Source organism: Shewanella sp. ECSMB14102, from assembly GCF_000813075.1.
GTDB lineage: Bacteria > Pseudomonadota > Gammaproteobacteria > Enterobacterales > Shewanellaceae > Shewanella > Shewanella indica.
Map to the genome: position 1 here is coordinate 1 of NZ_JWGX01000029.1, position 90,622 is coordinate 90,622.

A 90,622-nucleotide genomic window follows, 5' to 3' on the forward strand; every position below is an offset into this window, starting at 1 on the left:
GTCTCTCATCAGGAGGATCGGTCAACCGATCCTTATCTGATCTACGTTGGGCTCGATGCCGGGCATTTTTATTTCGATGGGTTCAGGTTTGAATTTGGCTCACTCAGGCCGCCGGGCAGAGCTGCGCCTGCAGTTCGGCTTCCCCGGTCAAACCACGATAGCCCTTAATTAACCTGCCCTTGCTGTCCAGCAGCAACAAGATAGGGGTTGCCGGAATGCCGCCCATGTCTCTGACCAACTCCATTGGCGCTCTATAGGCCTCAAACGGAAAGTTGAGGCGAAACAGCGCCCGTTTCAGGGCCAGTTGATTACCATTGACGCCGAGCGCCACCGGCTGCAGATGACCTGGGCACTGCTGATGTAACTTTTTCAGCACCGCCGCCTGCTTGACACACCAGGGGCACTCGGGCTCAAAGAACATCAGCACAGCACTCTGGCCCTCGAGATGTGCCAGCGTCTGTTGTTCCTGCCCGCGAAGGGGCTGAAACTGATAGTCACGAGTCAGCTGTGAGGCCTGTAACGGCATGGCACACAGCAGCAATAATCCCAGGGCCAGGCGCTTCATAATCAGAACACCAGTTTCATGCCGGCATAGATCTCTCTGCCACGCAGCGGGCCATAGATGTAACCCACATCGAAGGCGCCTTCGGCGTCATAGAACAAGGGGCTTTCTTCGTCACCGGCCTGGGTGTAGTCAAACAGGTTGCTGACCCCGGTATAGAAAGACAGGTTGTCGTTGAACTGATAGCTGGCACGCAAGTCCAGGGTAAAGTAGGACGGCGCATCAGTACGTTTCTTCGAGTCGGGATCCACCTTACCGTTGGCATCCAGGCGGTTATAACCTTCATAGCCATACTGCGACAGATCGCGGCTGCCAATCCACACCAGGTTGGCGAAAAATTCCCAATCGTTGACATCCCAATCCACGCTCAGGGTCACTCGCTCCTCGATAGGTGCCACGGCATAGGAAGACTTGAATACCGAATCATAGTCGAAGTGCTCGCCGGTAAGGTTTACCGTCAGGTCATCGGTCAGACGATAACCCAGAGCGATGTCTGTGGTCACCACACTGGCCTTCTCATCCAACTGGGTCAGCAATGGGATCCCTTGGTCGTTGGTGGTCAACGCCGCCAGATGCTCGACTTCGGTCCAGGCCACAGAGGCGGTGGAGGTGAGTCTGTCACCTTCGTAGCTCAGGGCATAGTTCACCGAGTTGGAACGCTCCAGTTCATCGATGTCGATATCAAACCCCAGTGAACCATCCAGAATGCCGTGATCAGTCTCGAAGAAAGACAGCGGTGCCCGATAGCCACGACCGGCAGACAGACGCGAGGTCCACAGCTCATTATGACGCAGGCGAATATCGACTCTGGGCGAGAGTATCGACTCATCCAGCTCTGTGCCCGGTTTACTGGGGTCGGTAAAGTCGGCAGTGATGCTGTCATAACGCAGTGCCATGGCAACTTCGAGGTCATCGGTCACCTGCCAGGTATCCTGCAGGTACAGGCCCTTGACATCATAGTCAAAAGAGTCGGAGACATAGTCAGGGTTGGCGCTGCCGGCGCGGGAGTGAGAGCGCATCTCTTCGGTACGCAGATCGGCACCAAAGGTCAACAGATGGCTGTCGTTAAGCAGGTAGTTGAATCTGGCGTCGAAGAACCACATCTTGTCATCGGCGGTATAGTCAAACCCTTCGTAGAAGGAGTCCTGTTTGTGCTCGGCATAGCTTACCGCCAGGTGCATGTTCCAGTCGTCGTTGAATTCCTTCAGCCAGGCCAGCGATGCCTCGTTACGCTCTGTCTTGATCCATTCGGTAGTTTCCCAGGCCTTGCCGGTATAGGGATTACGGATATCACCATCTTCAAACAGCTGTTGCGGCTCACTGGGCTTATCATCAAAACCTGAGAGTACATTGCCTATGCTGGAGGCAGTGCCATCGGCAAAGCTGCTGCCCAGCATGGGGCCACCGAAGATCTCCGACTGGATATTGGCCATGCGCAGCACCAGATTATCAAAGTCGCCGATATCCTGGGAAATTCTGGCGGTTACGCTGCGGTTTTCCTGCAGTGGCGCCTCGTTGACCTTGTTGTCATCGGCGTCGAACTGATCTCTGTCGTCATACTGAGCCACCAGCGTTGCCCGGGTGCGGCCGTCTTCACTGACGCCCTTGCCGAGAAAGCCCACTTTGCGATAACCGTTTTCACCTGCGGCGACATCCAACTCGGCGCCGTTTTCGGTGGGCTCATAACTGATAATATTGATAGTACCGCCGATCGCCTCCGGGGCGATCAGTGAAGCACCGGCGCCGCGGGCCACTTCGATGCGTTCAATCCCGGTTGTGGGAATGGCATCGACGGCGTAATAACCGGAAATCATGGTATGCACCGGCAAACCATCCACCAGAATCGTGGTCTGTTCCCCTTTCATGCCGTTGAGCATGATGCGTTTTACACCGCACATGGAGCATTCGTTGGAGACTTTTACCCCGGGAGAGTTATCTATGGCTTCCGACAAATTAACGGCATTCTTGTTTTCTATGATGCTGGCGTCAACGACTTCCGTCTTCATTATAGTGTTGGCCAAAGTGCCGGCTTGCTCCAGCCGCTGCCTAACCCCTACCACACTCAAGCGCTCTATGTTTTCCGCTGCCGGCTCCTGCGTTTTTTCTGCTTCTGCCGCCATCAAATGCGGGCTCAACAGGGCCGCCAATACAACTGCCAGATAAGTCGGTTTCACTCAGATATCTCCCAAAATCAACAAAGTTGCGTAATATTATACGAATGATAATGATTATCACTTGATGAAGATCATGTTTTTTAACAGTCGTTTTAAAGGTGTATCTACACCCCTTAAAAGTAGTAACTGGCGGGCGGCGGTTTTATCGGCTACGCAGAAATGCGCAAGGCCCGCATAGTGGCGGGCCTTCGATTTGACAATCTTGTAGTAGAAGCTGCGATCAATTACATAACTGTTTTTGCAGTTCACTCAATGAACGTACCTCGATATGAGGCGTTATCCCTTCGGGAGCCGCCTCGCCTTTCACATTGAGCCAACAGGTATCCAGACCGGCCTTAAGGCCACCAAGAATATCCGAATGAGGGTTGTCACCCACCATCAATACCCGCTTACGCTCGGGTTGCTGCATCTTGGTCAGCGCATGCTCGAAAATACCCGGATCCGGCTTGGCCAGACCAACCTCTTCTGAAATCACCAACAGATCAAAGTGTTCGGCAAAGCCGGTCTTTTGCAACCGCACCTGCTGCAGCTCGGTAAAACCATTGGTGATAATCCCCAACCTGGCACGGCCCTTGAGGCTATCAAGCAGCTCGGCAGCACCGGGAAGCGGCTCACAGATATCGGCCATTGCCGTCATAAAGGCGCTGTTGAGTTCAAAAGGTGTGCGCCCGAGACGTTTGGCCCAATGGCTGAAACGGGTCAGTTGCAACTCGCTGGCGCTAATCTTGCCGTCCTGATAGGCCACCCACAGCGGCATATTGGTTTGCTGATACTCGGCATAGTCGGCATCGCTGAAATCCACCCCATGACGGGAGAACATCAGCTTGAGCCCCCGCGGCGCATCGAACTGAAACAGGGTTTCATCGGCATCGAACAATACCCACTGATAAGCCTGACTGTTAGAGTACGGCATGCTTCTCTCCTGTTTCTCCATTCTTCTTTAAACCCAAAACCATAACCCGAAAACACAGTGTTATGCAGGACACAAGCTGCGGATTTTACGCTCTGGTGTCGGCGGCGTCCAACCCGCTGCCGCCAGGCGGTTTTGCACCTTGGTCGCCAGGCGCTGCAGTATCACACCGCCCAAGGTCTGCACCATGATAGATTTTTTGCAGCAAAAGCGAATGCATAGGTGGGAACACGAATAAATAACCGAAAATTTTCCATTTGATTTAAAAGGAATAATATCCATACTGGCAGCGTCTCTAGGAGGGCTTATGGCAAATCAACGTAGGTGGGATCGGGATGAACTACTGGTGGCTTTTTATCTTTATAGCCACACTCCCTTTGGCAGAATAAGCCAGCGTAACCCAGAAATAATCCAGATAGCCGAACTCATGCAAAGGTCGGCCTCATCGCTATCGATGAAGATGGCTAATATTGCCAGCTGTGACCCCAGCATCACCTCTACAGGTCGCAGGGGACTCCCTGGTGCTTCTAGAGCCGACAAAACCATGTGGCAAGAGATGACCCAGGACTGGGAAACCTTCTATCTCAAAGCTTATGCTGCCCACCTGCAGTTAACACAATCCTCTGAGCCACAAAATGTAAAGTCCGCAGGGACTGACGATTTTCACGGTAGGGAAAGAGAGACGCTGACTAAGACCAGAGTCGGCCAACAAGTATTTAGAAGCTCGGTTTTGAGTGCCTATGATTTTCGCTGTTGCATAACAGGATTAGACATTCCAGAGTTACTGATTGCCAGCCATATAGTGCCTTGGAGCCAAGAGCCTAACCAACGTCTCAACCCCTGTAACGGCCTGTGTCTTTCCAGCTTGCATGACGCCGCTTTTGACAAAGGCTTGATCACCTTGAATTCCCATCTGGAGTTGCTGCTATCCCCTAAACTCCTGACGAAAAAAAATCGATATTTGAGTGACAGTTTTGAGCGCTTTGAAAACCAGCCGATTCGTCTACCAAACAAGTTTGCCCCGGCAGAAGAATATCTAGCCCTGCATCGCCAGCAGATTTTCCAGACAATATCGTAAAGGAGACCTCTCACCGCCCCTTTTCAGAGACGGCGAGATGCTCAAACCAAGCACGCCTCTAGGGCCTCGCTCTGCTGCAATAAGCTGAGATAGAGGGTGAACTGGTTGGCGGCTCTGTCCAGGTTGTGACCTTCGCGATGGATATGAAAATACTTATCCCCCAACAGATAGTCGGTAAGGAAACGCACACCTATCATAAGACAAATGACTCTGGCGCCCAGCCATAGACTCTGGCGCTCCAGTGGCGTCAACACCTCGCCCAGCTCTGCCAGGTAACCCCGGCAGATGGCGGCAAACACTTCGGGCCTGACTCTGACCTTATCGAGTGCGGTGGAGTCTTCGGCCTCGGGCGAGCAGAAGGTGCGCACCATGTCGCCGAAGTCATACATCAGGAAACCCTTCATGCAGGTGTCGAGATCTATGATGGCCATGCTGGACATATCACGCTTGTCGAACAGCATATTGTTGATCTTGGTGTCGTTGTGGCAAATCCGCAGCGGCAAACCGGCACAGGTATCTTCAAGCTCCGCAAGCAGCGATTGCTGGGACAAGGCCAACTCGGCCCACTGCCGACAGTGCTGCAGGCGCCCAAGCGGGTCCTCGGCAACCGCCTTGGAAAGCGCTTCGATTCTGCCTGGCAGATGATGAAACTTGGGGATCACATCTTCCAGTTCATGGGGGTCTACTTGGCTCAGGGCGCGCGCGAAATGGCCAAAGGCACGCGCCGCCTGTTCGGCCTCGGCCTCAGAGCGCACCACTTCGATGCTCTGACTGAAAGGCAGATAACTGATGGCGCGCCAGAATCCCTGTTCACCGAGATCCACCGCCAACTGCTGCTCGCGGGTCATCACAGGCCTTATCAGCTGCAGTTGATAGCCGCCTTCAGCAGCACACTGACTCAAATGCTCGCTGACCTTGGCTGCATTGTTAACCAAGGCCTTGGGCGCACGGAATACTTGAGTGTTGATCTTTTGCAGCACAAGTTCATCATCGGAGCTGCGGATCAGAAAGGTGTCGTTGATATGACCATTACCCAGCGGGCTGATTTTGGCATTGTCAGGGATCCCGAAATGAGGCAGCACCTGCTGCCGAATAAGTTCAAGCACCCATTAACTCCTGTAATTGCTGTTTCACCCGGGCGGCATCCTGGGGATATGTCACTCCCAACCAGGCCTCGCGGGCGGTTTCCACCCTGACACTGCGGGTGGCAAGGTTTTGCTGTTGCTGACACGGCTCTAGGTCTGGCTGCTCAATTGCATTTTGCACTATCGCAGGCAGATAACACTCGGCTTTAAGGTCATCACCATGGGTTGCCAAAAAGCGTCTGAGCCCTTGCTCCAGTGCGGTAAATATATTCGCCGAAAAGCCCCAGCAGGTCATGGATACCAAGGCATCGGCGACTATCGGCCGGCGTTCACCCTGAAGCTCTCCCTCAAGGCCATGGGTGCCTGGACGAATATCGAGCCACTCCTGCACCGAAGTCAGGTAACCCTTCCCATTGACCTCACACAGGCCACGATTCACCCCGCCATGCTCGGACAAGGTCAGTCCCAGCGGCCAGGCCACCATCATCCATTCATTGGGATATTGCCTAAGCCCTTCGGCCAACTGCACAAAGGCATGATCGCCATAATAATCATCTGCGGTGATCACTGCCATGGGGCCATCGACCAGATGCCTGGCACTCCAGAGGGCATGCGCCGTGCCCCAGGGTTTTTGCCTGTTACTGTGGCGCTTTGTGATATCCCCTGTCTGCCTTGCCGATACCGGCTGTGGCAGATCGTCCAGCGTCTGATAACAAAGATGCCACTCAAACCCGGAAGGCAGGAAGTCGCTTAACTGGCGACGGATCTCGCTTTCAAGCTCAGGACGGATAACCAGCACCGCACGGGCAAACCCGGCCTTGATGGCCGAGCGTAACGCCAATTGCAGCATGGTTTCCCCATTGGGCCCCAATGCCGCCAACTGTTTATCACCGCCAAAACGGCTTCCCAGCCCGGCGGCCATAATCACCAGAGTTAATTTTGTATCCATAAACTGTCGAATATGCCGCGAAGAAAGCCGAGCCGAAAGAAGCGAGGCAGTATAACAGAATCACAGCTCTGATGAATCAAAGCTGTGGTTAACCGTACGCCAATATACACCCTATTCAATAAACTGCCGAAAGGCCGGAACAGAACCCAATGCCGCCTGACTGCCCTTGAGGCTGAAGTCATAACCGCAGAGCTTAACCGAGCCCCGCCGCGCCATATCCTGAACAATCACCTGACTGTCCAGAGGGCTGAAGGCCGCTTCTACCTTGCCGTTATCGCCGATAACGACCGACATGGGACGGTAGCCAGTGCCATTGTTAAACACCAGCTCGGCGCAGCGGCGATCGCCCTTGGCGGTAGCCAGATCCCACAAGGGGCCTGGGGCGTCAGTATCACCAAGCCAGCTCATACGCAGCAAGTCACCATCGAGCGATAGACTGAAGCTGTCCGGCAGGCGCACTGTCACCCTGTCGGAGGTTTCGGCCACAATCTCTGTCGTCTCATCACGGCCTGATGCGTCATTAGGCTCAGCCTGGGGCCACAGCAGCCATATGATCAATCCCAAGCCAAGTAGCGCTGTGACCAGAGCGGCTATGGCAAAGCCCTTACTCTGGGCGGCCGAAAAGCCGCCAAGCCGCTGCCAAAGTTGCATTACGGCATCGCGCCAGGAGAGCAGCAATACCGACAAAGAGCCGGTGCGGTCTACCTCATCATCAAACCCAGACTCAGCGCTATTGACCTTATGCCGGGCTTGCTTATCTGTATGCCAGCCAGGCTCTGTATTTATCTCGGAGGTATCGCCATCACTCGGCGCCGAGTCGAAATAACGGCTGCGCCCAGGTCCATAGGAGATGGCATCATGACTGAGGTCATGGACGGCGTTATACTCAGCAGCGCCGCGCTCGGCAGCATACCCAGGCGCAAGTTCAGGCTCAGGTTCAAGAACTGAAGCGCCGCCCAGGGTTGGCTCGACCCTTCTTATCTTGTTTTTGCGCTCAGCGCTCAAAGGCACAGGGCCACAGTATCCCTGCACATAGTCTCGCTGGCTGCGGGCGCCGCGGCCGCGATTCCCTCCAGGCAACAGTGCCAAACCTGTATGCAGCGCCAAAGCCAGTACCAGGGCTCCTATCAGGTAACTGCCTTCCTGGCCGCTACCTAAGGTCAACAACAGAATAAGCCAAGGCAGCAGAGCTATCAGTGACAACCAGGGATTAAGGCCACCGTCACCCAGGCGACGACGACAACTGAGCAGTAATACCGGTGCCAGCAAAATCCCGGGTAACCAGATGAAACTACCGCCACCGGAAAGTAGCCCCAACACGAGTAGTAAAAAATAAACGGCGCCACTGATGGCCGCATGTCGCAGACCATTGTCGTAACCCTGAATACAGATGAGCGATTTATACAGCACAGAACCCCTTAAAAAATCGGCCGACTTATTGATGGCAGACTAACGAATTTGATGGCAATTGTCAGCGCCACTGGCATGGCAGCGTTGCCTGCCTATATAATAGCTGCCCTTAAGGAAGCTGCCTTGAACTCCTGTTCAATCCAGAATAACGGCAGACCAGAGTTCGTAGCTTCCCTCATTAATCACCGATTTTTTGCAACCAAAGACTTGGAACCCAAATATTATGAGCGCACGCGGAAACCTCTTTATTGTCTCGGCCCCCAGTGGAGCGGGCAAATCGTCACTGATTGCAGCCCTGCTGGCCAATAAACCGGCCGACAAACAAGTTTCCGTATCGCACACCACCCGCCAGCCCCGCCCGGGAGAGGTTAACGGCCAGCACTATCATTATGTGTCGGTGGAGGAGTTCAAGGCGCTGATTGCCGAAGAAGCCTTCTTCGAGTGGGCCGAAGTCTTCGGTAACTTTTATGGCACTTCCCGCAAGGTCATTGAAGAAACGCTTGAACGGGGCATAGATGTGTTCCTGGATATCGACTGGCAGGGTGCCCAGCAAGTGAAGAAACTGATGCCCGAGGCCATCGGCATCTTTATTCTGCCACCGTCCCGCGAAGAGCTGGAGCGCCGTCTGACCGGTCGCGGTCAGGACAGCAGCGAAGTCATCGCCTCCCGCATGGCACAGGCAGTATCAGAAATGTCGCACTATAAAGAGTATGATTTCATCATAGTCAACGACGATTTTGAGACTGCACTGGGGGATCTGAGCGCAATCATTCGCTCACAACGCCTGACTCGTGCTAGTCAAATTAATACTCACAATGATATGCTTAAGGGTCTGTTGGCAGATTAATTGCCTTCGTGTACAATTTTGCGTCATTTTTTCCATTCAAATCACTGGAGTTTCAACACATGGCTCGCGTTACTGTAGAAGACGCCGTTAAACAAATCGGCAACCGTTTTGATATGATCATGGTTGCGGCGCGTCGTGCCCGTCAGATCGCCGTCCAGGGTAAAGATCCTTTGGTTGAAGAGCAAAACGACAAACCCACTGTTATCGCACTGCGCGAAATCGAACAGGGACTGGTTAACTCAGCGACTCTGGATGCCGATGAGCGTCAGAGCGTACGTGAGCGCGAAGCAGCTGAAATTGCTGCCGTGGCAGCGATTGCAGAAGGTAACTCTTCACTCTAAGGCACATTCTTAGGAGAACAGCCACTTGTATCTGTTTGAAGGTCTCAAGGAGTCTGCCGCCAGTTATCTGGAGCCGGAGCAGGTAGAATTACTCAAGCAGGCCTATCAGGTGGCGCGTGATGCCCATGAAGGGCAGATGCGTACCAGTGGCGAACCCTATATTACCCATCCGGTTGCGGTTGCCCGCATCCTGGCCGAAATGCGTCTCGACCATGAGACGCTGATGGCCGCCCTGCTGCACGACACCATAGAAGACACCCAAGTTACCCATCAGGATCTGGCCGAACTGTTCGGCACCTCGGTGGCGGAACTGGTGGAAGGTGTCTCCAAGCTCGACAAGATCAAATTCCGCGACAAGAAAGAGGCCCAGGCGGAAAACTTCCGCAAGATGATGATGGCCATGACCCAGGATATCCGGGTGATCCTCATCAAACTGGCCGACCGCACCCACAATATGCGCACCCTGGGCGCCCTGCGGCCGGACAAACGTCGCCGCATTGCCCGCGAAACCCTGGAAATTTACGCCCCCATCGCCAACCGTCTGGGTATTCACAATATCAAGACAGAGTTGGAAGATCTCGGTTTTCAGGCCTATTACCCTATGCGCTATCGGGTACTCAAAGAGGTGGTTCGTGCCGCCCGCGGTAACCGCAAGGAACTGATCCAAAGCATAGAAACCGCCATTCGTACCCGCCTGGAAGATGTGGGTATCAAGGGTAAGGTCAAGGGCAGGGAAAAGAACCTCTATTCCATCTACAACAAGATGCGCAGCAAAGAGCTGCAATTCCAAGAAGTGATGGATATCTATGCCTTCCGCTTGATAGTGGACTCCATAGACACCTGTTATCGGGTGCTCGGGGTGATGCACGGCCTCTACAAGCCGCGTCCGGGCAGGTTTAAAGACTATATCGCCATTCCCAAGGCCAACGGCTATCAGTCGTTGCATACCTCGCTGTTTGGTCCCCATGCGGTACCGGTGGAAATTCAGATCCGTACCGAAGACATGGACCAGATGGCCGATAAAGGGGTTGCGGCCCACTGGATGTACAAGAGTGGCCAGACCGGCGCCTCGGGTACCACTACCCAGCTGCGCGCCCGCAAATGGATGCAAAGCCTGCTGGAACTGCAGCAGAGTGCTTCCACCTCGTTTGAATTTGTTGAAAACGTCAAGACAGAGCTGTTCCCGGAAGAGATCTATGTATTCACTCCCGAGGGCCGCATTCTGGAACTGCCGGTAGGCGCCACCGCAGTGGACTTCGCCTATGAGGTACACACAGATGTGGGCAACACCTGTGTCGGCGCCCGGGTCAACCGCCAGGCCTACCCCTTGAGTCAGCCGCTGATTTCCGGGCAAACGGTCGAGATCATCACCGCCAAGGGCGCCCGCCCCAACGCCGCCTGGCTCAACTTCGTGGTTACCGGCAAGGCCCGCGCCAAAATCCGTCAGGTGCTCAAGAACCTCAAGCAGGACGAAGCCAGCACCCTGGGTAGGCGTCTGCTGAACCATGCGCTGGGCGAAACCAAGCTGGAACAGATAGATCCGGCGCAGATAGACAAGGTAGTCAAAGACACCAAACACGCCGATCTGCAATCACTGTTGGCCGACATAGGTCTTGGCAATGCCATGAGCATAGTCATAGCCCAACGCCTCAAGGGCGACAAGATAGAGCCGCAGAAACAGCATGATGAGCACAAGCTGATGCCGATCCGCGGCGCCGAAGGCATGCTGGTTACCTTCGCCAACTGCTGCCGCCCCATTCCTGGGGATGCCGTGATTGCTCACGTAAGCCCAGGCAAGGGCCTGGTGGTGCACATGGAAAACTGCGCCAACATCCGCGGCTATCAGGGCGAGCCGGACAAGTATATTCCGGTGCAATGGGATGCCGTCGATGGGGTCGAATTCCAGGCCAACCTGAGGGTCGAAATCGTCAACCATCAGGGCGCGTTGGCGAAGATCACCAATATCATTGCCGCCGAAGGCTCCAATATTCACAATCTCAGCACCGAAGAGCGCGATGGCCGCGTCTATCTGATCAACCTGCGCATCTCGGTTCGCGACCGGATCCACATGGCAAATGTTATGCGCCGAATCAGGGTACTGCCCGAGGTTCTGCGTACATCCCGTAACCGTTGATAACAGAAAAAGAGAGAGCGTTATGGCAGAGAAGATCATCATAGCAACAGACAAGGCTCCCGCCGCTATCGGCACCTACTCCCAGGCAGTCAAAGTGGGCAGCACTGTCTACCTGTCCGGGCAGATCCCGCTGGACCCAGCCACCATGGCACTGGCCGGTGACGACTTTGAAACCCAGGTTGTACGGGTATTCGACAACCTCAAGGCCGTCTGTGAAGCCGCCGGCGGTTCCATGGCCGATATCGTCAAACTGAATATCTATATGCTGGATCTGGGCAACTTTGCCACGGTCAACGAAATCATGAGCCGTTACTTCAACCAGCCTTACCCGGCCCGCGCCGCCATAGGCGTGAAAGAGCTGCCAAAGGGTTCTCTGGTCGAGATGGACGGTGTGATGGAACTCTGAGTTCCCTCCCAAATACAGGGCGCTACGGCGCCCTTTTTCATATAGGATCCCCCGCCAATGAGCCCCGAACGCTTCGCTCGCATCAACCAAATGCTGGACATGCGCCAGCCGGATCTGAGCCTGATCCTGGACAGAGTCCACAAGAGCAACAATATTTCCGCCGCGCTGCGCAGTGCCGATGCTGTGGGTATCCACGAAATTCATGCGGTCTGGCCCGATGCCGATATGCGCCTGTCCGGCAATACCGCCTCCGGCAGCCAGCAGTGGGTAAAAACCATTAAACACTATGACTTTGCCTCGGCAGTCAAGGCTTGCAAGGCGCGCGGAATGCAGCTGGTCGCCACCCATTTCGGCCCTCAGGCCCGCGACTTTCGGGAGCTGGATTACCGCCGCCCCACCGCCTTTATTGTCGGTAATGAACGTGATGGCATCAGCGCCGAAGCCCTGGCCGCCGCCGACGAGCAGGTAGTGATCCCCATGGTCGGCATGGTGCAATCCCTCAATGTCTCGGTGGCGTCGGCGCTGCTACTGTATGAGGCGCAGCGTCAGCGGCAAGAGGCCGGCCTCTATGGCAGTCGCAAGCTGGACAATGACTATTGCCAGACCATGTTGTTTGAGCAAGGCCATCCCATTTATGCCAAAGCCTGTCGGCGCAAAGGCATTCCCTACCCGACCATAGACGCGCAGGGCCAGATAGTCGCCGCTGCCGACTGGTGGCAACGGATGCGTGAACCCATCCAGGAACTGTGAAGCATTTCAAACAACCGATTAAATATTGCACCAGATCACAATTGTCGCCATACTGGTTTGGCCACTGCATAGCGAAACTAACAGATAATCAGATCGTTGCAGCCGCCGTGGGGGAAGCTGCAGCTACGCAGATAACAAGAACAGTAAAGGGGACACCCCATGGAAGCATCATTCAAGAGCCCGGTGGAAATGCTCGACCACTGGGTAGAGACTCAAGGCGATGAGATCTATCTCAGGCAGCCAATCAACGGCCAATATCAGGATCTGACCTGGCGTCAGGTACAGGCCAAGGTGCAACAACTCTGCGGCGGCCTGCGTCACTTGGGGCTGCAACCCGGCGACAAGATAGCCGTGCTGTCGAAAAACTGCGCCGAGTGGTTCATTACCGATCTAGCGCTGATGCACGGCGGCTATATCAGTGTGCCCATCTACCCCACGGCCAATGCCGATACCATACGCTACGTGCTGGAACACAGTGGCTGTAAGGCCATCATACTGGGTAAACTGGATCACTGGGCCGATCAGGAAGCCGGTGTCGGCGGTGATATTCTGCGCCTGGCGATGCCTTATGACACCATGCCGGCTCAATATCACTGGCAGCAACTGTTGAATCTCGGTACACCTCTGGTGGATGCCCCTTATCCCGAGGCCGAGCAGGTAATGACGCTGATCTACACCTCAGGTTCCACCGGCAAGCCCAAGGGCGCCATCCAAACCTTCGGCAGTTACGGCTGGACCTGTAATGCCGTGGTGCGCGATCTCAAGACAGATGGTAAAGACAGACTGCTGTCCTACCTGCCGCTGGCTCATATCACAGAGCGGGTGGCGATAGAGGGTTCCTCCTTCTATTCCGGCTCTTGCGTTGCCTTTGTCGAAAGCCTCGACAGTTTTGTTGCCGATGTGCAGCGAATGCGGCCAACCGTATTCTTCTCGGTACCTCGGCTGTGGACCCTGTTCCAAAAGAACATTATCGATAAGGTCGGCTACGCCAGGCTCAATCTGCTACTGAAGATCCCCCTCATCAGCCATCTGGTCAAACGCAAGATCCATAAGGGCCTGGGGCTGGATAAGTGTCGTTTGCTAGGTTCAGGTTCGGCGCCCATACCTCCGTCACTGGTGGAGTGGTATCACAACATAGGGTTGGATATCTGCGAAGCCTGGGGCATGACGGAAAACTGCGCCTACTCAATTATCAACTTCCCCTTCGATGCCAGTAAGATAGGCACTGTCGGCAAGCCGGTGATCGGCTGCGAAGTCAAGCAGGCGGCCAATGGCGAACTGCTGGTGAAGAGCCCGGGATTGATGCGTGAATACTACAAGGCGCCGGAAGCCACAGCCGCCGCCTTCGATGAAGAGGGCTTTTTCCTCACCGGCGACCTCTGCGCCATAGATGCCGACGGTTGCGTCAGCATCACAGGCCGGGTCAAGGATAACTTCAAGACCGCCAAGGGCAAGTATGTGGCGCCAGTGCCGATTGAACGTAAGATGGCGCAGGATCCCCATGTGGAGCTTATCTGCGTCATCGGCCTGGGACTACCCCACCCAGTGGCTTTGGTGCAACTCTCTGAAGGGGCGGCGTTGCAAGCCAGAGAAGAGGTACGCGCCTCGCTCAAGGCCACTGTGGATGCGGTTAACCCCAACCTGGAGTCCCATGAAACCGTGGAAGCTGTTTTGGTGGTTAAGGAGCCCTGGACCATAGAAAACGATGTGCTGACCCCAACGCTGAAAATCAAGCGCCATGTGTTGGAGAGCAGATACGCCAGTCGGATGGAAGGCATCCGCGGCGCCAAGGTCGTCTGGGAAGACGAAATCTAAAGCCCTTATCCTGATTTATCTGATTATCCCGGCTCCGGCCGGGATTTTTATGACATATTCTGTCAAAAAGGGGTTGCCTTCGGGGGGAAAAACCTTATGCTGGCAGCCCAAATACATTCATCGGTGCCGTTCTGTATGGCACCTTACTGACAGGAAAAGCGGTTTTCAATGTTGATTGCACTCTCTATTCTCGGCGGCTTCTTAATTTTGACTCTGGGAGCCGAAGCCTTGGTTCGCGGCGCCAGCGTCATCGCCCTGCGTCTGGGAATCGCCCCGCTGGTGATCGGCCTGACGATCGTCGCCTTCGGTACCAGTGCTCCCGAACTGGCAGTGAGCGTTAAGTCAGCACTGGCCGGTAGCCCGGGCATTGCTCTGGGTAACGTGGTGGGCTCCAATATCGCCAATATCGGTCTGATCCTGGCCCTGACCGCACTGATCCGCCCGATAGGCGTTCAGACACAGATGGTCAGACGCGACATTCCACTGATGATAGGCGCCTCTATTCTGATGTGGCTGCTGGTACTCGACGGTGAACTGAGCCTGATTGACGGCGCCGTGCTGACCAGCTTACTGGTAGGCTATCTGCTGCTCAGCTATTTCAGCAGCAAGGGCGAAGATACCGATGAACCTATTGAAGGCCCCAAGAACCCTCTACTGTCGCTGCTGTTTATCATCGCCGGTATCGGCATGTTGGTGGGCGGCGGCATACTGTTTGTCGATGGCGCAGTCGAGTTGGCCCGTACCTTCGGTATCAGCGAAGTAGTGATCGGCCTGACCATTATTGCCATAGGCACCAGCATGCCGGAATTAGTGACCTCGATTTTGGCCGCACTCAAGGGCCAGAGCGATATCGCCATAGGTAATGTGGTTGGCTCCAACCTGTTTAACCTGCTGGGGATCCTCGGGGTCACGGCCCTGGTGCACCCCATCAGCTCTGCCGGCTTCAGCAGCCTGGACTTCAGCGTGATGCTAACCCTGGCACTGTTGGTGTTGCCCTTTGCCTGGAGCGGATTTCGTATCGGTCGCCGCGAAGGCGCCATATTATTGCTGGGTTACTGCGGCTATATGGGCTATCTAGTCACCCACGCCAGCGCCTGAACCTAATTATGGACTGACAATTGAATGCTTCTGAAGAGCTTTATTGCCAAGCCGCAGTAGCATAAAAAATCCCGGGTTTTGACACCAAAAATGAATAATCAAAACCCGGGATATCATCAAGTTAAGGGCCAAAACAGCCCAAAAGCGCTCAGGAGCGAGCCGCTACATAACTCTCCATTTCAGCTATGCTGACACTGGCAATGAATTGCTGATCCAGGTAGAAGTCCACCATCTCCCCCTGCTTGCGCCCCAGCATTACCTGCTCGGTGCCATCTTCATAGCTCAGCGTCATCGCCAAAGTATTGTCATCTATGGCTGACATGCTGGCACGGCTCAGTTTTACCGGGGCAGTGGTCAGATCCTTGTCCAGTTTATGATTGATCTTGAACACTGCATCGGCCGGCATATCTACCAAGGCCGGTGACTTGCCGGTAATAGGGTTCTTGCCGGTCCAAAACTCAATACTGTTGAAAATAAACAGATCGGCGGCGGCAGTAATGCCATAGACGGGCGCCAGCAACAGGTACAAACCGGCGCGGCCGTAACGGTTATCCACCGCACTCAGATTGCCTTTGGTCAACATGCCTGAAAGCCCCATCTGTCCCATACAACCCGCCAGTTGCGAGCAGATCAACACAGTGACCCCAAGACCGACTTTACTCAACTTCATCAATATTTCCCCAAATAGAGTTTACGCATATGTTTTTGGCGCGCGGATTCTACTCAGGTTAATCAATTTAACTATGCAGGGGCTCACAACTTGAGGTTAGTTTTTCGGAGAGTAAGTTACTCGGTTGTTGGATGTTTTTCTCTTTGGAAAAATCAGTAAGGCACTAGTGATAAAGGCGCTCAAACAAACACAACTCACTTACCTTACGCAGAGACCTGTATCCTGAGCCCCATAGCCTCGATCGCAGGGGTTTAAGAAACCAAGGTCGGCTTACCAAAACAGGTAAAAACCGGTTCCGCTCTACGAATATCGGAAGTAAAGCGCTGTCCAGCCCTAAAATGACTTGGCTTTTTTAGGGTCAACACGCCCAATAAATTTCACTGTTATATCCATTAATGCGGGTTCACTTAAATATACCGCAAGCGTGGCATCTCAGGGTTCAACCCAGAGGCTAAAAGCTTTACCATGACTCGGCGTTCAGCTCAGACTTGTTACTCAAAGGCAGTTGTTTGAACGAGCAACATCAGGGATCCGGTTAGTCCAAGTTAAGGAGAACAATCAATGCATTGCAGACATTGCGGCTCAGACAATATCAAACACTTCAAAGCCATTCATGCCGAGGGCACAACAGAAGTTTCAGTCAGCGCCTCGGCCAAACCCGTGTGGAACAACCAACCCTTCTCAGTGCATGGAAAACAAAAACTCAAGGGTAGCGCCCAACTGCAAACCGAACTGGCCAAGCGCTGCTCGCCGCCATCTGACCCTCAGCCCTTGGTGCTATTTCTGGCGGCTTTCCCCGGGCTACTATTGGGCGGCTACCTGGGGTTTCAGGCTGGCAGCAACTGGAGCAGTTTTTGGCTTGGAGTGCTGTGCTTTTTTGCCTCCAGTTTTACTCTGATCCTGAGCGCCGATTGGCTATGGAAAAACTACTTAGGAGGGCGAAAGTCAATGCAGCAATACCGCGCGGCACTGAACCAATGGCAGAACTCCTGGTACTGCAGCAAGTGTGCCAAAGTCAGTATTTTTTAACCTTCTTGCCTCTTTGCCGCCACTCCTCAGGCCTTGGGAATAACCATGAATCACATCTCAGAGATTCAACAACTGGAAAGCCAACTGCATAGTGCCATGTTGAATTCGGATATCAATTTGCTGGATAGACTGTTGTCGCCTCAGCTGATATTCACCAATCACCTGGGGCAAGTGCTCGGCAAAGCAGAGGATCTGCATGCCCATAGCTCAGGCCTGCTCAATATCACTCGGATAGACACCCTGGCCGAAGAGATACGACTGCATCAGGGGGACTGCGATAGTGTCGGCGGAGGTGAATATTCAAGGCAGCTATGCCAAAGCACCGACCAACGACCGTTTTCGCTTTACCCGGGTTTGGCAGCAAAAAGCAACCGGCTGGCAACTGATAGCGGCTCACTCGAGCCTACTGGCTTGAGCACTGAGTTTTACGACAAACTACTGATTTCATGGCGACCATTTTATGACCAAAAACCCACAACAGGCCAGGCTCTGCCAATATCAGCAGCATATGCTGATGACAGAGCTCGAGGCTGAGCCGGGCAAGTTGAAACTCATCTGGCGCAGCAGGCAAACGCAACTGAAATACGCGCTTTGGGGACTACTGCTGATGCTTGCCGGAATACTGGGAGTACTCGTCTTGGACCCCGCCAGACAGGACACTTGGTTTACGGCTGCCATCATAGCCATAGTGCTGGGGCTCAGCGGTATCATCATGGGCCTGAACCTCTACCGCCAGCTCAAACCCGTAACTTTGGATCTGCAACAAGGCTGCGTCTTCCGGGGCGGGAAAAGCAAGCCTCTCAGTCAACTCTGCCGCATAGAGGTGCAACGCAATACCTATAACGAAAGATCCAGAAGTCACATGCTTGAACACCTGACTGACGAAGAGCTCATAAGTGTCAGCGTGGTACTCTGTTTTTCTGAGCGTGAGCGACTCGGTTTTGGCCTGTTCAAACCTCAAAAGCAGGCCACAGACAAAGCCAGAGCCTACGCACAAACACTCGCCGAACTGATAGGCTTTAACGGTGAAATAACCGTTAGCCAGGGTTCAGGCCTGGGCCGTTAAGTTACACTACTCTTTTGCCAAGCCTGCCGAATCCAAGATGCAAGTTGTTAACTTAATCTTATGGTTATGTAGATATATTTATTCTCATTAAAACAAATAATTAGGGAATTAGATTTGCACTCGGAAGGTAGCAGCGTTAAGGTATCGCGGCAAATCATAACTACCAAGAAGGAACCATGATCGACAGTAAGCAGCGATATTTTGCCGAGCAAGATATCAAAGCCCCCGCCACCCCTCTTCCCAAACACGCCTTGTTCAATACCCTAAGCGACCTAATAGTCGCGCTCTGTTTTCTACTGGGCAGCTTCTTTTTTCTCACTGACGTTCACACCCTTATCGGCGCCTGGCTGTTTGTAATAGGCAGCGTTCAGCTACTGATAAAGCCCTTGGTCACCCTGCTCAACTGGTGGCACTGACAGATTAATCCGTCACAAATATATCAGGGCTTTTGCCATACACCCGCCCACCCAGGCAGAAGCCCTGCCGCCATTGCACCACACTTTACCCGGCCGATAAAAGCAACGCATTGCCAAGGGCTATTTCTCTGATAGTATATGTATAAATTCACAGTAATCCGGTGCTAAAGGTTTGCAGAGACTGGATCTTATTGCTATCACCGAGCTCAAGGGCGTAGCCGCTAAAATGGCTGAGAAACTACACAAGCTCGGAATCAACACGGTACAGGATCTGCTGTTCCACCTGCCGCTGCGCTATGAAGACAGAACCCGCATCTACCCCATAGCCAGCCTCACACCCGGCAGCTACGGCACCATAGAAGCCGAAATCCAATCCAGCCAGATCATCAATGGCCGCAAGCGCATGTTGATCTGCAATGTCCGTGATGACAGCGGCACCATGACCCTGAGGTTCTTCAATTTCTCTGCCGCCCAGCGCAATGCCATGCAACAAGGGCTAACCATTAGAGCCTATGGCGAAGTGCGCCGAGGTAACCACCAGGCCGAGATCATTCATCCGGATTACAAGATACTCAAGGGCGACGAACCGCCCAACCTCAACGACACCCTGACGCCCATCTATCCCACCACTGAAGGGCTCAAGCAGGCCAGTTGGATGAAATTGACCGAGCAGGCTCTAAGCCTGTTGCAGGACGATGGACTGCAAGAGTTGCTGCCCGAGGCGCTGCGCCCCAATCAGCAAAGTCTGGCCCAGGCGGTGCGCACCCTGCATAGGCCCCCGGCAGATGTCGATATCTATCGCTTGGAACAGGGGCAACACCCGGCGCAGCAACGCTTGGTACAGGAAGAACTGCTGGCGCATAACCTGTCTATGCTCAAGCTCAGAGAGCGCAGTAATCATGACAAAGCTGTGCCTTTGCCCGCCACCGGCGCTTTGCTCAATCCCTTCCTCGCCGCCTTACCCTTTAAACCTACGGGGGCGCAGCAGCGAGTGGTGGCAGATATCGGCCGTGATATTGAAAAGCCACAACCCATGATGCGCCTGGTTCAGGGCGATGTCGGCTCGGGCAAGACCCTGGTGGCCGCCATGGCGGCGCTGCAGGCGATAGAAAACGGTTATCAGGTGGCCATGATGGCGCCCACTGAGCTGTTGGCCGAGCAACATGCAATTAATTTCAGTCAATGGCTGGAGCCATTGGGGCTCAAGGTCGGCTGGCTGGCGGGTAAGCTCAAGGGCAAGGCCAGGGCTCAGTCGCTGGAGGATATCGCCTCCGGCAGTGCCCACATGGTGATAGGCACCCACGCCATCTTTCAAGAGCAGGTACAGTTTCACAAGCTGGCGTTGATCATCATAGATGAGCAACACAGATTCGGCGTGCATCAGCGCCTGGGGCTGAGAGAGAAAGGCATCAGCCAGGGTTTTCATCCCCACCAGTTGATCATGACGGCGACCCCTATTCCCCGCACTCTGGCGATGACCGCCTATGCAGACCTGGATACCTCCATCATTGACGAGTTGCCGCCGGGGCGTACCCCGGTCACCACTGTGGCCATCAGTGACAGTCGGCGTCAGGAGGTGATCGACAGGGTACGTCAGGCGGCGCTCAATGACGGTCGCCAGGCCTACTGGGTCTGCACCCTTATCGAGGAATCCGAAGTGCTCGAATGCCAGGCAGCCGAAGACACCTGTGAAGAACTGCGTGCCGCCCTGCCGGAGCTGAGCATAGGCCTGGTACATGGCCGTATGAAGAGCGCCGAAAAACAACAAGTCATGGACAGCTTCAAACGCGGCGAGCTCAAGTTGTTGGTGGCCACCACTGTCATTGAAGTGGGGGTCGATGTGCCCAACGCCAGTCTGATGATCATCGAGAACCCGGAACGGCTGGGGCTGGCGCAGTTGCACCAGTTGCGCGGCCGGGTCGGTCGCGGCGCCGTGGCCAGCCACTGCGTCCTGCTGTACAAGGCGCCGTTGTCACACACGGCCACCAAACGGCTTGGAGTATTGCGCCAGAGCAACGACGGCTTTGTGATTGCCCAAAAAGATCTGGAGATCCGCGGCCCAGGTGAAGTGTTGGGCACCCGCCAGACAGGTATAGCCGATATGAAGGTGGCCGATTTGGTCAGGGATCAGGCGCTTATTCCCCACATCCAGAAACTGGCCCGTCATGTGATGAGCCAGGCACCGGAGAATGTCGATGCCATCATTCAGCGTTGGCTGGGCGACCGGCAGCAGTATGTTCAGGCCTAGTGCGCTAAAAACGTCACAAAATTGCCGAGAGTTCAGCCGGGGTTCAAGTCAGCCACCACAGGATCTGCTCTACTGGCAATATTTCACAAATAAATCTTGCTGCTAAATGGCCGAAAGCTGGACAAGATGGCCAATATTTGCAGAATGGGAGAAGCGCTGCCTCACAGGTATCAATGAAAGGAAATCCAATGCAAGTCAATCAAGAAGATAGAATCGCGCCGCAGGAAAAGTCCTCTGGCAACAGTGGCATTGTTATCATCCTGCTAGTGTTGGTATTGCTGATTGCAGGAGGAGCCTACTACTATTTCAGCGGCGAACAAGAGCCGCAGCAAACAGCAGAACCCACCCAGGTTGAACTCCCTGAACCCGCCCCCAGCGAACCGCTGCCAACCCAGGTTCAGGTGCCTGAACCTGAAACCATGCCCGAGCCTGAACCTGAAGTGGTTCAGCCCGAAGTCGAGCCGGAACAACCCCTGCCTTCACTGGCCGAAAGTGATGAGTATGTTCATGAAAAGGCCGTGGCCATGGCCGATGGTATGAAGATAGAGCCACTGCTGGTTGAACAAGATCTGGTACGCCAGTTCGTGGTGTTTGTCGATAATCTGGCCCAAGGTGAACTGGCTCGTAAAACCAGTCCGATGAAAGGCCCGAGCGACACCTTCACTGTATCTGAAATTGCCAACAAGACTTATCTGGATCCGGATAGCTACCACAGATACGACCTTTACGCTGACTTCCTCACCGGGCTCAACGACGAGCAGCTGCTCAACACCTATCGTCAATTGTCGCCGCTGCTGGAGCAGGCATTCGATGAGCTGGGTTATCCCAACCTCAAATTCGATGAGCGGATGCAACAAGCCATCAAGGTGCTGTTGGCTACCCCTGTAATAGAAGATCCTATCGAGCTGTATGCCATCAGTGTGAACTACAAGTTTGTCGATCCCAAGCTGGAAGCCCTGCCCAACGCGCAGAAAATGCTGGTACGTATGGGGCCCGACAACACTCGCAAAATCAAAACGGCACTGCGGCGACTGCAAAGCCAGTTGAACAACTGAGCAGCATTTGAATCACCCGGCAGTCGCCGGGCGATTCCCTTGTTAGTGAAAAGTTGTAACTGATCTTTAGCTGTAACCTAAACCCCTTCTTAAAACCCGTACTTTCAGTGTAGAATACAGCCCTTTGTACCGGTGTTTCAGAGGGGAAAGGCAATCGGTACGGCGGTCGCATTCCGACCCGACAGATTCACTCCCTCACGACCCGTAAGGGATAGCAACAAAGATCTGTGTCAGAGGCAAAGCAGTGCAACTAGCGTTCAGTATTCTCTCCTGGGGAGCCTGGTCTCCGGAGTATCAACAGCAGCAAGATTGGCAACAGTGGCAGAGCAGCAACTGCGCCCTTGATGACAGCGATCGCCTCGCCCCCAAGTTACCTCAGGTTGCCGCCATGCAGCGGCGCCGTTTCAGCCGCCTGAGCAAGATGATGCTGGAAGCCGCTTTCCAGGCCGAAGCTCCCAGCCAATGCCGCAGCGTATTTGCCTCGCGCCATGGCGAACTCAATCGCACCATAGAACTGCTGCAGGATATTATTGCCAGGCAGCCACTCTCTCCCATGGGTTTCAGCCAATCGGTTCACAACACCGCCAGCGGTCTGTTTGGCATAGTCACGGGTAATACTGGCGCTTCCACTTCAGTGGCGGCGGGCACAGATACCCTCTCCCAAGCCATGTTGGAAGCCTGGGCCCAGTTGGCCGAGGACCCCAGCCCTCTGCTATTGGTGTTCGGCGATGATCCTGTGCCGCCCGTCTATGATGAATTTACCCAAGAGATGGAACTGCCGCTGGCCTTGTCTCTGCAACTGGCCCCGGCCGATGTTACCGGCATAGCCCGAGTTACCCTGAGCCAGCAGACCGGCGCCGGGCAGTCGCTGGGCTTCGGCGCCCTGCTGCAGGCACTGGCAAACGGCACGGCAATTCAGGGGCAGCTGGCCCAGTGGTATTGGCAGCTGGAACCTTCCCGGGAGCCGCTATGACAACCCCGGCGACCGGCATCGGCTATTTTCCCCGTTGGCTTGCGGGTATCAGCTGTTATATCGCCTTCGGCCTCGGCGGCCTGCTGAGCTCCTTGACCATTTTACCTGTGCTGAGATTCTGGCCCGGCGAGCGCGATGTGCGCATTCAAAGAGTACAAAAAGCGGTGCACTACATGTTCCGTGGCTTTGTGCATATGCTGACCTGGGCCGGCGTGGTCAGGGTCAGCACAGTCAATCTGCAGCGATTACAGCAGGCCAAGGGCATGGTGGTGATTGCCAATCACCCCACCCTCATAGATGTGGTGGTGTTAATCAGCCTGATGCCCAACGCCGGCTGCATAGTAAAACAGGGACTTTGGCGCAACCCCTTTCTGCGCGGAGTCGTCTCCGCCGCCGGCTATATTCCCAATCGCGGCGCCGAGCTGCTGCTACAGGACTGCCGCGAAGTGTTGGCCAGAGGCACTAATCTGATCATCTTTCCCGAGGGCACCCGCACGGTAAAAGGTGCGGCGATCAACCCCTTTGCCCGCGGGTCAGCCAATATCGCCCTGCGCGCCGGGGCCGATATTCTGCCAGTGGTACTCAGGGTGGTTCATCCCGGGCTCACCAAACAGGATCCCTGGTATGAAATCCCGAGACGCACCATACAGATGCAAGTGGAAACCGGGGCAAGCATAGCGCATCTGAGGTATGATGCCGAAAGCGGTGGCGATGCCCGGATGGCACGCCAACTCACCAGAGATCTGGAAACCTATTACAAACAACAATTAGATATAAATTATGAGCTTACATAACGAAATTAAACAGCTAATCATAGATTGCCTCGATCTTGAGGATATCAGTATCGACGATATAGATACCGAAGCACCGCTGTTCGGTGAGGGGTTGGGACTGGATTCCATCGATGCACTTGAGCTGGGCTTGGCGATCAAGAAGCAGTTCGACGTCAAGATAGAAGCCAACTCAGAGGCAACCAAGGCTCACTTTTACAGTGTGGCCAGCCTTGCCGCGTTTATCGAATCCCAGCGCGCGTAGGAGGTGCTCATGCAAAGCCGTGAACAGATATTGGAAATGCTGAGCAAGATCCTGGTCGATGAGTTTGAAGTGGATGCCGAGACGATAACCCCTGAGGCTTCCCTCTATGAAGAGCTGGATCTGGACAGCATTGATGCGGTGGATCTGGTGATCAAACTGCAACAGCTGACCGGCAAAAAGATCCAGCCGGATGAATTCAAGTCGGTACGGACGGTCAACGACGTGGTTAACGCCATCGAGGGACTGGTTAAAGACTGATGCGTGCCCTGGCTCAGACAGTCACGGCCCTGTTGCTGCTGGGATATCCCCTGGCGGTATATCTGGGACTGAACTATCTGCCGGGCAATGGCCTGGCACTCTTGCTGGCGGCCTTGCTCGGCGCCAGGTTGCTGCTGGGGAAGCAAAAGCTCAAGGCGCTGGCCGCCCCTGTCGTTCTGGGGTTACTGCTGGCGCTTGGCAGCCTGCTCGCCAAGCGTCAGGACTGGCTGCTGTACTACCCTATGCTGGTCAATGCCTGCATGCTGGTGCTGTTTGCCTCTTCGCTGCTTAAAGGTCCCAGCATGGTGGAACGTCTGGCCAGGTTGGCCGAGCCGGATCTGCCCGAGGAAGCCAAGCCCTACCTGGTAAGGGTCACACAACTCTGGTGTGGTCTGTTTGTCTTCAACGGCGGCATGGCGGCTTATACGGCGCTGTTTACCAGCCTGGAGACCTGGACCCTGTACAACGGCCTGATAGCCTATCTGCTGATGGGGCTGCTCGGTGGCGGAGAATGGCTCTATCGCCACTTTTGTCTGAAGCGATCATAAAGGGACAGTTATGACAGAGTTATTGAAAACCTGGCTTACCCAAGGCCCAGCAGGGCAACAACTGATCAGTTTTAACCACCATGACATAGTCACGGGTTCACTGTTCGCCACCCAGGTCTATCATCTGCATCAGCGCCTGCAAGCCCGGCCGGAAAAACGTTGGCTATTGGCCTGCGACAGCAGCGATCTGTTCGCCGTTGGCCTCTGCGCCGCCCTGTTGTCGGGCAAGCAGATCATACTGCCGGCCAACACTCAGCCGGGGACTCTGAGCGAACTGACCCAGGAGTTTGATGCCATAGTGTCAGACCGCCCCCTGTGTGAGGGCAAGATCTGGCTCGAGCTGAAAAAAGAGCTGTCACTGCCCCACTCGCCCTGGCCGCAGATGGCCGAGGAAGATGAGTTCGGCGAACTGCTGCTGTTCACCTCAGGCTCCAGCGGCCACCCCAAGGCGGTTCGCAAGCGTCTGCAGCAACTGGATGCCGAAGTCAGTGTGCTGGAACAGACCTTCGCCGCTCACCTGCCACAGTGCAGTGTGATTGCCACTGTCAGCCACCAGCATATCTATGGTTTGCTGTTTAAGATTCTCTGGCCACTGGCGGCCAGTCGCCCCTTCCTCAGCGATCTGGTGGAATACCCGGAAACCCTGAGTTATTACACCGCCCTGTTTCCCAACCTGTGCCTGATCAGCAGCCCGGCGCAGCTGTCGAGGCTGCCGGATGCGCTGGAGCATGAACGCCAGCTGCACACTCCCAGCCTGATCTTCAGCTCCGGCGGGCCCCTGAGCCTGGAAGCCGCCCAAGGGGTCAAGCGCTGCTACGGTAGCCTGCCAATCGAGGTCTACGGCAGCACGGAAACCGGCGGCATAGGTTATCGGCGCCAACAGAGCAGCGATACCCCCTGGCAGGCCTTTACCCCCATGGAGCTGAGCAATGACAGCGACGGCGCTTTGCTGCTGCGCTCCCCCTATCTCGAAGACGACGGCCAATACCGCTGTGAAGACAAGGTTCGGCTGCTGGGCGAAGGCCAGTTCTGCCTCGAAGGCCGCTTGGACCGCATCGTCAAGATAGAGGAAAAGCGCTTGTCTCTGGTGCAGATGGAAACCTTGCTCAACGCCCATCCCTGGGTGACCCAATCGCATCTGGTGCTGCTGGAAAACCCCAGAGTGCAACTGGGCGCGGCGGTAGAGCTTTCCGCCGCCGGTAAGGCACAGCTCGAAGCCGAGGGCAAACTCAGCATCAACAACGCCCTTAAGGCCCATCTGCTGAGCCAATTTGAACGTGTAACTCTGCCAAGGCGCTGGCGCTATCCACAGCAGCTGCCACTCAATGCCCAGGGCAAGTTGCTCAAAAACGATATTCTCGAGCTGTTTGATCATGATTAAGTCTGTTCTTCCGCCCATTGTTCAACACCGGCATCAGGACAATGAAGCCAGTTGGCGCCTGAGCATTGCGGCCGAGCTGCCTATGTTTGCCGGCCACTTTCCCGGCCAGCCGGTATTGCCCGGCGTAACTCAACTGGACTGGGCCGTGCGTCTCGGCAGCCAGGCATTCGGCTATGATGCCGAAGTCGCGGTACTCGAGGTGCTCAAGTTTCAGCAACTGCTGTTGCCGAATATGCAAGTCACCCTCAGCATCAGCAATAACCCCGCCAAGGGTAAACTGAGCTTCAGCTACAGCGACGGCGAACAGAAGTTCGGCTCGGGTCGTATCGCCTTCAAGACAGAGGCCAAGCAATGAAGCTGGCGCTGATCATCCCCAATTACAACCACAGGGGCCATATCGCTGCGACGCTGGAAGCCCTCAAACCGCTGGGGCTGCCCTGCTTTTTGATCAACGACGGCAGCGACGATGAGACCCGATATCTGTTGCAACAGTTGGCCGAACAGCACAGCGACTGGGTCAGCCTGCTGCATCACCCTTACAACCGCGGCAAGGGCGCCGCCGTGATGACAGGCCTGCGCGCCGCCTGGGCCGCGGGTTTTTCCCATGGCCTACAGGTGGACGCCGACGGCCAACATAATCTGGAAGATATTCCGGCGCTAATCGCCAGGGCGCAGCTCAACCCCAAGGCGCTGATCTCCGGCCTGCCGCAATATGATGATTCCGTGCCCAAGGGTCGGCTCTACGGCCGTTACCTGACCCATTTTTGGGTCTGGGTCGAGACCCTGAGCCTGGATATCCGCGATTCCATGTGCGGCTTTCGAGTCTATCCACTGGCGGCCACCGAGGCCCTGCTTAGCAGCGAAGCCCTCGGCGAGCGGATGGACTTTGATATCGAAGTCATGGTGCGTCTCTACTGGCGCGGTGTTGCCATAGAGCATATCCCCACCAAGGTGATCTACCCGGAAGACGGCAGCAGCCATTTTCAGGGGCTGGCCGACAATGTGCGGATCAGCAAGCTGCACAGCAGGCTGTTTTTCTCCATGCTGTGGCGCAAGCTCAAGGGGCAGAAACTGGGGCCAACCCAAGCGGCACAAGACAACCCCCAAGGCGCTCATTGGTCCAACATCAAGGAGCGGGGCAGCTACTGGGGTATCAAGCTGCTGGCCGAGAGCTATCGTTTCGGCGGCCACTGGCTGGCGCGGGCAATAATGTACCCGGTGATCTGTTATTTCTTTATCACGGGGCGACAGGCCCGCGAGGCATCACAAGCGTTTTTAAAGCGGGTTCAGGCACTGGAGCCACAGCACCCGAGTCTCGGTCAGCCGGTGACTTGGCGCGACAGCCTGCGCCACTTCTTCGCCTTCGGCAATGCCGCACTGGATCGCATCGATGCCTGGTGCGATCGCATTCGTTTGCAACAGGTGGAGTTCAGCGACCGTCAGCAGTTGGCCGAGCAGTTACAAAGTGGCCAGGGAGCCGTGTTGCTGGTGTCTCACCTTGGCAATATCGAGCTGTGCCGCGCCATCTCCATTCACCAGCGCAAGGTGAAGGTCAATGTGATGGTGATGACCCGCAATGCCGAAAACTTCAACCGGGTGCTCAAACAGCTGAACCCGGACAGTGAACTCAACTTACTTCAGGTCACCGAACTCAACCCGGCCACCTCCATGTTGTTGCAAAGCAAGGTCGAGGCCGGTGAATTGGTGGTGATTGCCGCCGATCGCACCTCCAGCCATAGCCCGGGTCGCACGGTGAAAGTGCCGTTCCTCGGCGAGATGGCGCCCTTCCCCCAGGGCCCCTTTATTCTGGCCGGTCTGCTGGACTGCCCCATCTACACCATGTTCTGCCTGCGGGAGCAGCAGGGCTATAAGGTCTGGTTAGAGCCCTTCGAGCAGAGCCTCAAAGGCCCGAGATCCGAGCGGCAGCAGCGGCTGCAACAGGCAGCAGGCCTCTATGCCCAGCGACTGGAACATTTTGCCCGCAAGGCACCACTGCAGTGGTTTAACTTTTTCGATTTTTGGCGGCAGGACCAAGTTGCTGACCGCCCCAAGGACAATTCATGAGCGCAACAGTTAAGGCCACCAAGACGGTCGGCTTCGGCCAAACATCACTGACACTGGAGCAGGTGGTTGCCATCGCCAAAGGGGCGCCGGTAACCCTCAACGCCAGTGCAGAGTACCGTGACTATATCCAGCGCGGCGCCCACTTTATCGACAGCCTGCTCCATGAAGAAGGCGTGGTCTATGGGGTCACCACAGGCTATGGCGATTCCTGTACCGTCAATGTCGGCCCGGATCTGGCACACGAGTTGCCGCTGCATCTGTCGCGCTTTCATGGCTGCGGCATGGGCAAGGTGCTGGAGATCCCCCAGGCCAGAGCCGTGATGGCCTGCCGCCTCAACTCACTGGCCGTGGGTAAGTCCGGTGTCAGCTATGAGCTGCTGGAGCGCATAGCCCTGCTGCTGAACCTCAACATAGTGCCGGTGATCCCGGAGGAAGGCTCTGTGGGTGCCAGCGGCGATCTCACGCCACTGTCATATCTGGCCGCCGTACTGGTTGGCGAACGGGAGGTCTTCTATCAAGGACAGCGCCGCGCCACCAGCGAGGTCTATGCCGAACTTGGGATCAGCGCCCTCAAGCTCAGGCCCAAAGAGGGCCTGGCACTGATGAACGGCACCGCCGTGATGACGGCGCTGGCTTGTCTGGCCTATGACAGGGCCGAGTACCTGAGCCGCCTGTGCGCCCGCATTACCGCTATGGCCTCGCTGACACTCAAGGGCAACTCCAACCATTTCGACGAGATACTGTTTGCCGCCAAGCCGCACCCGGGGCAGAACCAGGTCGCGGCCTGGATCCGTGAAGACCTCAACCACCACGAGCACCCACGCAACTCTGACCGACTGCAGGACAGATATTCGATTCGCTGCGCGCCGCACATTATCGGGGTCTTGGCCGATGCCCTACCCTTTATGCGCCAGTTTATCGAGACCGAACTCAACAGTGCCAACGACAACCCGATAGTGGACGGCGAGGGGGAACATATTCTCCACGGCGGCCACTTCTATGGCGGCCATATCGCCTTTGCCATGGACAGCCTCAAGAATGCGGTGGCCAATTTGGCGGATCTGCTGGACAGGCAGATGGCTCTGGTGATGGATCCCAAATTCAACAACGGCCTGCCTGCCAACCTGTCGGCCAGCCAGGGCGAGCGCAGCCCCATCAACCACGGTTTCAAGGCAGTGCAGATAGGTTGCTCGGCCTGGACCGCCGAGGCGCTGAAACACACTATGCCCGCCAGCGTGTTCTCGCGCTCTACCGAGTGCCACAACCAGGACAAAGTCAGCATGGGCACCATTGCCGCCCGTGACGCCCTGCGGGTATTGGAACTGACCGAGCAGGTGGCCGCTGCCGCACTGCTGGCCATGAGTCAGGGGATCCGCCTGCGCCTGCTCGCCGGTGAACTGGAACGTGAGTCGCTGACCGAGTCAGTGGCCACCACTTTGGCGCAGCTGGAAGCCGACTTTGAACTCTTGATTGAAGACAGGCCGCTGGAAGCCTTGTTGCGGCAAACCCTGGCCAAGATCCAAGCCGGGGAGTGGGAGGTGTGCCGATGAAAGCCATCCTCAGCACTGAAATAGAGCTGGAGATCCCCTTCCACGATGTCGATTCCATGGGCATTACCTGGCACGGCAACTATCTGCGTTATTTTGAGATAGCCCGCTGCAAGCTGCTGGACAGGTTCGACTACGGCTACCGCCGAATGCAGGAGTCGGGTTACGCCTGGCCGATAGTGGATCTGCAGCTGAAATACGTCAAACCCAGCCGTTTCGAGCAGAAGATCCGGGTGAGTGCCGCCCTGGTTGAGTGGGAAAATCGGCTGAAGATCAACTACCAAATTTGCGACGCCGCCCTTGGTGAGCGCCTCACCAAGGGCTACACCATACAGGCCGCAGTGGATATGCAGACCCAGGAACTGTGCTTGGTGACCCCGCCGGTGTTCCGTGAGCGCCTGGCGCCCTTTATCGCGGCCGCCGAGGCCAAGTCATGAAACCCTCAGCTTTCGGCTTTCGGCTCACTCGGCAGCCCGCCCTACTGCTTGGGCTGCTGGGACTGGTTTGGTTTGGCGCCGCTTGCAGCAACATGGCTTTAGGAGAAGTGGCGCCAGCCACTATGGCATTGGGAGAAGTGGCGCCGGCCACTATGGCACTGGGAAAAGTGGCGGCTGATAACACTCAGACAGAGCCGGTGGCAGTGTTGGCCACCGAAGCCAAGGGAAGAGTCAGGCCGGAGGCGCAAGCATTCGACAAACTCTTTGCCAAGGCGGCCACAGAGCAGGCTCTGCAACAGTTAAGCACTAAGATGGCCCTCAGCGACAGCAGCCGAGGCCAGTTTGAGCAGGTGCGCTGGCTCAGGGTGCTGAAACAGCCACTTCGCAGCAGCGGCGAATTTCTGTTTCAACGAGAGCTGGGCATGCTCTGGCAACAGCAGACTCCCTTCGACAACCTCTTGCTGCTGAAACAGGGCGAGCTTATCCAGCAGGACAGCCAGGGCAAACTCAGTGTCACCAAGGCCGATGCCGGCCCGGCGGCCGTGGCTGAAATGCTGCCGCGCATGATGCAATCACTGCTCTCCGGTGATATTCAGGCATTGAGCCAGGGGTTTGAACTCTATCTGCTCAATGACCAAGCGGGTCATTGGCAACTGGGACTCAAGGCCAAGGAGCAGACAATGGCGGCTCAGCTGCCGCAAATGGTGCTCGAAGGCAATCAGGATCTCGAATCTCTGACCCTGCTGGCCAAGAACGGCGATATCAGCCAGATATTCTTCTCTGAACTGGACAAATCACCACTCAATGACAGCGAGCGCGCTCGCTTCTTTCCCGAGGTGACCCCCTGATGTCGCCTCGCCCTGAACCCACTCGTCCCAGGCTCTCGGCGCCGGTTGGCCTACTGTTGTGGCTGGGGCTGCTGACACTGCTCATTCTGCTTGGCGTCTGGCAGTGGCAACAGGGCGGCCGTATTCAGAGCGACATTCTCGCCATGCTGCCCAAGGTGCAGGAAGATCCGCTCGCCGAAGCGGCGCTGAAACGCATGGAGCAGAAACTGGGCAATCAGCTGTATATCGGCCTGATTGCCAATGATAAGCCTCAGGCGATCAACGCCGGCAAACAGCTGCAAAATGCGCTGAAAAAGGAGCAAAACGCCTTTAAGAGAGTGCGCAGCGCCGAGGCCGACAGCTTCAGCGCCCTGGGGCGTTTCTATTTCCCCTATCGCATGGGGCTGCTCAGTGACAGCCAGAGGCAGCAACTCGCTAGCGGTGAATTAACCACTCTGATTCAAAACGCGCAGCAACAGCTCTATAGCGCCTTTGGCGCCGCCGGCAGCGACCTGATTGCCGAAGATCCGCTGTTGCTGTTCCCCGACTGGCTCAAGTCGCTGGCCGAGGGCCGCAGTCTCATCCAGGCAGATGGCATAATGTTGGCACCAACGCCGCAAGGCCAGTATGCAGCCATAGTGATGGCCGAGGGCATAGGCAGCGCCTTTAACCCGCAGCAACAGGCAACCCAGCTCAAGGCGCTGGAGCAGGCCTTGGCGCCTCTGCCGCAAGATATTCGAGTGCTCAAGGCCGGCGCCCTGTTTCATGCTGCGGCCGCCACAGAATCGGCCAAGAGCGAGATCAACCGTATCGGATTAGTCTCCCTGCTTGGAGTGATCCTGCTGGTGCTGCTGGCGTTTCGCTCCTTGATGCCGCTGACGGTGGCACTGCTCACCCTGGGCAGTGGATTTCTGGCGGCGACAGTCACGACCCTGACACTGTTTGGCGAACTGCATCTGCTGACCCTGGTGTTCGGCACCAGCCTTATCGGAATCGCCATCGACTACAGCTTTCACTTCTACTGCGAGCGCTTGCAACATCCCAAGGCTTCTCCCAGGCAGGTTATTGGCCTGATATTCCCGGCCGTGACCCTGGCCTTGATCACCAGTATCGGCGCCTACCTGGGCATAGGCTTGGCGCCTTTCCCCGGCATGCAACAGGTGGCCGTGTTCTGTGCCAGCGGGCTGATTTTCACCTGGCTGACACTGCTGCTGGCGTATCCGGCTATAGCCGCCAGCCCCTTGCTTGCCGGAGACAGCCGCCTGGCGCTGGCTGGCCGCTTGCTGAATCTCTGGCAAATTCTCGGTCGGCGCAGCAGTCTGTTAATCCTAGTGCCATTGGGGTTACTGCTGCTGTTTGGCGGCATTGACCTCAAGACCAACGATGATATCCGGGCGCTGCAGAGCAGCCCACCAGCGGTCAGCGAGCCGGAAAATGCCCTCAGGCAACTGCTGAGTGGCGGCACGGACAATCAGTTCCTGCTGGTTCGGGGTGACAGCGCCGAGGAGATGCTGCAGCGTCTCGAACAGCTGGCGCCCGGGCTCAAGCGTTTGATTGCGAAAGGCAAACTCGGCAACAGCGTCAATATCGCCCGCTACTTGCCGAGCATCAAACGCCAGCAGCAAGATCATCAGCTGCAGGGGCTTATCTATCGCCAGACAGATACAGTTTTGGACACCCTGGGGCTGAATGCCGAGCTGGCCGGGCCGCTCTCGAGGCAATGGGCCGAATTCCAGCCGCTCTCGGCCACAGACTGGCTCGCCAGTGAAGGGGCTAAATCCTCAGGGCTGAGTGACCTCTACCTCGCCCCCACTGACGGAATAACGGCTCACGCCGCCATAGTGCTGCTCGGTGGCATCCACGATCTCGACGCCCTCAAGCAGTTGGCAAGCAGCAACCCGGGCGTACAGTTGGTCGACAAGGTCGCCGATATCTCGGCGCTGATGGCCAAATACCGTCAGTTGACCCTGCTGATGCTGGCGCTGGCACTGCTGTTGGCGGCGGTGATTTTCAGCTGGCGCTTTGGTTTGCGCCGCGGCCTTTGGGTGGCGCTGGTGCCGACTCTGGCGGCAATTCTGACTCTGGGCGCCCTTGGCTGGCTCGGCAGCGGCTTGACCCTGTTTCATGCCCTGGCACTGGTGTTGGTGTTCGGCATAGGCGTGGACTACAGCCTGTTTTTTGCCGAAGCCAAACAGCATCCCAGAGGCGTGATGTTGGCGGTGCTGATGTCTGCCGCCTCCACCCTGCTGGCCTTTGGCCTGCTGGCTTTGAGTGACACCTATGCCATTGCCGCCTTTGGTATAACCCTGGCGCTGGGCATAGGTTTTACCCTGTTACTCGCTCCCCTAACCTCAACTCTTACAAGGAATGCAAAGTGAACACTGCCAATGCCGTGGAACAAGTCGATGTGGTAATTATCGGTGCCGGGCCATCCGGCTCGGTCGCGGCCAGTCTGCTGAAACAACAAGGAGTAGATGCCCTGGTGCTGGAGCGGGCCCAATTTCCACGCTTTTCCATCGGAGAGAGCCTGTTGCCCTGCTGCATGACAGTGCTGGAGCAGGCTGGGATGACAGAAGCCGTGGCCGAGGCCGGGTTTCAGTTTAAAAACGGCGCCGCCTTTCGGCGCAACGGCCGCTACACCACCTTTGATTTCAGTGACAAGTTTACCCCGGGCCCCGGCACCACCTTTCAGGTTCCCCGAGGCCAGTTCGACAAACTGCTGGCCGATACCGCCAGTACCCAAGGGGTAGAGATACGTTATGGCCAGACGGTCACCGCGGTGGATCTCAGCGCAGAGCCACGGCTGACAGTGGCAGACGAAAATGGACGAGTCTATTCAGTGCAGGCCAAATATCTGCTGGATGCCAGTGGCTTTGGCCGGGTACTGCCAAGATTGCTGCAGCTGGAATGCCCCTCCAGCCTGCCGGCCCGCTCGGCCATCTTTACCCATATTGAGGACAATATCAGCGACCCGGAGTTTGACCGCAACAAGATCCTTATCAGCGTGCATCCGCGCAACAAGGATATCTGGTATTGGTTGATCCCCTTCAGTAACGGCACCTGTTCGCTGGGGGTGGTGGCCGAACCGCACCTGCTGGCAAGACTCGAAGGCAGCCTGGAGCAGCAATTGCGCACCATAGTCAATGAAGAGCCAGGGCTGGAGGCGCTGCTTAAAGACGCCAGAGTGATCCGCGACTGCGCCAGCTTGAAGGGCTATTCGGCCAATGTCAGCACCCTGGCCAGCGACAAGTTTGCCCTGCTGGGCAATGCCGGTGAGTTTCTCGACCCGGTATTCTCCTCCGGGGTGACCATAGCCATGCACTCGGCCAGTCTGGCCTGCAACTGTCTGGTACGCCAGCTCAAGGGGGAAGCGGTAGACTGGCAGCAGGATTATGCCGAGCCCTTGATGCTGGGGGTCAACACCTTCCGCACCTATGTGGAAGCCTGGTATGACGGCAGATTCCAGGAGGTGATCTTCTTTGAAGACGCCAACCCGAAAATAAAACAGATGATCTGCTCTATCCTGGCGGGCTACGCCTGGGACAGCAACAACCCCTTTGTCAGTGAATCCCGGCGCAGATTGGATCTGGTGGTGAACCTCTGCCGCGACGCTGTCGAGGAAGCCTTATGACAGCCGCTGTTACCCGCTTGCTGCTGCTTGCCACTGTGCTGGTTGGCCTGAGTGGCTGCAGCCAGCTATTGTATCGCCAAACCTGCGTTGCCCTGGCAAAGGATGTCAGTTATTGTCTGGCGCCGCTGCCGCTGAACCAGGCCGCGCCCAAGGGACAAACCTCTGATACCAAGGCTGCCAAAGACGCAAAGCAACCAGATGAGCCCCAGGGCAGTGACTCGGTTCAAACTCAAACTTTGGAGCAAACGCTCAGTCTCAGCCAGCAGGTGCGCCTGCAACGAGGGGAGCAGAGCCATGAGCTTATCAGCCAACTGGAACTGCAGCCGCAGCAGATGACTGTGGTGGGGCTGGCACCTCTGGGCCAAGCACTGTTTACCTTGATCTACGATGGACATACACTGACCAGCGAGCAGAGTGTACTGCTCGGCAATGAGTTTAAAGCAGAATATCTGCTGGCCTTGCTGCAACTCATCTATTGGCCGGAGGAAAAGCTGAACGCTTATCTGGATGGCGCCAGGGTGAAACTGGAAGATTGCGCCGCCGTCCTGTGCCGGGTATTGCTGAGCAATGACAATCGCGAGCTGATGCGGATAAGTTACTCCAGCCCCGACATCTGGCATGCGGAAGTGACCTTGAATATGCCGCAGGCCGATTTAAAACTGAACATTAAGCCCCTGTAATGGATACAGGGCCGGATCCCAAAACAGAGATATGACAACTACAGCCATAAATCATGCGGGTTTTTGTACCCCTCTCGGCAACCGGGCCGACGAGGTGCTTAACGCCTTGCTCGCCGGTGACAGCCGCGGCATGGTCAGCCGCGACAACCTGTTGTTTGAACGGCCGGCCATAGTCGGGGTAGTGGACAGCGAATTACCGGCCATTCCCGCCGAGTTTGCCGACTATGACTGTCGTAACAACGCCCTGTTGCTGTGCGCCGCGCTGCAAATCACCCCGGCGGTGGAAGCCGCCAAGGCCAAATATGGCAAGGAGCGCATCGCGGTTGTCATAGGCACCAGCACCTCGGGGATCTCCAAGGGTGAAGAAGCACTGGAGTACCGCAATCGCCACGGTCATTTCCCCTCTGATTACCACTATTTTCAGCAGGAGCTGGGGGGCACCAGTCGCTTCCTGCAAGCCTGGTTCAAGCTGAGCGGCCCCTGTTACACACTGTCGACGGCTTGCTCTTCCAGCGCCAAGGTGTTTGCCGCCGGTAAACGGCTGTTGCATGCCGGACTGTGCGACATGGTGATAGTCGGCGGGGTCGACAGCCTGTGCCAATTGACCCTCAACGGCTTCGATGCACTTGAGTCTGTCTCCAAGGGGCATTGCAATCCTTTCAGCGCCAACCGCGACGGCATCAACATAGGTGAAGGCGCGGCGCTGTTTACCCTGGAGAGAGGAAGCGGCCAGGTGCTGCTGTCCGGTGTCGGCGAGTCGGCCGATGCCCACCATATCTCGGCGCCCCATCCCGAGGGCAGCGGTGCGATTGCTGCCATGGAGATGGCACTCAAGCAGGCGGGGCTGACGCCTGATGACATCGACTATGTCAATCTGCACGGCACTGCCACCCCCAAGAATGACGCCATGGAAAGCCGCGCCATGCACTCGGTATTTGCCGAAGCACTGCCGCCTTGCAGTTCCACCAAACCCTTGACCGGCCACGCACTGGGCGCCGCCGGGGCATTGGAAGCGGTATTCTGCTGGCTGCTGCTCTCGCCCCTCAACCCTGATGGGCAACTGCCGCCGCATCTGTGGGACTGTGAGCAGGATGGCAAGGATCCCGCACTGCCGCTGGTCAAACAGGGCAGTCGCCACGCATTGAATCACCTGATGAGTAACTCCTTCGCCTTTGGCGGCAGCAATGCCAGCCTGATCTTCAGCCGTGGAGCCCCGGAATGACCCAGCCTTTAACCGAGCGTGATATCGCCGATTTTCTGCCCCACAGGGCGCCCATGATACTGATAGACGCCGTGGTCGAGCACAGCCAAGACAGGCTGCTGACCAAGGTGAAGATTAGTGAGCAGAGCCCCTATTTCGATGACGCCCGGGCTCTGGTGCCCAATTATGTCGGCATAGAATATATGGCCCAGAGCATAGCGGCACTGGCCGGAGTGGAAGCCGAGGCCCGCGGTGATATTATCCGGGTCGGTTTTTTGCTGGGCAGCCGTAAGCTCAGCATGCATACCCCGGGATTCCTGCCCGGACGCGAATACCTGACTCAGGTGCAGCGCCTCTATCAGGAAGACACGGGACTGGCAGTGTTCGACTGCCGCATCTTTGATGGCGAAACAGAGATCGCCAGCGCCAATGTAAACGTTTTTCAGCCCCAGGACACCCAGGCCTATATTGCCGGTAGTCTGGAGGCGATGCAGGGAGATTCCGCATGACAAAGAGAGTTTTGGTCACAGGTTCCAGCCGCGGCATAGGCAAGGCTATCGCCCTGCGTCTGGCGCAATCCGGCTTTGATATCGCCCTGCACTTTCATGCCAATCGAGCGGCCGCCGAGGCCAGCGCCGCCGAAATCCAAGCCTTGGGCGTCAAGGTCAGCCTGCTGCAGTTTGATGTTGCCGAGCGCCAGACCTGCCGCCAAGTCATTGAGGCCGACATCGAAGCCAACGGTGCCTATCACGGCCTGGTTCTCAATGCCGGTATCGCCCGCGATACGGCTTTCCCGGCGATGACAGAGGCCGAATGGGATGGCGTCATCCACACCAATCTCGATGGTTTCTACAATGTGATCCATCCGGCGCTGATGCCGATGATCCAACGGCGCAAGGGCGGCCGCATCATTACACTGTCTTCGGTTTCCGGTTTGGCCGGTAACCGTGGCCAGGTGAACTACAGCGCCTCCAAGGCCGGTATCATAGGCGCCACCAAGGCGCTGGCATTGGAGCTGGCCAAACGCAAGATCACGGTCAACTGCATCGCTCCCGGGATCATCGAAACCGAAATGGTTGATACCTTCAGCCCCGAACTGGTACAGCAACTGGTGCCGTTGCGGCGCATGGGCCAGCCTGAAGAGATAGCGGCCCTGGCCAACTTCCTGATGTCTGACGAAGCCGGTTACATCACCCGCCAGGTGATCTCGGTCAACGGAGGCATGCTATGAGCCGCAGGGTGGTGATTACCGGCATGGGCGGCATTTCTGCCCTGGGCCAGGATTGGGACAGCGTCAAAGCCAAGCTGCAGGCAGGCCAAAATGCCGTGGTTCGCATAGATGAATGGGACAGGTTCGACGGCCTGCATACCCGTCTGGCGGCGCCGGTCAGCGACTTCAGCACTCCGGCGCACTATTCGCGCAAGAAGATCCGCTCCATGGGGCGGGTGTCTCTGATGGCCACCCGCGCCAGTGAAATGGCGCTGGAGGATGCCGGCCTGTTGCATGATCCTCTGATAGCCTCAGGTGCCATGGGCATAGCCTACGGTTCTTCCACCGGCAGTACAGAACCCATCACCGCCTTTGGCGACATGCTCAAACACGGCGATATGAGCGGCGTTACCGCCACCAGTTATATCCGCATGATGGCCCATACCACGGCGGTCAATGTCGGGGTATTTTTCGGCCTCAAGGGGCGGGTGATAACCACCAGCAGCGCCTGTACGTCCGGCAGCCAGGGCATAGGTTATGCCTATGAAGCCATCAAGTATGGCCAGCAGGATTTGATGCTGGCCGGGGGCGGCGAAGAACTCTGCCCCACAGAAGCTGTTGTTTTCGACACCCTGTTTGCCACCAGTACCCGCAACGACACTCCCGAGTTGACCCCCAGGCCTTTCGATCGCGACCGGGACGGCCTGGTGATAGGCGAAGGCGCCTGCACCCTGGTGCTCGAAGAGCTGGAGCATGCCAAGGCCAGAGGCGCGCGCATCTACGCCGAGGTACTGGGTTTCGGTACCAACTCAGACGGCCTGCATGTGACGCAACCGAACGCCGACACCATGGAAAAGGCGATTCGACTGGCGCTCAAAGACGCCAAGATAGCGCCGCAGCAGATAGGCTATGTCAACGCCCACGGTACGGCCACCGACCGCGGCGATACCGCCGAGAGCCGGGCTACCGCCGCAGTATTTGGCGAACAGATGCCGATTTCATCGCTGAAGAGCTATACCGGCCATACCCTGGGCGCTTGCGGCGCGCTGGAGGCCTGGTGGAGCATTATGATGATGCGTGACGGCTGGTTTGCACCCACCATCAACCTGGAGAATATTGCCGAGGACTGCGCCGAACTGGATTATATTCGCGCCGAAGGCCGGGCACTGGATACCGACTTGGTGATGAGCAATAACTTTGCCTTTGGTGGCATCAATACTTCGTTGATCTTCCGCCGCTGGCAGGACTGAGCTTAGCCATAGAAAGCCCCTGGAAGCCCTATAAAACCTGAAGAAGCCCAAGAAGCTTTAGCGGAATGCATCGGCACTGCAGGCCGCTTTTCATGCCGCCTTGTCATCGCGGCAGCGCCCCATAATATCCAGGATCTGTGTAGTCGAAGCCGCCAAGGCTTCGACACAGTGGCCGTCCAGTTTGCCGGCGGCCACCATGCTTCTCAACTCACGAAAACAGGCGTCCAGTGGCCAGGCCTGCTTATAGGGTCGCTCGCTGCTGAGGGCATCGAAGATATCCGCCACAGTCACTATTCTGGCTTCAATCGGCACCTCTTCACCCTTCAAACCTCGGGGATAGCCGCTGCCATCCAGATACTCATGATGACAGGCCACTATGTTGAGCATGATGGCCGAATCCGGCAGATGCGCCAGACCAAAATCCCCCAGCACCTTGCGGATCAGGCTCTCGCCCTTATCCACATGGGTCTCCATCAGAGTGCGCTCATCTATGCTTAAGGGCCCCTCTTTCAACAACACTTTGTCCGGAATACCTATCTTGCCTATGTCATGCAGCGGCGCAAACTGGGTGATATGTTCTATCTGCTCATCACTCAGGCCATATTTGGGTGCGACTATGCTGGCGATCAGGCCCGAATACGCCGCCATGCGATCCAGGTGCGCACCGGTTTCAAAGTCGCGTAGGTCGGCAAAGTCCCTTGCCACCTGAGCCGAGGCGAGAATAGTGCGCACCGCACTGAGTTCGGCGCACAGAGACATATTGATCAAGTTGGCATAGAGCACCATATCCCGCTGCGCCTTGGCATCGAAGGCCGCCACGCGGTATGAATCGAAAAACAAAAACCCCAGAAACCTCTGTTCATCGTAGAGGGGCACAGTAAAGGAAGAGTTGTAATCCTGCTCCAGCAGCCAACGTGAATGGCTGTTTTCCGGCAAGATATTGGCCTTGATATCGTCTATCACCCGATACTGCCCTGTGTCGGCCAGCTGGCTGAGCACCGGGCTGTCGGACATGGGATATTCATAACCCACTATGGCCTGCCCCCTGTGAGTGCTGTTAATAAAGGTTTTTAGCAGCCCGGTCGAATCGTGATACAGGGCACAGGCGATACGATCCACCCAAGGGTAGCTGAGCAACAGATGCTCGTGAATGCGTTCCAAGCGCTCAGAAGCGTTGTGCCCCTGCAACCAGAAGGATGACAGCATATTCTTGTCCATACACTATTTTCAAATCATTTCCTTTTTCCAAAGGATAGAACAAAAAACAGCCCTGGCGAGAAAACGACCTGCATCCAGGCCATTGCATTTTCAACTCCATAAGATTAACCTTATTAAAAAATTTCTAATTGATAGAGAGTCTGAAAATGCAAACCAACGCCAATCCACAAGACGGCCGCCTGAGCCCTGAGCAGTGCCATCAGATGATCGCCAAGGGAGTCCGGGTACTGGATGTCCGCTCGGCCGCCGAATATGCCGAAGGGCACCTGCCACAGGCGGTGAATGTGCCGCTGGATACCCTGGATACCTGGCTAAAGCAGCAACCGAATAAGCAGGAACCCTTTGTGCTCTATTGCGGCGCCGGCATGCGCGCCCAAAAAGGCTGCGACATTCTGCGAGCCAATGGCTTTGATTGCGTGCTCAACGGCGGCGCCTTCAAGGAGCTGGTCTGCGGCAAGCCTGAGTAACCAAAATGACAAGCAAGCCCGGGCGATTTCAGATAAGCCAACATCGCGGCCAAGCCTCTGCGCGGGTACGTTATCGCGAGCAGTGGCCCGCCGAAGGGGTTAATGCCGCTTGCCCCCTTTGCAGCGAGGCGCTCGAGCCGGACAAGCCGTCACAAAAAAGCCCCGGGGAGTCACCTCCGGGGCAGTAGAACCAAATCAGTCAAGCAACTGGCGTTCAGATTGATGGTGGAAGAGATGTTTGCCTCAGGCAGAGATGGCCGCCAGCGAAGATTTGGCTGCTGAAATACCCTTAGCGTTGGCATCCGGGCCCATGTTCAGCGCTTCACCGTAGACGGTTTCCACTTCGGTAATTCCAATAAAGCCCAGCACGGTTTTCAGATAAGGCACCACATGGTCTGTGGTCGAGTCTTTGTGTACCCCACCCCGGGTAGTGATCACTACCGCACGCTTACCAGTGATAAGACCCACAGGGCCATTTTCTGTGTAACTGAAACTCACACCGGCGCGGGCAATCAGGTCAATCCAGTTTTTCAACTGAGTCGGAATACCGAAGTTATACATGGGCGCAGCTATTACTAGAGTGTCGTGATCTTTCAGTTCCTGGATCAGCTCATCAGACAAGGCCAACGCCTGTTGCTGGCGCTCGCTCAGCTGTTCGCCGCCGCGCAGGCCGGTGGCAATTTCACCGTCCAGTACCGGCAGCGGCTCGGCCGCCAGATCCCTGACTGTGATGCTGGAACCCTGCTCCTGCCAATGCTTGATCAGATGGTCGACCAAGAGACCGGACTGAGAGTAACCACCCAGGATGCTGGATTTCAAAACTAATACTTTGCTCATGATACTGCTCCGCTTCGATTCAGGAATTTGTTTGAGTCAGAGCTTTTGCTCCAATCTATGCTGAGCAGTTTACTGATGGATAAAATAGAAAAAAAGCGGAGAAAATTTGATATTAAATTCGATTTTTTAGAAAGGAAAGGCTGTTATCCAGGGCTTATCACTCAAGGCTTACAAGGTTAAAACCGAACCTGTAAGCCTAGGTAATCCCAGCTAGGACAGGGTCGGCTCTTGCTTGGGCTGGCTGACGTAAACCCCCAAGAAAGAAGCACAGCAAAGGCCGCGACTCCAGAGTTCCACCTCCAGCCTGACTTTGACCCTGCGCCCTTCACTCAAAGGCGTCAGTGACACGCCCGGCCAGCTGACTCTGGCCTCGATCAACTCACCGGGATTGGCAGTCACCGGCGCCCGATAACGGATCTCGGCCTGGGCCAGCACTATATCACCACTCACTCCGGCCCGCTGCTGTTGCAGCCAGAGCATGCCCCAGCCACACAGAGTGCACAGGGTATAGATACTGCCGGCAAACATGGTCTGATGCAGATTGATGTTGGGCGGCAGCGGTGCACCGACACGAAATTCTGTGCCATCAAAAGCCAGTGGCCGGATCCCCATAAAGGCACTGACGGGGATGGTGCCATGCCAGGTGGTTTCCAGCTGCTTAAGCAGTGATGGCTCAGACATATCAAACACTCAGATTAAAGGTCACTGGCCCGTCGTTCAGCAGTTCCACCTGCATATCGGCAGCGAAGCGGCCGGTTTCTGTGGTCACCCCCTTGCTGCGGCAAAATGCCACAAAGGCTTCATAGAGCTCTTCGGCCTGAGCCGGACTGGCACCACCCGAGAAACTGGGACGTAGACCGCGGCTGGTATCGGCCGCCAGGGTAAATTGCGACACCACCAACAACTGCCCGCCAACCTGAGTCAGATTGAGGTTCATCTTGCCGTTGTCATCGCTGAACACCCGGTAATTCATCACCTTGGTGGCCAGCTTTTCCATCGCCGCCATATCATCCTGGCGTTCAACGCCCAACAATACCAACAAACCTTTATCTATGGCGCCGGTCACTTCATCGGCAACCGTTACCTTGGCACGGCTGACTCTCTGTATCAGGGCGATCAATCCTGACTCCTTAATTCTGCTTCACAAGAGGCCGCAGTGTCGCCCATAGCACACAGGGCTGCAACCACGGCGTGACGCATTTTATCATCCACCAGCGAGTGATGACCTCCGGCCACCAGCTGCAACTCGATCGGGCAGCTCTGGCGCGCAAGCTGAGCCTGCAGCAAGTGAGTTGGACAGACCCAGTCGTTTTCCCCCTGCAGCAAGCGGGTATGTTTCGGCCAGTTATTGAGCCCTGCATCAAACAGACTCATGGCTTCGAAATAGTGATGGCGGGCATAGTGAAGTTCGATTCTGGCCATATTGCTGTCCCTAGGCGCCCTTGGCGGCGGCAACAGCCCCCCGGGTAAAGACAGATGCTGCTCCCAGCGCAACCAACTGCGGATATAATCCTGGGCATTGAGGCAGGTAAATCCCTTGGCATAACTTTCCAGCAGCGCCGCAGTGCTGCGCTCACTCCTGGATAGCCAGCGGGAAAAGCCATGATAGTCCACCGGGAAACGGCTGGCGGCGCCAGCAGCACCATAGAGCCAATCGCGGCCCTCGGCAGAGGGGATAAAGCTGCCCCAATATGTCTGGGCTATGACCCGCTCAGGGAATAAACCGCCGTACACCAGCCCCAAGGTTGCCCCGAACGAGCCCCCCGCCAGACACCAGCGCGGCAACTGCAGCGCCTTTCTGACCGACTCGAGATCATCGAGCAGGCCCTGGAAGTGATTCTGCGCCAGGCCTTTCTCGGAACGCGATAAGCCTGCGCCCCTTTGATCCAGAAACAATAAGCGAAAGCGGCGCAGATCAAACAGCGCCAACTCTTCAAGGCTGCAACCGGCGCCGGGCCCGCCGTGCAGATACAGCAGCGGAATGCCTTCCGGGTTGCCGAATTGCGCCAGATACAGGCGGTGGCCACCACCAACCTCCAGCCAGTCGCGGGCAAACGGATTATGCCGATCCGGGTTCATCATCCAGCGGCTCCAATGGTTCTTCGCCATCGAGGAATTCCGGCAAAGAAGCGGTGATCTCGGCTCCCATCAGAACTATCATCCAGGATAGATAGACCCAGACAAACAGTATCGGAATCGTCGCTAAGGCGCCGTAAATCGCCTCGTAGCTGGGGAAGTGAGTCACATACAGGGCAAAGCCTTTCTTGCCCGCCTCAAACAGCAAGGCAGCCACTATGGCCCCGAGCAGGGCATGCAGCAGCTTCACCTTTTGGTTGGGCACCACAGTGTAAAGCAGCAGGAAGGCCGCGACAGAAAACAGAAATGGCAAACGCGCGACAAAGAAACTACCTACACCATAAGTATCGGCTTCATTGAATATTTTCAGCGATACCAAGTAGGAAGTGGCCGCCAGGCTGGCACCCATCAGCACGGGGCCCAGCGTCAGGATCATCCAGTACATGGAAAAAGACACGACAGTCTGGCGTTTTTCTTTGGTGCGCCAGATATAGTTCAGCGCCTTGTCGATGGCGGAGATCAGTAAAATGGCCACCACCACCAAGGCCCCTATACCGACGGCCGTACCCTTGGAGGCGTTGCCGACAAACTCGTTGATATAAACCTGAACCGTATCACCTGCGGCCGGCAAAAAGTTTTGATAAATAAAATTTTCTATCAGTTGCCGCACCCCCTTGAAGACAGGGAAAGCCGACAGCATAGACATGGTAACGGCCACCATGGGCACCAGCGACAGCAGGGTCACATAGGCCAGATGACCGGCTCGGATATTGATTTGATCGTCCTGCAATCTCTGTTTCAGGTGCAGCAGGAAGTGCCAGCAGCCTTTCATAAACAAGCTGAAATTGCGGGTATCTATCTTGTTGCTCACGGTTTTCTCTTGATCCTCTGGGTCTAGTGTCGCTATCTTCGTACAATAATGCCCTGATTACAAAGTGTGATGCTGCCACTGCAGCAGGGCAAAGGAAGCCGAGAATGACGCCAGCGCTATGCATAGGCATGCGCCAAGACCCGTCGTTCAGCGCTTCTCCCATAATTTAAAGGAGAGAGTTAATGTCACAACAAGGATCGGCGGGCAATGTGATTGCCGCGCTGGCAAGCGTATTTTTCCCGGGTCTGGGACAGTTGGTTCAGGGGCGGATCCTGGCCGCACTGATCTTCTTTCTGGTGACAGTCACAGGTTACGCCCTCTGGTGGTTGGTAGTTCCTGCTATCATAGGTGCCATCGCCCATCTCTGGTGCATCATAGATGCCGCCAAATACAAAGCATAAATAGAGAAAAGAGAAAGCTTATGAACAAGATCCTCACCACCGCCCTGGTCAGCCTGGGATTGCTGCTGGGTGGTTGCCAGAGTGCCTATTACGGCGCCATGGAAAAGGTTGGCTATCACAAACGTGACATCATGGTCGACCGGGTCAAAGACGCCAAAGAATCGCAACAGGAAGCACAGGAGCAGTTCAGTTCGGCACTGGAAGAGATGCAGGCGCTGCTGAACCATGACGGCGGCGATCTGGAAAAGGCTTACAACAAGGCCAAAGACGAGTATGAGTCGGCTCAGGAAGCCGCCGATGATGTCAGCAACCGTATCAACAAGGTGGAAGATGTGGCCGAAGCCCTGTTCGATGAGTGGCAAGGGGAAATCGGTGAGATCAGCAAGGCCAGCCTGCGCAGTAAGAGCCAGGCCAAGCTGAAAGAGACCCGCCGCTCCTACGAACAGCTGATCCGCAGCATGCGCCGTGCCGAGAGCAAGATGCCTCCTATCCTGACCTCAATGAAAGACAACATGCTCTACCTCAAGCATAACCTCAACGCCCAGACCATAGGGGCCATCAAGGGTGAGTTTGCCAGTCTGCAGAGCGATATCTCCGGCCTTATCAAAGAGATGAATAAATCCATCGATGAGTCCAACCGCTTTATCGCGGCAATGGAGTCGGGTAACTGACCGTCAAGCCATAGAGAGAGCCCCGCACCGCGGGGCTTTTTTTCAGCTGTGAGCCAGTGCACGAATTTCTCCATCTGCGAATGCAAACTTGGATCTGCTGCACACTTCCTTTTTTGACTCAAGAACTTGTGCCCTTATTTGAGTTCACAATAGGCAGTCGTTTGTTGCTGGCCTCTATTCTCATGACACTGACCGAATCGCTCACCCTCATGCTGGCACTCCTCTATGGTGTCAGCCAACTCTGGTGGAGCGGCCGCCGTTTCGGCGCCGGCCTCACCTTGCTGCTGATTTTAACCGCGCTGCTGATTGGCAGCAGCCCCATGTTGCTGCTGGCCACGCTGACAGCCGTTGGTAGCCTGGCATTGCTGCAGCAACTGCGCCCCGGCTTGCTGCAATCCGAGCCCAGGATCAATAACCTGCGCAGCGGCTGCCAGCACCTGTTGGCGCTGGCGCTGTTTCTGGTCGCGATTCAGTACACCATCAACAGCCTGATGCTCAAGGCCGGAATCACGCCCTGGATTGGGCGCCCGGATGTGGTGGATGCGTTTCTGCCCATCGCCGGCGGTATAGAACTCAAGGCGATAGCCACCCTGGGACTCTGGGATCAAACCCATCCGGCGGCGGCCGTGATGCTGGCGGTGGTGTTGTTGACCGGACTGCTGTGCAAGCGGGCCTTCTGTGGCTGGGCCTGCCCGCTGGGGTTGGCCGGAGAGTACCTCTATCGCCTGCGTAAACGCTTTATCAAGCGCGAATTTATGCCGCCTGCCTGGCTCGACTGGCCACTGCGTATGCTCAAGTATCTGTTGTTGGCGGCGCTGCTCTACATAGTGCTGGGCATGCCGTCTATGGGGATCCCCGGCTACCTGGAAAGTAATTATCACAAGATAGCCGATCTCAAGATGGCGCTGTTTTTCATCACTCCGGGACTCATCACCCTGGCCTGCTTTGGCCTGATCCTTGCCATTGTCGCCTGGCGCCGTCAGGGATTTTGCCGTTACCTATGCCCCTATGGCGCCCTGCTGGGACTGCTGAGTTTTCTCAGCCCGCTGAAAATCCGCCGCGCCCCGGAGCATTGCCTGATAGAGTCCAAGGGGATGAAATGCGACAAGTGCACCCGCGCCTGTCCGGCCGGCATCATAGTGCATACCAAAAATACAGTGCACAGCGATGAATGCCAGGCCTGCATGCGCTGCGTAGCCGCCTGCCCCAAAAAATCGGCGCTGGGGTTCGGCTTGAGCCGCCATCATTTCTGGTCGGCCAAGTCGGTAATGCTGCTGGTCCTTGGACTGCTGTTCCTGCTGCCCTTGATAGCCTATACCTCCGGCTTCTGGGAAAGCCAAACGCCGGATGCGGTTCGGATGCAACTGCTGCAGATGATCGACTATGTAGGTCACTAAACTTAACCACTCAGGCTCGCCGACAGGCGGGCCTTTTTATTACGCTTGCCGCCGAGTTCCACTGCCCCTCCCTGACTTGCCACACCCGGCAAGATTGTTTCCCGGTGCTATTTTATGCAATGCTAACTTCTCCACCAAAAACATGGGAAGTTTATGGCGCACCATCTGCAAACCTTGCTGCAACAATGGGCTCTCAGCGCAGACGAGCCCTGGGTGCTGGCGCTGATCACCTCGGTACAAGGCTCTTCTTATCGCAAACCCGGAGCCATGATGCTGTTTCATCCCCTGGGCCAGAGCCTGGGGATCCTCAGCGGCGGCTGTTTGGAGGCCGATCTGCGCCATCAGGCACACAAGGCCCTGACGGAACAAAGGGTGGTGGAGGTCTGTTATGACGCCCGCGACGATCAGGACGCCAGTTACCAACTGGGGTGTGGCGGCTTGGTAAACATCTGCCTGCTGCCTCTGGGGCGGGAGAATCATTTTCTGGCACTCGATGAGTTGCGCCAGGCTCTAAATGCCGGTCAATCCGGCTTCTGGCAGCTGTTGATGCCAAAAGCCGGTGAAGCGCCCGCGGCCCTTGAGGCGCGCTTTTTATCCCAAGGTTCACCCTCAACCGGTGCCGAACCTCTGCCTTTCCCCGCCAATGACTTTCGCCGCACCGGGATTTGGAGTCCAGAGACTGGGCAGAACGGGCAACAGAGCTGGTTAACCGTACCCGTGGGCCCCAAACCTACGCTTGGGATTTTCGGCGGCGGTCTGGATGCCAAGCCGCTGGCGCAGATGGCTTTGCAACTGGACTGGCAGGTGAGCGTCGTAGACCCCAGAGCCGCCTACGCCCGCCGCCATGACTTTGCCGGTTGCGACATAATCAAGCTCGGCACCGACGAGCTGGATGCCGATTGGCTCAAGCGTCAGGACGGCGCCATAGTGATGCACCACAATGTCGAGCTCGACAGCGCCATTCTCAAACGGCTGCAAGTAAGCTGCCCACGCTATCTGGCGCTATTAGGGCCAACTCACAGGCGCGATAAAGTGCTCAAACATGCCGGCCTTACGCTGACAGACTTTACCGTGCCGCTGGCGGCGCCCGCCGGACTGGCACTCGGCGGCGAACTCCCGGGGGCCATCGCCCTCAGCATTTTGGCCCAGTGCCACGGGGTTTTGTTTGATGCGCCCATGACTGGGCTTGAGGGCCTGATGCCATGAGGCTATTGCCTGTGTTACTGGCCGCCGGAGCATCAAGCCGCTTCGCCGCCGATGACTCAGTGCCCGGCCACGCCAAACTGGCAGCACAGGACAGCCATGGCACGCCGCTGCTGCGCCTCAGTTGGCAAGCGCTGGAGCAGATGCGCGCTCAGGCAAGCCAGAAGTACCCCAAGCTTGAGCTGCTACCGCTGCTAACCATACTCGGCGGCCACAAGGAGCAACTGCAAGCGCTGTTGCCGCCCCATGCCAACTGCCGTTTCAACCCCCTCTGGCAACAGGGGTTGGGGCACTCCATCGCCCTGGCTGCGGAGCAAGCCAAGGCCTGCTCCGCCGATGCCCTGCTACTGGCGCTGGCCGATCAGGTTGCGCTCAATAGCGCCGATTACCTTGAATTGCTCGACTGTTGGCTGGGCAGCCAACTCAGCAGCAGCGCCTTTTACCGGGACGCCCCCGGCGCGCCTGCTATCTTTAATGCCACAGACTTCAACGCCCTTTGCCAACTGCAGGGTGACCGAGGGGCCAAGGCCCTGCTGACCGAGAAATTACAACAACAACGACTGGGCCGGATAGTGCTGCACCGCGCCGCCATCGACATAGACACGGGCGCAGATCTCAGACGCCTCAACCAGCACAAGGAGTGAACAATGTCGCAACTCAAAATCAATGGCAGACTGTTTTCGGTCGAGGCCGATCCCAATATGCCCTTGCTATGGGCCCTCAGGGATCTCCTGGGACTGACTGGCACCAAATTCGGCTGTGGCGCCGGACTCTGCGGTGCCTGCACCATACATCTGGATGGTAAGCCCGCCAGAGCCTGCCTCACCAGTCTCAAAAGTGCCGAGGGCAGGAACATCACCACCATAGAAGGCCTGGAAAATCCGGCGCTGAAGGCCGCCTGGAGCAAACACAAGGTACCCCAGTGCGGTTACTGTCAGACAGGGCAACTCATGTCTGCCGCGGCGCTGTTGAGTGAAACGCCCAACCCCAGTGACCAACAGATAGACGATGCCATGTCCGGCAATATCTGCCGCTGCGGCACCTATACCCGGATCCGCAGCGCCATCAAGGATGTCGCCGTCAAAGGGGGGCAGAGCTCATGAGCCGATTTACCGCAGTGGAAAACTTCAGCCGTCGCGATGTGCTGAAACTCTTTGGCGCCAGTGGAGGTGCCTTGATGCTGGGCAGCAGCGCCCTGGGCTGGAGCCCCATGAGCCTGGCGCAGGACAAGCTGCAACCTCTGAATCTGTTTATCGCCGTCGGTGAAGACGACAAGGTCTACCTCACCTGCCATCGCTCGGAAATGGGTCAGGGCATACGAACAGGCATACCTCAGGTGCTGGCCGATGAACTGGAAGCCGACTGGGACAAAGTCGTGGTGGTGCAGGGCTTGGCCGACAAGCGTTACGGCAGCCAGAATACGGATGGCAGTCGCAGCATACGTAAACACTACGACAGAATGCGGCAGATGGGTGCCATGGCGCGCACCATGTTGGAACAGGCTGCCGCCGAGCATTGGCAAGTGCCGGTCGCAGAAGTCAGCGCCAAGGCTCACAGAGTGACTCACAAGGCGTCCGGCCGCTCCCTGAGCTATGGCGAACTGGCGCTGGCGGCGTCCAAGCTGCCGCTTCCGGATGAGAGCCAACTCAGGCTCAAACCCAGAAAAGAGTTCACCCAGATAGGTCAGTCACGCACCATAGTGGATATGGATGCCATGTTGGATGGCAGCGCCATCTATGGCCAGGATATACGTCTGGAAGGCATGCTCTATGCTGCGATTGCCCGGCCACCTGTGCTCGGCAGCCAAGCGGCGAGTGTCGATGATAAAAAGGCCCGCGTCTTCCCCGGTGTGGTGGATATTATCAGCCTGCCCGCTCCCAAAGGGGCACCTGCCTTCCAGCCGCTTGGCGGTGTGGCTGTGCTGGCCAACAACAGCTGGAGCGCCCTTGAAGGCCGCAAGGCACTGACGATCCAGTGGCAGCAAAGCCCCAACGACAAGCACGACTCCCAGGCGTTTATCGCCACCCTGAAACAGCGAGTACAACAGAGTGGCAAAGTCAGGCGTGAGCTGGGCCAGCCTCCCGCAAGCTGGCCAGAAGAGCGCACGCTCAGCGCCGATTACACTGTGCCCTATCTGGCTCACGCCATGATGGAGCCGCCGGCAGCCACCGCCAGAGTCAGCAAGGATGGCTGTGAAGTTTGGGCCTGCAGCCAAACGCCCCAGAGTACCCAGCAGAATGTGGCGGCCGCTTTGGGGCTGAAGGAGGAGCAGGTCAAGGTGCATGTCACCCTGCTGGGCGGCGGCTTTGGCCGTAAGTCCAAGCCGGACTTCAGCGTCGAGGCGGCGCTGCTGGCTAAGCGCAGCGGCAAGCCGGTGAAGGTGTTCTGGAGCCGGGAAGATGAGCTGCAAAACGGCTATCTGCACGCCATCAGCGCCCAGCATTATCAGGCGCTGCTCAGTGATGATGGCAAGGTGGAGGCTCTGTTGTCGCGCACCGCCTTCCCTTCCATCAGTTCCACCTTTGCCGAAGGCGTGGATGAGCCCTCGGACGGAGAACTGGATTTGGGCTTTATCGACTTGCCATTTCAGTTGCCGTCGCTGCGCTGCGAAACCGCCAAGGCCGAGGCTCACACCCGTATAGGCTGGCTGCGCTCTGTGTGCAACATTCAGCATGCCTTCGGCATCGGCAGCTTTGTCGACGAACTGGCGCTGCGCACCGGCCAAAGTTGCCCGGCCATGTGGCGACAACTTTTGGGGCAACCCAGAGTGGAGAACTTTGCCAATCAGGGCTTCAAATACGGTAACTATGGCGAAGAACTCAGCCGTCACCCTGTGGATGTCGCTCGTTATCTGACGGTCATAGACGCCGCCGAAAAACGTATGGCACTGTCACCGGCCAAGGCAGGCGAAGGCTGGGGGTTTGCGGTGCACCGCAGCTTTGTCAGCTATGTGGCGGTCGCCATCAAGGTCAAACTGGATGGTGAGCGTTTGCAGGTGCTGCAGGCCATCTCAGTGCTGGATGCCGGCACTGTGGTTAACCCTGACAGAGTGCATTCACAGCTGGAAGGCGCGGTCATCTTCGGCCTCAGCCTGGCGATGTTGGGCGAAATCAGCTTTAAGGATGGCAAGGTGCAACAGTCGAACTTCCACGACTATCAACTACTGCGGTTGCCGCAATGCCCTGAGATAGAAACACAAATTATCGCCTCGACCGAGGTCCCCGGCGGTGTGGGCGAACCCGGTGTCCCCCCGGTCACGCCGGCCCTGACCAACGCCATAGTGGCCGCCGGCGGCAAGCGCTACCGGGATCTGCCGCTGAAGCAGTATCTGCAGCTTTGATTGGTCGATAAAGTGCCGGGGCCATGCCCCGGCAAATCTAAATTGATCAACATCGCGATTTAGCGAGCCTGCTTGAGATTACCAGCCCCACCATAATGAAGCGTAAAATAAATAAAAAGCCGCTTTATAAGTTAGCGGCTGAATTCGAGTTAAGGTGTTGGATGATTAATTGAGCGTTTGCAGCTCACCATCACGCCAAGGTTCAATCACGACTTTAATATGTTGATTCGGCTGCATAAGCTGTTTGAATGCACCCGATACGCCGTCCATCCCAACTTTACCTGTGAGCAACTTATTCCAAGGCACCCTGCTCTCGGCCAATTCCTGCAAACACTGAGCAAACTCATGTGGTTGATAGTAGTATGAGAAACGCATATCCAGCTCTTTCACTGTAGCGTAGGCATAGTTGATGTTCGCTTCAGCAGTGTGGATCCCCGTTACCACTATGGTCGCATTGGCCGGCGCACGCTTCACAAAACCTTCGATCAGTTTATGAATACCCACACACTCGAAAATCACCACACGATTACCCGCGGCAACTTCAGCAGCGTATGCCACTTCATCTTGTTCACCCGGATCAACCCAATGAGTCGCACCGAATTCACGGGCTAATGCCAGTTTTTCGCCCTGAAGATCAGCCGCAATAATATTACCTACACCCTGCAGATGCAGCGCTGAAATGACCGCTAAACCGATAGGCCCACAACCAACGACCAAGGCAGTATCTTCGGTGCCGACTTCACCACGATTGACGGCATGCAAGCCTACAGCCAGTGGCTCTGTCAGCGCCACAGCTTCAGCCGGGAGATGATCCGGCACTGGCAGCAGCTGTGCTTCATCGAGAATAAAGTATTCTGAATACGCCCCATTGACGCCGGGAGTCACCCCTACGCCAGCACCATTTTGGCTCATCAGGATTGGCACCGATGTAACTCGGGTGCCTAGGGCTAGGGTTTGCTGGGTTTCGGGACCAAATTCAACCACTTCAGCACAAAACTCATGTCCCAGCATCACAGGAACATGATTATCAGCCCCCTCAGGCATCATGCCTAGTTTGCGGTAAAAATCGAATACTTCGTTATAGTGGCGCGCAATATGAATATCCGAGCCACAGATACCACAGGCAAGACTGCGTACCAACACTTGGCCTGCCTGTGGCTTAGGTAATTCGACCTGTTGCAGAGTGACTTCACCATCCTGCAACACGATTGCATTCATCAAACTCATAATGGTTTCCTATTTGGTATCGCTCATAGATGCCGGCGCACCGGGTTTAATGTAACGAGGCTTGATGCCTTGTGCCTTGGCGGCAGCCAGAAGAGCCTGCTCAATCCAACCGGCATCCATGATAAACATGAAGTTACCATCGGCATCGAAGTTAACATTGACACCGGTAATCACCATCACACCATCAGCGCCTTCAGAATCGGCGGGACAATGGAAAGTGTGGATAGAACCACCCGGCTCATACAGATAGCTGCCGGCTGTTTGGGGTTGTTCCGGATATTCGAGGTAGTGCCACCGACCCGCCAAGGTATAAAAATGCACTACGCCTGTATGAAAATGCTTGGGTAAGGTGATACCCGGCTTAAACTTAGCGCGGATCACCCAAACACCATTTTCAGGGTCTAAAAATAACGGATACACATCAACGCCCGGCAGCGCATCTTTGATGATCTGCTCTTCGTTAGTATTGAGGGTTAATAAAAAATCTTGATGATTAATCACTTCCGGTAAAGCCATATTTGCCTTCCTCATGTTCTTATTGGGTTGATGGGTCGAGCTATCACTCCTTCTGCAATGGATATTTAAAATTCTCAAAACCGTCGGAAGCATGCACTGTGCAGCCGTTGATGCAATTGGCCTCGTCACTCACCAGAAATACCGCCACATCTGCTATCTCGCTCGGAAGAGTAAACTCCTGACGCATTTGTTCCTTACGAATGTGTTCCCAGAGTCCCAGTGCCTCGTATTGACGCAGCATAGGAGTATCGACACGACCGGGAGCAATGGCGCAAACACGAACGCCCAATGGGGCAAGCTCAAGCGCGGCGCATTTGGTCATCATATCGACGGCCGCTTTACTGACGTTGTAGGTAAAAGTCATTTCCGAGGCAATTGTTGCGTAGACAGACGAAGTATTAAGGATCACGCCTTTAGTACCTTGAGCGCGAAATTGACGTCCACCGGCCACAATGCCGTGATATACGCCTTTTTGATTCACATTGGTAACTGAGTCGAAATCGCCCAAAGGATCATGTTCTAACAAGGGTTTGGCCGAGCCAATACCGGCATTATTTATCACAATATCAAGCTGACCAAACCGGGTAACCGCATGTGCCACCATAGTTTCAACTTGCTTGTAATCGGCCACATCGACACTAAAAGTCACCAACTTACCAGTGGGAAAATCGTTAAAGACCTTGAGCGAATCAACTGACAGATCGGCGGCAACGACTCTCCCTCCCTCGGCGAGTATTTTACGGACAATTGCTTGCCCTATGCCTCCTGCAGCCCCCGTCACCACTGCGGTTTTATTCAGTAAACGCATAGATGTCCTCTTTTTATATTTATTAATTTCATTATTAAGGTAATAGTAATTTAGATGATTAATTGCACATCTTCTTGACTTATTACGAATGAAATTTGATATATTGCGATTCTTATACCAAAGAGAACTTAACGCCCCATGTACCTAGTCCGTAGCGGTGCAGCTGCCCAATTTGAGCAACTGGTCCTGGAGTTGGGTGAAAACCCCATAGAAATGATCCATCAAGCAGGATTACGTCAGGCACAGTTTCGCGATCCCAATATCTATATCGCCTATCCACGACTAGCCGAGTTATTGGAAATCGCCGCCCTAGGCTGTAAACAGCCGCTGTTCGGACTTATGCTTGCCAAACGGCAAACCTTACATGTGCTCGGTGACTTACCTATGTTGATTTCCCGCACAGCAACCGTGGCCGATGCTCTTGAAAAAGTGAATGACTATCTGTACCTGCACGCCTCAGGTATCTCGCTACAACTGCAACCACAGGGAGATATGGTACGCCTTGTCTTATCAATTAATGTTCACTGCCGTGGCATTGAACAATTGATGCAACTGAGCGTGGCACAACTGGCAATGTTTGTTTCAAGCCTGCTGAATATCAACATCAACACTATCCCCTTACATTTGTGTCAAAGTAAGCCCAGCGAACTTGAACCCCAGCACTTTGCCCACTTAGTGCGCTTTCGTGAATCCTTTGATGGCGTAGTACTTAAAACTGCACAATTAACCGGGCGTAACTATCACGATGAGGGAGCACTCAACCGCCATTTTCAGTCACATCTACAATATTTACAGAGCCGCTATCCCGATAATCTGGCCGATCAGGCAAGAGACTTAATTCACCGATTACTTCCAACCGGAGAGTGTTGTATTGAAAGGGTATCAACTGCGCTGGGGGTACACGAGCGCACGTTACAGGCAAGACTCAAAGAGACTGGGCTTAGCTATCGTCAATTGCTGCAAGAAGTCAGACAAAATATCGCTAAACAGCAACTCAGTTATGGCACCCAAACCATTACCGAACTGGCACTGCAATTAGGTTATGCCGAGATCGCTGTTTTTAGTCGTCATTTTAAAACTTGGACGGGATTGTCCCCCAAGCAATGGCAGCAGCAATATCGCAGGGGACAAATAGAGGATTAATCTTGAGAAACAAAAGCCCCGCTAAGCTAGCTTAGCGGGGCTTTTTATTCACTGTGAGGCTATCACCTCGAACGCAACCACAATCAACCGCGGCTGGCGCGCTTACGGTCGTTTTCAGTCAGATGACGCTTACGGATCCGAATGCTCTTAGGCGTTACTTCCACCAGTTCATCATCATCGATGAATTCCAGCGCTTGCTCCAGAGACATCTGGATATGCGGAGTCAGTACCTGAGCTTCGTCAGTACCTGAAGCACGCATGTTGGTCAACTGCTTGCCCTTGAGGCAGTTTACTGTCAGGTCGTTGGAGCGGCTGTGAATACCTATCACCTGGCCTTCATAAACCTCGGCGGCATGACCAATCATCAGACGACCGCGATCCTGCAGACCAAACAGAGCAAAGGTCAGTGCCTTACCGGTCGCATTGGAGATCAATACTCCGTTGGTACGCTGGCCGATATCGCCACCCTTGTATGGACCGTAATGGTCGAAGGTATGATACAGCAGACCTGTACCCGAAGTGGCCGTCATAAACTCAGTCTGGAAACCGATCAAGCCGCGGCTTGGGATCATGAAATCGATACGTACGCGACCCTTGCCATCTGGCTGCATGTCGCGCATGTCGGCCTTACGGGTACCCAGCTTCTCGATAACGCCACCCTGATGCTCTTCTTCCACATCCACGGTCAGTTGCTCGTATGGTTCGCACTTCTCGCCGTCGATCTCTTTGATGATCACTTCAGGACGGGAAACCGCCAGCTCATAACCTTCACGACGCATGTTTTCGATCAGGATAGACAGGTGCAGTTCACCACGGCCGGATACGCGGAAACGATCCGGACTCTCGGTTTCTTCAACACGCAGGGCCACGTTGTGTACCAGCTCCTGTTGCAGACGCTCAAGGATGTTACGTGAAGTCACGTACTTACCTTCTTTACCTGCGAAAGGAGAGGTGTTGACCTGGAAGGTCATAGTCATGGTTGGTTCATCAACAGACAGAGGTGGCAATGCTTCGGCATGACCGACGGCACAGATGGTGTCGGAAATCTTCAGCTCGCCCAGGCCTGTGATGGCAACGATATCACCGGCATTGGCGCTGTCCACTTCGTGGCGATCCAGGCCCATATAGCCCAGAACCTGGCCGACTTTGCCGTTACGGGTTTTACCGTCGGCACCAACAATAGTGACCTGCTGGTTGGTCTTGACGCTACCGCGCTTGATACGACCCACACCGATAACCCCTACATAGCTGTTGTAGTCCAGCTGAGAGATCTGCATCTGGAATGGACCATCGGCATCGGCATCCGGAGGAGATACTTTTTCAACGATAGTCTGGAACAGCGGTGTCATATCTTCACTGGCTTCATCGGGATCCAAGCTGGCAAAACCGTTCAGAGCAGAAGCATACACAATAGGGAAGTCCAACTGTTCGTCGGTAGCACCCAGGTTGTCGAACAGGTCAAATACCTGATCGATAACCCAATCAGGGCGGGCACCCGGACGGTCAATCTTGTTGATAACCACAATAGGCTTAAGGCCTTGGGCAAATGCTTTCTTGGTCACGAAGCGTGTCTGTGGCATTGGACCGTCCTGCGCATCAACCAGCAGCAGTACAGAGTCAACCATAGACAGAACCCGCTCTACTTCACCACCGAAGTCGGCGTGTCCAGGGGTGTCTACTATATTAATGCGGTAGTCGTTCCACTTAATGGCGGTGTTCTTCGCCAGAATAGTGATCCCACGTTCTTTCTCCAGATCGTTGGAGTCCATCACCCGCTCGGTGGCTTCTCCGCGGGTTGCCAGGGTTCCTGACTGTGCCAACAGCTTGTCTACCAGGGTAGTCTTACCATGGTCAACGTGCGCTATGATGGCGATGTTACGTAAATTCTCTAACACAGTTTTGCCTCTTACGATCTCTGTTCTGTGGGATGCAGCAATATAAATTGAATGGTACAACCGCTTTATGACTGCTTAGCGATTGCCTTCCAGGCCTTATAAAACCTGGGCTAGCATCATGCTGGGGAACACTATTTCCCCGGATGGTTGCTTTAAAAAGCGTGCCATTCTACTCTAGCGAGGGGCTATCGCACAGGATTATTTTTTAAACACCTATGAATATCCTACTGAATAAGCGCACGCACCATTATGGTGAGCGCACCTTTTTGGAACACAGTACGCACCATTATAGTGCAAACCCGCTTGTCTCGCCAGCCCTCGATTTTACCACTCCCTTTATTTTCAATATCTTAGCATCTTGGCATGAGTTTGGCTTAATAGAAACCAACAAGGCGCCAGACGCTAAATACTAAGAGTTGACAAAGGGCACCCCCTTTACCCTACCGGAGGCTTGATAATGTCAGTCGAATCAGTTTTACAACAGCTGCAAGAGTTGGAAGTTAAGTTTGTTGATTTACGCTTTACCGATACCAAAGGTAAGGAACAGCATGTATCTATCCCGACTCATCAGGTAGATGCTGATTTCTTTGAAGAGGGCAAGATGTTTGATGGTTCATCCATCGGTGGTTGGAAAGGGATCAACGAATCTGACATGGTACTGATGCCAGATCCAGACAGCTTTGTACTGGACCCATTTACCGAAGAAACCACAGCACTGATCCGCTGCGATATTCTCGAACCCGGCACTATGCAGGGGTATGAGCGTGACCCTCGCTCCATCGCCAAGAAAGCCGAAGAATACTTGCGTTCTACCGGCATCGCCGACACTGTGCTGATCGGCCCTGAGCCAGAATTTTTCCTGTTCGATGACGTACGTTTCGGTACCGACATGAGCGGCACCTTCGTCAAGATAGATGCCAAAGAAGCGGCATGGAACTCAGGCACCAGCTATGAAGACGGCAACACAGGCCACCGTCCATTCGTTAAGGGCGGTTACTTCCCGGTAGCACCAGTAGACTCTTCACAGGATCTGCGTAGCGCCATGTGTCTGGTGCTGGAAGAGATGGGTCAAATTGTGGAAGCTCACCACCATGAAGTGGCTACCGCGGGTCAGAATGAGATCGCCACGCGCTTCAACACACTTACAAAGAAAGCCGATGAAATTCAAGAGCTTAAGTATGTGATCCACAATATGGCTCACGCCTACGGCAAGACTGCGACCTTTATGCCCAAGCCGATTGTCGGCGACAACGGCAGCGGCATGCACGTTCACCAGTCACTCTCTAAAGACGGTACTAACCTGTTTGCCGGTGACAAGTACGGTGGCCTGTCTGAAACTGCCCTGTACTATATCGGCGGTATCATCAAGCACGCCCGTGCCCTGAACGCCTTCACCAACCCAAGCACCAACTCCTACAAGCGTTTGGTGCCACACTTTGAAGCCCCTGTGATGCTGGCATATTCTGCCCGCAACCGCTCCGCTTCTATCCGTATCCCTGTGGTACCTAGCCCTAAGGCTCGCCGTATCGAGACCCGCTTCCCGGATCCTATGGCCAACCCTTACCTGGCCTTTGCAGCACTGCTGATGGCCGGTCTGGACGGTATCCAGAACAAGATCCACCCTGGTGATGCCATGGACAAGGATCTGTACGATCTACCGGCCGAAGAAGCAGCGGAAATCCCGACTGTGGCCGAATCTCTGGAAGTCGCCCTGGCGGCTCTGGATGCAGACCGTGAGTTCCTGACCCGCGGCGGTGTGTTCAGCGATGACTTTATCGACTCTTACCTCAAGCTGAAACAAGCCGAGGCCGAGCGTGTCAGCCGTACCACTCACCCTGTCGAATTTGAGCTGTACTACAGCCTCTAATTGCCCTGCAATCAACCGATGAGTCAAGCCATCGGATAATAAAAAAAGCGCCCCGGGAGCAATCCTGGGGCGCTACTATTTTAAGGCTCTGAAACTCAAATCATTCAGGGAGCGCTGATAAGTTCAGGCGCACTCTGGGCCTTGGCTCCGGTGAGGATCACCGCCAACTTGAGTTCACCCTCTGTCTGGTTCAGCTCCTCAAGCCCTTCTGGCGTAAAGCGATATTGGCCTTCAGTCTCCAGCGCTTCCATGGTGCCAGCACAGGTGTCGACGGTTTCACTGCATTCGAAACGTGCGCCCTTGTGCCAAGGCATGGAGAAGGCTGATACCTGCTCAGCCGGCATCTTGAGATACATCACCACATAGTTGCTGCCAGCATCCTTGACAGGTTTACCTTCCGCCGTGGTCAGACTAAAGGTCAACGCCTGGCTTTGAGGATCCACGGCGCTCAGTGCTACCTTGAGGCTTTCGGCTTCATTGATGGACACAGACTGCCCCGGCTCCGGCGTAGGCGGAACCACAGGGTCATCATCATCGTCCAACCAATCACAACCACCCAAGCACAACAGCAAAGACGCCACTATCAAACTCTTATGTTTCATAACAGCCTCCTAGTGACAATCGCTGCAGGACGCACCTTCATGAACCCCGGTCAAACCGGCGCCAATATCATGGGCGCTGTGGCAGCTCTGACATTCCATCTGTGAATTAACATCGGCCCCTATGTAGGTATCCGGCTCACGTTTGGTGCTGCTGTGACAACCGCTACACTCGGCATTACCCTCTGCCACCATTTCAGCGTCCAGGGCATTGTCCAGCGACTTATTGAGGAAGTCAGTAGTGACATAGGCAATCTCGGCCGTCAGCTGAGCGCAGCGCTCCAGTTTCGCCTGATGACTGGAGCCGTACTTGCTCGCTTTCGACCAGTGGGTCACCGAGGTATGGCAAAGAATAGAATTGGCAACCGACTGGCCTATCTTATCTGCGGTCAATAGCTCACCGGCGTTGTCTGTACGGGTCGGTGCGCCAATCGCCTTGAGGAAGGCTTCATCATTTCTCGGCATGGCTGTGTGTTCATAGTAGCGATACACGGAGCGGATCACCGCAGTGCGGTTGACCCCACCCAGAACGTTGACCGCCATAGCCGCCGCATTCAAGCAGCCACACAGGGTTCCCCAACCTGCGATACCGCCGCCACCGTAGGCTGCCAGGTTGGTAGGGATAGCAGCGAATTTACAGGCATCCTCGTGCCCCTTGGCCGCCAAAGCCTTCACCAGGGCATCAAACACACCGTACATACAACCACCGCGGCCATAACCTTCATAGGCCAGTTTGGCGACTTCCATCGGGTCCAATTTCACATAGGTCAGTAGCTTGGTACCCAGTTCTCCGCCCCCTTCACTGCCGATCCCTATGCTGGTATCTCCGGAACAAGACTCTGCTGCCAGGGTTGTGGTCGCAATCAGCGAGCTCCCGGCGGCGACTCCAACCAAACCTACTATCTGGCCCATTGCCTGACGTCGATTCACGTTCATACTCATCACCTCTTTTTACACTTATATTTTGTAGAATTGCAAATTAAGCAATACTTACCCTTTATAATCAATGACTTGCACACAAGACCAGCTTACTCCCTCTCTTGTTGTGCAGATGTGATCCAAGGCGGGTTTCGATGTTAAAGAGTCAAAAAACCAACAGCCCATCGGCAAGAGACTTGAGCCAAGCAGTAACGGCAGCGACAATGAGCCACTTCGTTAAGCAAGGATCTGCTATGAATTACAGCCTCTTTTTACTCACTCTCTTGCTGCTGGCTGGTTGTCACTCTGAGGTGCAACTGCCGATTAAAGCTGACAAGCTGGAGCCAATCCACTGCCGGGAAGTAAAGGATGACAATGGCGCCCTGGGTTATTACCTCGAAGACTGCATTGACGGATACCGAGGAGAACCCTTCAGCGGCATTGCCATTTGGGGAGCGCCGGATCGCCCCAGCTATAGCGCAGCCCAGTTCAAGGATGGCCTGCGGCATGGCTACAGCTTCAGCACATCCGCGCCGCCCGAGCGTCTACTAAACCAAAGCGCTTGGTATAAAAATGGCAAGTTGCACGGTTGGCAGCTGAACTTTCAATACCAGCAAACTCAATTACGCAGCCGGGAGTTGTATCGAGACGGTGAGCGCCAAGAGCTCTGGCTCTACGATAGCCAAGGCCAACTCGACAGTTTCAAGCGTTTCGACCAGGGTACAGTGATTGAATTCATCTCCTATGAGCAGGGACGGGAGCGAAGGAAACAGTTCAAACGGGACGGCGAGAAATTCACTGTCTGGAAAAGCTATTTCCCCGATGGCTCATTAAAGAACTTCAGTGAGCATCTGGATGAAGAAAATCTCAGAAAACTCAAGGAACAAGGTTACTACGCCAACGGCCGGCTCAAGTTGGACTACCTGTTCGACCGTCGGCAGCGCACCGCAGTGCAGCACACCTTCTGGCGCAATGGCCAGCGCCAGTCCGAGCAACATTATGGTTTCTTTCCTTCGATAGCCGCCGATGGCATCTGGCTCAGTTATTGCGAGAGCAATGGCGCCTTGAGCAAACGCACCCCCTACAGTCGAGGCGCCAAGCAGGGCGAGGAACAGCTCTTTCACTGCAATGGTCAGCTACAGGTGAGCAAACGTTTCGACCGGGACAAGCTCATACCACAGACCCTGAGCTACTTCGATGAACAGGGGCGCAACTATCTGCAGGAAGATATAGGCACGAATGGCAAGGTGCTGCATACCCGGGTCTATGATGAACAGGGTAAACTAACCTACCAAGATTGACATAATATTCAATCAGTTGGACTTATCATCCAGAGATAATAAAGCTCTTTTTCAAATGCGGCTTGCTTATCCCAGCACTGAATTCTAAAATATCTTCACATCAAGATACTTTAAGAAAAGAAATGTCCTACTTAATCGCACTCTTGGCTCCCGTCTTCTGGGGGACCACCTATGCCCTGGTCAGCCTGTACCTGCAGGATATGTCCCCTTTCTGGGTCGCCGTCTGGCGTGCCCTGCCTGCCGGGATCCTGTTATTGCTGCTGCGACCCAAGCTGCCTTCGCTCGCCTGGAGCAAAATACTCTTGCTGGCATTTTGTAATATCGGCGCCTTCTTCGCCTTGCTGTTTATGGGCGCCTACCGCCTGCCAGGCGCCGTGGCTGGCACCCTGGGGGCCACACTGCCACTGATGTTTCTGCTGCTGGCCTGGCTGCTTGATGGCCAAAGGCCGGCATTGAAGTGGACCTTGCTGGCACTGCTGGGACTGAGTGGAGTGATCTTGTTGCTCAATCCTTCGGCCAAGCTGGACATGATTGGTGTGCTCTGCGCCCTGAGTGCCACTCTGCTGGTGGCTCAGTCATCCCGTTGGATGCAACGCTGGCAAACCGGCGATCTTCTGGTACTAAGTACTTGGCAGTTGTTGCTCGGCGGCTTGATGCTGATCCCGCTGGCCTGGACAGTGGCCGGGGCTCCCACACTACCGGAGCCCAAGACCTGGCCCGCCATCGCTTGGCTGGCCATCTTCAGCACGGCGCTGAGCTACTGGGCCTGGATCTGGTCCATCAAACATCTGGGACCGCAAATCATGGGCATGATGGCCTTGATCAACCCTGTGGTGGCCGTCTCGCTCGGGGTGTTTTTGGTCGGCGAACAGCTGGACAGCTATCAATGGCTGGGGATCGGCCTGATCATGTCGTCACTATTGCTGATGAAACTTCCTGTTCCGGCTATCTGGTATCGCCTGCGCCCCAGCCGGCGCTGAAACTCTCCTGATATAAGAGCCCTGTTTGGCCCCTGAAAAAGGGGCCAAGGGTTCGGCTTAACTGAATTTAGCAAAATAAGGAAATGGACTATGAGCTCATCAAAATGGCAGCCTGTGTGGCTGATCCTGACCTTAATTATTCTCGGCCTCAACCTGCGCCCCAGTATGGCGGCCATAGGCCCACTGCTGGAGGCTATCCGGACTTCCTTGCCCCTCAGTTACAGTTCCTTGGCACTGCTGACCATGCTGCCCGTGATGACCATGGGAGTCGCTATGTTTATCGGTGCCAAGCTGGCCGCCAGACTGGGAGAGCGCCAAACCCTGCTACTGTCGCTGCTACTGATTGGCTTGGCTAACCTGGCTCGGCTCTGGGCCGGCAGCGGCCTGCAACTGCTACTGACCGCAATCATTGCCGGCTTAGGTATCGCCCTTATTCAGGCGCTGCTGCCCGGAATGATCAAGCGCAGCTATAGCCAGCATATTGAGCGTTACATGGGGATTTACGTAACCGCCATCATGGGTGGAGCGGCCCTGGCTGCTGCCATTAGCCCTTGGCTTGAGCACAGGTTTGGTCATTGGCAGTCGGCGCTGGCCTTCTGGGCTCTGTTGAGTCTGCCGGCGATGCTATTTTGGTTCTGGGGCAAACACGGCCTGCACCCCCTGGGCTTCAACAAGGCAGCAGCAAAGAAGACTTCAGGAAAACCGGGAGTTAGCCCAAGTGTGGGCATAGGCAGCTTTAGCCGCATTCCCAGGGCCTGGCTGTTGGGACTTTTCTTTGGCCTGAGCACAGCATCCTATACTTGTGTGCTCGCTTGGTTGGCGCCCTTCTTTATCGACTTGGGCTGGCAAGCCACTCAGGCAGGGCTATTGCTGGCGTTTCTGACGCTGATGGAAGTGGTCGCAGGCCTGTTGCTGCCGACGCTTGCGGCTCGCAGTCATGACAGAAGGCCACTGCTATGGCTGTTACTCCTGTCTACAATTGGCGGTTTTATCGGGCTGGCGTTGATGCCACTGGCCCTGCCCTGGTTATGGGCTGCGCTGCTGGGAATAGGCATTGGTGGCCTCTTCCCCTTGAGTCTGATTGTCACTTTGGACCATCTGGACGACTACAGTCAGGCGGGACAACTGACGGCCTTTGTTCAGGGGATAGGTTACCTGCTGGCATCCCTGTCGCCTCTGCTGGCGGGTTATCTCAAGGACAGCTCCAGCAGCTTCACGCTTTCCTGGTTGCTGCTCGCGGCTGTGTCTATGGGCATGCTGGCCATTGCCTGGCGCTTTGATCCCAAGCGCCACAGTCAGCACTTCGCCCTGTTGGCCCAGTGAATCGATTTGCCGGGTGGAAAATTGTTAACCGCCCGGCACTCAAGCAGACTCAAATGAGGTAGAATGGTGTCCCTCTTGTACCATTCTGCTGTCAAAGCAAAGTAACGTGAATCTATCCTATCTATTCCAGCACCTGCTGCAATGGCTGCCTGATCGTGCCGATCTTCCTGAAGGCTTACGCATAGGGCTGCCCATGATGGCGGGCCTGTTGCTGTTTTCGTTTCTCGGCGACAGTGCCAGCGGCGTCAACGCCCTGATCTGTGCCTGGCTGGTCGGCGTCCAGGGACGCAACCTGGCTTATCCCAAACGAGCCGGGCTGCTGAGCAAGTCGGCATTCCTTTGCTGTATCAGCAGCGCTCTGGCCTTGCTGAGCCTGATCCATCCTTGGCTGGGAATCAGCGTACTCGGCACCATAGGCCTGTTATATGGCCTCAGCTCAAACCAAAGAAAATACATTCAGCTGCTGACCTACAACGCCGGCTTTTGCCTGATCTGCGGCCTGCACCTGCTGGAGTCGGGTACCGACTGGAAGATGTTGTTGCTCTCAAGCCTGTTCGGCAGCTGGTTGGCAGTCATCAGCGCCGTCGTCGCCGGGCCCTGGATGGCGATACGTCAAGGCGAACAGCTGCTGGCCAGTGTGCAGCGCAAATTCGGCTTCTGGTGCAATATACTCAGCCACTCGGACGCCGCCAATGTCGGCCAGCGTCTGGCCTTGCGGGAACAGCTCGATGATGCCATCGCCGTACTGGCCCACTGGCTGCTGGAAATGCCGGATAAAGCCGAGGTGCAACGCATCGCCTGGCAACTGGAGTCGAATCTTATCCTGATAGAAACTCTGGAGAGTATAGGCAGGCTGCAACAAAATGATGCCGCCAACCCGGCACTGCAGCAGTATTTGACCAATTTTGCCAACGATCTCAAGACCCACAGGGAAAAAGGCATCAAGCCGACGCCGCCGCCCTTGGGTGACAAGCCGCAACCTCTGTTATTGGATGCCGCCAACCGCCTGGCCTTGGCGCTGGATCCCCAAAGACCGCTGGCAGCCGACTGGCGCGAGCGCCTGGAGCTTATCTGGCCTTCCGATGCCCAAAGCGTTCGCAGTCAATGGCGCAAGGCCTTGGTGAAACACTCGCGGGAATGGCACCACGGCCTGAGAATTCTGTTCACTCTGCTGTGTTGTCAGGCCGTGGTGGAACTACTGCAACTGCCGCAGGGGTATTGGGTGACGCTCACCGCCTACATAGTGCTGATGGTAGCGCCGCTCGGGCAGTTGCAGGCCAGGATCTGGAGCCGCTTCTATGGCACAGTGCTCGGCTCTGTGTTGGCACTGGGGCTTATCTGGTATCTGGGTGCCGGTAGCTGGTTATTACCGGCCACCTGCCTGAGTGCCTTTCTGGCCTTTGCCACTTTTTACAAGGCCAGATACGAGATCCATGTATTCTGGCTCACCATGCTGATGGTGTTTGCCATCACCCTGTTGTTGCCAAGCGACCCCTATATCGCCTTCTACCGGGCGCTGGACACCTTTACCGGCGCCCTGATGGCATTTCTGGCGATGCATCTGTTTATTCCCAGCTGGACCCGGCGCTGGCTCGACAGCTATGTGTGCCACTTTATCGAGCTGGAGCGGGCTTGGCTTGCCAGTATCAATGCAGGTAAAGCCGACAACGCCCTGCGCTGGCAGTCCCATGCGGCGCTGAGGCAACTGGGGCAAGAAGTCGGCTTTTTGAAGCTCGAGCCCAACACAGGCCAGCGGGAGCTGCAGGACTGGCAGAGTTTTCTCTGGCTTGGGCTGACGCTGCACTGCACCCTGGTGTTGGTGGCACGCCAGCAGCAAAAGCCGCCGCTGCATTTGGCAGAGCAGCAGTTGGCGGCCTGGCCCCAGCTGTTTCGCCAGCGATTCTTGGTAACAGAGATGCATCAATCCGAGTCTAGGCCAGCGCCCAATTCAACAGATGCGCCAGCGCAGCTGTCAGCCAAACAAGCTGAAGCGATTCCCACTTGGGTAATGCAGGATATCGCCCATCTCTATGCTTGGCTTGACTGGCAACGTCCCTACGCCCTAGGCGGCAATACTCACGGCTGACAGGAGTTCAAGATGTACGATTTTGAATTTTACAATCCAACCCGCTTGCTCTTTGGCCGTAGCAGCCTGGAGCAGTTGGACACTCTGGTGCCCAACGATGCCAGAGTGCTCTTGCTCTACGGCGGCCAAAGCGCCAAACGCAATGGCACCCTGACCCAAGTCGGCCTAGTATTGGGTCAACGTGTCTGCGCCGAGTTCGGCGGCATTAGCCCCAACCCCGAGTACCACCAGCTGTTGCAGGCGGTAGAGCAGATAAGGCAACAAAAGCTGGACTTTATTCTCGCCATCGGCGGCGGTTCCATCATAGATGCGGGCAAGTTTATTGCCGCCGTCGTGCCCTATCAGGGAGAGCCCTGGGAGATACTGGAAACCGACGGTCGCCACATTGACCAAGCTCTGCCGCTCGGTACTGTGCTGACCCTGCCGGCCACGGGCTCAGAGATGAATAACTGCGCGGTGATCAGCAATAGCACTCTTGGCCTCAAGCGCTCCTTTCGTCATCCCTCGGTGTTTCCCCGCTTCTCTGTGCTGGCACCACAACTGAGTTTCAGCCTGCCGCAACCACAGGTTGCCAACGGCGTGGTGGATGCCTTTGTGCACGTGACCGAGCAGTACCTGACTTACCCGGTCGACGCCAAGGTACAGGACAGGTTTGCCGAAGGCCTGCTGCTCACTCTGATAGAGGAAGGCCCCAAGGCGCTGGCAGAGCCCGAAAACTATCGGGTGCGCGCCAATATCATGTTCAGCGCCACCATGGCGCTCAACGGCCTGATCGGCGCCGGTGTTCCGCAAGACTGGTCGACCCATAAGCTGGGTCACGAACTGACGGTGCGCCACGGCCTGGATCATGCCGTGACCCTCGCCATACTGCTGCCGGCCATGCTGCGCCTGAGAAAAGCAGCCAAACACGCCAAGCTGCTGCAGTATGCCGAACGGGTCTGGCAACTCAGCGACGGCAGCGAAGAACAACGCATAGATGCAGCCATAGAGCAAACCCGGCTGTTCTTTGAATCCATGGGAATCAAGACTCACCTCAGTGACTATGGCATAGGCCACGAGGCCATAACGCCGCTGCTGGAAAACCTTGAGCGCCAGGGCCTGACCCAACTGGGGGAAGACGGCCGGGTCGACCTTGAGCTGAGCCGACAGGTTTTTCAGGCCAGCCTTTAAAGGCAGTGATTTTTGCCAATAAACAGGCTAATCTGAAACAAGTTCACAACTGCATAACAAGGGAAGTCTTTATGCGTACTCTGATGATAATCAGCCTGGCACTGCTGTCGCTGGTTGCCCAGGCGACTGTCTATAAGTGGGTCGATAAAGATGGCAAGGTGCATTACAGTGATGAACCCACCCCCCAAGCCCAGGCAGTGGAATTCACCGACAAGACCCAGAATCAAATAAGCTTGGAAACGCCTAAAGCTCTGCCCGATCCCATAGAAGTGGAACAGGTCGGCTATGGGTTGAAGATACTTTCACCACAGCATGAAGAAACCATTCGCGATAACGCCGGTGATTTTCAGGTTCAGGTAGAAGTAGAGCCGGAGCTGGCATCGGGTCATTTTCTGCAACTCTACATAGATGGCATCTCCACCAGCGATGCTCAGCGCAGCAATCTCTTCCAGCTCAAGGACATCGACCGCGGCGAACACACGCTGCAACTCAAGGCGGTGCAACAAAACGGCAAAGTCCTTGCATCCAGTAGTCCCATAACCATTTTTCTGCACCAAGCCGGACTGATGCAACCCGCCTTCCCGGCTCCCGGGAAGGGCCCCAAGCCAAGTAACTAATTTTATTTCAATGAATTAGCTACTTTGCATTTCGAGTTAGTCCACAGAGTTGTTGGCTTGCGGCCTGCACCGAATTGGTGCACCATTATGGTGCAATCCTGCTATGGGAAACTCTATGGACACAAATATCCTGCTCAATCATCTGGCAACTGCCGTTCTGGTCATCGACAGTGACCTGCTCCCCAGCTATGCCAACGCCGCTGCCGAGCAGTTGCTGGGCGTCTCCCGCCACAGGTTGCAGGAGCAGGTACTGACAGAGCATCTGCATGCCATAGGGGTTGAACCCAGGGTGCTGCAAAGCGCAGTGCTGGAACGTCAGGGGCTGACGGTCAATACCGCCCAACTCATCAGCCTGGATGGCCAGCACCACACTGTAGATATGACACTGATCCCTCTGGAGCAGGGAGAACAGCTCAAGCCCTTGAGCCTGTTGGAACTCAGGCAGGTGGATCAGCAGCGGCGTATTCACCAGCAGTTGACTCTGGATGCCCAGCAGCAGGCGGCCCAATATCTGGTGCGCAACCTTGCCCATGAGATCAAAAACCCGCTGGGTGGACTGCGCGGTGCGGCGCAGCTGTTGTCCCGCGAGCTTAGCGAGCCGCAGCTCAAGGAGTTCACCACACTCATCATAGAGCAGGCCGACAGGCTGCGCGCCCTGGTAGACCGATTGCTGGGGCCACAGAAACCATCGCAGCACAAGCTGCAGAACATACATCTGGTACTGCAAAAGGTGATCAATCTGGTGAGTGTGACCCTGCCGCAACAGATACATCTGCGTCAGGATTACGACCCATCCATTCCAGACTTGCCTATGGATGAAGATCAACTGCAACAGGCAATCCTCAACATAGTGCAAAATGCAGTACAAGCCTTGGAGCATCAGGGCGGCGATATCATGATCCGCACCCGCACCGCCCATCAGGTCACCATAGGTAACCAGAGACACAAGTTGGTGCTGGTGCTGTCAATCATAGACAACGGCCCGGGTATCGCCCCGGAACTGGTGGATACCCTGTTTTACCCCATGGTCACAGGCCGTAAGGACGGTAACGGCCTGGGGCTATCCATCGCCCACAATATTGCCAGGCTCCACGGCGGCCGTATCGACTGCGATTCGGCCCCGGGACACACAGAGTTCAGCCTGACATTGCCGATCAACAACCACAGCGGCTAACAAGAGAGGAAACAATATGAGTGAACAGGTTTGGATCCTCGATGATGACAGTTCAATTCGTTGGGTACTGGAACGGGCACTGCAAGGCGCCAAACTCAGCTGCGCCAGCTTTGCCGCCGCCGAGTCACTGTGGCAGGCGCTGGAAATCTCCCAGCCCAAGGTCATAGTCTCGGATATCCGCATGCCGGGGACCGATGGCCTGACCCTGCTGGAACGTATCGGCCTGCATTATCCCCATATCCCGGTGATCATAATGACGGCCCATTCAGATCTCGACAGTGCCGTCAGCGCCTATCAGGCCGGGGCGTTCGAGTATCTGCCCAAGCCCTTCGACATAGATGAGGCGATTGCCCTGGTGGAGCGGGCGCTCAACCATGCCACAGAGCAGGCTCCTGCAGCGGCCGAGCCTCAGGTCAAGGCACCGGAGATCATCGGCGAAGCCCCCGCAATGCAGGAGGTGTTTCGCGCCATAGGCCGTTTGTCGCGCTCATCGATCAGTGTGCTGATCAACGGTCAGTCCGGTACGGGTAAAGAGTTGGTTGCCGGGGCACTGCACAAACACAGCCCACGCAAAGACAAACCCTTTATCGCCCTCAATATGGCGGCCATCCCCAAGGAGCTGATCGAATCCGAACTGTTCGGCCACGAAAAAGGCGCTTTCACCGGCGCTGCCAGTGTGCGTCAGGGGCGGTTTGAGCAGGCCAATGGCGGCACCCTGTTTCTCGATGAGATAGGCGATATGCCACTGGACGTACAGACCCGGCTGTTGCGGGTACTGGCCGATGGCCAATTCTATCGGGTCGGCGGCCACTCCCCGGTGCAAGTCGATGTCAGGATTATTGCCGCAACCCATCAGGACCTGGAACAACTGGTACTCAAGGGGGGCTTTAGGGAAGACTTGTTCCACCGCCTGAACGTGATTCGAGTTCATCTGCCACCGCTGTCGCAGCGGCGGGAAGACATTCCGCAGTTGGCACGCCATTTCCTGGCCAGTGCCGCCAAAGAGATAGGGGTAGAGGCCAAAATACTCACCCCGGAAACCGCCGCCAAGCTGCAGCAACTGCCTTGGCCCGGCAACGTGCGCCAGTTGGAAAACACCTGCCGCTGGTTGACCGTAATGGCTTCAGGCCAGGAAATTATCCCTCAGGATCTGCCGCCTGAGCTATTCAAGGAGCCCAAGGCAACTCAAGGCAGTGCAAACCCGTCCCAGGATTGGCAAAACGCCCTCAAATTGTGGCTGGATATGCGCCTGTCACAGGGCGAGAGCGATCTACTGACCGAAATCCAACCCGCGTTTGAGCGCATCTTGCTGGAAACCGCGCTGGAGCATACCCAGGGCCACAAACAGGAAGCCGCCAAACGCCTGGGATGGGGCCGCAACACCCTGACCCGCAAGCTCAAAGAACTGGCGATGGACTGAAACCTCATAAAGATGGGAATATGGCCCAAACAAGCCCAAGGGTGAAGGTTATTAAGAGAGGATTTTGGCGCCCAGACGCAGGGCCGCCAAACTCAGGGAATAGCCCCAACGGATCAGCCCCCTGCGTCTGCGATCAGGCAAGAGTGGCCAACTGGAACCATCGGCTGCAATCAACTCGGCGCGCCAAAGCGGTAAAGAGATGATCTCCAGTCGGTAGTCTTGACCATTCAAGACTATGGTTTGCCGTCTTGGCAAACCATAGAGGCGCTGACAAAAACACTGTTGCCCCTGCCATTCAAGTTCCAGACGACTGCTTAATGGATAATACCGACAGTGCAGCTCACCCCCTTCGAGATTCAACCTCTGTTGTTGCATCCATGCCATGACAGTGCCCTCTACACAGGATCCTGGTGAATAATCACCTCGGCATGGTCAAAGTCGGCGCGGATCCGCTCGCCTGTGGCCACGGCAATATCGTGGGCCTGTTGCAGGCTCAGCTCTTTGTCCAACTCCAGATGCAGTTGAATAAAGGTGGTCTTGCCCGCCTGACGGGTACGCAGGTCATGAATGCCACGCACTTGAGTATCCTGCTCGGCCAATTGCCGAATGCGCAGCCGGGTTTCATCATCCAGCTCCCTATCGAGCAAGGCCTGAATCGAGCGATACCCCAGCGACCAGGCCTGTTGACCTATGTAGAGGGCAATCAATACCGCGAACAGGCCATCGGCCCACCACCAGCCATATTGCGCCAAGACCAGCGCCAAAAGCACGGCGCCATTGAGAAACAGATCTGACTTATAGTGCAGGGCATCGGCTTCGACCACTGTGCTCTTGGTGGCCGCCAAGGCCCGTTTTTGCAGTAATACCAAAGCCAAGGTCAGCACCATGGCGATAATGGATACCACAATACCTAGAGTGGCATGGGTCAAAGGCATGGGATTGACCAGGCGCTCGCCGCCGTGAAACAGCAGCAGGAATGCCGTCCCCATAATAAAGGCCGATTGCGCCAAAGATGCCAGAGGCTCAGCCTTGCCGTGACCATACCTGTGCTCCTGATCGGCAGGGACCAGGGCATAGCGAATGGCAATAAAGTTAACTATGGATGCCAGGGCATCGGCAAAGGAGTCGGTCAGGGAAGCCAACATACTGGCCGACCCGGACCAGAGCCAGGCAGCCAGTTTTATCAGGATCAGGGTAATCGCGGTCGCCACAGCGGCGCGGCTCGCCAATTTAACCCAAAACTCGTAGCGGGAAGTCGGTGTCATTCAAGGGCTCAGCGGTCGGGAGTCACTGAGCCCATAGTAGCAGATTTAATTTGCCGCTGGCCCGAAACAATCACCACAACGGTAAGGACCTTCTTTGAATTTCGCTTGCTGTTCAGGTGTCAGCAAATTATAAATTTGATTGTGTAACTTCATGCGCTCCAACATATGTTGTTCACGCACTTGCTGACGCTGCTCGATAATCTTTTTGGCCTTGGCTTCATCGAAGTTGCCTGAGGTCATCAGTGCCTGCATTTCGGCTCTGTGTGCTGCTCGGGTTTCCTTGTCAGGACGTGACATGCTGCTTCTGTGTTGTTCCATCAACGCCTGGATCTCTGTTTTCTGGGCGTCGGTCAGATCCAGACCTCGCAGGCCATACATGCCAAAATGGCCCTTGTCACCTTTCATGTGGTGGTGATAGCCGCGCTCACCCTTCATGTGATGGTAGCCACGCTCGCCCTTCATGTGGTGATAACCACGGTCGCCGTCACGGTGCGGACAATCGCTGTAGCCGTCACCGGCTTGTACCGCACCAGCCATCAGAGTGGTGCCGGCGATCAGGGCCAGCAAGCTTGCTTTGATTGAAGTCTTCATATGGATATCCTCGTTCTCGGTCGGGAAGTATTTGACGTCTTCCAGTCTAGTCCTCTATGTGTAAGTGTGGGTTCAAACTGAGTAAAGCACTGTAAAGCTTGGTTATCCGGGTTGAAGATCCGTATCTTTACCCAGACTTACACAGCTAAACCGCAGTTGACTCAAAAGCGGGTATACTCGGCAGAGAGAAATTGTGTGAGGCGTATAAATGAGCCGGATTTTATTGATAGACGATGACCTGGGCCTGGCAGAACTCTTGGGGCAATTGCTGGAGCTGGAAGGCTTTGAGCTGACACTGGCCCATGATGGTCAGAGCGGCCTGGAACTGGCGATTGCCAATGATTACGACCTGATCCTATTGGATGTGATGCTGCCCAAGCTCAATGGCTTCGAAGTGCTCAGGGAGCTGCGTGGCAAGAAACAAACCCCCGTGCTTATGCTTACCGCCCGTGGCGATGAGATAGACAGAGTGGTTGGCCTGGAGATAGGCGCAGACGACTATCTGCCCAAGCCTTTCAATGACAGGGAACTGGTTGCCAGGATCCGCGCCATCATACGCCGTGCCAATATCACCCCGCAGGACATTCCCCAGAGCGGTATTCAAACCATAGGCGATCTCAGCCTGGACTCTGCCCGTCAGGAAGCCTATTGCAATGAACAGTTACTGCTGCTGACCGGTACTGAGTTCAGCCTGCTCTATACCCTGGCCAATCAGGCCGGCGAACTGATCAGCAAAGATGAGCTTAGCGAAACCGTGCTGGGCAAAAAGTTGATGCCCTTTGATCGCAGCCTGGACATGCACCTTTCCAACCTGCGCAAGAAACTGCCGGAACGCAGCGACGGTCGCCCCAGGGTCAAGACCATACGTGGCAAAGGTTATATCTGGATCCCCTGATGAAATCATTTTCCCTGCCCAATCGCCTCTTTATCAAACTGCTGCTGGGCTTTTGGCTCTGCAGCAGCCTGATCATTCTTGCTGTTGGCATGCTGCCGCTGCTGCAGCAAAACCATGACAGGGCCCCAATGCCGCCTAAACTGCGGGAGGTCTTGTCTCAGGTCGCCGATGAGCTGCAACAGGAACCGGCCAAGTTGAATGGCCGCTTTCTGCACCATTGGGAGCGCAGACGCAGCATGGAAGGCAAGCCAATTCGCATCTATCTGGTCAATGAGCAGGGACAGATAATCAACACTCACAGAGTGTCCAAAGGCATGCGCCGCTTTATGTTGATGGCAGAGGAAGCCAACGCGCCGATTTCACACCAGTTTCGCGATGAACTGATATTCGGCCCATTCGATTTTAAGGTTAACGGCACTCCCTATGCCCTTTATGGCCGGTTGCCGGATCACCACCCCATGCCCTGGTTCTTTTTCTTTATTGAACACAAGTTATTGACATTGTCGCTGGCGATTCTGCTTTCAGGGTTGCTCTGTGGTTTGTTGGCCTGGCACCTGGGCAAGCCGCTGCGTTCGTTGAAACAAAGCGCCAACGCCCTGGCGCTGGGACAATTGAACAGCCGGGTCGACGATGCCACAGCCGGACGCCACGACGAAATCGGCGAACTGGCCCAGGCCTTTAACAGCATGGCGGCCGCCATCGAAACCATGGTCAATAATCAGCAGCGACTGATAAGCGACATCTCCCATGAGCTGCGAACTCCGTTGACCAGACTGCAATTGGCACTGGCTCTGGCGCGCAAGAAGGGTATGGCCGGAGATGAAGCCGAACGTATCGCCTACGAGGCCGACCAACTGGAAAAAATGATTGCCGAGCTGCTGGAACTTTCCCGGGTGAAACTCAAGGCACAGGACAACAAACTGAAAGTAGGCTTGGCCGAATCATTGAGCCAGGTACTGGACGATGCCGAATTTGAAGCCGAACAGCAACAAAAAGAGCTCTGCATCCTGATACCGGAAGAACTGGAGTTGCCCATCTACCCAAGACCGCTGTCGCGGGCGATTGAAAACCTGCTGCGCAACGCCATTCGCTACTGCCATGCCCAGGTAAATATCTGCGCCGAGACCAAGGGGCCATGGGTAGAGATAAGCATTACTGACGACGGCCCGGGTATTGAGGAATCTGAGTTGGAGGCTATTTTCAAGCCCTTCTATCGACCGCATTCAGCCAGGGAAAGAGAGAGTGGCGGTTGGGGTCTGGGGCTGGCCATTGCCGATGCCGCAGTGCAAGCCCACGGTGGCCATATTCTGGCAAGCAATCGCGCCCAAGGTGGGCTCGAGGTCGTCATCCATTTGCCACACGCCTGAGCCCCTCGGGCTCACCTTCCAAAGAGGATTGGCGGCATACATTGTGCTCAATCATGTTGATATGTGACTGCATAACCATTAAACATCTATCTCTGCAGATAATGATTATTAGGGGGGCCAAAAATACGAGGGGCTGGCCCATAATCGCCCCTGAAAAGCCAGTCGCAACACTTCCTCGCAAGGTGAAGCACTGCGCCCCCGCTAAAGCATCTCTTCTGAAAGAGATGGCACAAAGCACAGCTTTACTTTAGTCAATATTTTAATATTGGAGCTAGACCAACATAGGACCAATTGCGTTGAAAACCCACCCTATAAGGGTGAATGACATCAGTAAAATCGTAAAAACAATCGCTAACAAGCGCCATTGCATCACCTGCTTAAGCAAGATAAATTCGGGGAAGCTGGCGGCAACTGTGGCCATACAAAAAGCCAATGTTGTCCCTATAGGAAGACCATTGATGATGAGGCTTTCCATAATAGGAATAACCCCAGTCGCATTGGAATAAAGCGGAATACCTATTAACACAGCAACAGGCACAGACCACCATTGACCATCACCCAAGTGAGTTTCAATCCAACCATCCGGAACAAACCCATGAAGTGCCGCGCCAAGCCCAACGCCGATAATGACCCATTTCCATACCCGAGAAAAAATCGCTTTGGTTTCACTTTTGGCAAATTGATGTCGTTCCGATAAAGTCATCAGTGGGGCCGATGCTTCTTGTTGATTATTAGATAAACCCGCCTGTAATTTCCCTCTTTCAAACGCCTTGGCTGCAAAGGACTGTAGCCAACGCTCAGCACGAACAGCATCCAGGAAAGCCCCTGCAAGTATACCCACTGACAGACCTACACCTACATAAATCATCGTAAACTTCCACCCCAATAAGCTTACCAACAGCAGAATGGCGACCTCATTAATTAAGGGTGAAGTAATAAGAAATGCCATAGTGATGCCGACAGGAATGCCTGCGGAGGTGAAACCTAGAAACACCGGAATACTTGAACAAGAGCAAAAGGGGGTCACCGCACCAAAACTTGCTCCCAGAAAATAACCGACAAAGCGATTTTTACCCGCTAAATAATCCCGAACACGTTCAACATTAAGTGAGGCTCTCACCAAGGCGATGACATAAATCATCAGGATCAACAGCGCGAAAATCTTAGTGGTATCTTCAATAAAAAAGTGTATTGCGTCAGCCAGCTTGGTCTCTGGAGGAATGCCTAACAATCCAAAAGTTATCCAAGTCGCCAGGTCAGAAAAGAGGTGCATCATGATTTACCACCTTTGAGCTGTGGCTACATTATTAGGGAAGGTGTCGCGAGGGCTTATTCGCACCTTCCTTAGATGGAAAGCCGGAGAAGAAGTCGCTTATTCCGGCTTGGCTATGCTCTACACTTAAGATTCAATGTGTGCCAGCATTAACGCCTTGATCTCCGCTGGACTGGCAAGACGACCTGTCAACTTAACTTGTTCATCTATAACCAAAGCCGGAGTCGACATCACACCGTACTCCATAATTTCTTCGACATCTGTAACTTTAACTAGCTGATAATCAAGGTCTAAAGAATCCGCCACAGCAGAACAAGTTTCAGCCAGCTTTTGGCATTTAGTACAGCCAGACCCTAACACTTTGATTTTAAACATAACACCACCTATCATTTGGTTATTTAGCCAAATGATAGGTAAGAAACCACTTCGGGAATGCGATCTACTTCTGAATTTGGTGATCCTGTAAACAATCAATACAATTGAGTGAATGAAGCAAACACGGCATAGCTAGATGATAGAAGATCTGCTTCCCACGCTTTTCCATACCGACAATGCCCCTAGTACGAAGTATGGATAGATGCTTGGAAACCGTTGAAAAATCAACATCAAGTGCCTCTACAAATTCACATACACATTTTTCGCCATCAGCAAGTTGTTCAACTATCCATAGACGCGTTGGATGTCCCAAGGCCTTGAAAATATCGGCTTTAGTTTTGGTTAGTTGTTCCACAAATTCTCTTCCACAACACAGAACACATTGTGTGCCATAGTGAATCGATAAACTCACTTTTTAGCAAGGGAGTTATGAAATAAAACACGTCATTGCCAATAAAAAACCAGGGGACAGGGGCAATCCAAGCACCATAAGACGAACTGGCGCTAGCCCTGGCACGCCAAAAGGGGATGGTCGGAGATGAGCAAAAGGAACTTAACTTCCTGACTACCGGAAGAGCTGGAACAGTCCATAGCCCCAAAGCTTGAGTCGCTGACGATTGAAAATCTGCTGCGCAACGCCATTCGCTACTGCCATGCCCAGGTAAATAACTGCGCCGAGGCCAAGGGGTCATGGGTAGAAATAAGCCTTACTAACAACGGCCATATTCAGACCAGCAATCGTATCCAAGGTGGATCGAGGTCGTCATCCATTTACCACACGCCTGAGACCTTCAGGCTCATCTTCAAGCCGGGGTTGGCGGCTTAGCCAGGCGGCAAACTGTTGTTTGGAGGGACTGCGCTTATCTGAGTGCCCCATCAGATGGATCAGCGCATAACTGAACTGGTAATAGAGCTGCGGGTCGTCGTGGGCCTTGCAGGCATCGTCGGTATTGATCATGGCGCCACGCAGATAACTCATCACCAGCTCGACCCGATCGAATCCTGGCACCTCTCCCACAGCGGAAATAGTCTTGGCATTCCACTGCATATATTCATCGAAACGTCTTTCACAGCCATGCCGATAAAACTCGGTCGCCAATAGCAACAGGGCTTGATTTGGCATTATCCGCTCAATGACAAATTTATTTGTCGACAATACTTCATAGAGCCGCTGACAATGATGAAATATAAACCTTTCCAGAGGGTCTTTATATTGTATTTCATCCTGTTTGGCCTGCTTGAGCCAATACTCATATTCACTGCAAGCCACTGCCACCATGAGATCGGCTTCTGTAGTGAAATGATTATATACAGTGCCTTTGGATATTTGACTGGCTTCAACAAGATGAGAACGACATAAACCGAAAGTCTTCTGTCCTCTTAAACAACGTTGCGCCACTTCAACCAAAAAGTTTCCTCGTCGTTCCCATTTTCCCATTGGCCACTCCTGAGCAAAGCTTAAATACAAACTCTCCCAACTTCACAATAAAATAGTAACAAGCTTTATGCGACTGCGATATTGAGTAATACTGATACCATTATGAGTCACGCCAATAGCCAATGTTAAAAATAGAATTGCTCGAGAGTTTTATTGCTGTGGCCGAATGCGGCAATTTATCCAAGGCTGCAGAAAAAGTCTGCCGCACCCCGTCAGCATTAAGCTTACAGATCAAAAAGCTGGAAGAAAGTGTCGGCCAACCCTTGTTGCTCCGAGACAATCGAGGCGTAGTGCTGACCGAATCCGGCAATACCCTGCTCAACTACGCCTATAAGATGATGCAACTCAACACCCAAGCCTTGGATGAGCTGAAAGACTGCCAGAATCGCGAAGTGATTCGCCTCGGCGTTCCCACTGATTATATTACCTATTATCTGGACAACTGCCTGCTAGAGTTTGTTCGTGAGTTCACCTGTATTGAGTTGGTCATAGACACAGATGTCAGCGGCAATCTGTATAAGCGGCTGCATCAAGGGGAATTCGACCTGATAGTGGCGACCCATTGGCAGCCTCCGGTGCAGGGAGAGCTCCTGTTCGAACGGCGTTTTCATTGGGTTGCCGCCAAGAACGGCAGTGCCCATAAACGGGAAACGATTCCCATGGCACTTTACCCGGAAAACTGCCCCATCAGAGCTCAGGTGTTTGCCAACCACCAACTGTCAATGCGACCCATCAATGTGCTGCTTTCCACCCCCTCTCCCCAAGCCTTGTGCATGGCGGTTGAAAATGATTTAAGCATAGCTCCGATTGCCGAATTCAGGATCAACGACAAGATGCAGATCCTCGATCCCATAGAGCATGATCTCCCTCCCTTGCCCGTGTTCAATGAATCTCTCTATCTCAATCCGGAGAGCCAGACTGAAGCCTGCAATCAACTCATCGCCCTGTTGAAGGCCAATCTCAAAAACAGAAACACGACCGTAGAATAAGATGAAAGCCGGCTAATGCCGGCTTTCATCTTGATTAACTACCACTTGAGCTTACTCAGATCGCACTGAATGGTTTCGCCCTTTTTGGCCGGCGTACCCGGCTGCTTCGCTGATTCACACAAGAGTGTTGTACCATAGTCATTGCGTTTGTCGTGGGCATTGCTTCTGGCCCAAACCGAGACTATCGCTCTCTCTTCCGGCTTGGCTTCGCAGCTACCATCAACATCGAAGGCATGGATGGTGTTCTGGTGAAAATACAACAGGGGATCGCGTTCGCTGCTGCCGGAAAGCCACATGGCATCGACATTGGGTTGCCCGGCATCGAAGCGGACCCGGCGCATCTTGTCATTCTCTTTTACAGTTTCCAACAAAGGTGAATCTGCTTTGATTGCCAGGCTCTTGAACTGATTGGTGCAAGCCGGCAGCCTCATGTTGTAGTACATTTCAGAAATGGCATGGTTGTGAAACGGGTAAAGAGTATCGACCGACTGTACTGTCATACCTACTTCGGCGCCGACTTTCTCACCATTGATGCTGTCAATTCTCAGTAGTCCCCAGTGACCGAAGATCTCTGCATAAGCATAACCGCCACGAACATTATTGTAGTTCTTGTCATTGCGCTTGCTTTCTTCGGCATACATGGGGAACCAACCGGCAGCGGCCCACAGGTTGGGCAAGGCGTTGGCGCTGATGTCATAGGGGAAAGCCGATGGCATCTTCACCTCATCACCTGTGACCATTTTATAGAAGTTATCAGTAAAGATTTTTCCCTGCTTTTGCACCTGTTTATTGGTGACTTTCTGCTTGAAGAATTCATTAAAGCTCATGCGTTTCGCCCACTGAGCCACGGGGGATTTTTGCTCCAGTTCCCCACCTGGGCTGTAGATCCAATTGACATCACGGCGAGCCCCGAAACAAGTTTTGGCACTTTGGGGATTGTGCAATACCTGATAGATATTTTTCACCATCAGCTGCATATCGCGGCGATCCATTACGCAGAACTTTTGCCCGCCGGCACTGGTGTCGTAAATAGCCTCATCCGAGTTCAGGCAATGAGCTTGCTCGCCATTGGTAAGCGCCTGGGCAAAGCCATTTAAATAACGCAAGGTTTCATCCCAGAGAATATCGACATACTTTTGATCTTGTTTGGAATACTCTGGCGTTTCACCCAAACAAACAAAACTTGCATTTTCAATATCAGCCGGGGCCAAAAAATCCGGTAATTTTTCCGCCATCGCTGTATTGGAAATCAGCAATGAAATTAATATTAGTTTCTTATTCATCACCTGGAACCTCAATTATATTTCGAGTAAATATCAGGCAAAGCATATACTTGGAATCCATTCCAAAAATGTTGTCTGAACACAGGCAACAAAAAAGATAACAGAATGAAAAAGAGTTGTGAGCCAGCAAACAAAAAAGGCCCACTTGTGATCAAGTGAGCCTATCATAGAATTAAAACAGCCATTGCAGGGACTGTTTTAATCAAAGATATTTACGGGTCACGCTGCCGGTGGAGGAAACTTGAGGCAGCATATAACCCCTTTCATTATTCCTTATGTTTATCGTATTTAAAGGTATGGCAATTACTGCACAGAGGTTTTTTAGGCTGGTGTTCACCATGACACTCAACACAAGGCAGATCTTTACCATAATGCAAGTTGTCATGAGGATTTTGCCATCTTTCCTCACCACTGCGGGCTGTCTTTTTTGCCAGCTCATCGACATCGTGGCACTTAAGGCAGGCACCATCTGAAGGGTACTGCTTAAGCCCTTGGTCGTGACATACCTTGCAATCCTTGCCTATCACTGCCTTATGATAATCGCGCTGCTGAACGGCATGAACCGATACCGAAGTTAGCCCTGCCAACAGCAGTGCCCATACTAAGTTTGCTTTCTTCATTATTGAGTCCTCTCTCACCGTTCAATTCAGGCTTGCATCATGCTGCGGGCCGCAGTCATACCCATCACCATACATTCGGGGATAGAGCAGCTTCCCAGGCGGCTAACGCCGTGGATGCCGCCACACACTTCCCCTGCGGCATAAAGTCCGGCAACCGGCTTACCTGTGAGGCTATCTTTGACTTCAGCCTTGGTGTTCACCTGGACTCCGCCCTGGCAGTAATGCACCTTGGGCCACAGACGCACCACAGTGAAAGGCGCTTCAATATACTTATCTTTTGCCTTGGTCATGTTCTTGCCAAACTGCTTGTCTTCACCGCTCTTGACGTAGCGGTTGTACTCTTCGATTTGTGCCTTAAGCGGTTTCAAAGGCACCTCAAAGTGTTTGGCCAGAGCCTCCAGTGAGTCAAACTTCCAACCCACATTGTATTTGAGCACCTTGGCGGTATTGGGGTGCTGTTTGGAGTCCTTGTAGCTGGTGATCAAGATAGGTGGCAGCGGTTCTCCCTTCTCGTCGCGACAGGCCAACTCGGCATCGGCTCGGGTCTTGCGGTCGGCAATTTCATTCATAAAGCGCTTACCTGTCATGCGGTTAATCGCTATTGAATGAGGGAAGTTGAAGATGGAATAGTTGGAGACATAACCAAAACCGCCCTCATCGGGGGAGGCCCAGGGCCCGGACTGAATATGTGCCAGATGCACAGGCACAGCGCCGAGACGGAACATCTCCAACATACCTTCACCTGTGGCGCCGGGAGTATTGGTACAACCCACTTCATGGGTCAGAGTCGGATCCTGCGCCATTCGCAGGCCGATATTCTGGGCAAAGCCACCGGTTGCCATCAAGACACCGCGCTTGGACTTGATATACACCAACTTGCCAGAGTCCTCTTCGCCGAAGTAATAACCCTGACGCATCTTCACCCCTTCGATGCGACCATCCTTGCCGAGGACAAAGCCCTCAAACTTGGAGCGGTTATGGGTCTTGACTCCTATCCGCTGGCACTCTTTATACAAAGGCTGGGTAATACCTGCACCGCAACTGACCGCGGTTTGATAAGTACGGGCAACCGAGTGCCCCCCCAATTGTTGCAGGTAAGGATGGTATTCGGCGCCGGCATCCAGGGTCATCTGCAAGGCTTCCACCGCGTGTGAAGCCACATGACGCAGCAGTTCCTCATCGGCGATACCCCTGCCCGATTTCAACTGATCGGCAACCATCTGTTCTACTGAGTCCTTGACACCTTCCTGTTGCTGCATAGGTGTACCCGGCGCGGCGAACAAGCCACCGTTAATAGCAGAGTTACCACCGAAATAAGGCATTTTTTCAAAGATATGCACATCTTTGGCGCCTTTGCGGGTCGCTTCAATGGCCGCTGCCAAACCGGCAAACCCTGAACCGATAATCAGCACTTCAACTTCTTTATCCCAACTCACATCCGTGGCTTTTTCCGATACAGCCAACACGGGAGCAGCCACGGCAACTCCGGCAGCGGCGCCAACGCCCTTAATAAAGTTACGGCGTCCCAGCAGATCTACTTTGCTCATCTGTCATCACCTTTTTCGTTTTAATCGACACTGGCATCTTAGGGGTGGAATCAATTCCAAAACGGGAGTTAAGCGTCAGTTGCTTTTTAAACAAAAGGGCAACATTTAAAAATGACATCTGGCTTGGGTTTTAACTGTAAAGCCGGACAAGTGACATTCTTTGGAACGGTTTCCAAACTTCGCCACAGCCCACAAGACAGGCATGAAATCAGGGGGGAAGTGAGAGCGACTGATAAACCGCTACGACTTTGCCTCTTTCTCAAGCTCAAAAGCTAATCGAAGGCAAAGGTTAACCAAGCACCGACTCAATAAGAGGGAATATCAACGGAAAAGCTGGGTTGGAGCCGTATTGCTGGGGCCTAACTGTATTCAGGACAAGTCACAACAAACTGTTGGGGGCCCAGAGGCCCCTTTAGGCGAGGATCAGCCGACTTTAATCAGAGTGCGGCCGCTGATTTCACCTTTAACGATTTGCGCTGCGGCCTCGGGGACCTGCTCCAGAGTGATTTCATGGCAAGCCTCTTGATAGTAACTCTCAGGCAGCAAAGCCACTATCTGCTCCCAGGCAGCACGGCGCTTGGCGGCCGGGCACTGCACCGAGTCGATTCCCAGTAGGCTGACGCCACGAAGAATAAAGGGCATTACCGTGGTTGGCAGGGCAAAGCCACCCGCCAGGCCGCAAATCGCGGCAACCCCAGCATAATTCAGCTGTGATAATGCGCTGGCCAGCACCTTGTTCCCTACGGTATCCACTACGGCGGCCCAGCGCTGCTTATCCAGTGGTTTGGCATCCTGCTCAAGCTCGCTGCGCTCAATTAAATCGCTGGCGCCAAGCTGCTTGAGCCAGGCCGCATTCTGCTCCAGGCGCCCTGTGCTGGCGACAACCTTAAAGCCGAGTTTAGCCAGCAGCGTCACGGCCACCGAGCCGACACCACCACTGGCGCCGGTTACCAGCACCTCGCCATCTTCCGGTTTGATCCCAGCTTGCTGCAACGCTTGTACACACAGCATGGCCGTAAGGCCGGCGGTGCCTATCATCATCGACTTGGCGGCTGTGCAACCCAGTGGCATAGGCACCAGCCAGTCACCCTTGACTCTGGCACTCTCGGCCATACCGCCCCAATGGTTTTCACCAACGCCCCAGCCGGTGAGGATCACTTCATCGCCTGGCTGATAGTCAGGATGGGCCGACTCACGCACCACACCGGCAAAGTCAATACCCGGTACCATGGGGAATTGACGAATAATCTTGCCAAGCCCGGTCACCGCAAGGCCGTCTTTGTAGTTCAGCGAACTGTAGGCAACATCGACCAGGACATCCCCCTCAGGCAGATCGCTGTCCTCCAATTGGGTTATCTGGGCTTGGGTCCGTTTATCGTTTTGGGTCAATACCAGTGCCTTAAACATGATTACCGCTCCTGCTGTTGAAAATATGGATTCAAGACTAGTGGAAAAACCACCGGCGAGACATCGGATAATTCGCAGAGTGTCGAGGCGTGCAACTCATGGGCTATTTCGCGGCTTGGTTCACACTCAATAATCGAAATCTGTTGCCTCGGCCTCAATCATTGACTGTACCACTGCGAGCTTACTAACAAAATACCAACATCTAAAACTACTTCAGCGCCAACGCCTTAAGCTTACGGTATAGGGTGTTGCGGCTAATCCCCAAACGGCGTGCCGCTTCACTGACGTTACCATTGCAGGCCAGCCAGGTGTCGCGAATTTGCATCTGAATTTGGCAGTGCAGATTGTTGCCCGGCGCGGGCGCCAAGCCGACCATCGCCACTTCTTCAGCTCCCAAGGTCTGCTGCAGACTCTCAGGCAGCGTTTGCCAGTTGAGCTCAGGGAACTCTTCGGCCATCAAACAGGCTACCTGCATCAGGTTATCCAGCTCCCGTAGGTTTCCCGGCCAATGATATTGCAGCAATCGCTGCTCCAGCAAAGGACACAGGCTTTGGGGCCGAACTCGATAGCGCTGGTGCAATTTGTGGATCAGACGCCGCAGGTCGCTTCGCTGGCGCAATGCAGGCAGTGTGACCTGCAAACCATTGAGCCGGTAATAGAGATCGGCGCGAAAGGCCCCCTGCTGCACCAATGCCGGTAAGTCCATATGAGTGGCGGCAATCACCTGAATGTCGACGCTATGTGCCTGATTACTGCCAATGGGCACCACCTCGCGCTCCTGCAACACCCTCAACAAACGGCTCTGGGCCGCCAGGGGCATCTCGCCGATTTCATCCAGAAACAGGGATCCCTGGTGCGCCTGACGTATTTTGCCGACATATCCCTGCCTGGAAGCTCCGGTAAAGGCACCCGCCTGATAACCAAACAGCTCTGATTCCACCAGCTCCGCCGGGATCGCGGCGCAGTTAACCGCCACAAAAGGCTGCTGATGCCTGGAACTTTGCACATGCAGCTGTTTGACAAACTGCTCCTTGCCCACTCCAGTTTCCCCGAGGATCAGCAAAGGGATATTTCGTACCAACACCTTACGCGCCTGCTGCCAGGCTTGATCCAACCTGGGTTCTTTAAAAGCAGCGCTGCTTTCTCTGCTCTGGCTTTCTCGGCTCTGGCTCGCTCGAACCACAGGCTTGGTATGTTGAGGCTGCTCCAACGCCTGGGTTCTGAACACCAATCCCTGCTGCAAGCGGCCGCTGCCCCGGCTCAATACCTGAGGGGACAAGGCCTGGTGAATTTGGCCCAGGTTGATGCCTTTGAGTAGTTGCCTTGCCATAGGGTTGGCGCCCAGCACCCGTCCATCAAGGTCGAGCACCAACACGCCTTGCCAACCTGAATGCAGCAGGGCCTGCTGCGGCGCCAGATCCAATCGAACAGCAGCGCCGGGAAGTCGGCACAATAAAGCCAGCTCCAACTGCTGCGCCAAACTGGACACCAAAATGGCTGTCTTTGGGGTATGGATTTGCTGCTCACTGGTGATATCCAAGGCTCCCAGCAACTCACCGTCCGGGGAGAACAGCGGGCTGGCGGTGCAACTCATAAATCTGTGGCTCTTGATAAAGTGCTGCTCACCGATAACCGAAACACACTGGCGTTCGCTGAGTGCCGCGGCTATGGCATTGGTTCCCTTGTATTGCTCCAGCCAGTTGACCCCGGTATCCAGGGCAATATTGGCCAGCTTTTGTGAGTAGCGGCTCACGCCCCAGTGCTGCAGCACAAAACCTTGAGGATCCGAGAGGATGAGCCGACTCTGGGTTCGCCCCATAAGTTGATTGAACAGTGGCAGAGCACTGTGCTCCACGGCTTGCAGCAGCCGGCCATGGCGCTGGCGCCGCTCATCAAGAGCAGCAGTATTGAGCCTGAGTTCATCGGGTATGGCAGCGGGATTGAGCCCAGCCCCCTGGCAACGTTGCCAGGAAGCCGATAACCAGGATTGGGAATGGGTCTTGAGTGTCATAGCCCTGCTCCATTCTGGTACACCTGTGTGTACCTTTTTGCCACAGTTTGCGCGATAGACAACTCGAGTACCCGGCACCACGCCAAGATACAGCAATCGCAAATTTAGTTTTTCATCATACTGTTAGCACAATAAATGAACAAGCAGGCTAACACTGGCCCGGCCTTTGCGTTTACCTGAGCCAAGGCCGCTGTGGCCGAACAGATAAATACAAGAAAAACCTTTCAACAAGACGAGGAAACTCACCATGATTTATGCCCAACCCGGCACTCAGGGTGCCCTGCTGCAGTTCAAGGACAAGTACGACAATTTTATTGGTGGAAAGTGGCTCGCGCCGGTTGGCGGACAATACTTTGATAACCGTACCCCGGTCACCGGCGAAGTCTTCTGTCAGGCCGCCCGCTCTGATGCCCGGGATATCGAGCTGGCGTTGGATGCGGCCCATGCCGCCAAAGAGAGCTGGGGTAAGACTTCAGTCACCGAACGGGCCAATCTGTTACTGCGCATTGCCGATCGAGTAGAGCAGAGGTTGGAGATGCTGGCAGTGGCCGAAACCTGGGAAAACGGTAAGGCGGTCAGGGAAACCCTCAATGCCGATTTACCCCTGTTGGTGGACCACTTCCGTTACTTTGCCGGCTGTATTCGCGCGCAGGAAGGCAGTGCTGCCGATATTGATGCCACCACGGTCAGCTATCACTTTCCCGAACCTTTGGGCGTGGTTGGGCAGATCATTCCCTGGAACTTTCCACTCTTGATGGCAGCCTGGAAGATAGCCCCGGCACTGGCGGCCGGCAACTGTATCGTACTCAAGCCGGCAGAGCAGACACCGGTTTCCATCATGGTACTGCTGGAGCAGATTCAAGATTTGCTGCCTGCCGGGGTGCTTAATGTCGTCAACGGCTTTGGCGCCGAGGCGGGTCAAGCGTTGGCCACCAGCAAACGCATCGCCAAGTTGGCTTTCACGGGGTCAACCGAAGTGGGTTATCACATACTCAAGTGCGCCGCTGAGTCACTGATCCCCTCGACCGTTGAGCTGGGCGGGAAATCCCCCAACATCTATTTCGCCGATGTCCTGGAACAGGAAGACGACTATCTGGATAAGGCGGTCGAAGGCATGTTGCTGGCCTTTTTCAACCAGGGTGAAGTCTGCACCTGCCCCAGCCGGGTACTGATCCAGGAGTCCATCTACGACAAATTTATCGAGCAGGTCATCGCCAGAGCCCAGAGTATCAAACAGGGAGATCCGCTGGATACCGACACTCAGGTCGGCGCTCAAGCGTCACAGGAGCAGTTTGACAAGATACTCAGCTATCTGGAAATTGGCCGCAATGAAGGCGCCAAGGTACTGCTTGGCGGTCAGGCCAACAGCCTGCCTGGCTCCCAGAGTCAGGGCTATTATGTTACCCCGACAATACTCAGCGGCCATAACCGGATGCGGGTATTTCAGGAGGAGATCTTTGGCCCTGTCGTTGCTGTAACCACCTTCAAAGATGAAGCAGAAGCACTCAGCATTGCCAACGACACTCAGTATGGTTTGGGTGCCGGCGTCTGGACCCGGGATATGAATCGGGCACAGCGTATGGGGCGGGGGATCCAGGCAGGACGAGTCTGGATCAACTGTTACCATGCCTATCCGGCACATGCCGCTTTCGGAGGATACAAGAAGTCAGGTATCGGCCGGGAGACCCACAAAATGATGCTGTCTCACTACCAAAATACCAAAAATCTGCTGGTGAGTTACTCCACCAGTCCCTTGGGTTTCTTCTAAATCAAACACAGTCAAAACAAGCCCGGCTTCTGTCGCAATTCCGTTCACTTTGTGTGAACGGAATTACTTGTCAGGGGCTTTTTTACTTTCTAGCGACTTTGCATTCTCACTGAGAGGGGGACACTCCGTTGCTGAATGGTATAATGCCCGCATCTGCATGCAATAAGGTCAACCCGTGTTCCACATCGCCCTCTATGAACCCGAAATTGCCCCCAATACCGGCAACATTATCCGTCTCTGCGCCAACAACGGCTGCGAGCTACACCTGATAGAGCCTTTGGGCTTTGATCTGGAAGAGAAAAAACTGCGCCGGGCCGGGCTGGATTATGGCGATCTGACCCGGGTAAACCGCTACCCGGATTTCCCGCGTTTTCTCGCGGCCATGGCGGGCAAACGTATTTTGGCTTGCACCACCAAAGGCAGTCGGCCACATTCTGAACTCGAGTATCGGCAAGGTGATGTGCTCTTGTTTGGCCCCGAGACTCGCGGCCTGCCTCAGGAAATATTGCAGAGCATTGCTGCAGAGCACAGACTGAGGATCCCCATGGTACCCTCCAGCCGCAGCCTGAACCTTGCCAATGCAGTGGCTATCATCAGCTATGAAGCTTGGCGTCAACAGGGTTTCAGCGGCGCTATATAAATCAGCGAGGTTGCAGTGAGATGGCTCTGTAGGTTTGATAGCTATCAGAGTCCTCATCCAGATAGTGCAGATTCTGGCGCCAGAGCCAGCCGTCATTGTCGGCTTCGAATAGCAGTTGGATCAGCGCCGGACGTCCACCGGACCGCCCTTCACCCAGCAGGGAAAATCCGCCGCCCTGATGGTAAAGGGTGAAGGATTGAAAGCGTTCTTCGGTCACACCGTCAAAGTACCAGAGCCCCACACTAGGATCTTGGTCTCGAAACCACCAGGTTTCACTCAGGGGGTGGCGCACGCCCTCACTGACGCTGAGTAACAACTGTCGCTTATCTTTACTGCAGATGGCATCCAGGCTGAGCTCCTTCGGGGTTTGCCCCCTTTGGGCGCCATCCCCCTGCCAATGGCCATTGAGCGCTTCACAGAATTGACTAAAGGAGGCCTTGCCGGCCCAGGCGGGTTGCCAGGCCAGAGCCAGGGAAATAATAAACAGGCGTAGAAAGTCAGAAGAGTTCGATATGGTTGTTGTTGTGCTTGAGATGTTCATCTTGATACTGGCTCAAAGCCTCGTGTAATGGCATTCCCTGCAGCACAAGATCAAACATTTTGCGTTCACAGTCCAGCGAGTATGTCGACTTAATCGTACGCTGTAACATTTTCCAGGCATGTTCCGAGGTGCGACTATGCTCATCCCGCAGAACTTCTTCAGTCAGCGCCAGCCCGGTCACTACATGGTTGAGCCTCTGTGACAGACGATCATAGAACTGAAAAGCCACTATGCCTTCATTGACCTTACCGGCCAGATGGCGGCCATGATCGCGGATCTCGGCCGGAGTATCCTCCTGGGTTTCCAACCAGGCATTCACCTCACGCAATTGCTCCGCCATGTCGGTAAACAGACTCCCTAAACCGGTGACATTGTGTTCACCGTCAGTCAGGGTCAACTCTATCTGGGCTATCGACAACAACAAGAGTTTTACCGTTTCCGAGATATGCAGCCATTGGGCCGAATCGAGTACATCCAGAGTCGTGGGCGTTTCGAGCTGCTTGTTATTTGTCATGGGGATCTCTGTGGCTGATTAGCAGGCATAAAGAAGTTTAGGACATAAAACGCCTTTTGCCTCTTTCCTGGCGCGCCGGCAAACGGCTACCCGCTGTCGTGACTATGAGTTAGTGCCCGGGGCGTTAGTACCCGGGGCGTTAGAGCCCAGGAGCTTTTGAACTCCGCCAAATCCCACAGCCGAATAGCGCCTGGAACAGATCAAAGTTTCCCGATAAACAGGTCGATAAATTTCTGTTTTCGTAGCAGATCTATTGCACAGTTTCTGCGACAATCAATGCCAATGCTGTTATTGCCGGAGATCTCATGCACAGACTCAAGAGCCGTATCATCAGAGAGTGGGATTTCAACCACAAAGGCTGGTTACTGGAGGCTGCCCGCTTCCTGGCCCCAGAACTACTGGCGTTAACTCTGTGGGATGAGTCTGAGGGTAAGCCGCTGCTGGCCATTTGGCCTACCGAGGCCGACTCCCCCAGCTTGCTGCTGGATCTCACTCAATTTAAGGGGCATCCCCAGGTCTGCCTCTGGCATCAACAACTCACCTTGGTGGATGAAACCGGGCTCTGGATCTGGCAGTCACCGGCAGAAGATCAGGCGCAGCACTATCCCTTTGCCAATCCGGACGTGCTTTCCATGACTGTGGAACAGCAACACTTCCACTTTCTGCCATTGCAGCTTTGTCCGCTGGATGACAACCAACTGCTACTGCGAATGAGTTCCCCCAATACCCGTAAGGGCCGAGCCATTTCCTGGCTATTTATCAAAGACGATCACTGTCACTTGGTCAACAGATACAAGGAGCCGGACGAACCTGAGCTCACCGCCTTAAAACCAGGCAGCCCACTCTGGCTTGAAGCGATCCAGGTCTGTGACAAACAGATTTTCTGCCTCTGTCAGGGGCAATCGGCACCAGGCACTCAAGATACTATATTGGCAGAATACAAATATGGCCTGCCGGATAGCCTCTTGGGCAAGCTTTCCAAAATGCTCGGCAGTGGTCAGGAAAAAGATCTTCTATTGCAGTCGTCTCGCCGTCTGGCGCCAGGCAGCGCCCGCTTCAGCAATTGTGGGCCACAGTTGTGGTTAAGAACCAAGGGTAACAATCGTTTCGAGTGCCATTCACTGACCGAGGAGCAAAGCGCCTTTGAACTGGCACTAACCCAGGTTCAAAGTCTCGGTGACATCAAACCATCCAAGGCTCAGGTGAGCTTTATGAATAACAAGCTGTTTTTAGTGCACGACAAGCGCAGGTTGAATTTATGTGCAATTCAGGCTCGTAACCCTGTGAGCCCTTTAAATGAAGGTACAGCTTAAGGCAGAAATCCTCTATCCCGGATTAATTAAGCGTTGGCGCATAAAAGGAAGGAAGCAAAGCGTGTAAGTAACTTGGTTATAAAACAAAAAAGGAAGCCGAAGCTTCCTTTTCAAAGTAACCTATCTCGCAATTAAGCGATGATCTTGGCTACAACACCAGCACCAACTGTACGGC

The 90,622-nt window shown here is 54.9% G+C and carries 91 protein-coding genes and 1 pseudogene; 58 read left to right on the forward strand and 34 right to left on the reverse strand.

Translation table 11 applies throughout. The features are described from left to right. Window positions 1–103: 103 nt before the first annotated feature. The 4 genes from RC73_RS10805 to RC73_RS21380 form a co-directional block, all read right to left on the reverse strand. Entirely contained in the window at window positions 104–565 is a 462-nt protein-coding gene (locus RC73_RS10805; protein WP_039034653.1) for a TlpA family protein disulfide reductase, read from the reverse strand. 2 nt (window positions 566–567) lie between these two features. After that, window positions 568–2,736: a TonB-dependent receptor plug domain-containing protein gene (locus tag RC73_RS10810; protein WP_039034654.1), complete on the reverse strand. Its 2,169-nt coding sequence runs from the start codon at window positions 2,734–2,736 to the stop codon at window positions 568–570. A 220-nt stretch (window positions 2,737–2,956) separates the two neighbouring features. Next, window positions 2,957–3,649 (reverse strand): pyrimidine 5'-nucleotidase, encoded by a 693-nt coding sequence (gene yjjG / locus RC73_RS10815; protein WP_039034655.1) that lies wholly within the window; start codon window positions 3,647–3,649, stop codon window positions 2,957–2,959. 60 nt (window positions 3,650–3,709) lie between these two features. After that, window positions 3,710–3,835, reverse strand: coding sequence for a hypothetical protein (locus RC73_RS21380; protein ID WP_258286654.1), 126 nt, complete (start codon window positions 3,833–3,835; stop codon window positions 3,710–3,712). 271 nt (window positions 3,836–4,106) lie between these two features. On the opposite strand from RC73_RS21380, the gene RC73_RS10820 reads away from it, so the two are divergent. Next, window positions 4,107–4,724 (forward strand): HNH endonuclease, encoded by a 618-nt coding sequence (locus tag RC73_RS10820; protein ID WP_235369997.1) that lies wholly within the window; start codon window positions 4,107–4,109, stop codon window positions 4,722–4,724. Between the two features lie 41 nt (window positions 4,725–4,765). On the opposite strand, the gene RC73_RS10825 is transcribed toward RC73_RS10820, so the two are convergent. From RC73_RS10825 to RC73_RS10835, 3 genes are all read right to left on the reverse strand, one after another. Beyond that, window positions 4,766–5,830 (reverse strand): phosphotransferase enzyme family protein, encoded by a 1,065-nt coding sequence (locus RC73_RS10825; RefSeq protein ID WP_039034657.1) that lies wholly within the window; start codon window positions 5,828–5,830, stop codon window positions 4,766–4,768. Continuing rightward, the gene (locus RC73_RS10830; protein ID WP_039034658.1) at window positions 5,823–6,758 is read right to left on the reverse strand and encodes an NTP transferase domain-containing protein; all 936 of its coding nucleotides are present in this window, start codon (window positions 6,756–6,758) and stop codon (window positions 5,823–5,825) included. The genes RC73_RS10825 and RC73_RS10830 overlap by 8 nt, the downstream gene beginning before the upstream one ends. A gap of 111 nt (window positions 6,759–6,869) precedes the next feature. Beyond that, on the reverse strand, window positions 6,870–8,168 hold the full coding sequence (locus tag RC73_RS10835) for a hypothetical protein (RefSeq protein WP_039034659.1): 1,299 nt from the start codon (window positions 8,166–8,168) through the stop codon (window positions 6,870–6,872). A gap of 223 nt (window positions 8,169–8,391) precedes the next feature. On the opposite strand from RC73_RS10835, the gene gmk reads away from it, so the two are divergent. The 7 genes from gmk (at window position 8,392) to RC73_RS10870 (ending at window position 15,559) form a co-directional block, all read left to right on the forward strand. Beyond that, a complete protein-coding gene (gene gmk / locus RC73_RS10840; RefSeq protein ID WP_039034660.1) occupies window positions 8,392–9,015 on the forward strand; it encodes a guanylate kinase in 624 nt (207 codons plus the stop codon). 59 nt (window positions 9,016–9,074) lie between these two features. Beyond that, window positions 9,075–9,356 carry a DNA-directed RNA polymerase subunit omega gene (gene rpoZ / locus RC73_RS10845; protein WP_025010112.1) on the forward strand — a complete coding sequence of 94 codons (282 nt, stop codon included), beginning with the start codon at window positions 9,075–9,077 and terminating at the stop codon, window positions 9,354–9,356. A 25-nt stretch (window positions 9,357–9,381) separates the two neighbouring features. Continuing rightward, window positions 9,382–11,490, forward strand: coding sequence for a bifunctional GTP diphosphokinase/guanosine-3',5'-bis pyrophosphate 3'-pyrophosphohydrolase (gene spoT / locus RC73_RS10850; protein WP_039034661.1), 2,109 nt, complete (start codon window positions 9,382–9,384; stop codon window positions 11,488–11,490). A 22-nt stretch (window positions 11,491–11,512) separates the two neighbouring features. After that, on the forward strand, window positions 11,513–11,896 hold the full coding sequence (locus RC73_RS10855; RefSeq protein ID WP_025888534.1) for a RidA family protein: 384 nt from the start codon (window positions 11,513–11,515) through the stop codon (window positions 11,894–11,896). A gap of 57 nt (window positions 11,897–11,953) precedes the next feature. Continuing rightward, window positions 11,954–12,646 carry a tRNA (guanosine(18)-2'-O)-methyltransferase TrmH gene (gene trmH / locus RC73_RS10860; RefSeq protein WP_039034662.1) on the forward strand — a complete coding sequence of 231 codons (693 nt, stop codon included), beginning with the start codon at window positions 11,954–11,956 and terminating at the stop codon, window positions 12,644–12,646. Window positions 12,647–12,805: 159 nt separating this feature from the next. After that, a complete protein-coding gene (locus tag RC73_RS10865) occupies window positions 12,806–14,461 on the forward strand; it encodes an AMP-binding protein (protein ID WP_039034663.1) in 1,656 nt (551 codons plus the stop codon). Window positions 14,462–14,629: 168 nt separating this feature from the next. After that, complete coding sequence (locus RC73_RS10870; protein ID WP_039034664.1) at window positions 14,630–15,559, forward strand: calcium/sodium antiporter; 930 nt, start codon at window positions 14,630–14,632, stop codon at window positions 15,557–15,559. 148 nt (window positions 15,560–15,707) lie between these two features. On the opposite strand, the gene RC73_RS10875 is transcribed toward RC73_RS10870, so the two are convergent. Continuing rightward, complete coding sequence (locus tag RC73_RS10875) at window positions 15,708–16,229, reverse strand: DUF3332 domain-containing protein (protein ID WP_039034665.1); 522 nt, start codon at window positions 16,227–16,229, stop codon at window positions 15,708–15,710. Between the two features lie 561 nt (window positions 16,230–16,790). Between RC73_RS10875 and RC73_RS10880 the strand changes: the two genes are divergently transcribed. The 25 genes and pseudogenes from RC73_RS10880 to RC73_RS10995 all read left to right on the forward strand — a co-directional run bounded on the left by RC73_RS10880 (window position 16,791) and on the right by RC73_RS10995 (window position 39,085). After that, window positions 16,791–17,258, forward strand: coding sequence for a hypothetical protein (locus RC73_RS10880; protein WP_039034666.1), 468 nt, complete (start codon window positions 16,791–16,793; stop codon window positions 17,256–17,258). A gap of 96 nt (window positions 17,259–17,354) precedes the next feature. Further along, window positions 17,355–17,471: pseudogene (locus tag RC73_RS21475) on the forward strand (nuclear transport factor 2 family protein); the annotation flags it as partial. 67 nt (window positions 17,472–17,538) lie between these two features. Further along, the gene (locus tag RC73_RS21385; protein ID WP_267959654.1) at window positions 17,539–17,673 is read left to right on the forward strand and encodes a hypothetical protein; all 135 of its coding nucleotides are present in this window, start codon (window positions 17,539–17,541) and stop codon (window positions 17,671–17,673) included. A gap of 45 nt (window positions 17,674–17,718) precedes the next feature. Then, on the forward strand, window positions 17,719–18,324 hold the full coding sequence (locus tag RC73_RS10890; protein WP_039034667.1) for a hypothetical protein: 606 nt from the start codon (window positions 17,719–17,721) through the stop codon (window positions 18,322–18,324). Between the two features lie 176 nt (window positions 18,325–18,500). Continuing rightward, entirely contained in the window at window positions 18,501–18,740 is a 240-nt protein-coding gene (locus tag RC73_RS10895; RefSeq protein WP_039034668.1) for a YrhK family protein, read from the forward strand. 172 nt (window positions 18,741–18,912) lie between these two features. Continuing rightward, window positions 18,913–20,988 (forward strand): ATP-dependent DNA helicase RecG, encoded by a 2,076-nt coding sequence (gene recG, locus RC73_RS10900; protein ID WP_039034669.1) that lies wholly within the window; start codon window positions 18,913–18,915, stop codon window positions 20,986–20,988. A gap of 188 nt (window positions 20,989–21,176) precedes the next feature. Further along, window positions 21,177–22,043: a DUF3014 domain-containing protein gene (locus RC73_RS10905; protein WP_039034670.1), complete on the forward strand. Its 867-nt coding sequence runs from the start codon at window positions 21,177–21,179 to the stop codon at window positions 22,041–22,043. Between the two features lie 244 nt (window positions 22,044–22,287). Further along, a complete protein-coding gene (locus RC73_RS10910) occupies window positions 22,288–23,016 on the forward strand; it encodes a beta-ketoacyl synthase chain length factor (protein WP_039034671.1) in 729 nt (242 codons plus the stop codon). Further along, complete coding sequence (locus RC73_RS10915) at window positions 23,013–23,810, forward strand: lysophospholipid acyltransferase family protein (protein WP_082014301.1); 798 nt, start codon at window positions 23,013–23,015, stop codon at window positions 23,808–23,810. The genes RC73_RS10910 and RC73_RS10915 overlap by 4 nt, the downstream gene beginning before the upstream one ends. Then, window positions 23,797–24,051 carry a phosphopantetheine-binding protein gene (locus tag RC73_RS10920; RefSeq protein WP_025010130.1) on the forward strand — a complete coding sequence of 85 codons (255 nt, stop codon included), beginning with the start codon at window positions 23,797–23,799 and terminating at the stop codon, window positions 24,049–24,051. The genes RC73_RS10915 and RC73_RS10920 overlap by 14 nt, the downstream gene beginning before the upstream one ends. Window positions 24,052–24,060: 9 nt before the next feature. Further along, window positions 24,061–24,309 (forward strand): acyl carrier protein, encoded by a 249-nt coding sequence (locus RC73_RS10925; protein WP_039034673.1) that lies wholly within the window; start codon window positions 24,061–24,063, stop codon window positions 24,307–24,309. Beyond that, a complete protein-coding gene (locus RC73_RS10930; protein WP_039034674.1) occupies window positions 24,309–24,857 on the forward strand; it encodes a hypothetical protein in 549 nt (182 codons plus the stop codon). The genes RC73_RS10925 and RC73_RS10930 overlap by 1 nt, the downstream gene beginning before the upstream one ends. 10 nt (window positions 24,858–24,867) lie before the next feature. After that, window positions 24,868–26,238, forward strand: a complete 1,371-nt coding sequence (locus RC73_RS10935) for an AMP-binding protein (protein WP_039034675.1) — start codon at window positions 24,868–24,870, stop codon at window positions 26,236–26,238. Then, window positions 26,231–26,593 (forward strand): ApeI family dehydratase, encoded by a 363-nt coding sequence (locus tag RC73_RS10940; RefSeq protein WP_039034676.1) that lies wholly within the window; start codon window positions 26,231–26,233, stop codon window positions 26,591–26,593. Before RC73_RS10935 ends, RC73_RS10940 begins: the two co-directional genes overlap by 8 nt. Next, window positions 26,590–28,302 carry a glycosyltransferase family 2 protein gene (locus tag RC73_RS10945; protein WP_052248142.1) on the forward strand — a complete coding sequence of 571 codons (1,713 nt, stop codon included), beginning with the start codon at window positions 26,590–26,592 and terminating at the stop codon, window positions 28,300–28,302. Before RC73_RS10940 ends, RC73_RS10945 begins: the two co-directional genes overlap by 4 nt. After that, entirely contained in the window at window positions 28,299–29,852 is a 1,554-nt protein-coding gene (locus tag RC73_RS10950) for an HAL/PAL/TAL family ammonia-lyase (protein ID WP_039034677.1), read from the forward strand. Before RC73_RS10945 ends, RC73_RS10950 begins: the two co-directional genes overlap by 4 nt. After that, complete coding sequence (locus RC73_RS10955; RefSeq protein ID WP_039034678.1) at window positions 29,849–30,286, forward strand: acyl-CoA thioesterase; 438 nt, start codon at window positions 29,849–29,851, stop codon at window positions 30,284–30,286. The genes RC73_RS10950 and RC73_RS10955 overlap by 4 nt, the downstream gene beginning before the upstream one ends. Further along, on the forward strand, window positions 30,283–31,134 hold the full coding sequence (locus RC73_RS10960; protein ID WP_052248143.1) for a LolA family protein: 852 nt from the start codon (window positions 30,283–30,285) through the stop codon (window positions 31,132–31,134). The genes RC73_RS10955 and RC73_RS10960 overlap by 4 nt, the downstream gene beginning before the upstream one ends. After that, a complete protein-coding gene (locus tag RC73_RS10965; protein WP_039034679.1) occupies window positions 31,134–33,491 on the forward strand; it encodes an MMPL family transporter in 2,358 nt (785 codons plus the stop codon). Before RC73_RS10960 ends, RC73_RS10965 begins: the two co-directional genes overlap by 1 nt. Beyond that, the gene (locus RC73_RS10970) at window positions 33,488–34,744 is read left to right on the forward strand and encodes an NAD(P)/FAD-dependent oxidoreductase (protein WP_039034680.1); all 1,257 of its coding nucleotides are present in this window, start codon (window positions 33,488–33,490) and stop codon (window positions 34,742–34,744) included. Before RC73_RS10965 ends, RC73_RS10970 begins: the two co-directional genes overlap by 4 nt. After that, the gene (locus RC73_RS10975; RefSeq protein ID WP_039034681.1) at window positions 34,741–35,424 is read left to right on the forward strand and encodes a DUF3261 domain-containing protein; all 684 of its coding nucleotides are present in this window, start codon (window positions 34,741–34,743) and stop codon (window positions 35,422–35,424) included. Before RC73_RS10970 ends, RC73_RS10975 begins: the two co-directional genes overlap by 4 nt. A 31-nt stretch (window positions 35,425–35,455) precedes the next feature. Then, entirely contained in the window at window positions 35,456–36,646 is a 1,191-nt protein-coding gene (locus RC73_RS10980; RefSeq protein WP_039034682.1) for a beta-ketoacyl-[acyl-carrier-protein] synthase family protein, read from the forward strand. After that, entirely contained in the window at window positions 36,643–37,134 is a 492-nt protein-coding gene (locus RC73_RS10985; protein ID WP_039034683.1) for an ApeP family dehydratase, read from the forward strand. Before RC73_RS10980 ends, RC73_RS10985 begins: the two co-directional genes overlap by 4 nt. Continuing rightward, window positions 37,131–37,856, forward strand: coding sequence for a 3-ketoacyl-ACP reductase FabG2 (locus tag RC73_RS10990; RefSeq protein ID WP_039034684.1), 726 nt, complete (start codon window positions 37,131–37,133; stop codon window positions 37,854–37,856). The genes RC73_RS10985 and RC73_RS10990 overlap by 4 nt, the downstream gene beginning before the upstream one ends. Beyond that, window positions 37,853–39,085 carry a beta-ketoacyl-ACP synthase gene (locus RC73_RS10995; RefSeq protein WP_039034685.1) on the forward strand — a complete coding sequence of 411 codons (1,233 nt, stop codon included), beginning with the start codon at window positions 37,853–37,855 and terminating at the stop codon, window positions 39,083–39,085. The genes RC73_RS10990 and RC73_RS10995 overlap by 4 nt, the downstream gene beginning before the upstream one ends. Before the next feature lie 90 nt (window positions 39,086–39,175). Here RC73_RS10995 and RC73_RS11000 read toward each other — a convergent pair whose 3' ends face one another. After that, a complete protein-coding gene (locus tag RC73_RS11000; protein WP_152608434.1) occupies window positions 39,176–40,303 on the reverse strand; it encodes an HD-GYP domain-containing protein in 1,128 nt (375 codons plus the stop codon). A gap of 146 nt (window positions 40,304–40,449) precedes the next feature. Between RC73_RS11000 and RC73_RS11005 the strand changes: the two genes are divergently transcribed. After that, the gene (locus tag RC73_RS11005) at window positions 40,450–40,770 is read left to right on the forward strand and encodes a rhodanese-like domain-containing protein (protein WP_039034686.1); all 321 of its coding nucleotides are present in this window, start codon (window positions 40,450–40,452) and stop codon (window positions 40,768–40,770) included. Between the two features lie 5 nt (window positions 40,771–40,775). Beyond that, on the forward strand, window positions 40,776–40,958 hold the full coding sequence (locus tag RC73_RS20500; RefSeq protein WP_144361442.1) for a hypothetical protein: 183 nt from the start codon (window positions 40,776–40,778) through the stop codon (window positions 40,956–40,958). A 55-nt stretch (window positions 40,959–41,013) separates the two neighbouring features. Here the strand turns inward: RC73_RS20500 and RC73_RS11010 are convergent, their stop codons facing one another. From RC73_RS11010 to RC73_RS11030, 5 genes are all read right to left on the reverse strand, one after another. Beyond that, complete coding sequence (locus tag RC73_RS11010) at window positions 41,014–41,607, reverse strand: FMN-dependent NADH-azoreductase (RefSeq protein ID WP_025010143.1); 594 nt, start codon at window positions 41,605–41,607, stop codon at window positions 41,014–41,016. A gap of 210 nt (window positions 41,608–41,817) precedes the next feature. Then, window positions 41,818–42,288, reverse strand: a complete 471-nt coding sequence (locus RC73_RS11015) for a thioesterase domain-containing protein (RefSeq protein WP_039034729.1) — start codon at window positions 42,286–42,288, stop codon at window positions 41,818–41,820. Window position 42,289: 1 nt separating this feature from the next. After that, window positions 42,290–42,727, reverse strand: a complete 438-nt coding sequence (gene dtd, locus RC73_RS11020; RefSeq protein WP_028780049.1) for a D-aminoacyl-tRNA deacylase — start codon at window positions 42,725–42,727, stop codon at window positions 42,290–42,292. Beyond that, window positions 42,724–43,716, reverse strand: a complete 993-nt coding sequence (locus tag RC73_RS11025) for an alpha/beta fold hydrolase (protein WP_233962857.1) — start codon at window positions 43,714–43,716, stop codon at window positions 42,724–42,726. The genes dtd and RC73_RS11025 overlap by 4 nt, the downstream gene beginning before the upstream one ends. Then, a complete protein-coding gene (locus RC73_RS11030) occupies window positions 43,667–44,515 on the reverse strand; it encodes a virulence factor BrkB family protein (protein ID WP_143078395.1) in 849 nt (282 codons plus the stop codon). The genes RC73_RS11025 and RC73_RS11030 overlap by 50 nt, the downstream gene beginning before the upstream one ends. A 221-nt stretch (window positions 44,516–44,736) precedes the next feature. Between RC73_RS11030 and RC73_RS11035 the strand changes: the two genes are divergently transcribed. From RC73_RS11035 to RC73_RS11065, 7 genes are all read left to right on the forward strand, one after another. Further along, window positions 44,737–44,955 (forward strand): hypothetical protein, encoded by a 219-nt coding sequence (locus RC73_RS11035; protein ID WP_028780047.1) that lies wholly within the window; start codon window positions 44,737–44,739, stop codon window positions 44,953–44,955. A 20-nt stretch (window positions 44,956–44,975) separates the two neighbouring features. Next, window positions 44,976–45,626 carry a DUF2959 domain-containing protein gene (locus tag RC73_RS11040; RefSeq protein ID WP_039034687.1) on the forward strand — a complete coding sequence of 217 codons (651 nt, stop codon included), beginning with the start codon at window positions 44,976–44,978 and terminating at the stop codon, window positions 45,624–45,626. Between the two features lie 182 nt (window positions 45,627–45,808). Further along, window positions 45,809–47,023: a 4Fe-4S binding protein gene (locus RC73_RS11045; RefSeq protein WP_039034732.1), complete on the forward strand. Its 1,215-nt coding sequence runs from the start codon at window positions 45,809–45,811 to the stop codon at window positions 47,021–47,023. Between the two features lie 153 nt (window positions 47,024–47,176). Next, window positions 47,177–48,229 (forward strand): XdhC family protein, encoded by a 1,053-nt coding sequence (locus RC73_RS11050; RefSeq protein WP_039034688.1) that lies wholly within the window; start codon window positions 47,177–47,179, stop codon window positions 48,227–48,229. After that, on the forward strand, window positions 48,226–48,870 hold the full coding sequence (locus RC73_RS11055) for an NTP transferase domain-containing protein (protein WP_039034689.1): 645 nt from the start codon (window positions 48,226–48,228) through the stop codon (window positions 48,868–48,870). The genes RC73_RS11050 and RC73_RS11055 overlap by 4 nt, the downstream gene beginning before the upstream one ends. 3 nt (window positions 48,871–48,873) lie before the next feature. Beyond that, window positions 48,874–49,329: a (2Fe-2S)-binding protein gene (locus RC73_RS11060; protein WP_039034690.1), complete on the forward strand. Its 456-nt coding sequence runs from the start codon at window positions 48,874–48,876 to the stop codon at window positions 49,327–49,329. After that, entirely contained in the window at window positions 49,326–51,566 is a 2,241-nt protein-coding gene (locus RC73_RS11065) for a xanthine dehydrogenase family protein molybdopterin-binding subunit (RefSeq protein ID WP_039034691.1), read from the forward strand. Before RC73_RS11060 ends, RC73_RS11065 begins: the two co-directional genes overlap by 4 nt. A gap of 165 nt (window positions 51,567–51,731) precedes the next feature. On the opposite strand, the gene RC73_RS11070 is transcribed toward RC73_RS11065, so the two are convergent. Genes RC73_RS11070 through RC73_RS11080 form a run of 3 tightly spaced genes read right to left on the reverse strand, consistent with a single transcriptional unit; the run spans window position 51,732 to window position 54,117 of the window. Beyond that, a complete protein-coding gene (locus RC73_RS11070; RefSeq protein ID WP_039034692.1) occupies window positions 51,732–52,793 on the reverse strand; it encodes a zinc-binding dehydrogenase in 1,062 nt (353 codons plus the stop codon). A gap of 9 nt (window positions 52,794–52,802) precedes the next feature. Continuing rightward, window positions 52,803–53,309 (reverse strand): 2,4'-dihydroxyacetophenone dioxygenase family protein, encoded by a 507-nt coding sequence (locus tag RC73_RS11075; protein WP_039034693.1) that lies wholly within the window; start codon window positions 53,307–53,309, stop codon window positions 52,803–52,805. Window positions 53,310–53,352: 43 nt separating this feature from the next. After that, on the reverse strand, window positions 53,353–54,117 hold the full coding sequence (locus RC73_RS11080; RefSeq protein WP_039034694.1) for an SDR family NAD(P)-dependent oxidoreductase: 765 nt from the start codon (window positions 54,115–54,117) through the stop codon (window positions 53,353–53,355). Window positions 54,118–54,255: 138 nt separating this feature from the next. Between RC73_RS11080 and RC73_RS11085 the strand changes: the two genes are divergently transcribed. After that, window positions 54,256–55,260, forward strand: coding sequence for a helix-turn-helix domain-containing protein (locus RC73_RS11085; protein ID WP_039034695.1), 1,005 nt, complete (start codon window positions 54,256–54,258; stop codon window positions 55,258–55,260). A gap of 83 nt (window positions 55,261–55,343) precedes the next feature. Here RC73_RS11085 and typA read toward each other — a convergent pair whose 3' ends face one another. Next, window positions 55,344–57,155: a translational GTPase TypA gene (gene typA, locus RC73_RS11090; protein ID WP_039034696.1), complete on the reverse strand. Its 1,812-nt coding sequence runs from the start codon at window positions 57,153–57,155 to the stop codon at window positions 55,344–55,346. Window positions 57,156–57,612: 457 nt separating this feature from the next. On the opposite strand from typA, the gene glnA reads away from it, so the two are divergent. Next, entirely contained in the window at window positions 57,613–59,022 is a 1,410-nt protein-coding gene (gene glnA / locus RC73_RS11095) for a glutamate--ammonia ligase (protein WP_039034697.1), read from the forward strand. A 104-nt stretch (window positions 59,023–59,126) separates the two neighbouring features. On the opposite strand, the gene RC73_RS11100 is transcribed toward glnA, so the two are convergent. After that, complete coding sequence (locus RC73_RS11100; protein ID WP_039034698.1) at window positions 59,127–59,624, reverse strand: hypothetical protein; 498 nt, start codon at window positions 59,622–59,624, stop codon at window positions 59,127–59,129. A gap of 9 nt (window positions 59,625–59,633) precedes the next feature. After that, on the reverse strand, window positions 59,634–60,557 hold the full coding sequence (locus tag RC73_RS11105; protein ID WP_039034699.1) for a C-GCAxxG-C-C family (seleno)protein: 924 nt from the start codon (window positions 60,555–60,557) through the stop codon (window positions 59,634–59,636). 236 nt (window positions 60,558–60,793) lie between these two features. On the opposite strand from RC73_RS11105, the gene RC73_RS11110 reads away from it, so the two are divergent. From RC73_RS11110 to glnG, 8 genes are all read left to right on the forward strand, one after another. Continuing rightward, window positions 60,794–61,840, forward strand: coding sequence for a toxin-antitoxin system YwqK family antitoxin (locus RC73_RS11110; protein ID WP_039034700.1), 1,047 nt, complete (start codon window positions 60,794–60,796; stop codon window positions 61,838–61,840). Between the two features lie 122 nt (window positions 61,841–61,962). After that, complete coding sequence (locus tag RC73_RS11115) at window positions 61,963–62,820, forward strand: DMT family transporter (protein ID WP_039034701.1); 858 nt, start codon at window positions 61,963–61,965, stop codon at window positions 62,818–62,820. Window positions 62,821–62,910: 90 nt separating this feature from the next. After that, window positions 62,911–64,143 (forward strand): cyanate transporter, encoded by a 1,233-nt coding sequence (locus tag RC73_RS11120; protein WP_039034702.1) that lies wholly within the window; start codon window positions 62,911–62,913, stop codon window positions 64,141–64,143. 106 nt (window positions 64,144–64,249) lie between these two features. Continuing rightward, window positions 64,250–66,229, forward strand: a complete 1,980-nt coding sequence (locus tag RC73_RS11125; RefSeq protein WP_039034703.1) for an FUSC family protein — start codon at window positions 64,250–64,252, stop codon at window positions 66,227–66,229. Window positions 66,230–66,241: 12 nt separating this feature from the next. Continuing rightward, window positions 66,242–67,399: an iron-containing alcohol dehydrogenase gene (locus RC73_RS11130; protein ID WP_039034704.1), complete on the forward strand. Its 1,158-nt coding sequence runs from the start codon at window positions 66,242–66,244 to the stop codon at window positions 67,397–67,399. Between the two features lie 71 nt (window positions 67,400–67,470). Next, on the forward strand, window positions 67,471–68,016 hold the full coding sequence (locus RC73_RS11135; RefSeq protein WP_039034705.1) for a DUF4124 domain-containing protein: 546 nt from the start codon (window positions 67,471–67,473) through the stop codon (window positions 68,014–68,016). A gap of 115 nt (window positions 68,017–68,131) precedes the next feature. Then, entirely contained in the window at window positions 68,132–69,190 is a 1,059-nt protein-coding gene (gene glnL / locus RC73_RS11140; protein WP_039034706.1) for a nitrogen regulation protein NR(II), read from the forward strand. Window positions 69,191–69,206: 16 nt separating this feature from the next. Beyond that, entirely contained in the window at window positions 69,207–70,610 is a 1,404-nt protein-coding gene (gene glnG, locus RC73_RS11145) for a nitrogen regulation protein NR(I) (protein ID WP_039034707.1), read from the forward strand. 51 nt (window positions 70,611–70,661) lie between these two features. Here glnG and RC73_RS11150 read toward each other — a convergent pair whose 3' ends face one another. From RC73_RS11150 to RC73_RS11160, 3 genes are read right to left on the reverse strand one after another with little or no spacing between them, the layout of a single operon-like run. After that, window positions 70,662–70,994: a hypothetical protein gene (locus RC73_RS11150; protein ID WP_152608435.1), complete on the reverse strand. Its 333-nt coding sequence runs from the start codon at window positions 70,992–70,994 to the stop codon at window positions 70,662–70,664. Window positions 70,995–71,005: 11 nt separating this feature from the next. Then, window positions 71,006–71,875 (reverse strand): cation efflux pump FieF, encoded by an 870-nt coding sequence (fieF, locus tag RC73_RS11155; protein WP_039034709.1) that lies wholly within the window; start codon window positions 71,873–71,875, stop codon window positions 71,006–71,008. 45 nt (window positions 71,876–71,920) lie between these two features. Next, window positions 71,921–72,466: a Spy/CpxP family protein refolding chaperone gene (locus RC73_RS11160; protein WP_052248145.1), complete on the reverse strand. Its 546-nt coding sequence runs from the start codon at window positions 72,464–72,466 to the stop codon at window positions 71,921–71,923. A gap of 208 nt (window positions 72,467–72,674) precedes the next feature. Here RC73_RS11160 and RC73_RS11165 point away from each other — a divergent pair, with 208 nt between their 5' ends. Continuing rightward, entirely contained in the window at window positions 72,675–73,361 is a 687-nt protein-coding gene (locus RC73_RS11165) for a response regulator (RefSeq protein ID WP_039034710.1), read from the forward strand. Next, the gene (locus RC73_RS11170; protein WP_039034711.1) at window positions 73,361–74,728 is read left to right on the forward strand and encodes an ATP-binding protein; all 1,368 of its coding nucleotides are present in this window, start codon (window positions 73,361–73,363) and stop codon (window positions 74,726–74,728) included. Before RC73_RS11165 ends, RC73_RS11170 begins: the two co-directional genes overlap by 1 nt. A gap of 271 nt (window positions 74,729–74,999) precedes the next feature. Here RC73_RS11170 and RC73_RS11180 read toward each other — a convergent pair whose 3' ends face one another. The 4 genes from RC73_RS11180 to RC73_RS11195 form a co-directional block, all read right to left on the reverse strand. Continuing rightward, on the reverse strand, window positions 75,000–76,004 hold the full coding sequence (locus RC73_RS11180; protein WP_039034713.1) for a permease: 1,005 nt from the start codon (window positions 76,002–76,004) through the stop codon (window positions 75,000–75,002). Window positions 76,005–76,127: 123 nt separating this feature from the next. Beyond that, complete coding sequence (locus RC73_RS11185) at window positions 76,128–76,376, reverse strand: thioredoxin family protein (protein WP_039034714.1); 249 nt, start codon at window positions 76,374–76,376, stop codon at window positions 76,128–76,130. A gap of 64 nt (window positions 76,377–76,440) precedes the next feature. Continuing rightward, window positions 76,441–76,731 carry an ArsR/SmtB family transcription factor gene (locus RC73_RS11190; protein WP_039034715.1) on the reverse strand — a complete coding sequence of 97 codons (291 nt, stop codon included), beginning with the start codon at window positions 76,729–76,731 and terminating at the stop codon, window positions 76,441–76,443. Window positions 76,732–77,139: 408 nt separating this feature from the next. Beyond that, window positions 77,140–77,814 (reverse strand): TetR/AcrR family transcriptional regulator, encoded by a 675-nt coding sequence (locus tag RC73_RS11195; protein WP_039034716.1) that lies wholly within the window; start codon window positions 77,812–77,814, stop codon window positions 77,140–77,142. A gap of 122 nt (window positions 77,815–77,936) precedes the next feature. Here RC73_RS11195 and RC73_RS11200 point away from each other — a divergent pair, with 122 nt between their 5' ends. Next, window positions 77,937–78,803, forward strand: a complete 867-nt coding sequence (locus RC73_RS11200) for a LysR family transcriptional regulator (RefSeq protein ID WP_025010766.1) — start codon at window positions 77,937–77,939, stop codon at window positions 78,801–78,803. A gap of 38 nt (window positions 78,804–78,841) precedes the next feature. Here RC73_RS11200 and RC73_RS11205 read toward each other — a convergent pair whose 3' ends face one another. The 5 genes from RC73_RS11205 to RC73_RS11225 form a co-directional block, all read right to left on the reverse strand. Then, window positions 78,842–80,086, reverse strand: coding sequence for a hypothetical protein (locus RC73_RS11205; protein ID WP_039034717.1), 1,245 nt, complete (start codon window positions 80,084–80,086; stop codon window positions 78,842–78,844). Between the two features lie 266 nt (window positions 80,087–80,352). Then, window positions 80,353–80,706 (reverse strand): cytochrome c3 family protein, encoded by a 354-nt coding sequence (locus RC73_RS11210; protein WP_039034718.1) that lies wholly within the window; start codon window positions 80,704–80,706, stop codon window positions 80,353–80,355. A gap of 26 nt (window positions 80,707–80,732) precedes the next feature. Continuing rightward, the gene (locus tag RC73_RS11215) at window positions 80,733–82,253 is read right to left on the reverse strand and encodes a flavocytochrome c (RefSeq protein WP_039034719.1); all 1,521 of its coding nucleotides are present in this window, start codon (window positions 82,251–82,253) and stop codon (window positions 80,733–80,735) included. Between the two features lie 423 nt (window positions 82,254–82,676). Next, window positions 82,677–83,660: an acrylyl-CoA reductase (NADPH) gene (gene acuI, locus RC73_RS11220; protein WP_039034720.1), complete on the reverse strand. Its 984-nt coding sequence runs from the start codon at window positions 83,658–83,660 to the stop codon at window positions 82,677–82,679. A 208-nt stretch (window positions 83,661–83,868) separates the two neighbouring features. After that, window positions 83,869–85,671 (reverse strand): sigma-54-dependent Fis family transcriptional regulator, encoded by a 1,803-nt coding sequence (locus RC73_RS11225; protein ID WP_039034721.1) that lies wholly within the window; start codon window positions 85,669–85,671, stop codon window positions 83,869–83,871. A 247-nt stretch (window positions 85,672–85,918) separates the two neighbouring features. Here RC73_RS11225 and exaC point away from each other — a divergent pair, with 247 nt between their 5' ends. Together exaC and RC73_RS11235 are read left to right on the forward strand one after the other, a co-directional pair. Then, on the forward strand, window positions 85,919–87,439 hold the full coding sequence (exaC, locus tag RC73_RS11230; RefSeq protein ID WP_039034722.1) for an acetaldehyde dehydrogenase ExaC: 1,521 nt from the start codon (window positions 85,919–85,921) through the stop codon (window positions 87,437–87,439). A 175-nt stretch (window positions 87,440–87,614) separates the two neighbouring features. After that, complete coding sequence (locus RC73_RS11235) at window positions 87,615–88,079, forward strand: tRNA (cytidine(34)-2'-O)-methyltransferase (protein ID WP_039034723.1); 465 nt, start codon at window positions 87,615–87,617, stop codon at window positions 88,077–88,079. Between the two features lies 1 nt (window position 88,080). On the opposite strand, the gene RC73_RS11240 is transcribed toward RC73_RS11235, so the two are convergent. Together RC73_RS11240 and RC73_RS11245 are read right to left on the reverse strand one after the other, a co-directional pair. Further along, the gene (locus RC73_RS11240; protein ID WP_052248146.1) at window positions 88,081–88,620 is read right to left on the reverse strand and encodes a hypothetical protein; all 540 of its coding nucleotides are present in this window, start codon (window positions 88,618–88,620) and stop codon (window positions 88,081–88,083) included. Continuing rightward, window positions 88,577–89,134 (reverse strand): hypothetical protein, encoded by a 558-nt coding sequence (locus RC73_RS11245; RefSeq protein WP_039034724.1) that lies wholly within the window; start codon window positions 89,132–89,134, stop codon window positions 88,577–88,579. Before RC73_RS11245 ends, RC73_RS11240 begins: the two co-directional genes overlap by 44 nt. A gap of 305 nt (window positions 89,135–89,439) precedes the next feature. On the opposite strand from RC73_RS11245, the gene RC73_RS11250 reads away from it, so the two are divergent. After that, window positions 89,440–90,447 carry a hypothetical protein gene (locus RC73_RS11250; protein WP_039034725.1) on the forward strand — a complete coding sequence of 336 codons (1,008 nt, stop codon included), beginning with the start codon at window positions 89,440–89,442 and terminating at the stop codon, window positions 90,445–90,447. The last annotated feature ends 175 nt before the right edge of the window (window positions 90,448–90,622 follow it).

Coding starts and splice junctions, on each gene's coding strand:
- RC73_RS11185 (WP_039034714.1), bottom strand. CDS start 76,376: ATGTTTAAAATCAAAGTGTTAGGGTCTGGCTGTACTAAATGCCAAAAG.
- RC73_RS11025 (WP_233962857.1), bottom strand. CDS start 43,716: ATGGCGAAGAACCATTGGAGCCGCTGGATGATGAACCCGGATCGGCAT.
- RC73_RS10820 (WP_235369997.1), top strand. CDS start 4,107: ATGGCTAATATTGCCAGCTGTGACCCCAGCATCACCTCTACAGGTCGC.
- RC73_RS10965 (WP_039034679.1), top strand. CDS start 31,134: ATGTCGCCTCGCCCTGAACCCACTCGTCCCAGGCTCTCGGCGCCGGTT.
- RC73_RS11150 (WP_152608435.1), bottom strand. CDS start 70,994: ATGGCATGGATGCAACAACAGAGGTTGAATCTCGAAGGGGGTGAGCTG.
- RC73_RS10805 (WP_039034653.1), bottom strand. CDS start 565: ATGAAGCGCCTGGCCCTGGGATTATTGCTGCTGTGTGCCATGCCGTTA.
- yjjG (WP_039034655.1), bottom strand. CDS start 3,649: ATGCCGTACTCTAACAGTCAGGCTTATCAGTGGGTATTGTTCGATGCC.
- RC73_RS11120 (WP_039034702.1), top strand. CDS start 62,911: ATGAGCTCATCAAAATGGCAGCCTGTGTGGCTGATCCTGACCTTAATT.
- RC73_RS11215 (WP_039034719.1), bottom strand. CDS start 82,253: ATGAGCAAAGTAGATCTGCTGGGACGCCGTAACTTTATTAAGGGCGTT.
- RC73_RS11240 (WP_052248146.1), bottom strand. CDS start 88,620: ATGAACATCTCAAGCACAACAACAACCATATCGAACTCTTCTGACTTT.
- gmk (WP_039034660.1), top strand. CDS start 8,392: ATGAGCGCACGCGGAAACCTCTTTATTGTCTCGGCCCCCAGTGGAGCG.
- RC73_RS10930 (WP_039034674.1), top strand. CDS start 24,309: ATGCGTGCCCTGGCTCAGACAGTCACGGCCCTGTTGCTGCTGGGATAT.
- RC73_RS11130 (WP_039034704.1), top strand. CDS start 66,242: ATGTACGATTTTGAATTTTACAATCCAACCCGCTTGCTCTTTGGCCGT.
- RC73_RS11160 (WP_052248145.1), bottom strand. CDS start 72,466: ATGAAGACTTCAATCAAAGCAAGCTTGCTGGCCCTGATCGCCGGCACC.
- RC73_RS10975 (WP_039034681.1), top strand. CDS start 34,741: ATGACAGCCGCTGTTACCCGCTTGCTGCTGCTTGCCACTGTGCTGGTT.
- RC73_RS10925 (WP_039034673.1), top strand. CDS start 24,061: ATGCAAAGCCGTGAACAGATATTGGAAATGCTGAGCAAGATCCTGGTC.
- RC73_RS10915 (WP_082014301.1), top strand. CDS start 23,013: ATGACAACCCCGGCGACCGGCATCGGCTATTTTCCCCGTTGGCTTGCG.
- glnA (WP_039034697.1), top strand. CDS start 57,613: ATGTCAGTCGAATCAGTTTTACAACAGCTGCAAGAGTTGGAAGTTAAG.
- RC73_RS10995 (WP_039034685.1), top strand. CDS start 37,853: ATGAGCCGCAGGGTGGTGATTACCGGCATGGGCGGCATTTCTGCCCTG.
- exaC (WP_039034722.1), top strand. CDS start 85,919: ATGATTTATGCCCAACCCGGCACTCAGGGTGCCCTGCTGCAGTTCAAG.
- RC73_RS10960 (WP_052248143.1), top strand. CDS start 30,283: ATGAAACCCTCAGCTTTCGGCTTTCGGCTCACTCGGCAGCCCGCCCTA.
- RC73_RS10830 (WP_039034658.1), bottom strand. CDS start 6,758: ATGGATACAAAATTAACTCTGGTGATTATGGCCGCCGGGCTGGGAAGC.
- RC73_RS10865 (WP_039034663.1), top strand. CDS start 12,806: ATGGAAGCATCATTCAAGAGCCCGGTGGAAATGCTCGACCACTGGGTA.
- RC73_RS10895 (WP_039034668.1), top strand. CDS start 18,501: ATGATCGACAGTAAGCAGCGATATTTTGCCGAGCAAGATATCAAAGCC.
- RC73_RS11040 (WP_039034687.1), top strand. CDS start 44,976: ATGAACAAGATCCTCACCACCGCCCTGGTCAGCCTGGGATTGCTGCTG.
- RC73_RS10920 (WP_025010130.1), top strand. CDS start 23,797: ATGAGCTTACATAACGAAATTAAACAGCTAATCATAGATTGCCTCGAT.
- RC73_RS11200 (WP_025010766.1), top strand. CDS start 77,937: ATGTTAAAAATAGAATTGCTCGAGAGTTTTATTGCTGTGGCCGAATGC.
- RC73_RS11110 (WP_039034700.1), top strand. CDS start 60,794: ATGAATTACAGCCTCTTTTTACTCACTCTCTTGCTGCTGGCTGGTTGT.
- RC73_RS10955 (WP_039034678.1), top strand. CDS start 29,849: ATGAAAGCCATCCTCAGCACTGAAATAGAGCTGGAGATCCCCTTCCAC.
- RC73_RS11105 (WP_039034699.1), bottom strand. CDS start 60,557: ATGAACGTGAATCGACGTCAGGCAATGGGCCAGATAGTAGGTTTGGTT.
- RC73_RS11075 (WP_039034693.1), bottom strand. CDS start 53,309: ATGGCTTTACCGGAAGTGATTAATCATCAAGATTTTTTATTAACCCTC.
- RC73_RS11085 (WP_039034695.1), top strand. CDS start 54,256: ATGTACCTAGTCCGTAGCGGTGCAGCTGCCCAATTTGAGCAACTGGTC.
- RC73_RS10985 (WP_039034683.1), top strand. CDS start 36,643: ATGACCCAGCCTTTAACCGAGCGTGATATCGCCGATTTTCTGCCCCAC.
- RC73_RS11070 (WP_039034692.1), bottom strand. CDS start 52,793: ATGAGTTTGATGAATGCAATCGTGTTGCAGGATGGTGAAGTCACTCTG.
- RC73_RS20500 (WP_144361442.1), top strand. CDS start 40,776: ATGACAAGCAAGCCCGGGCGATTTCAGATAAGCCAACATCGCGGCCAA.
- RC73_RS10905 (WP_039034670.1), top strand. CDS start 21,177: ATGCAAGTCAATCAAGAAGATAGAATCGCGCCGCAGGAAAAGTCCTCT.
- RC73_RS11045 (WP_039034732.1), top strand. CDS start 45,809: ATGACACTGACCGAATCGCTCACCCTCATGCTGGCACTCCTCTATGGT.
- RC73_RS10990 (WP_039034684.1), top strand. CDS start 37,131: ATGACAAAGAGAGTTTTGGTCACAGGTTCCAGCCGCGGCATAGGCAAG.
- RC73_RS11015 (WP_039034729.1), bottom strand. CDS start 42,288: ATGTCTGAGCCATCACTGCTTAAGCAGCTGGAAACCACCTGGCATGGC.
- RC73_RS10855 (WP_025888534.1), top strand. CDS start 11,513: ATGGCAGAGAAGATCATCATAGCAACAGACAAGGCTCCCGCCGCTATC.
- RC73_RS11005 (WP_039034686.1), top strand. CDS start 40,450: ATGCAAACCAACGCCAATCCACAAGACGGCCGCCTGAGCCCTGAGCAG.
- RC73_RS11065 (WP_039034691.1), top strand. CDS start 49,326: ATGAGCCGATTTACCGCAGTGGAAAACTTCAGCCGTCGCGATGTGCTG.
- RC73_RS10890 (WP_039034667.1), top strand. CDS start 17,719: ATGACCAAAAACCCACAACAGGCCAGGCTCTGCCAATATCAGCAGCAT.
- RC73_RS11205 (WP_039034717.1), bottom strand. CDS start 80,086: ATGAATAAGAAACTAATATTAATTTCATTGCTGATTTCCAATACAGCG.
- RC73_RS10870 (WP_039034664.1), top strand. CDS start 14,630: ATGTTGATTGCACTCTCTATTCTCGGCGGCTTCTTAATTTTGACTCTG.
- RC73_RS11055 (WP_039034689.1), top strand. CDS start 48,226: ATGAGGCTATTGCCTGTGTTACTGGCCGCCGGAGCATCAAGCCGCTTC.
- RC73_RS11170 (WP_039034711.1), top strand. CDS start 73,361: ATGAAATCATTTTCCCTGCCCAATCGCCTCTTTATCAAACTGCTGCTG.
- RC73_RS11250 (WP_039034725.1), top strand. CDS start 89,440: ATGCACAGACTCAAGAGCCGTATCATCAGAGAGTGGGATTTCAACCAC.
- RC73_RS11135 (WP_039034705.1), top strand. CDS start 67,471: ATGCGTACTCTGATGATAATCAGCCTGGCACTGCTGTCGCTGGTTGCC.
- RC73_RS11225 (WP_039034721.1), bottom strand. CDS start 85,671: ATGACACTCAAGACCCATTCCCAATCCTGGTTATCGGCTTCCTGGCAA.
- RC73_RS11195 (WP_039034716.1), bottom strand. CDS start 77,814: ATGGGAAAATGGGAACGACGAGGAAACTTTTTGGTTGAAGTGGCGCAA.
- RC73_RS11210 (WP_039034718.1), bottom strand. CDS start 80,706: ATGAAGAAAGCAAACTTAGTATGGGCACTGCTGTTGGCAGGGCTAACT.
- RC73_RS10875 (WP_039034665.1), bottom strand. CDS start 16,229: ATGAAGTTGAGTAAAGTCGGTCTTGGGGTCACTGTGTTGATCTGCTCG.
- trmH (WP_039034662.1), top strand. CDS start 11,954: ATGAGCCCCGAACGCTTCGCTCGCATCAACCAAATGCTGGACATGCGC.
- RC73_RS11010 (WP_025010143.1), bottom strand. CDS start 41,607: ATGAGCAAAGTATTAGTTTTGAAATCCAGCATCCTGGGTGGTTACTCT.
- acuI (WP_039034720.1), bottom strand. CDS start 83,660: ATGTTTAAGGCACTGGTATTGACCCAAAACGATAAACGGACCCAAGCC.
- RC73_RS10880 (WP_039034666.1), top strand. CDS start 16,791: ATGCATTGCAGACATTGCGGCTCAGACAATATCAAACACTTCAAAGCC.
- rpoZ (WP_025010112.1), top strand. CDS start 9,075: ATGGCTCGCGTTACTGTAGAAGACGCCGTTAAACAAATCGGCAACCGT.
- RC73_RS11030 (WP_143078395.1), bottom strand. CDS start 44,515: ATGAAAGGCTGCTGGCACTTCCTGCTGCACCTGAAACAGAGATTGCAG.
- RC73_RS11100 (WP_039034698.1), bottom strand. CDS start 59,624: ATGAAACATAAGAGTTTGATAGTGGCGTCTTTGCTGTTGTGCTTGGGT.
- RC73_RS21380 (WP_258286654.1), bottom strand. CDS start 3,835: ATGGTGCAGACCTTGGGCGGTGTGATACTGCAGCGCCTGGCGACCAAG.
- RC73_RS10945 (WP_052248142.1), top strand. CDS start 26,590: ATGAAGCTGGCGCTGATCATCCCCAATTACAACCACAGGGGCCATATC.
- RC73_RS10935 (WP_039034675.1), top strand. CDS start 24,868: ATGACAGAGTTATTGAAAACCTGGCTTACCCAAGGCCCAGCAGGGCAA.
- RC73_RS11165 (WP_039034710.1), top strand. CDS start 72,675: ATGAGCCGGATTTTATTGATAGACGATGACCTGGGCCTGGCAGAACTC.
- RC73_RS10940 (WP_039034676.1), top strand. CDS start 26,231: ATGATTAAGTCTGTTCTTCCGCCCATTGTTCAACACCGGCATCAGGAC.
- RC73_RS10950 (WP_039034677.1), top strand. CDS start 28,299: ATGAGCGCAACAGTTAAGGCCACCAAGACGGTCGGCTTCGGCCAAACA.
- RC73_RS11035 (WP_028780047.1), top strand. CDS start 44,737: ATGTCACAACAAGGATCGGCGGGCAATGTGATTGCCGCGCTGGCAAGC.
- RC73_RS11060 (WP_039034690.1), top strand. CDS start 48,874: ATGTCGCAACTCAAAATCAATGGCAGACTGTTTTCGGTCGAGGCCGAT.
- RC73_RS11050 (WP_039034688.1), top strand. CDS start 47,177: ATGGCGCACCATCTGCAAACCTTGCTGCAACAATGGGCTCTCAGCGCA.
- glnG (WP_039034707.1), top strand. CDS start 69,207: ATGAGTGAACAGGTTTGGATCCTCGATGATGACAGTTCAATTCGTTGG.
- RC73_RS11245 (WP_039034724.1), bottom strand. CDS start 89,134: ATGACAAATAACAAGCAGCTCGAAACGCCCACGACTCTGGATGTACTC.
- RC73_RS11115 (WP_039034701.1), top strand. CDS start 61,963: ATGTCCTACTTAATCGCACTCTTGGCTCCCGTCTTCTGGGGGACCACC.
- RC73_RS11180 (WP_039034713.1), bottom strand. CDS start 76,004: ATGATGCACCTCTTTTCTGACCTGGCGACTTGGATAACTTTTGGATTG.
- glnL (WP_039034706.1), top strand. CDS start 68,132: ATGGACACAAATATCCTGCTCAATCATCTGGCAACTGCCGTTCTGGTC.
- fieF (WP_039034709.1), bottom strand. CDS start 71,875: ATGACACCGACTTCCCGCTACGAGTTTTGGGTTAAATTGGCGAGCCGC.
- RC73_RS11080 (WP_039034694.1), bottom strand. CDS start 54,117: ATGCGTTTACTGAATAAAACCGCAGTGGTGACGGGGGCTGCAGGAGGC.
- RC73_RS10980 (WP_039034682.1), top strand. CDS start 35,456: ATGACAACTACAGCCATAAATCATGCGGGTTTTTGTACCCCTCTCGGC.
- RC73_RS11000 (WP_152608434.1), bottom strand. CDS start 40,303: ATGGACAAGAATATGCTGTCATCCTTCTGGTTGCAGGGGCACAACGCT.